Source organism: Chryseobacterium sp. S90, assembly GCF_047444895.1.
Lineage (GTDB): Bacteria > Bacteroidota > Bacteroidia > Flavobacteriales > Weeksellaceae > Chryseobacterium.
Window position 1 is genome coordinate 346,030 of the sequence record NZ_JBLGCX010000002.1, and the last position, 115,343, is coordinate 461,372.

At 37.6% G+C, this 115,343-nt stretch carries 108 protein-coding genes (2 of these 108 only partly in view); 45 read left to right on the top strand and 63 right to left on the bottom strand.

Annotation, left to right across the window (positions count from 1 at the left end):
- Positions 1–107, bottom strand: partial view of a sulfite exporter TauE/SafE family protein gene (locus tag ACLMCG_RS09340; RefSeq protein WP_089690192.1) — the 5' end (the start) only. Its footprint begins 724 nt before the window's first position; only the first 107 of its 831 coding nucleotides appear in the window; it begins with the start codon at positions 105–107; its stop codon lies off the left edge, out of view.
- Between the two features lie 98 nt (positions 108–205).
- Here ACLMCG_RS09340 and ACLMCG_RS09345 point away from each other — a divergent pair, with 98 nt between their 5' ends.
- Positions 206–757: a DUF1543 domain-containing protein gene (locus ACLMCG_RS09345; protein WP_413960524.1), complete on the top strand. Its 552-nt coding sequence runs from the start codon at positions 206–208 to the stop codon at positions 755–757.
- Positions 758–782: 25 nt separating this feature from the next.
- A complete protein-coding gene (locus ACLMCG_RS09350) occupies positions 783–1,895 on the top strand; it encodes a 5-(carboxyamino)imidazole ribonucleotide synthase (protein ID WP_413960523.1) in 1,113 nt (370 codons plus the stop codon).
- A 290-nt stretch (positions 1,896–2,185) separates the two neighbouring features.
- Here the strand turns inward: ACLMCG_RS09350 and ACLMCG_RS09355 are convergent, their stop codons facing one another.
- The 3 genes from ACLMCG_RS09355 to ACLMCG_RS09365 all read right to left on the bottom strand — a co-directional run bounded on the left by ACLMCG_RS09355 (position 2,186) and on the right by ACLMCG_RS09365 (position 5,932).
- Complete coding sequence (locus ACLMCG_RS09355; RefSeq protein ID WP_413960522.1) at positions 2,186–4,309, bottom strand: cation:proton antiporter; 2,124 nt, start codon at positions 4,307–4,309, stop codon at positions 2,186–2,188.
- Between the two features lie 6 nt (positions 4,310–4,315).
- The gene (locus ACLMCG_RS09360) at positions 4,316–4,882 is read right to left on the bottom strand and encodes a hypothetical protein (protein ID WP_047421184.1); all 567 of its coding nucleotides are present in this window, start codon (positions 4,880–4,882) and stop codon (positions 4,316–4,318) included.
- 141 nt (positions 4,883–5,023) lie between these two features.
- Complete coding sequence (locus tag ACLMCG_RS09365; protein ID WP_413960521.1) at positions 5,024–5,932, bottom strand: DMT family transporter; 909 nt, start codon at positions 5,930–5,932, stop codon at positions 5,024–5,026.
- Between the two features lie 257 nt (positions 5,933–6,189).
- Here ACLMCG_RS09365 and purE point away from each other — a divergent pair, with 257 nt between their 5' ends.
- The gene (gene purE / locus ACLMCG_RS09370) at positions 6,190–6,693 is read left to right on the top strand and encodes a 5-(carboxyamino)imidazole ribonucleotide mutase (protein WP_034699885.1); all 504 of its coding nucleotides are present in this window, start codon (positions 6,190–6,192) and stop codon (positions 6,691–6,693) included.
- A gap of 53 nt (positions 6,694–6,746) precedes the next feature.
- Here purE and ACLMCG_RS09375 read toward each other — a convergent pair whose 3' ends face one another.
- From ACLMCG_RS09375 to ahcY, 7 genes are all read right to left on the bottom strand, one after another.
- Positions 6,747–8,306 (bottom strand): BspA family leucine-rich repeat surface protein, encoded by a 1,560-nt coding sequence (locus ACLMCG_RS09375; protein WP_413960520.1) that lies wholly within the window; start codon positions 8,304–8,306, stop codon positions 6,747–6,749.
- Between the two features lie 15 nt (positions 8,307–8,321).
- Positions 8,322–9,881 (bottom strand): BspA family leucine-rich repeat surface protein, encoded by a 1,560-nt coding sequence (locus ACLMCG_RS09380; RefSeq protein ID WP_413960519.1) that lies wholly within the window; start codon positions 9,879–9,881, stop codon positions 8,322–8,324.
- 15 nt (positions 9,882–9,896) lie between these two features.
- Positions 9,897–11,570 (bottom strand): BspA family leucine-rich repeat surface protein, encoded by a 1,674-nt coding sequence (locus ACLMCG_RS09385; protein ID WP_414136877.1) that lies wholly within the window; start codon positions 11,568–11,570, stop codon positions 9,897–9,899.
- Between the two features lie 27 nt (positions 11,571–11,597).
- A complete protein-coding gene (locus tag ACLMCG_RS09390) occupies positions 11,598–12,920 on the bottom strand; it encodes a BspA family leucine-rich repeat surface protein (protein ID WP_413960517.1) in 1,323 nt (440 codons plus the stop codon).
- A 139-nt stretch (positions 12,921–13,059) separates the two neighbouring features.
- The gene (gene yiaA / locus ACLMCG_RS09395; protein ID WP_034699887.1) at positions 13,060–13,452 is read right to left on the bottom strand and encodes an inner membrane protein YiaA; all 393 of its coding nucleotides are present in this window, start codon (positions 13,450–13,452) and stop codon (positions 13,060–13,062) included.
- Positions 13,453–13,628: 176 nt separating this feature from the next.
- Positions 13,629–14,429: a hypothetical protein gene (locus tag ACLMCG_RS09400; RefSeq protein WP_413960516.1), complete on the bottom strand. Its 801-nt coding sequence runs from the start codon at positions 14,427–14,429 to the stop codon at positions 13,629–13,631.
- 102 nt (positions 14,430–14,531) lie between these two features.
- Complete coding sequence (ahcY, locus tag ACLMCG_RS09405) at positions 14,532–15,845, bottom strand: adenosylhomocysteinase (protein ID WP_047378461.1); 1,314 nt, start codon at positions 15,843–15,845, stop codon at positions 14,532–14,534.
- 167 nt (positions 15,846–16,012) lie between these two features.
- Here ahcY and ACLMCG_RS09410 point away from each other — a divergent pair, with 167 nt between their 5' ends.
- Positions 16,013–16,531, top strand: coding sequence for a pyridoxamine 5'-phosphate oxidase family protein (locus tag ACLMCG_RS09410; protein ID WP_223599337.1), 519 nt, complete (start codon positions 16,013–16,015; stop codon positions 16,529–16,531).
- Positions 16,532–16,700: 169 nt separating this feature from the next.
- Positions 16,701–17,315: a 4'-phosphopantetheinyl transferase family protein gene (locus tag ACLMCG_RS09415; protein ID WP_223599338.1), complete on the top strand. Its 615-nt coding sequence runs from the start codon at positions 16,701–16,703 to the stop codon at positions 17,313–17,315.
- Here the strand turns inward: ACLMCG_RS09415 and ACLMCG_RS09420 are convergent.
- Complete coding sequence (locus tag ACLMCG_RS09420; RefSeq protein ID WP_223599339.1) at positions 17,296–19,560, bottom strand: FUSC family protein; 2,265 nt, start codon at positions 19,558–19,560, stop codon at positions 17,296–17,298. The two genes, ACLMCG_RS09415 and ACLMCG_RS09420, sit on opposite strands and share 20 nt — an antisense overlap.
- 323 nt (positions 19,561–19,883) lie before the next feature.
- Here ACLMCG_RS09420 and blaCHM point away from each other — a divergent pair, with 323 nt between their 5' ends.
- Positions 19,884–20,642: a CHM family subclass B1 metallo-beta-lactamase gene (gene blaCHM / locus ACLMCG_RS09425; RefSeq protein WP_413960515.1), complete on the top strand. Its 759-nt coding sequence runs from the start codon at positions 19,884–19,886 to the stop codon at positions 20,640–20,642.
- Positions 20,643–20,789: 147 nt separating this feature from the next.
- Here blaCHM and porV read toward each other — a convergent pair whose 3' ends face one another.
- Both porV and porU read right to left on the bottom strand, forming a co-directional pair.
- Entirely contained in the window at positions 20,790–21,953 is a 1,164-nt protein-coding gene (porV, locus tag ACLMCG_RS09430) for a type IX secretion system outer membrane channel protein PorV (protein WP_047378455.1), read from the bottom strand.
- 59 nt (positions 21,954–22,012) lie between these two features.
- Positions 22,013–25,915 carry a type IX secretion system sortase PorU gene (gene porU / locus ACLMCG_RS09435; protein WP_413960514.1) on the bottom strand — a complete coding sequence of 1,301 codons (3,903 nt, stop codon included), beginning with the start codon at positions 25,913–25,915 and terminating at the stop codon, positions 22,013–22,015.
- Positions 25,916–26,079: 164 nt separating this feature from the next.
- On the opposite strand from porU, the gene gldJ reads away from it, so the two are divergent.
- Complete coding sequence (gene gldJ, locus ACLMCG_RS09440; protein WP_413960513.1) at positions 26,080–27,681, top strand: gliding motility lipoprotein GldJ; 1,602 nt, start codon at positions 26,080–26,082, stop codon at positions 27,679–27,681.
- A gap of 151 nt (positions 27,682–27,832) precedes the next feature.
- Positions 27,833–29,104 (top strand): UDP-N-acetylmuramoyl-tripeptide--D-alanyl-D-alanine ligase, encoded by a 1,272-nt coding sequence (locus ACLMCG_RS09445; RefSeq protein ID WP_413960512.1) that lies wholly within the window; start codon positions 27,833–27,835, stop codon positions 29,102–29,104.
- Between the two features lie 75 nt (positions 29,105–29,179).
- On the opposite strand, the gene ACLMCG_RS09450 is transcribed toward ACLMCG_RS09445, so the two are convergent.
- The gene (locus tag ACLMCG_RS09450; protein ID WP_413960511.1) at positions 29,180–29,797 is read right to left on the bottom strand and encodes an NUDIX hydrolase; all 618 of its coding nucleotides are present in this window, start codon (positions 29,795–29,797) and stop codon (positions 29,180–29,182) included.
- A 503-nt stretch (positions 29,798–30,300) separates the two neighbouring features.
- On the opposite strand from ACLMCG_RS09450, the gene ACLMCG_RS09455 reads away from it, so the two are divergent.
- Positions 30,301–30,690 carry a hypothetical protein gene (locus ACLMCG_RS09455; protein WP_047378450.1) on the top strand — a complete coding sequence of 130 codons (390 nt, stop codon included), beginning with the start codon at positions 30,301–30,303 and terminating at the stop codon, positions 30,688–30,690.
- Between the two features lie 38 nt (positions 30,691–30,728).
- Here the strand turns inward: ACLMCG_RS09455 and ACLMCG_RS09460 are convergent, their stop codons facing one another.
- The 4 genes from ACLMCG_RS09460 to mdlD form a co-directional block, all read right to left on the bottom strand.
- On the bottom strand, positions 30,729–31,772 hold the full coding sequence (locus tag ACLMCG_RS09460; protein ID WP_413960510.1) for an anhydro-N-acetylmuramic acid kinase: 1,044 nt from the start codon (positions 31,770–31,772) through the stop codon (positions 30,729–30,731).
- 11 nt (positions 31,773–31,783) lie between these two features.
- Entirely contained in the window at positions 31,784–32,374 is a 591-nt protein-coding gene (lptC, locus tag ACLMCG_RS09465) for an LPS export ABC transporter periplasmic protein LptC (RefSeq protein WP_047421210.1), read from the bottom strand.
- 1 nt (position 32,375) lies between these two features.
- The gene (locus ACLMCG_RS09470) at positions 32,376–33,683 is read right to left on the bottom strand and encodes a hypothetical protein (RefSeq protein ID WP_223599345.1); all 1,308 of its coding nucleotides are present in this window, start codon (positions 33,681–33,683) and stop codon (positions 32,376–32,378) included.
- A 195-nt stretch (positions 33,684–33,878) separates the two neighbouring features.
- Positions 33,879–35,198, bottom strand: a complete 1,320-nt coding sequence (mdlD, locus tag ACLMCG_RS09475; protein WP_413960509.1) for an NAD(P)-dependent benzaldehyde dehydrogenase MdlD — start codon at positions 35,196–35,198, stop codon at positions 33,879–33,881.
- 250 nt (positions 35,199–35,448) lie between these two features.
- Here mdlD and ACLMCG_RS09480 point away from each other — a divergent pair, with 250 nt between their 5' ends.
- The 6 genes from ACLMCG_RS09480 to ACLMCG_RS09505 all read left to right on the top strand — a co-directional run bounded on the left by ACLMCG_RS09480 (position 35,449) and on the right by ACLMCG_RS09505 (position 42,568).
- Positions 35,449–36,567, top strand: a complete 1,119-nt coding sequence (locus ACLMCG_RS09480; protein ID WP_413960508.1) for an ATP-binding protein — start codon at positions 35,449–35,451, stop codon at positions 36,565–36,567.
- 275 nt (positions 36,568–36,842) lie between these two features.
- Positions 36,843–37,481, top strand: coding sequence for a TetR/AcrR family transcriptional regulator (locus ACLMCG_RS09485; protein ID WP_413960507.1), 639 nt, complete (start codon positions 36,843–36,845; stop codon positions 37,479–37,481).
- Positions 37,465–38,778: a TolC family protein gene (locus tag ACLMCG_RS09490; protein ID WP_149833078.1), complete on the top strand. Its 1,314-nt coding sequence runs from the start codon at positions 37,465–37,467 to the stop codon at positions 38,776–38,778. Before ACLMCG_RS09485 ends, ACLMCG_RS09490 begins: the two co-directional genes overlap by 17 nt.
- Before the next feature lie 16 nt (positions 38,779–38,794).
- Positions 38,795–39,898, top strand: a complete 1,104-nt coding sequence (locus ACLMCG_RS09495; RefSeq protein ID WP_142718658.1) for an HlyD family secretion protein — start codon at positions 38,795–38,797, stop codon at positions 39,896–39,898.
- A 93-nt stretch (positions 39,899–39,991) separates the two neighbouring features.
- Positions 39,992–41,569 carry a DHA2 family efflux MFS transporter permease subunit gene (locus ACLMCG_RS09500; protein ID WP_223599351.1) on the top strand — a complete coding sequence of 526 codons (1,578 nt, stop codon included), beginning with the start codon at positions 39,992–39,994 and terminating at the stop codon, positions 41,567–41,569.
- 402 nt (positions 41,570–41,971) lie between these two features.
- A complete protein-coding gene (locus ACLMCG_RS09505) occupies positions 41,972–42,568 on the top strand; it encodes a hypothetical protein (RefSeq protein ID WP_413960506.1) in 597 nt (198 codons plus the stop codon).
- 135 nt (positions 42,569–42,703) lie between these two features.
- On the opposite strand, the gene ACLMCG_RS09510 is transcribed toward ACLMCG_RS09505, so the two are convergent.
- The 3 genes from ACLMCG_RS09510 to ACLMCG_RS09520 are packed head-to-tail and all read right to left on the bottom strand — an operon-like array spanning position 42,704 to position 45,079.
- Positions 42,704–43,717 carry a TQO small subunit DoxD gene (locus ACLMCG_RS09510; RefSeq protein WP_413960505.1) on the bottom strand — a complete coding sequence of 338 codons (1,014 nt, stop codon included), beginning with the start codon at positions 43,715–43,717 and terminating at the stop codon, positions 42,704–42,706.
- 52 nt (positions 43,718–43,769) lie between these two features.
- On the bottom strand, positions 43,770–44,126 hold the full coding sequence (locus tag ACLMCG_RS09515) for a hypothetical protein (protein ID WP_223599354.1): 357 nt from the start codon (positions 44,124–44,126) through the stop codon (positions 43,770–43,772).
- 38 nt (positions 44,127–44,164) lie between these two features.
- The gene (locus ACLMCG_RS09520; protein ID WP_413960504.1) at positions 44,165–45,079 is read right to left on the bottom strand and encodes an alpha/beta hydrolase; all 915 of its coding nucleotides are present in this window, start codon (positions 45,077–45,079) and stop codon (positions 44,165–44,167) included.
- A 172-nt stretch (positions 45,080–45,251) separates the two neighbouring features.
- On the opposite strand from ACLMCG_RS09520, the gene ACLMCG_RS09525 reads away from it, so the two are divergent.
- Positions 45,252–45,812 (top strand): DNA-3-methyladenine glycosylase I, encoded by a 561-nt coding sequence (locus ACLMCG_RS09525; protein WP_223599356.1) that lies wholly within the window; start codon positions 45,252–45,254, stop codon positions 45,810–45,812.
- A gap of 135 nt (positions 45,813–45,947) precedes the next feature.
- Here the strand turns inward: ACLMCG_RS09525 and ACLMCG_RS09530 are convergent, their stop codons facing one another.
- From ACLMCG_RS09530 to ACLMCG_RS09540, 3 genes are all read right to left on the bottom strand, one after another.
- A complete protein-coding gene (locus ACLMCG_RS09530; RefSeq protein ID WP_413960503.1) occupies positions 45,948–46,130 on the bottom strand; it encodes a hypothetical protein in 183 nt (60 codons plus the stop codon).
- A 53-nt stretch (positions 46,131–46,183) separates the two neighbouring features.
- Positions 46,184–46,456, bottom strand: coding sequence for a hypothetical protein (locus tag ACLMCG_RS09535; protein ID WP_413960502.1), 273 nt, complete (start codon positions 46,454–46,456; stop codon positions 46,184–46,186).
- 79 nt (positions 46,457–46,535) lie between these two features.
- Positions 46,536–46,901 (bottom strand): winged helix-turn-helix transcriptional regulator, encoded by a 366-nt coding sequence (locus ACLMCG_RS09540; protein ID WP_413960501.1) that lies wholly within the window; start codon positions 46,899–46,901, stop codon positions 46,536–46,538.
- Between the two features lie 91 nt (positions 46,902–46,992).
- Between ACLMCG_RS09540 and ACLMCG_RS09545 the strand changes: the two genes are divergently transcribed.
- Positions 46,993–47,523, top strand: a complete 531-nt coding sequence (locus tag ACLMCG_RS09545) for an NAD(P)H-dependent oxidoreductase (protein ID WP_413960500.1) — start codon at positions 46,993–46,995, stop codon at positions 47,521–47,523.
- 10 nt (positions 47,524–47,533) lie between these two features.
- On the opposite strand, the gene ACLMCG_RS09550 is transcribed toward ACLMCG_RS09545, so the two are convergent.
- From ACLMCG_RS09550 to ACLMCG_RS09570, 5 genes are all read right to left on the bottom strand, one after another.
- A complete protein-coding gene (locus ACLMCG_RS09550) occupies positions 47,534–47,971 on the bottom strand; it encodes a hypothetical protein (protein WP_413960499.1) in 438 nt (145 codons plus the stop codon).
- 76 nt (positions 47,972–48,047) lie between these two features.
- Entirely contained in the window at positions 48,048–48,530 is a 483-nt protein-coding gene (locus tag ACLMCG_RS09555) for a hypothetical protein (protein WP_413960498.1), read from the bottom strand.
- The gene (locus tag ACLMCG_RS09560; protein ID WP_413960497.1) at positions 48,531–49,031 is read right to left on the bottom strand and encodes a DUF2199 domain-containing protein; all 501 of its coding nucleotides are present in this window, start codon (positions 49,029–49,031) and stop codon (positions 48,531–48,533) included.
- 46 nt (positions 49,032–49,077) lie between these two features.
- On the bottom strand, positions 49,078–50,664 hold the full coding sequence (locus ACLMCG_RS09565) for a patatin-like phospholipase family protein (RefSeq protein ID WP_413960496.1): 1,587 nt from the start codon (positions 50,662–50,664) through the stop codon (positions 49,078–49,080).
- A gap of 139 nt (positions 50,665–50,803) precedes the next feature.
- Positions 50,804–51,703, bottom strand: a complete 900-nt coding sequence (locus ACLMCG_RS09570) for a CorA family divalent cation transporter (RefSeq protein WP_047421246.1) — start codon at positions 51,701–51,703, stop codon at positions 50,804–50,806.
- A gap of 73 nt (positions 51,704–51,776) precedes the next feature.
- Between ACLMCG_RS09570 and ACLMCG_RS09575 the strand changes: the two genes are divergently transcribed.
- Positions 51,777–52,799 carry a 3-oxoacyl-ACP synthase III family protein gene (locus tag ACLMCG_RS09575; RefSeq protein WP_413960495.1) on the top strand — a complete coding sequence of 341 codons (1,023 nt, stop codon included), beginning with the start codon at positions 51,777–51,779 and terminating at the stop codon, positions 52,797–52,799.
- 218 nt (positions 52,800–53,017) lie between these two features.
- Here the strand turns inward: ACLMCG_RS09575 and ACLMCG_RS09580 are convergent, their stop codons facing one another.
- The gene (locus tag ACLMCG_RS09580) at positions 53,018–54,178 is read right to left on the bottom strand and encodes a thioredoxin family protein (RefSeq protein WP_223599362.1); all 1,161 of its coding nucleotides are present in this window, start codon (positions 54,176–54,178) and stop codon (positions 53,018–53,020) included.
- 302 nt (positions 54,179–54,480) lie between these two features.
- On the opposite strand from ACLMCG_RS09580, the gene ACLMCG_RS09585 reads away from it, so the two are divergent.
- Complete coding sequence (locus tag ACLMCG_RS09585) at positions 54,481–56,109, top strand: tetratricopeptide repeat protein (RefSeq protein ID WP_413960494.1); 1,629 nt, start codon at positions 54,481–54,483, stop codon at positions 56,107–56,109.
- A 402-nt stretch (positions 56,110–56,511) separates the two neighbouring features.
- Here the strand turns inward: ACLMCG_RS09585 and ACLMCG_RS09590 are convergent, their stop codons facing one another.
- The 3 genes from ACLMCG_RS09590 to pruA form a co-directional block, all read right to left on the bottom strand.
- Positions 56,512–56,721, bottom strand: coding sequence for a hypothetical protein (locus ACLMCG_RS09590; RefSeq protein WP_213280188.1), 210 nt, complete (start codon positions 56,719–56,721; stop codon positions 56,512–56,514).
- A 299-nt stretch (positions 56,722–57,020) separates the two neighbouring features.
- Complete coding sequence (locus ACLMCG_RS09595) at positions 57,021–57,242, bottom strand: cytochrome C551 (RefSeq protein ID WP_223599364.1); 222 nt, start codon at positions 57,240–57,242, stop codon at positions 57,021–57,023.
- A gap of 360 nt (positions 57,243–57,602) precedes the next feature.
- Complete coding sequence (gene pruA / locus ACLMCG_RS09600; protein WP_413960493.1) at positions 57,603–59,228, bottom strand: L-glutamate gamma-semialdehyde dehydrogenase; 1,626 nt, start codon at positions 59,226–59,228, stop codon at positions 57,603–57,605.
- 402 nt (positions 59,229–59,630) lie between these two features.
- Here pruA and ACLMCG_RS09605 point away from each other — a divergent pair, with 402 nt between their 5' ends.
- From ACLMCG_RS09605 to ACLMCG_RS09665, 13 genes are all read left to right on the top strand, one after another.
- Positions 59,631–59,996: a hypothetical protein gene (locus ACLMCG_RS09605; protein WP_223599365.1), complete on the top strand. Its 366-nt coding sequence runs from the start codon at positions 59,631–59,633 to the stop codon at positions 59,994–59,996.
- A gap of 155 nt (positions 59,997–60,151) precedes the next feature.
- Positions 60,152–60,454, top strand: a complete 303-nt coding sequence (gene ureA / locus ACLMCG_RS09610; protein WP_034697260.1) for an urease subunit gamma — start codon at positions 60,152–60,154, stop codon at positions 60,452–60,454.
- Positions 60,455–60,465: 11 nt separating this feature from the next.
- A complete protein-coding gene (gene ureB, locus ACLMCG_RS09615; protein WP_149386556.1) occupies positions 60,466–60,834 on the top strand; it encodes an urease subunit beta in 369 nt (122 codons plus the stop codon).
- Between the two features lies 1 nt (position 60,835).
- Entirely contained in the window at positions 60,836–62,557 is a 1,722-nt protein-coding gene (gene ureC, locus ACLMCG_RS09620) for an urease subunit alpha (protein WP_413960492.1), read from the top strand.
- A gap of 109 nt (positions 62,558–62,666) precedes the next feature.
- The gene (locus tag ACLMCG_RS09625) at positions 62,667–63,314 is read left to right on the top strand and encodes a hypothetical protein (RefSeq protein ID WP_413960491.1); all 648 of its coding nucleotides are present in this window, start codon (positions 62,667–62,669) and stop codon (positions 63,312–63,314) included.
- On the top strand, positions 63,304–63,813 hold the full coding sequence (gene ureE, locus ACLMCG_RS09630; protein ID WP_309433771.1) for an urease accessory protein UreE: 510 nt from the start codon (positions 63,304–63,306) through the stop codon (positions 63,811–63,813). Before ACLMCG_RS09625 ends, ureE begins: the two co-directional genes overlap by 11 nt.
- Position 63,814: 1 nt before the next feature.
- Positions 63,815–64,504 carry an urease accessory protein UreF gene (locus ACLMCG_RS09635; RefSeq protein ID WP_413960490.1) on the top strand — a complete coding sequence of 230 codons (690 nt, stop codon included), beginning with the start codon at positions 63,815–63,817 and terminating at the stop codon, positions 64,502–64,504.
- Positions 64,505–64,770: 266 nt separating this feature from the next.
- Positions 64,771–65,409, top strand: coding sequence for an urease accessory protein UreG (ureG, locus tag ACLMCG_RS09640; RefSeq protein ID WP_047094673.1), 639 nt, complete (start codon positions 64,771–64,773; stop codon positions 65,407–65,409).
- Positions 65,410–66,198, top strand: coding sequence for an urease accessory protein UreD (locus tag ACLMCG_RS09645; protein WP_413960489.1), 789 nt, complete (start codon positions 65,410–65,412; stop codon positions 66,196–66,198).
- A gap of 139 nt (positions 66,199–66,337) precedes the next feature.
- Positions 66,338–67,039, top strand: coding sequence for a hypothetical protein (locus tag ACLMCG_RS09650; protein WP_105703727.1), 702 nt, complete (start codon positions 66,338–66,340; stop codon positions 67,037–67,039).
- A 215-nt stretch (positions 67,040–67,254) separates the two neighbouring features.
- The gene (locus ACLMCG_RS09655) at positions 67,255–68,142 is read left to right on the top strand and encodes an urea transporter (protein WP_413960488.1); all 888 of its coding nucleotides are present in this window, start codon (positions 67,255–67,257) and stop codon (positions 68,140–68,142) included.
- Positions 68,143–68,270: 128 nt separating this feature from the next.
- A complete protein-coding gene (locus tag ACLMCG_RS09660; RefSeq protein WP_413960487.1) occupies positions 68,271–70,517 on the top strand; it encodes a TonB-dependent receptor in 2,247 nt (748 codons plus the stop codon).
- 165 nt (positions 70,518–70,682) lie between these two features.
- Positions 70,683–71,573 carry a helix-turn-helix domain-containing protein gene (locus ACLMCG_RS09665; protein ID WP_413960486.1) on the top strand — a complete coding sequence of 297 codons (891 nt, stop codon included), beginning with the start codon at positions 70,683–70,685 and terminating at the stop codon, positions 71,571–71,573.
- Positions 71,574–71,707: 134 nt separating this feature from the next.
- On the opposite strand, the gene ACLMCG_RS09670 is transcribed toward ACLMCG_RS09665, so the two are convergent.
- Both ACLMCG_RS09670 and ACLMCG_RS09675 read right to left on the bottom strand, forming a co-directional pair.
- Positions 71,708–72,814 carry a DNA topoisomerase IB gene (locus ACLMCG_RS09670; RefSeq protein ID WP_413960485.1) on the bottom strand — a complete coding sequence of 369 codons (1,107 nt, stop codon included), beginning with the start codon at positions 72,812–72,814 and terminating at the stop codon, positions 71,708–71,710.
- 199 nt (positions 72,815–73,013) lie between these two features.
- A complete protein-coding gene (locus ACLMCG_RS09675) occupies positions 73,014–73,451 on the bottom strand; it encodes a DUF6526 family protein (protein WP_047387789.1) in 438 nt (145 codons plus the stop codon).
- A gap of 306 nt (positions 73,452–73,757) precedes the next feature.
- On the opposite strand from ACLMCG_RS09675, the gene ACLMCG_RS09680 reads away from it, so the two are divergent.
- From ACLMCG_RS09680 to ACLMCG_RS09695, 4 genes are all read left to right on the top strand, one after another.
- The gene (locus tag ACLMCG_RS09680) at positions 73,758–75,527 is read left to right on the top strand and encodes an aminopeptidase P family protein (RefSeq protein WP_413960484.1); all 1,770 of its coding nucleotides are present in this window, start codon (positions 73,758–73,760) and stop codon (positions 75,525–75,527) included.
- A gap of 468 nt (positions 75,528–75,995) precedes the next feature.
- Positions 75,996–76,562, top strand: a complete 567-nt coding sequence (locus ACLMCG_RS09685) for a Crp/Fnr family transcriptional regulator (protein WP_413960630.1) — start codon at positions 75,996–75,998, stop codon at positions 76,560–76,562.
- A gap of 53 nt (positions 76,563–76,615) precedes the next feature.
- Complete coding sequence (locus ACLMCG_RS09690) at positions 76,616–77,638, top strand: saccharopine dehydrogenase (RefSeq protein WP_413960483.1); 1,023 nt, start codon at positions 76,616–76,618, stop codon at positions 77,636–77,638.
- Positions 77,635–78,213: an NAD(P)H-dependent oxidoreductase gene (locus ACLMCG_RS09695; RefSeq protein WP_413960482.1), complete on the top strand. Its 579-nt coding sequence runs from the start codon at positions 77,635–77,637 to the stop codon at positions 78,211–78,213. The genes ACLMCG_RS09690 and ACLMCG_RS09695 overlap by 4 nt, the downstream gene beginning before the upstream one ends.
- Positions 78,214–78,309: 96 nt before the next feature.
- Here the strand turns inward: ACLMCG_RS09695 and ACLMCG_RS09700 are convergent, their stop codons facing one another.
- The 3 genes from ACLMCG_RS09700 to ACLMCG_RS09710 all read right to left on the bottom strand — a co-directional run bounded on the left by ACLMCG_RS09700 (position 78,310) and on the right by ACLMCG_RS09710 (position 80,798).
- A complete protein-coding gene (locus tag ACLMCG_RS09700; RefSeq protein WP_223599380.1) occupies positions 78,310–79,032 on the bottom strand; it encodes a siderophore-interacting protein in 723 nt (240 codons plus the stop codon).
- Between the two features lie 81 nt (positions 79,033–79,113).
- On the bottom strand, positions 79,114–79,986 hold the full coding sequence (locus ACLMCG_RS09705) for a helix-turn-helix domain-containing protein (protein WP_413960481.1): 873 nt from the start codon (positions 79,984–79,986) through the stop codon (positions 79,114–79,116).
- 176 nt (positions 79,987–80,162) lie between these two features.
- Complete coding sequence (locus tag ACLMCG_RS09710) at positions 80,163–80,798, bottom strand: LysE family translocator (protein WP_413960480.1); 636 nt, start codon at positions 80,796–80,798, stop codon at positions 80,163–80,165.
- Positions 80,799–81,003: 205 nt separating this feature from the next.
- Between ACLMCG_RS09710 and ACLMCG_RS09715 the strand changes: the two genes are divergently transcribed.
- The 4 genes from ACLMCG_RS09715 (at position 81,004) to ACLMCG_RS09730 (ending at position 83,750) form a co-directional block, all read left to right on the top strand.
- On the top strand, positions 81,004–81,714 hold the full coding sequence (locus ACLMCG_RS09715; protein ID WP_413960479.1) for a hypothetical protein: 711 nt from the start codon (positions 81,004–81,006) through the stop codon (positions 81,712–81,714).
- Positions 81,715–81,754: 40 nt separating this feature from the next.
- Positions 81,755–82,345 (top strand): hypothetical protein, encoded by a 591-nt coding sequence (locus ACLMCG_RS09720; protein WP_413960478.1) that lies wholly within the window; start codon positions 81,755–81,757, stop codon positions 82,343–82,345.
- Between the two features lie 74 nt (positions 82,346–82,419).
- Positions 82,420–83,064 (top strand): sensor histidine kinase, encoded by a 645-nt coding sequence (locus ACLMCG_RS09725; RefSeq protein ID WP_413960477.1) that lies wholly within the window; start codon positions 82,420–82,422, stop codon positions 83,062–83,064.
- Between the two features lie 8 nt (positions 83,065–83,072).
- Positions 83,073–83,750, top strand: coding sequence for a response regulator transcription factor (locus tag ACLMCG_RS09730; protein ID WP_213280167.1), 678 nt, complete (start codon positions 83,073–83,075; stop codon positions 83,748–83,750).
- Positions 83,751–83,817: 67 nt separating this feature from the next.
- On the opposite strand, the gene ACLMCG_RS09735 is transcribed toward ACLMCG_RS09730, so the two are convergent.
- From ACLMCG_RS09735 to ACLMCG_RS09785, 11 genes are all read right to left on the bottom strand, one after another.
- Positions 83,818–84,081 (bottom strand): RebB family R body protein, encoded by a 264-nt coding sequence (locus tag ACLMCG_RS09735; RefSeq protein WP_047378387.1) that lies wholly within the window; start codon positions 84,079–84,081, stop codon positions 83,818–83,820.
- 83 nt (positions 84,082–84,164) lie between these two features.
- Positions 84,165–84,422, bottom strand: a complete 258-nt coding sequence (locus ACLMCG_RS09740; protein ID WP_105703711.1) for a RebB family R body protein — start codon at positions 84,420–84,422, stop codon at positions 84,165–84,167.
- 85 nt (positions 84,423–84,507) lie between these two features.
- Complete coding sequence (locus tag ACLMCG_RS09745; RefSeq protein WP_223599388.1) at positions 84,508–84,765, bottom strand: RebB family R body protein; 258 nt, start codon at positions 84,763–84,765, stop codon at positions 84,508–84,510.
- Positions 84,766–84,847: 82 nt separating this feature from the next.
- Entirely contained in the window at positions 84,848–85,105 is a 258-nt protein-coding gene (locus ACLMCG_RS09750; protein WP_249413657.1) for a RebB family R body protein, read from the bottom strand.
- Positions 85,106–85,184: 79 nt separating this feature from the next.
- The gene (locus tag ACLMCG_RS09755) at positions 85,185–85,442 is read right to left on the bottom strand and encodes a RebB family R body protein (protein WP_047378383.1); all 258 of its coding nucleotides are present in this window, start codon (positions 85,440–85,442) and stop codon (positions 85,185–85,187) included.
- A gap of 456 nt (positions 85,443–85,898) precedes the next feature.
- Complete coding sequence (locus tag ACLMCG_RS09760; RefSeq protein ID WP_223599390.1) at positions 85,899–86,126, bottom strand: RebB family R body protein; 228 nt, start codon at positions 86,124–86,126, stop codon at positions 85,899–85,901.
- Positions 86,127–86,149: 23 nt separating this feature from the next.
- On the bottom strand, positions 86,150–86,533 hold the full coding sequence (locus ACLMCG_RS09765; protein ID WP_223599391.1) for a hypothetical protein: 384 nt from the start codon (positions 86,531–86,533) through the stop codon (positions 86,150–86,152).
- Positions 86,534–86,571: 38 nt separating this feature from the next.
- Positions 86,572–87,402 carry a hypothetical protein gene (locus ACLMCG_RS09770; RefSeq protein WP_223599392.1) on the bottom strand — a complete coding sequence of 277 codons (831 nt, stop codon included), beginning with the start codon at positions 87,400–87,402 and terminating at the stop codon, positions 86,572–86,574.
- Complete coding sequence (locus tag ACLMCG_RS09775; RefSeq protein ID WP_223599393.1) at positions 87,399–87,587, bottom strand: hypothetical protein; 189 nt, start codon at positions 87,585–87,587, stop codon at positions 87,399–87,401. Before ACLMCG_RS09775 ends, ACLMCG_RS09770 begins: the two co-directional genes overlap by 4 nt.
- Positions 87,588–87,625: 38 nt before the next feature.
- Positions 87,626–88,141 carry a hypothetical protein gene (locus ACLMCG_RS09780; RefSeq protein ID WP_413960476.1) on the bottom strand — a complete coding sequence of 172 codons (516 nt, stop codon included), beginning with the start codon at positions 88,139–88,141 and terminating at the stop codon, positions 87,626–87,628.
- A 17-nt stretch (positions 88,142–88,158) separates the two neighbouring features.
- Positions 88,159–88,374 carry a RebB family R body protein gene (locus ACLMCG_RS09785; protein ID WP_034697211.1) on the bottom strand — a complete coding sequence of 72 codons (216 nt, stop codon included), beginning with the start codon at positions 88,372–88,374 and terminating at the stop codon, positions 88,159–88,161.
- A gap of 422 nt (positions 88,375–88,796) precedes the next feature.
- On the opposite strand from ACLMCG_RS09785, the gene ACLMCG_RS09790 reads away from it, so the two are divergent.
- Positions 88,797–90,254 (top strand): hypothetical protein, encoded by a 1,458-nt coding sequence (locus ACLMCG_RS09790; RefSeq protein ID WP_413960475.1) that lies wholly within the window; start codon positions 88,797–88,799, stop codon positions 90,252–90,254.
- A 101-nt stretch (positions 90,255–90,355) separates the two neighbouring features.
- On the opposite strand, the gene ACLMCG_RS09795 is transcribed toward ACLMCG_RS09790, so the two are convergent.
- Positions 90,356–91,249, bottom strand: coding sequence for a CPBP family intramembrane glutamic endopeptidase (locus ACLMCG_RS09795; RefSeq protein WP_413960474.1), 894 nt, complete (start codon positions 91,247–91,249; stop codon positions 90,356–90,358).
- Between the two features lie 188 nt (positions 91,250–91,437).
- Here ACLMCG_RS09795 and ACLMCG_RS09800 point away from each other — a divergent pair, with 188 nt between their 5' ends.
- From ACLMCG_RS09800 to ACLMCG_RS09810, 3 genes are all read left to right on the top strand, one after another.
- The gene (locus tag ACLMCG_RS09800) at positions 91,438–92,010 is read left to right on the top strand and encodes a helix-turn-helix domain-containing protein (RefSeq protein ID WP_413960473.1); all 573 of its coding nucleotides are present in this window, start codon (positions 91,438–91,440) and stop codon (positions 92,008–92,010) included.
- 87 nt (positions 92,011–92,097) lie between these two features.
- Positions 92,098–93,585, top strand: coding sequence for a serine hydrolase (locus tag ACLMCG_RS09805; RefSeq protein ID WP_413960472.1), 1,488 nt, complete (start codon positions 92,098–92,100; stop codon positions 93,583–93,585).
- 91 nt (positions 93,586–93,676) lie between these two features.
- Positions 93,677–94,105, top strand: a complete 429-nt coding sequence (locus tag ACLMCG_RS09810) for a DUF3592 domain-containing protein (protein ID WP_309874374.1) — start codon at positions 93,677–93,679, stop codon at positions 94,103–94,105.
- An 18-nt stretch (positions 94,106–94,123) separates the two neighbouring features.
- Here ACLMCG_RS09810 and ACLMCG_RS09815 read toward each other — a convergent pair whose 3' ends face one another.
- Positions 94,124–94,669, bottom strand: a complete 546-nt coding sequence (locus ACLMCG_RS09815; protein ID WP_413960471.1) for a hypothetical protein — start codon at positions 94,667–94,669, stop codon at positions 94,124–94,126.
- A gap of 226 nt (positions 94,670–94,895) precedes the next feature.
- On the opposite strand from ACLMCG_RS09815, the gene ACLMCG_RS09820 reads away from it, so the two are divergent.
- Entirely contained in the window at positions 94,896–95,945 is a 1,050-nt protein-coding gene (locus ACLMCG_RS09820) for an alpha/beta fold hydrolase (RefSeq protein ID WP_413960470.1), read from the top strand.
- A gap of 134 nt (positions 95,946–96,079) precedes the next feature.
- On the opposite strand, the gene ACLMCG_RS09825 is transcribed toward ACLMCG_RS09820, so the two are convergent.
- The 11 genes from ACLMCG_RS09825 to ACLMCG_RS09875 all read right to left on the bottom strand — a co-directional run.
- The gene (locus ACLMCG_RS09825) at positions 96,080–97,222 is read right to left on the bottom strand and encodes a 1-acyl-sn-glycerol-3-phosphate acyltransferase (protein WP_413960469.1); all 1,143 of its coding nucleotides are present in this window, start codon (positions 97,220–97,222) and stop codon (positions 96,080–96,082) included.
- Positions 97,223–97,710: 488 nt separating this feature from the next.
- Positions 97,711–98,031 carry a GIY-YIG nuclease family protein gene (locus ACLMCG_RS09830; RefSeq protein ID WP_413960468.1) on the bottom strand — a complete coding sequence of 107 codons (321 nt, stop codon included), beginning with the start codon at positions 98,029–98,031 and terminating at the stop codon, positions 97,711–97,713.
- 642 nt (positions 98,032–98,673) lie between these two features.
- Positions 98,674–99,222, bottom strand: coding sequence for a hypothetical protein (locus tag ACLMCG_RS09835; protein WP_413960467.1), 549 nt, complete (start codon positions 99,220–99,222; stop codon positions 98,674–98,676).
- A gap of 223 nt (positions 99,223–99,445) precedes the next feature.
- Complete coding sequence (locus ACLMCG_RS09840; protein WP_413960466.1) at positions 99,446–99,997, bottom strand: hypothetical protein; 552 nt, start codon at positions 99,995–99,997, stop codon at positions 99,446–99,448.
- Entirely contained in the window at positions 99,994–101,247 is a 1,254-nt protein-coding gene (locus ACLMCG_RS09845) for a phthiocerol/phthiodiolone dimycocerosyl transferase family protein (RefSeq protein ID WP_413960465.1), read from the bottom strand. The genes ACLMCG_RS09840 and ACLMCG_RS09845 overlap by 4 nt, the downstream gene beginning before the upstream one ends.
- Positions 101,244–102,527 carry a condensation domain-containing protein gene (locus ACLMCG_RS09850; protein WP_413960464.1) on the bottom strand — a complete coding sequence of 428 codons (1,284 nt, stop codon included), beginning with the start codon at positions 102,525–102,527 and terminating at the stop codon, positions 101,244–101,246. Before ACLMCG_RS09850 ends, ACLMCG_RS09845 begins: the two co-directional genes overlap by 4 nt.
- 3 nt (positions 102,528–102,530) lie before the next feature.
- Positions 102,531–104,933: a glycosyltransferase gene (locus ACLMCG_RS09855; RefSeq protein ID WP_413960463.1), complete on the bottom strand. Its 2,403-nt coding sequence runs from the start codon at positions 104,931–104,933 to the stop codon at positions 102,531–102,533.
- Entirely contained in the window at positions 104,926–105,708 is a 783-nt protein-coding gene (locus ACLMCG_RS09860; protein ID WP_413960462.1) for an alpha/beta fold hydrolase, read from the bottom strand. The genes ACLMCG_RS09855 and ACLMCG_RS09860 overlap by 8 nt, the downstream gene beginning before the upstream one ends.
- Positions 105,699–105,998 carry an acyl carrier protein gene (locus tag ACLMCG_RS09865; protein WP_002977699.1) on the bottom strand — a complete coding sequence of 100 codons (300 nt, stop codon included), beginning with the start codon at positions 105,996–105,998 and terminating at the stop codon, positions 105,699–105,701. The genes ACLMCG_RS09860 and ACLMCG_RS09865 overlap by 10 nt, the downstream gene beginning before the upstream one ends.
- Positions 105,986–110,251, bottom strand: coding sequence for a beta-ketoacyl synthase N-terminal-like domain-containing protein (locus tag ACLMCG_RS09870; RefSeq protein ID WP_413960461.1), 4,266 nt, complete (start codon positions 110,249–110,251; stop codon positions 105,986–105,988). Before ACLMCG_RS09870 ends, ACLMCG_RS09865 begins: the two co-directional genes overlap by 13 nt.
- Positions 110,252–110,270: 19 nt before the next feature.
- Positions 110,271–115,343: the 3' portion of an SDR family NAD(P)-dependent oxidoreductase gene (locus tag ACLMCG_RS09875; protein ID WP_413960460.1), read on the bottom strand. Its footprint extends 1,950 nt past the window's final position; only the last 5,073 of its 7,023 coding nucleotides appear in the window; the start codon falls outside the window, past its right edge; the stop codon is at positions 110,271–110,273.

Below are 115,343 nucleotides of genomic sequence, written 5' to 3' on the forward strand. Positions count from 1 at the left end.
CCCAGCGTTAATAAAGGAATGATAATAACTCCTCCTCCTAAACCCGTAAGTGAACCTAAAAGACCAGCGGAAATTGCGCCAAGGAAGAGTATGATGATTTCTGACATACTACAAATAATGTTACAAATATAAAATTATTGTAGTAGTCTGCCAAACAATTTGAAAAAGATAAATTTAACGTATTTTTGCATGCATGAAAAATGTAATGAAATTATTTTATGTTATCCTTGGGGCAACTCCTAAAGGAAGAAATATTGAGCAGCACGATGTTTTCTTCGGAATAGCAGAGAATCTGAAAGATTTGATTCCGGATATGAAAGAGTTTTGGAAGGAAACAGAAGGTAAAATTCATCTGGATTGTTATCAGGAAGTTAAATTTGCTGACGGCTATGAAGTGGAAATTGTAGAGAAAGGAGAGAAATCATCAGAAAACCAGCTGTTTTTCCTCAATCTGGGAGGTTATAAGCCGGGTTTCTTTGAAGAGTTTCATGAGCAGCACTTAATGGTGGGGCAGTCTATGGGAGAGATTGTAAAAAGGGCAAAAGCTACCGAATTTTATCAGACCATGGGATTTGAAGGCGCTGTAAGCCATATTGATGATAAGCATGGGGTTGATATTGATGATATCTTCAATGTGAGCGACATTCTTCCTGCCAGTATGAAAGAAAAATATTCTATCGTTCTTAAAAAATCTGATGCAGAAAATCAGGAAAACCCGATGGGACTTGGGTATTTAAAAATCGATAAAATTCAATAAGAAGTAAATCTAATAAAAATAAAAAATGAAAATAGGAATTCTGGGAGGCGGACAACTGGGAAGAATGCTGATACAAAGTGCATTGAAGTATGATGATGAGTTTTACACTCTGGATCCGGCTTCTGATGCGCCATGTCATAATATCTCGCATTTTACACAGGGAAACTTTAATGATTATGATACGGTTCTGAACTTCGGTAAAGACAAAGATGTTGTAACCATTGAAATAGAACATGTAAATGCTGATGCATTGGCAGAACTTGAAAAACAGGGAATAAAAGTTGTTCCTAATGCCAGTATCATCAAAACGATCCAGCAAAAGATCCTTCAGAAAGAATTTTATAAAACTCATGATATCCCAAGCCCGGAATTTCAGGTAGTATGGAACAGTGATGAGAAAATTATCATGCCATTGCCATTTGTTCAGAAGATGAATACAGGCGGATATGATGGAAAAGGAGTACAGGTGATCAAAACAGAGGAAGATTATCAGCACTTATGGACAGAAGCTTCGGTAATTGAAAGTCTTGTAGATATTGAAAAAGAGCTTTCCGTCATTGTGGCAAGAAATGAAAAAGGAGAAACCAATATTTTCCCGGTAACGGAAATGGTTGCCGATCCAAAGCTGAATCTGTTGGATTTCAATGTATGTCCGGTTCTTCTGACAGAAGATGTGCAGAATCAGATTGATTCCATTACAGAAAAATTCCTGGATGCAGTGAACTCTCCGGGATTGTTTGCTATTGAATTGTTCCTTGACAAAGAAGGGAAAATATGGGTGAATGAAACCGCACCAAGACTTCACAATTCAGGACACCAGAGCCAGGAAGGAAATACGAATTCCCAGTTTGAGCAGATGTATCGTGTGGTAAAAAACTTGCCTTTAGCTGATACTGATGCCATTACTTACAGCGGAATGCTGAATCTTGTTGGAGCAGAAGGATATGCCGGAAAAGTAGTTTATGAAGGAATGGAAGATGTTCTTAAGTTACCTGAAACGTACATCCATTTATACGGGAAAACCGAAACCAAACCAGGAAGAAAAATGGGACACATCAATGTTCTTGCAGATTCCAGAGAAGAGCTGATGGAAAAGCTTGTACAGGTAAAAGGAATGGTAAGAGTGATTTCTGAGTAAAACCATTAAAAAAATAACAAAAGAGAGCTGTTTAAGACAAAACAGCTCTCTTTTGTTATTTAATTATTCAATAGGAACGGGCTTCAGCCCGTTTATCAATGATTATAAATTCAATTGGCTTTAGCCAAAACTTAATTTAGATTTCGGCTAAAGCCAAATGTATTCATGTTGTTTTATATCAGGCTAAAGCTAGATCCTATTGATGACTCAAATTGATTGATAATTTTAATAAAAAAATGATTATTTAGAAATAGATAACTTCCACCATCCCTCTTTCAGCTTCAATCTTCTTATTTAAAAATCTTCTGAATCACATTTCCAATCTCCACAAAATCTCCGTGATTTCCTACAGAACGTATTTCAGGACTGTTTTTATCATATTCTGAGAAAGGGAAGATCAGGAGGTAATTATTGTCCTTCAGATTCCTGTTCAGCAGTTCAGGGATTAGTCTCATTCTTGGAATATAGGACTTCATGCCTCGTTTTGCCATCAAAATAATCAAGGCTTCATCATCTTTCAGCTGGGCAGCGGTTCTTTCACCATCCTGCCATGTGCTCATAATGATAAACTCTGCTTCTATACTGGCTTTTTTCATGATTTTCTGCAGAATATCAATGATGTTTTCAGGAGCATAAAAAACAACTGTAGCCCCGGAGTTTCTGGCAATATTCCAGACTCTAAGCAATGCATGGAAGAATCCGGCATCCTTATCTGCATTCTCAGGAATCATCACTGCATATTTTTTTATCGTGGAAAGTGGTTGTGCAGCATGATATACCAGTACATTTACATCGTCATTCTGAAGATATCCATTGTAAAGATTATAGACAAAAGATGGGGAGAATCCTTTTTCATCCTCCAATCCAATGATAAGATCTGTAATTTTCTGTTCTTTAATAACATTATTGACTCCATTGACGACGTCATTGTCATATCTTTTTAGGGCCTGTAACTTCACATCTGCCGCCGCCGCCGCATCTGCCGCCTGGTGAAGAAGTTTTTCAGCATTCTTTACCGAAGACTCATTTTTATCTTCATTGATAACGTTTAAAGCAAATAAATCTTCTGTATTGGAGTGGGCTTTGATCAGAATTCCCAGATTCACCATTCGCTCAACAGTTGCCTCATGGTTGATGGCCAAAAGAATACTTTCTTCTTCATGGGTATTCCCCGAAACAGTATCTTCATTATCACTTTCAGCAATTTTCTGAGCACTTGCCATGGAAATAAAGGAGGAGATGGTACATGAAATCAGGATCAGCAGAATACTTCCGTTCAGTACATGTTCATTTAATAATCTTACAGGTTCTCCGGTTTCGGTTTCAGAAAGGATGATGTTGTATCCTACCATTACTGAAGCTAATGTAGCTGCTGCAGAAGCAGAACTTAACCCAAATATGAGTTTTCCTTCCTCTTTGGTGAGTCTGAATGTTTTCTGAGTCGCTACCGCAGAAAGGTATTTCCCTCCAATAGAAGCTACCAGCATAATTCCGGCTACTTCCAGCGTTTCCCAGCTTTTAAAGAAAACTTTGAAATCAATCAGCATTCCGACACTGATCAGGAAGAATGGAATAAAGATGGCATTTCCCACAAATTCAACCCTGTTCATTAAAGAAGAGGTGTGAGGAATAAGTCTGTTTAAAGCCAATCCTGCAAAGAATGCTCCGATAATGGCTTCTACACCAGCGAGTTCAGCAAGCATTGCTGCCAGATAAATCATCACCAATACAAAAATATATTGTGAAATTTTATCATCCACTCTTTTAAAAAACCAACGTCCGATAATCGGGAATACAATAAGTACAATCAGGGCAAATACTACAAAAGAGACCGATAATTTTACCCAAAATTCTGTTCCCACATCTCCCTGCGACATTCCCACAATCACGGCAAGTACCAATAAGGCGAGGATGTCGGTAATCATTGTACCTCCAACGGTAATATTGACCGCTTTATTTTTTGCAATTCCCAACTTGCTCACTAATGGGTACGCAATAAGGGTATGGGATGAAAAAAGACTGGCAAACAGAATGGAAGTCAGCATGGAAAAGTGTAAAATATAATACCCTCCCAGATATCCCAATACAAAAGGAACTGTAAAGGTATAGATACCAAAGGTGAGACTTTTCCATTTATTCTTTTTAAAATCACCCATATCAATCTCCAGACCTGCCAGAAACATGATATAAAGCAATCCGGTAGTTCCCGTCACAACAATGCTGCTGTCTCTGGATAATACATTGAATCCGTTCGGACCAATGATGGCTCCGGCGATGATAAGTCCCAAAAGATGGGGAACTTTAATTTTATTTAATAGCAATGGGGCTGCCAGAATGATAACCAGTACCAATAGGAACTTCAGTACCGGATCTTCTATAGGAAGACTCAGGTTGTGTATACTCAGTAAAATCATAAGTGTTTATTTTGTGGAACGTACTAATTCAACAGAGAACTTGGCGGTACAGCCATCGGAAGTGATGGTTCTGGTACCTTTGATCTTGTTGTCCGAAATATCATTAAGAAGAACGCTCATTTCTACATTCTTTTTGGCCGTAGAATCGGTTTTGAAAGATAGTCTGATCTCATTGTTTTCAAACTTGCCTGTGTATAACCTTACCAGATTATTGTTATTGATGATTTTGGTAATAGGCTGGGTAGAATCGTTATCAAACTCCCAGATGTCAGTACGCTGGTCGCCCACTGCATATTCACTGCAGTTAGACTCTGTACAGATGACCTTTCCGTTCCATGGACCGGAAATTTCCGCGGGCCATGAAGAAGTAATAACCACGGAGTCTTTTTTTGCAAAAATACTGTCTCTCATTTTCAGAAGTGACTGATATTCGGATTCTTTCTTCGCGAATACTTTTTCTTTTTCTAATAATTGTTTCTCCCTGTCTGTCAGGTTTTTCTCCTTCTCTTTGTAATCACAGCTTACAAGAAGAAAAGAGGAGACCAGAAATAAAAAAAATGTGTTTTTCAGCATATTGTATAGGTTGGAGTATACAATATAGGGAAAATGGAGGGAATATGAAACCCATGTGAAACGGATCTGATTTTAATTATATTTAATAAGTTAAAAAACAGTTGGATAGATTGGATGAGATTATTGATATTATTTTCCGCCTTAAGATTCAATCTTTTGTTTTTTAAACATTGCCGGATTGTAATTAATAACAAAAACCCCTACAATAATCAAAACCGCTGCAATGATGAATTTGGCGGAAATTTTTTCATCAAGAATCAACCAGCTTAAAAAAATAGAAATTACCGTATTGATATAAGCCAGTATGGATACCTGAACAGGAGAAACTTTGGTAAGGGCATAGTGAAATGCAAAAAAAGCGGCTACAGAACCAAATATTGACAGGTAAAGCATGGCAGAGATACTTTGCAAACTCCAGTTTCCGAAGTTGTAATCGTCTGAAAACAAAAAGGCAAAAATAATCTGAATAATACCTGCAAATAAAAATTGATAAAATAAGTTCAGGGAAATATTACCGCTGTGAAGGTTTAATTTTTTGGTGAAAATAGTTCCTGAGGCCCAGCCTGCAATGGCAATGAATAAGAAGAGAATTCCAAGTGCGTAATCCGGGTTTTTTAAATCATTAATACCATCCCAGAAAATAAACAGAATTCCGCTGAAACAGAGAACAACTCCTGCAAAAGCCCGCCAGCTGAATTTCTGAAGTCCTAAAGCCAAACTTCCGAAAAATACAAGAATAGGAGAGCAGGCACTGATGAGTGAAGTGAGACTGCTTGTAACTTCCTCTTCCGCTACTGTAGTCATTCCGTTCGCAATTACCAGCATGAGTAAAGAGAAGATAAACTGGTATTTCAGGTTGGTCCAGCCGATCCAGTTAAATTCTTTTCTATAGGTAAGAATAAGAAACATAATAATGGCCGCAAGAAATTGGCGTATTCCTGCTACAAACCATGCAGGAATAGTCTCTACCGCAACCCTTATAGATAAAAAGGTAGTACCCCAGACAATAGCAACGGTACATACAGCCAGTGTAAGTTTATAATCTTTCAAAATTTAAAGTGGTGTAACAACAAATATATCTATTTTAACTGGAATTGTTATGGATACAGATGCTGTAATTTATAGGAGTACAGATGAAAATTCTGAGCCAAAAAGATCTTTATAAATTCTTTACATTTTAAATGGAAGATCTATTGAAAGATTAAATTATTTTAGGAATTATAATCATAAATCGTTTCCCGGATTTTTTGTAGTTTTTCATCTTTACATTTTTATTTTTTATCTTTGAACATCTAATAAAATTGAAGATGGTAGGAATTATTATGGGCAGTCAGAGTGATCTGCCGATCATGGAACAGGCTGCAAATTTTCTTAAAAGCCTTGATATCCCTTACGAATTAACTGTAGTTTCAGCACACAGAACACCGGAAAGAATGTTCGATTATGCCAAAACAGCTCAGGAAAGAGGTTTGAAAGTAATTGTTGCAGGAGCCGGAGGAGCAGCGCATCTCCCGGGAATGGTAGCAAGCTGTACTACACTTCCGGTAATCGGAGTTCCTATTTTGTCCAGTAATTCCATAGACGGATGGGATTCAGTGTTGTCTATTCTTCAGATGCCTGGCGGAATTCCAGTGGCTACCGTAGCCTTGAACGGAGCTTTGAATGCAGGGATTTTAGCAGCAAAAATTTTAGGAAGCGGTAATGAAGAAGTAGCAGCTAAGCTTCAGAAATATCAGGATTCTTTAAAAGATAAAGTACTGGGAACTGTGGATGATATCAAAGCCCAGCACCCTAACCATTTTGACAAATAGTTTACTTTTAAACTCAAAATAAAAGCCTCACTTTCCAGCGAGGCTTTTTGTTTTTATTTCTTAATGAATTTTGAAGAGATTGTTTTTTCTTTCAGAATCAGCTGCAAAATATAATTTCCTTTCGGTAATGATCCTACATTAATCATATCCCTATTGGGATTTCCTTCCAATACAAGTCTTCCACTTGCATCAAAAATTCTGTAATTTTTAATGTCACTTAATCCTTCGATATGGATATCATCTGCGGCAGGATTAGGATAAAGCAGAAATTCTTTTCTGAGCTTGACTTCTGATGAAGATAGTAAACAGTTTCCTACCGTATCACCGGACATCGTCCATCCTTTGCTGATGAGAATATTCCTTTTATCTGCTGCATTGGAAGCATAAGTCAAAGGTGTTACAATATCTAAATCAACATTATTGGCAGTGTCAGTATTATCTGCCCATCCTGCAAGTGTTTTACTGAAATTTTCACAATCCATTCCTGTCTGCATCAAAGCCTGGGCTCCATTATTAACGCTGGCAAGATTCCAGCTTGCAAGGGAATGATTAAAGTTTGGCGTTTCCTTAAGAATCTGGTCTATTCTGGTAACCTTTGCCATATCCCAGTTTTCAAGAGAATGACTAAAGGCTGTGCAGCCATGAATAGCATGGGCCATATTGGTAATTTTAGACGTATTCCAATTATTTAAAGACTGATTGAAACCAGAATCAAAATGGAACATAAAGCGAATGTCTTCAAGGCTTGAGGTATCCCAGTTATTCATGGGTTGATTATAGTTTGGACAAAGAGCAAACATCCATTTCATATCAGTGACATTCGAAACGTCCCAGCTGTTTAATGTCTGGTTAAAGATCCCTCTTCCTGCAAACATAAAACTGAGATCAGTTGCTGATGACATATTCCAGCTATTAAAATAAGGAGGATTGAACTGATCGGGAATTGAAGTATTGATACTATCGAAGATAATAGAAAACATAAATCTGAAATTCTTAATCTTAGAAGTATTCCAGTTTTGCATGGAGCTTGCGCCTGTAAAGGTTTTTGCACCATAAAACATATAAGAAGCATCTTCAACATTACTAAGATCTGGAATGTCTGGAGCAGTAATCTGAACAAGTTTACATTGGCTGAAAGCACTGTTCATTGTTGTCCAGGTAATATTTCCCCATTGTTCTATTTCCAGTATTTTATCTGCACTTCCGTTGATCTGCCAGACCGGAAAAATCTGATCCGGAAGCTGAACCTCCTGTACATCTCCAAATTTTATGTGTTGAAAAACTCCATTCCCGTTACTCACTTTTACCCTATATTTTGCATCATTCTTTTCTGCGATTGATGTACCAAAATCAATAAGAACCTGTTTTGTAGAGGTTATATTGGTAAGAGAGCCGTTGTGCTGGGGATAGTCTACCTCTTCCCAATAAATATCATAGTTTTCACCAATTCCGGGAAACCATATTTGCTGAGAACTTGCCTGGTAGGGAGCACTTACAGTGACAGGCTGTATTACCGTAGAAGCAGGCTTCCAGATAGTGATAAATTCATTCTGGGCTTTTACTATACACAACAGGAAAATAAAAAATCCTGTCGAAAATTTTTTCAATACCATATTGAGGTTTTATAGTTATTTCTTAATGAATTTTGAAGAAATTGTTTTTTCTTTCATGATGAGCTGTATCATATAATTTCCTTTTGGCAAAGAGCTTACATTGATCAAATCATTATTAGGATTTCCTTCTTTTATAAGCCTTCCACTTGCATCATAAATTTTATATCCTTTAATATCAGCTATTCCTTCAATATGAATATCATCCACTGCAGGATTAGGATAGAGCAGAGGTTTTTTATTCAGTTTTAAATCAGATGAAGATAATAAACAGCTTCCTACAGTATCACCTATGAATGACCAGCCTTTATTGACAAGAATATCCCTTTTGTCTGAAGCATTTGAAGCATATTTTAATCCTGTTAAAGAACCTAACGAGACATTGTTTGCTGTATTGGGATTGTCTGCCCATCCCATCAATGTTTTGCTGTAATTTTCACAATTAAGGCCTGACAGGGTTAAAGCACCATTACCATTGGTAAGAGAAATTAAGTTCCAGTTTCCTAATGACTGATTAAAACTTGATGCAATATTCAGGATCTGATCTATTCTGGTTACTTTAGTCATATCCCAATTTTCTAAAGACTGGTTAAAGGATGTACAGCCGTGAAAAACATGAGCCATATTGGTAACCTTAGACGTATTCCAGTTGAGCTGCTGATTGAAAACCGGAATCATATGAAACATAAAATGCATATCCTCTAAGCTTGAAGTATCCCAGTTATCAAGACGTTGATTGAAGCTTAAACACTGCCCAAACATCCAGCTCATATCTGTCACCTTTGAAACGTCCCAGCTATTAAGAGTCTGATTAAAAACAGTTCTGTTTCCAAACATATAGCTGAGGTTCGTAGCAGAAGACATATTCCAGCTGTCCAGATAAGGTGAGTTGAACTGTTCTATTACTGCAGAAGATGGATTCACATCAAATAAAAGAGAGAGCATAAAACTGAAATTCTTAATTTTCGAAGTATCCCAGTTTTGCATAGAGCTGGCCCCCATAAAACTAGTTGTACCATAAAACATAAAAGAAGCATCTTCAACATTATTAAGATTAGGAGTATCTGTTGCCGTAAGCTGCATAAGCCTGCACAGACTGAAGGCACTCTCCATGGTTGTCCACGAAATATTACCCCATTGTTCTATTTCCAGTATTTTATCTGAACTTCCATTAACCTGCCAGATAGGGATGACTTGCTCAGGAGCAGGAAATAGTTGGGGAGTTCCAAATTTTATTTGCCTGAAGATTCCATTACCATTCGTAACTTTTACCCTGTATTTGGCATCATTTTTTTCTGCGATGGATGTCCCGAAGTCTATAAGAACCTGTTTTGTGGAAGTTACATCGAGTAGGGAACCATTGTGCTGTGGATAGCCTACTTCCTCCCAATAAATGTCATAATTATCACCAATCCCCGGAAACCATATCTGCTGTGTGGTTGCCTGATAAGGAGCGTCTACATTAACTGCCGGTAATACAGTAGATGCCGGCTTCCAGATGGTAATAAATTCATCCTGAGCTTTCGCCATGAAAATCAGTATCAGAAAAAAGAGTGTTGAAATTTTTTTTAATAGCATGTTGAGAGTTTATGGTTATTTTTTGATGAATTTTAGATTCTGAATATTATCTTTTGAATAAAGCTGTAAAATATAATTCCCCGGAGTTAACGCCTGAATGTTAATCTGTTCATTCACCAGATCTCCGCTTAAAACAATTCTTCCGCTCATATCAATAATTTTGAAATCTTTGGCATTGGAATTTTTTACATAAATAATATGGGTAGCAGGATTCGGGTACAGGCTTAGTTCACCTTTCACTTTTACATCAGAAGTTCCAAGGAAAGATTGGCATTCTCCGTTGTATGTATCTCCGCTGATCGTCCAGCCTTTATTGTTGATCAGATAACTTCTGGCCGTTACTGCTGCATTGTGGGAATACGTAAGAGGAGAAACAGAAGATAGATTAATATTATTTGGAGTTGAAGGATTTTGACTCCAGCCATACAAGGTGCTGTCATAATTCTGGCAGTTCAGTGCAGAATTTTTAAATATATTGGAAGCGTTCAGTAAAGAACTCAAATTCCAGCTTCCTAAATTTTGGTTGAAAAGAATAGCATTACTGAACATGTTATTCATGTTTTTTACTTGCGCTACATTCCATTTTGCTATATTCTGATTAAAACTTTTGGCACCGTTGAACATATCCTGCATCCATTCTACTTTTCTTGTATCCCAATTGGAAATATTGCTGTTAAAATTCTCAGCATTATAAAACATACCACTCATAATGGTAACACTGCTTGTATCCCAAATAGATAAATCCTGGCTGAAGGCCTTTGCTCCATAAAACATGTGATTCATTTCTATGATTTTTGAAGTATTCCAGTTTTTAAGAGGATAATTAAATTTCGTAGCCCCGGAAAACATAAATTCTGCATCAAGATTGTTAGACATATCCCAATTTCCAATAGGTCGGTTGAACTCAGCAGCTCCATTAAACATGGCTGTAGTAGAAGTTACTTTAGAAGTATCCCAGTTGTCTAATGGCTGATTGAAAAGTTTAGCTACATTGAACGTGATGCCCATCATCGTCACATTGGAAGTATTCCAGTTTCCAACCGGCTGATTAAAAACAAAACATCCTGTAAATGTTCCAAGCAATGTAGTTACATTAGACGTATTCCAGCTATTGATAGAAGGATTTCCCACCAAACCATAACATCCGGAAAACATATAAGACAAATCAGTTACCTCTTTCAGATCAGGAACATCTGTTGCTGTAAAATCTAAAATTTTGCACGCCTGAAATGCTTGTTTCATTGAAGACCATTGAATGTTTCCCCATTGTTCTATCAATTGTATTTTATGAACATCTCCTACAATTCCGTTATCATTGAACATATCCCAGTCTGCGAATCTTATCTGGTGAAAATTACCGTTTCCGTTGCTTACTTTCAACCGGTAAGTAGCATCTGATGGGTTGGGATTGTGTGGAATTCCAAAATCAATCAGGAGCTGATAGGCAGAAGTTACATTCGTTAAAGTGGCATTGTGAGAGGGGTAGCCAATTTCTTCCCAATAGATCTGATAATTCGTCCCTATTCCGGGAAACCAGATTTGATTATTGTTTGAGTTAATGGGAATTCCTATATAAGGATAGGGAGGTGGGGGAAGACTGGGTTTCCATACCGTGATAAATTCATTTTGTGCCTTTGCCATGAATATCAGCAAAAGAAAAATGAGTATTGGAATTTTTTTTAAAATCATGTTTATGGTTATTAGTTTTGTTGAGGTTTATTTTTTCATGAATGGAAATGAAATTGTTGAACTCTTTGTCATAATCTGTAAGATATAATTCCCTGGAGTTAAGAGGTTGACAGGAATTTTATCGTTGTTCAGGTTCTCTTTGACAATCGTTCTTCCACTCATATCGGTGATGATAAAACTTACAGTATGTGGGATATTTTTCAGGTAAATTATATTCGTTGCCGGATTGGGATAAATGGCGACTTTATTGTTTATATCATTTTCAGAAGTTGAAAGTGTCTGATTGCACAGTCCGTTATAAGAATCGCCCGATATAGTCCAGCCTTTATTATTAATTAAATAATTTCTTGCAGCTACTGCGTCAGCATGAGAATAGATTAATGGAGAAGCACTTGATAGGTTGATATTAGCTGGCGTTGATGAACTCTGGCTCCATCCATAAAGGGTCTTGTCGTAATTCAGGCAGTTCATCGCAGAATTGAGAAACATGCTGGTAGCTGTTGTTAACGAACTAAGATTCCATCTTCCGATATTTTGATTAAAGGCGGTGCCTCGGAACATTTCGTTCATATTGGTGACATTGGCCGTATTCCAGTTTTGAAGATCCTGGTTGAAATTTTCTGAATCATGAAACATATGCTCCATGGTGGTAACCTTAGCTGTGTTCCATTTACCCAAAGATTGGTTGAATCCTGTAAAATCAAACATATAAGACATATCTGTAACATTCGAGGTATCCCAGTTCCCCAGTGGCTGATTGAACAGATAATCATCACCAAACATATAATACATATCTGTAATGGTAGAGGTATTCCAAGTATTGAAAGAAGAGTTGCCAACTAATGAAGTACATAAATAAAACATCTGGCGCATACTGGTTACCATGCTGAGATCTGGTGCATCAGTGGCCGTTACATCCATGTAATCGCAGTATACGAAAGCATTGTCAAAGCTTTTCCATTTTATATTTCCCCATTGGGCAATTTGGGTAATTTTTGAACGGTCTGAAGCATTGTACGTAGGAATTAATGTATTGTCAAAGAATCTCACCTGGTCAAAACTTCCGTTTCCATCACTGATTTTGATTCTGTAGCTGGCTTGAGCAGGAGATGGATTTAACGGTGTTCCTAAGTTGATGATGAATTCAGTTGTAGAAGTTACATTGTTCATCGTCCCGTTATGTTGCGGATATCCTACCTCTTCCCAGGATACCTTGAAATTGGTTCCCCGGCCGGGAAATTTAATGTTTTGTGCGTTCTGGGTTTTCCAGATGGTGATAAACTCATTCTGAGCTTTGGAGAATTGAAATAATAGAATTAATAGAGTAGATGGTAAAAGTTTTTTGTACATGTCATTAGTTTGTGAAATAAGCGTAGCTAAAATAACAAAAAACTTAATATATTTTTAATGTAAATGTGAAATTTATAGTATTTTATGTGTTTTAATGAAATTTTATAAATAAAAAACTCTCCAAAATGGAGAGTTTACTTTATTCCTGAAGCATATTGTCACGTGTATTTTTCTGGACTGCTATAGCTCCGAAGAGCGCGAGTAAAAAAGCAAAGGCATAAAACCCTTTTTCACTTGGAAGGATGGTGGCATTCCAAAGTCCGATGGCCAATAATACAATAGATGATAATGTAGCAAACCAGCAGATCCCATAATAAATATCTGTTACCTGAATATTTTCTAACCTGTCACGCACTGCTTTCTGTAGAGAAACAACAGCAAATAAGCCATAAAGAAGAATGGTAAAATAATATCCTTTCTCATTCAGCAGCATTTCAGCTCTGGCAAGGCCGACGATGAAGCCAATCATTCCTGCTCCCAATGCTACCCATGATGCAGCAACGAATGCATTTGATACTCTTTGTTTTTTCATAGTTTAATGTTTATTTTAAGAGGGCTAAGATATTCATTTTTTATAAATAGAATCTTAATGGAGGGAAAATATGGGGAAAATACTGAACAGTGTCTTCAATGTTTTTTTTAATTTATCAATTATGGTTTACAGGAATAAGCTCATAAAAAAACTCTCCAATTTGGAGAGTTTACATATTATTGAGTTATATATTCGTAGTTGTATTGAGCGGAAAGGCTTCCATTAGCTTCTTTTGATACAACCTGTACTGGGAATCCGGCACTGTTGTATTGAATAGTGGAAGTTCTGCTTTGAATTTGTTCCCAGACTCCATTGTTTTTAGAGCTTATCTTTTCTGTAAGATAATTGTTTTTGCTTATCACATAAGCGCCACCCATCATAAGTTTGAGATATTTGTTGATATTCGTATAAGGGTTCAGTTTATCATCATAGGAATAAACGATTCTGGTACTGAAACTGAATCCTGTAGTCTCTGAAGTTTCTGATGAAATATTGTTTCCGTTATAAACATATGTATCTACAATCGGATTGGAACAGTCCGGAGATTGGCAAAGGGAAGAAGAGATCACCTGTCCGCTGGTATTGTAGTTGAAGGTAATCGTTCTGTTATTGTTTGGGTTGGTGTAAATAGCCTTAACGTTTATCAGTTGATCTCCGTTATAGTTGAAAACTGAATAATAATCTATAGTACCATCCGGCTTATAATAAGTGGTTTTTGTAGGTTTTCCGTTATTGTATTCGAACTTGGATGATCCTGATGCGGACAACGTTTTGATAAGTTCACCTTGATTATTGTATTCAAGTGTTTGTATACTGGTCTGTGGCTGAGCTGGGTTGTCGTAGTAAACTATAGTAACTTTACTTAATAATGTCTTTGGTTCAGAAGGCGTATTGGTTCCATCATTATCATCATTACTGCTGCAGCTGTTAAAGAATAGAGCAGAGCTCATGAGTCCCAGAAATAAGAAATTTTTCATGTTATTTTTTTAGCTGACAAAAATAAGAAATGGCTGATTGTACTTTATAAAAAAATCCCACTATCTTAGAAATAGTGGGATCATATCATGTTTATTGTGATCTTAGTATCTGTAGTATTCAGGCTTGAATGGCCCTTTTACGTCAACTCCGATGTATTCAGCCTGCTCAGGAGAAAGCGTTTCAAGCTCTACGCTTAATTTCTTAAGGTGTAAAGCAGCTACTTTCTCATCTAAGTGCTTAGGAAGCATATATACTTCATTACCATAAGCTGCAGAGTTGTTCCATAATTCGATTTGAGCCAAAGTCTGGTTAGAGAAAGAGTTAGACATTACGAAACTTGGGTGACCTGTAGCACATCCTAAGTTTACCAATCTACCTTCAGCAAGAATGATTACTTCTTTTCCTTCAATAGTATAGATATCAACCTGAGGCTTCACTTCAGATTTAGTCTGACCGTAGTTTTTGTTCAACCAGGCCATATCGATTTCGTTATCGAAGTGACCGATGTTACAAACGATCGCTTTATCTTTCATTTTAAGGAAGTGCTCTCCTCTTACGATATTAAAGTTACCTGTTGTAGTAATGATGATATCAGCATTGTCTACCACAGTATCTAATCTTTTTACTTCATAACCGTCCATTGCAGCCTGAAGCGCACAGATTGGGTCAATTTCCGTAACAGTAACGATAGAACCAGCTCCTCTGAAAGAAGCAGCAGTACCCTTACCTACGTCTCCGTATCCGCAAACTACCACTCTTTTTCCGGCTAACATTACGTCTGTAGCTCTTCTTACTGCATCTACAGCAGATTCTTTACATCCGTATTTGTTGTCGAATTTAGATTTAGTAACTGAATCATTTACGTTGATAGCAGGCATTACTAAAGTTCCGTTCTTCATTCTTTCATACAGTCTGTGAACACCTGTAGTGGTTTCTTCAGAAAGTCCTTTAATGTCTTTTGTGAACTCAGGGTATTTATCAAAAACCATGTTTGTTAAATCTCCACCATCATCCAAGATCATGTTTAATGGCTTTCTGTCTTCACCAAAGAATAAAGTCTGCTCAATACACCAGTCAAACTCCTCTTCATTTAATCCTTTCCAGGCATATACCGGAATTCCTGCAGCAGCAATTGCAGCAGCAGCATGGTCCTGTGTAGAGAAAATATTACAAGATGACCAGGTAACTTCAGCTCCTAAAGCTACCAATGTCTCGATAAGCACAGCCGTTTGGATCGTCATGTGAAGACATCCTGCGATTCTTGCTCCTTTAAGTGGCTGAGATGGTCCGTATTCTTCACGGATAGACATCAAACCAGGCATTTCTGCTTCTGCAAGGGTAATTTCTTTTCTACCCCATTCTGCAAGGGAGATATCCTTAACTTTATAAGGAACGTATTGTGTTGTAGTACTCATATGTAATGAATAGTTTTTAAATTCAATTGATAACGAAAGGCAAAATTACGATTTATAATTAAGATATAAAAACGACACATCAAGTTCAGTTTTATGAGATTAAACATGAGTTAATATTATTTAGTCTTAATATAAATAATTAATTTTAGCTGATAAAAATATATATTATGAGTCAAACCCATACAGAAAAGAAAATCAAACCTGTTGCACCAAAAGTACAAGAACTGATCAATGCTTCTAAAAGCATTATTCTGGCTACTGTAGATGCAGAAGGAAATCCCAATTCAAGTTATGCCCCTTTTGTTCAGGTAGAGAATACATTTTATATTCTGGTATCTTTCATGGCAAAACATACTAAAAACCTTGCTGACGGAAGAAAAACATCCATCATGTTTATTGAAGATGAATCAGCTACGAAACAGATTTATGCCCGCGAGCGTTTAACTTTTGAAGCAACCACTTCTCAAATTGAAAGAGATTCTGAAGTATGGACGCAGGTAGTTGCCAAGCTAAAAGAGACTCACGGAAAAGTAGTAGATGTCATTTCCGAAATGGGAGATTTTATTTTAATTGCCCTTCAACCTGTGAAAGGATCTTATGTAAATGGATTCGGGAGCGCTTATTTTGTAGATGCTAATCTGGAAATTGTAGAACATAGAAATGACGTGAATCATCAGTCTAAATAATTAAGCATGGAGCTTGAAGAAGGATGCTGGAAGTTGATAAAAATTAAGCCGGTAGAGAGTTTGTTTTTTCATTAATGGTCTGCAAATTATTTTATAACAAATAGTAACTTCCATCCTCCAGCTCCCAGCTTCAAGCTTTTTTTAGTATTTTTGTTTCATATAAAAAAGAATGCCACTCTACAGAGATTTTTCAGATGATAATGCCACCATCCTTGTTTGGAAGTATGATGAAAGTGAAGAGCTTGATATCCATAACCTTCTGGAGCCGGAAAATGCTGAAAAGGTAAAAGATTATCATCCCAAAAAATTATTGGAAGTCCTGATGGTACGCAAACTCCTGAAAGGATTAAAGCCCGATTCTAAGATTTTATATAAAGAAAGAGAACCTTTTCTTTCTCCCAATGATGCGGAAATTTCCATTACACACTCTTTTCCCTTTGCAGCCATCGCCATTTCTAAAAATAAAATAGGAATTGATGTTGAAAAGTTCAACCCGAAGATTTTAAGGGTGATTGATAAATTTACCTATGAAAATGAGCGTGGGTTCATTCCTGAAGACAAAGCAGACACTTTTTATACAATTATATGGAGTGTAAAAGAAAGCATGTACAAAATTCACCACTCAAAATACTGGTCTTTAAAGAAAAACTATGAGGTAAAGCCTTTTGAGCTGAAACACCTTCATAAGATTAGCTGCCGTGTCTATGACGAACAGTTTTCAGATGAATTCAAAGCCAGGGTAGAGTTTTTCGATGACTACTGCTTTACGATTGTGGAGGAGTAGGATCAGTTTCGTTTTTATATTTTTCTATAACTTTTCTCTGTTCTTTTGCTACATCATAGATCAGTTCCAGGATGTCATGGATGTTTTTAAGCTCTGTTAAATGCGATACTTTATCAGGATCTCTTCTGTCTACGATGTCATTTTCTTCAATCTCCGTTTTTCTTTTCAGAAGCATATCTTCAATAGAAGAATCTTCAGGCTCAAGGCGGCTTTCCATTTTCAACGTTTCATTGATGTCATTTCCGTTGAGAAGGGTAGAGGTTTGCTGCATTTCTGCTTCAATTTTTCTGCTCCAGCTTTCTGCATCTATTTCAGGATATTGTTCATTACTCTTGGAATATTGAGAAAGAGAAGCGGTATATGCTGTGATCAGATGTGATGTAGCTACAAATTGGTGAACAACTTCCAGCTTTTTCTGCTGGTTTTTAGGATCCGAAATCATTCTCTGGAAATTGTCGGAAAGGTTGGCCAAAGAAATGATCGCATTTTTTCGCTTTACCTTGTAATCTTCAAGGTCAAAATTTCCCTGTAAGAATTTGGAAATCACACTCTGGAAATAGATAAGGTTGTCTGTTGCAGACTTCTTCATCAGGTCCAGATTCTGGGTATGTTCCCAAACCGGAAGTACAATGTAAGATACTGCAAAAGCTATGATTCCGGCAATGGCTGTATCAAATATTCTATCTTTAAAAATGATATTTACTTTTCCCGGATTTAAAAAATTAAAACTCAGGAAAACATAGATTGTCATAAATAATACCGCCCAAAAATACCGTCCTTTCAAGAAGCTGAAACACATGATCATGCTGATAAGTAAAATAGCAAATAAAACACCGTTAATATGTACAAAATGGAGAATGGCGTAAGCAATGCTGGCTCCTGCAATTGTTCCATAGAGACGGAGAAGATTTCTCTGCTTTGTAATGGAGTAGGCCGGTTTTAAAATAGCAGTAATGGTAATTAATATCCAATACGTATGTCCCAATCCTAAAAGATCAAACATTGAGAAAATATACCCCAGCAGCAAAGCAGTTGTAATTCTTATCGCATGGCGGAAATGGGAAGAGGATAACGAAATATTATTCCTTAAAACCTTAGCATTGAGTTTGGGTTCATTAGGCATAAATTTTTTCAAATCTAATCCTGTGGATAAACTCTTTGCCAGTTTTATATTCTGAGAAAATACTTTATAAATCTCGTTGATTTCTTTGGTGATTTCATAGATACGCATCAGGATCTGGCGCAGGATCATGAAATTTTCCAGGTTGTCGGGAGAAAGCTGCTTATTTCTGAGTTCGAAATAATTATAATTAAGATTCTTTAATTCCTGTTCCAGATTCACCATCGGTTTTGCTCTGGTACCACTTTGAAGCGCGATTCCGATATTAGTGATCTCTTCTGCCAAAAGATTGAGATAATCATGGATATTAACGAGAATCATACTATCTTCAAAGCTCTGCTGAAGCTTCTGATAATCACTTTCAGAGGTCATCAGCTTTTCATGAAGGTCCATAGAATTCAGGAACATCAACATCAATAAACGACTCGTTGTTGTGGATTCATTGACTATGGTTCTCGTTTTAAAAACAGTTTCTCTGGTGTCTTCCTGCAGGTTTTTTATTTCAATCTGCTTGGCGATAACCTGAGTGGTCAGTTTATTAAAATCCGGATTCTTCTGATAATAATTCGCTTTAATCTTTAAAAATTCAGCCAGCTGAAGATAGTTTTCCCCAATCATCTGGCTTGCCAGTTTATAAGGACGGATTGTTGTTACAATAAGGAATATAAGTAGAAACCATATACAGCCTGAAGCAAAGATCAGTAGACTTTTAAAGATATTGCTTCCTGTAAGATGACCGTCAATAAAGATGGCAAGTACCACAAGCGATAATGAGCCTACAGCTGCTAATCTCTGACCATACACTCCAATGAGCGAGAAAAACATTCCGAAGACGATCACCTCCAGAAGTACCAGGGCTTTAATATTCATCACAAGACTTGCGATGAGCGCGACAAAAACAAAACAGAAGATCGCAAAAGTAAGGGCATTCCTTCTTCTGATGAAAGGACCTGGCTGGTCTGTAAGCGCTACAAAGCTGGTTCCGAGAGGGAAAAGGAAATATTCCTTCAAAATCCCGAAGTGGGCAAGGACTAGACAAGGCAGAACAGTAGCTAATGTAATTCTGATAGCAGAATATACATACTGACTGGTTACAAATTTTTTTAGTTCTGCCGAATAGTTCATACTACAAAAATAGCTATTGAATTTAAGAAAATCGCCATAAAAAAAAGACTTTTATAAACTTAAATATTATATTTTTTTAAGTGGGTTGTTATACTATTAAAAAAATTGAAAAGCAATCAGATTAATCACCAGGGATTAGCCATTCATATTTCAATGGTGAATTTTTTGCTTCGTAAAGTGAATAGTGAATGATGGCAGCGTGTAAAATAATTTGACAAGCGAAGCGGATTGACTATTCACAATTCATTTTTAACACAACAGCTAACAAATCTTGTTCCATGAATTCTTACCTTAGCCTATCTCAACTCTTAAATAGCAACTTTATGAAAAACACCCTTAAAAATATCTTCGTCATATTCTTTTCTTTTTTCATTCTAAGTTGTAGTTCACAGAGCAAGGAAAGTTTTAAAGCAAAAGAAATTTATAAATCCAACAGTCTGATTGTTACTCAGATTTCAGAAAATGCTTTTATTCATACTTCTTTTAAACAGACAAATGATTTCGGAAATGTACCCTGTAACGGATTGATTGTAAAAGATAAGAATGAAGCTATTGTTTTTGATACACCCACTAATGATAAAAGTTCAGAAGAACTGATACAATGGATTAATGAAAAACTTCATGCAAAAATCAATGCAGTGATCCCGACTCATTTTCACGATGACAGTCTGGGAGGATTGCTGGCATTCCATAAAAAGAATATTCCATCTTATTCGTACGTTAAAACAATAGAACTGGCTAAAGAAAATAATTTTGTTATTCCTGAAAACAGTTTTAATGATTCCGTTATTTTGAAGGTAGGAAATAAGGATGTTGTCGCCAGGTATTTTGGAGAAGGGCATACAAGAGATAATAGTGTTGGATATTTCCCGAGTGAAAATATTCTGTTTGGAGGCTGTTTGCTGAAAGAGCTTGAAGCAGGTAAAGGATATTTGGGAGATGCGAACGTTTCCGCCTGGTCAGGTACAGTTGAAAAAGTTAAAAAAGAATATCCCAATGTGAAAATTGTAGTTCCCGGACACGGAGATTATGGAGATAGGAGACTTCTTGACTATACTATTACATTATTTAAAGGTCAATAGTGAATTTTTGCTTCGCAAAGTGAATGGTGAATGGTTGTAGTCTGTAAAAGAAATTGACAAGCGAAGCGGATTGACGATTGACAATTGACCATAAAAAAAGCCTCATTACAATGTATGAGGCTTTTTTTATATAGCTGTAGCTGTTTTTTAACGATCGTTGTTGGATGTTTCTTCTCCAATGTTCCAGGTAAGACCGAAACGAAGTGTGTTATCCAAAGCACTGTTGATTTTAGACATATTGATCAGGTAGGAAAGATCAAGTCCGAAAGAACGGTATCTTAAACCAACACCCGCTGTTGCAAACTGTCTTGCTCCCTGCTCTTCACTTTCATGGAAGTAACCTCCTCTTACAGAAAATGCATTGTCATAAGAGTATTCTAAAGCACCACTATACATGATACTGTTTTTGTTTTTGAAAGATTTTCCGATACCAGCCATTGGCCCTACATTCGGGATTTGATAAATAGGCTGTCTTGTATTGGGATCAATTCCTGCATACTCAGATCCGGGAACCAAAAGTTTTGAACCTTCCACAGAAATTCCAACTCTGTTCATATCATCCAGGTACATGTCATATCCAACCCCTAATCTTGCCATTGTAGGAAGATAAGATCTTGATTCTTCATTTCCTGTATAATCCAGTTTCGGACCTACGTTCTGAATTGCTAAACCAGCATTCACTTTACCATCATATCCTCCGATACTGGAGAATCTTGGTGAGGTATAGTATGCTGAAACATCTACTGCGAAACTGTTAGCCGCTTTAAGTGTAGTGTCTGTGTTGAATCCTCCGGCTAAGTCTGAACGGATAAATCTACCGGTAACAGCACCAGAGAATGAATCGGAAAGCTTCAAAGCATAAGCAACGTCAATTGAGAATTCGTTTGGTTTTGATGTACCCATTGATGCAATCTCTGTACCTACCAGCTGAGTAAGATCTACCTGCCCCATGTTGAAATAATAGATACTTGCAGAGATTGTAGATCTCTCTTCCTGCCCCAGAAACTTGTGGAACGAAGCATATAATAAGAATACATCATTGGTAAGTTTTCCCATGTAAGGCGTATAGTTAAGACCTACGGAAGAACTTGTTCTGCTGAAAGGATATTTAGCCGCATTCCAGAATTGTGAAAATGCATCCGGAGAAGTCACCACCCCTTGGTCTCCCATACCTCCTGATCTCGCATCAGGCGCAATTCTTAGGAAAGGAGCTCCGGTAAGAACTGGGTTTACTTTACCTAAATCTTGCGAATAGCCTAAAAAACCAGCACTCAAACCAAATCCTAAAAGCAGTTTAGTAGTTAAATTCATATGTTGTCTTTTATATATTATCAGTTTTTTATTAATATTATTGTCTATGTATTATTTAATTATTTCAAAAGTACCATTTTTTCTACAGCTGTAGCACTTCCTTTGCATTTTTCTTGATTTTGACTTTTTGCAAATATCTTAAAAATATACGTACCTTTTGCTACTGTTGACCCAAAATCATCTCTTCCGTCCCATTCTATTGCCTGACGAGGGGTTCTAAAGCCCTGTAGGAACGGTTCTGCGACTACCGGTTGTGATAAAGTTCTTACCAATCTTCCGGTTATTGTATAAATTTGTACGTTCACATCCAGGATATCATCACAATTGTGCTCAAACTGAATATAGGTTTTGTTTGTAAACGGATTTGGCCAGTTCAGCGGACGGTTGATCGTCAGGTGTTGGTCAGATTCATCTTTAACTTCAAAATTTAACGTAGCAGATGTAGAATTATTGTTTATATCCCAAACTTTAAATGTCAATTGATGTTGTCCAATTGCTAAATTTCTGAAAGGGTAGCTTACATTTCCTTTTTGGTAGTCAGCAAGACTTGGATTTAAACATCCGTTTCCTTCTCCCGCACTATAAAAATCATTTAAAACAACTGTATTGATAATCTGTCCGTCCAGGTATGTTGTAATATCATGACCTACCCCTGATCCTGTGGAGTTGATTCCTGTGTCATCCGTAAGACAGGCAAGAAGCATTGGATTTTGGTTGGTAATTCCACCATCCGCAAAGTTGGTGTTATTCATGTACAGTTTTACTTTTGGAGGCTGGTTATCATTGATTCCATTAGGGTTGATATCACCTACCTGTACTGCCTGGTTGTTAAAAACATCCGTTGACTTATTGTCTGCATAGGCTAAAATTCTTCCCTGGCCCACCGCATAATTAATGTCTTTAGGAACATAGAATTCTGCAGTGAATACTCCGTTTACAGCAGTTCCGGCAGCTTTTACAATAGCACTTCCTTCCTCTGTATAATCTAAAACAGGGGATAAAATACCGGTGTTATTTAGCGTTTTCTTATTTAATCTCTTATCAAAAATATTGATGCTGACTCTCCCGTTGAAGGTATTGTTCAATGTTCCGTTTGGATTATTGATGTGTCCTTTTATTTTCACGAAATCCAATCCTCTGATCAGTCCCGGAACAGGAGTTTCAATATTATCAATGGTAAGGAGTCTTTGCGGTCTGCTTAATTTCATAGCAGGATCACCAAGGAAGTTTACCTTTAGGTGGTTATTGTTTGGCCCCTTTTGCTTTTTAGCAAGTAAGTGAGCATTTCCTAATGTATTGAAATCATCATTGGTTAGTTTAAATATATTCTGAGTGAATGTATTCGTAAAATCACGTCCATAATCTACACCAATAGCACGGCTGGAAGTAATCATTGTCGATGCACCTCCCTGCTTCATTTTGATAAACTGTTCTCCTACAGAATTTGTTGAAGGCTCATCCCATAACGTAAATTCACAAGTGATGGTAGAAACAAAAGGGAATCTGCTGTATACATTAGAGAAATTGTTGGCATTCTGCACCTCAGTAGAGGTTAATACTCTTTCCTGTGCCCAGCCATTGATTCCTCCATGTCCGAAATAAAACAGATATAAACTATTTCCGATCGCATTGGAAATAGCCTGATTTACCTGCGGATATCTTCGTCCTCCAGATGTACTCTGAGCGTTGAAGGCATCCATATATAATTTTTTAACGTTATATTCTTTCAATTCAAGCTGGCCGGGCTGTTCAAATATTGTAGCCAGACTGTTGTCCATTACATTGTGGAAAGGACTTCCTCCTTCGTTATTATCATCCACAACGAAATCAAGTCTCATACGCCAGTCTCCGAAAGGAGTCGACTGTCCTTGAAGAGAGTTATAATAAGCCAGCGTTTTATTGATCATATCTCCTGCTTCACTCGCGTTTGCAGCCGGGATTCTTCCCACAGGCAGATCCGGTAAATTATTTTCAATTAATAATGTGTTCTGCGGTTTGGTCATTACAATATAATCATCCGTTACAAATGAGGATACGTAATCTGAAGACTGCTCACTCTGATAGCTGGAAACAACATTTGAATTATTGGGAACTCTGTTTTTATAATCAAATGAAGCATCACCCAGAATAAATACATATTGAAGTCTGCCAAGAGGAGTATTGAGTTTGCTAACGAAATCTCTTATAGCCGTAAGATCTTTACTTCCGCTGCCGTATTCTTCATAGATTTTGTTGACATCTACAATTTCCACCTTATAATTATGAGCGGTCTGATGATAGTTGGCAAGTCTTTGTGCCTGGCCCATCATTTCAGGAACCGTCAGAATCAGGTAATCTATATTTTGTAAAGCAGAAAGATTCTGATTGGAAATTCTTCCTACAAACTGTGGACTGAAAGCCGCATCAGCACGGAAAGCCACAAATTCATTATTGAAATTCTGATCAGCTGCCGTATAAGCAAAGTTGAAAGCGCCGCCTCCGGCTTTATTCACTCTTCTGTTGGCATTGGTAATATCTGTTACGTCCCATACCTGCTCTATATTAGCAGCATTGGTAATACTGAACCCGTAATCTGTATTGCTTCCGCTTACAATGGAATAATCCCTGAAGTTCATCTGTGACCCATTGAAGGCAAGATTTTCTTTGTACTGAACTTCTACATAGTCAAAATAGAAAGTTCCGTTGGGGTTTTTAGAAATATCAGGATTATAAACCATTGTAATCTGGTTTCCGGTAAGATTGGTAAGCGTTCCGGTATAGGTCACAGGGTAGAAGGTATACTGATACGATGAAGTATCCGTAGGGATCGTTTGCAGGGGATGCGGATTTAAATTATTGATTTTAAAATCAATTGTATTCTGCTGCGAATTATACGCTACCACCTGAGTTCTGTATCGTATAACATCACCTGCCTGTATAGGTGAGTTGGTAGAAAGTGTTACTGTTTTTTCATTGCTGAAAGGAGTGTCCTCCACCCATGTTCTACCTACTTTCAACAGGTTTTTCTGATCCTTGTTGATCACCTGGTAACTGTCATATCTGGTTATCAGCTGGGCAGGAAGGTTTCCGTCAACAGTCGGAACTCTTTTTCCGGAACCTTTGTCAAAATTGATATAGTAATAAGAGTAATCTTCATATATATTTTTGACATTATTACTTCTTTCGCTGAATCGGGTATCTTTTCTTTTAAAACCATTTCCATTGGAAGTGTCATAAAGATTATATCCATCAGGACCCTGAGCGTAGAAAAGAGCATAATCATTATCGTTCCACACCCCGTCATCTTCACCTACTACCTGAATGGCATTCTCCTGTAAAGCGCCGTATCTTGCATCCTGGTTATATTCAGGAAGCATTACCCCTCCGTTTCCATAAATTCTGAAATTTTTAGGATTTACAGAGCCGGGATTGATTCCGTTGTCTTTTAAAAACTGTGATGTAATTTTGAATACGCCGGATTTGTCAACTTTTATTTTATAGAAGTTGCCGCTTGATAATGGATTGGCAGTTGTTCCTATTTTATTAACAGTCCCTGTAGTATTTACAAATGAAGAGGCTTCTGAAACATTAAACGAAGATAATCTCTGAACACGGCCTTTTACATTTTTAAACAAGGCAACACTGATGCTGGCATAGCTGTCTCCCTCCAAATTATAATAGGAAACATCTGCTACATCATAATCAGGAAGTCTTCCTTTGTCCAGTTCAAATAAATCCTGAGCAGGAACGCTTTCCCAGACAAGATCTGAAATTTTAAGCTGCTTTTCTCCGATTTTTTGCTTGGTTACTATAAAAACATTATTTTGGCTGAAAGAAAAACCCTCATTTTTAAAATTAGGAAGATTTAATTTTGTATCGCCAAAATCCTGAATTTTTGAACCATTCCATTCTATGGTGTTTCTTTGGGCGTAAAGTGTTGATGCAAAAGCGATTAAAGATAAAAGCGTAATTTTTCGTTTCATGTTTACTATTGAAATTGCTAAATTACAAAATAAATGAAAATTTTAGAATTAAATTGCGATACAATAAAATTAAATTGTTAACGTTTTTCAAAAAAATCAAATGTTTACTTGATTTATTGAATAATTTATTTTTTCTTTGTACTTTGAAAATATTTATATCGACTATGAAAAAACTAAAGTTGTTTTCATTAATAGCATTAAGTTCTACACTTGCATTAACCAGCTGTGGCGGATCAGGAACCAGCAAAGGTGGCGGTACCAAAAAATTTGTCAGTAAAACAGGTTGGAAACCAAACGAAAAACAAGGTTGGTTTTTTGCAGGAAAGCAACAAAAGCAGAAGGGGTGGCCTGGAATGGTATATGTAGAAGGTGGAACTTTTACAATGGGATTAGTGAAAGATGATGTTATGCACGATTGGAATAACACACCTCGCAGAATGCAGGTAAGTTCATTCTTTATCGGAGAAACAGAAATTACTAACTACGAATACCGCGAATACCTTACATGGTTGAAGTATGTATTCCCACCAAGTGATCCTAGTTTTAAGGAAATCTATAACGGTGCTTTACCGGATACCTTATTATGGGACAACAAATTAGCAAGAAACGATTATAATGAAACCTATCTGCGTTCTCCGGAATTTGATTACTATCCGGTAGTAGGTGTTTCATGGACTCAGGCAAACAGATACTGTGAGTGGCTGACAGACAGAGCGAATGAAAAAGCTTTGATGCAGTCTGGTATCATTGCCAAAGATTTGTATATCAACGAATCCAACAACCAGGGAGGGACTGCTTTTAACATGGATAAATTCAAATCGAATGATCCGGAAATGCAGGGATATATCAATGAAAAAAGAATGCAGCAAAAAACTGGTATGAAAACTACAAACCAGAGATTGCTTGCAGCTAACAGAGCTCCAAATTCTGCAATGGTACAGAAGTTCAGACTTCCTACCGAAGTTGAATGGGAATATGCAGCTCTTGGTATGGCGAAAACCAGAGAGTATAACCAATACTTAGGTAAAAAACCTGAAATCGAAAGATTAAGAGGTACCAAAGGAAGAGACAGAGGAATGTTCCTTGAAAACTTCAAAATGGGTAAAGGTGACTACTCAGGGATTTCAGGATGGAAGAACGATGGTTCTGCACAGACTTCTGACGTAAGAAAGTATCCGTCTAATGACCTTGGTGTATATGGTATGTTCGGGAACGTTTCAGAATGGACTGCGGATGTTTACAGACCAATCATCGATGAGGACTACAGTGATTTCAACTACTATAGAGGAAACATGCCTCAGGCTATCGTAAGAAACGGTGACGGAACTTATAAAATGATCGACGAAGGTACTATCAAATATGATACTTTGGCTGACGGAAGATTAGTTTATAAAGGACTTCCTGGACAATTCGAAAGACAAACTATCGCTGATTACAGAAACTACAGAGATGGTGACAGACAATCTTCTTTAGAATATTACAGAGCTTCTGATTCTGCCGCAGGTTTCGATATGTACAATTCACCTAAACAAAGCTTTGTTGTAGATGGTGCTGGTAGAGTTAAGTTACAAAAAGATACCAAAGACAGAACTTCAGGAATTTCTAACGAGGTTAGAGTTGTGAAAGGAGGTTCTTGGCAGGATACAGCATATTGGCTGGATCCGGGACAAAGAAGATATAAAAATCAAAACAGAGCTTATGGTTGGGTAGGATTCCGTGTTGCACAGGATTCAAGAACTAACGATAAGGGTAGAACTAGAAGATAATATTTATCAAAAAATACTTATAAAAAACCTTCCGGATTTTCGGAAGGTTTTTTTATTTTTGAACCATGAAATCGCTTCGGTTAAAAAGTCTGAAATACTCATAGAGATTTGGCGATTGCATATGACCTCTAAAAAAAATATATATTTCCACATGAATATAGAACAGTTTTATCCTTTATTTCTGCAAGCATCAAAAGTGACTATTGATAGCAGAAAAATAGCAGAGAATGATATTTTCTTTGCCTTTTCCGGTGAAAATTTCAATGCCGCTACATTAGCAGAAAAAGCCATAGATGATGGAGCGTTGGCTGTAATTGTTGAACTTCCGGAATTTGAAAACAGAGATAAAAATATTTTCTATGTTCCGTCTACCCTTGAGTTTTTACAGCAGCTGTCTATTTATCACAGAAGCAAGCTGAGCATTCCTTTTATCGGGCTTACAGGAAGTAACGGGAAGACGACTACCAAAGAATTGATTCATGCTGTCCTTTCAGAAAAATATAACGTACAGTATACATTTGGAAACCTGAATAATCACATCGGAGTTCCTTTGACAATCCTTTCTATTAAACCGGAACATGAAATGGCTGTTATTGAAATGGGAGCCAACCATCAGAAAGAAATTGAGTTCCTGTGTACCATCGCTCAACCTGATTTCGGATATATCACCAATTTTGGGAAAGCTCATTTAGAAGGATTCGGTGGATTTGAAGGAGTAATTAAAGGAAAATCTGAGCTTTATGATTATCTTAAAAATAATAACAGAACTGTTCTTGTTAACGAAAATGATTCTATCCAAGCCGATAAAACTGAAAATTATTCATCTAAAATTACTTTTGGAAAAGAAACATCAGATTATAATTTTGAATCTTTTTCCGCAGAACATTTTGTAGGATTGACTTATCAGGGAGTAAAAGCCGTTTCAAAGCTGACAGGGGAATATAATTTTACCAATCTTTGTGCAGCAGCAAGTCTGGGACTTCATTTCGGAATCAGTTTTGAAAAAATAAAACATGCTCTGGAATTGTATACACCTACCAATATGAGATCACAGGTTGTGAAAAAAGAGGGCAGGACTTTAGTGCTGGATACCTATAATGCCAACCCAAGCTCTATGACGGCTTCTTTGAATAATTTCATCAGTTTTGAAGGAAGTAAAACCATTATTATCGGAGATATGCTGGAATTGGGTGATGAGAGTGAGAAAGAACATCAGAACATCTTAAAACTGGCTCAGGATCTTAATTTTAATGAAATTATTACAGTAGGAAAACATTTTAAAGAGGTTAATTCTTCAGATCTTGCTTTTGAAAACACAACCGTCTTAATAGAATATTTAAAACAGAATAAAATTCCGTCTGAAAATATATTGTTAAAAGGTTCCAGGGGAATTGCTCTGGAAAAAGTAATCGACTTTATATAATAATACAAAAAGAAAAAGGAGGTTGAAAAGTTATTGAATAATACCTTCCAGCCTCCTTCTTCCAGCTTTTAGCCTTTAAGCTTCCAGCTTCTTCATATCCCAGAATTCCTGTACTATCAGGATAATATTTTTAAAGGTACTTGGAAAAACTTCTTGCTCAATTTCTGATGTCGTTTTCCAGGCTACCTCGGTAATGCCTTCTTCTATTTGTGGTTTGGAAGTATCTTCACCATCAAAGTTCATTTCAAACCAATGGGTGCATTTAAGGATTTTCTCTCCGTTTCTTTCTATATAGATATGGTAAGTGGTATTGATGAACTTTAAAAGTTCAACATCACTCAATCCGGTTTCTTCTTCTATTTCCCGTACTGCAGACTCTTCTCTGGATTCTCCTTTTTCCATCTTACCCTTCGGAAGATCCCATTTGCCCAGTCTTTTAATAAAGAGAATTTTACCTTCAGGATTATTTACCAGGCCTCCTGCTGCTTCTATAATTCTGAAAAGCTTTTTGAATTCCTGCCATATTTCATCCAGATTCTCTCCATACACATTAAGTTCCTGCACAGAAGTATTCTCCAGAAGATCTAATGCTATTTCTAAGGTTGTGAAACTTTCATACCTGAGCTCTTTTTCAAGATTTTCAGGATATTGAGACACTAATAGCTTTTTTTCGTTGACAAAAACTTTATACATTTTATGGGAAATTAATTACGACTGAAAATCAAATAGTTATTTTTTTTAACATTAAAACTCAGAGTTTTTTACTATTTTTTATTACAATCACTCACAAATATATAAAATTGTCGTAAAAACTAACGATTAAATGTGGGCATATTTATCTGTTTACGTCTAAGTCAGAAGGAAAAATATACTCTTTATTCATTTGAAATATGAAGGTCAGAAAATATTTGAAAAAAATTTAATGAAGGAGTTTCCAGGCTTGAGATTATATTTTAAAAGTATGTTTTAGTGGTGTGCCTTTGTAGATTTTTTTTAATTTTGCTAGAGTAGCAAACGTATGGATACAGGTTTCATCAGATTTATGAAAGCAAATTACTCCAGATTTTATGAGTCCAGATATTGTATGATTAGAAAATTATGTAGTAAATAAAATATTGAGTAATAGTTTGAAGTATTTATGCACAAAAACTTTATACATTTGTAAGAGTTAAGAATTTAATTATAAAAAATAAAAAATGAATTTAGAAGGACGAAAGATTATTGTTAATAAATCATCTAAAGAACTTACCGAGTTGCTGAAATCACCTGAAAATTATAAAGATTTTATGCCGGACGGTCTTCAAAAATTTGAAACAAGAGATAACGGATTTAAATTTGGACTACAGGGAATGCCGGAAATCGCGTTAAAAATAGATGAAGTGGATGACCAAAAAGCTGTTTTAAGATCTGCAAGTTCAAGTCTTGACTTTACCTTAACAGCAACTTTAAACCCGATTAATGATAACCAGACTGAAGTTCAGATGTTATTTGAAGGGAAATTCAACCCGTTCATCAAAATGATGGTAGAAAAGCCATTACAGAACTTTATCAATACGCTTACCGATAAAATCGAAGCTTATAAATAATAAAAAAACCTTCAAAATGAAGGTTTTTTTTGATATTTTTATACTATGACTCCCGAGCAATGGTCGTGGGAACTTCCTGTAGCGGAAGAAAGTATATTTACTTCATTATTTATTTTTAAGACTCCCATAAAAGCAAAGATCAGGGCTTCCTTATAATCGATGATTTCCTTTTTAGGGATAATTACTTCAGTTTGTGTTTTTGATCTTATTTTTTCGATTAAAAATGAGTTGTAAGCTCCTCCTCCGGTAATAAGGATATGTTGTATATTATTTGTATTGATAACATTGGCGATCTGTTGTGCGCTATGTTCCGTAAAAGTGGCAAGGGCATCTAAGATTTCAATATTTTTAAGAATCGGAAATATATGCTCATGACACCATTCGATTCCCAAAGATTTTGGGTGTGAATGCTGATAAAAATCTAAAGCATTAAGATCCTTCAGTAAAGCTTCATTTATTTCTCCTTTTTGAGCAAGCTCTCCGTTTTCATCAAAACTTTTGTTGATTTGTTGTGCTAAATAATTCAATACAATATTAACCGGAGCAATATCAAAAGCGATTCTTTTTCCGCCTGAATGTAAAGAAATATTGGAAAATCCACCAAGGTTTAAACAGGCGCTGTACTCTGAAAAAAGTAATTCATCACCTATTGGAACCAGTGGGGCTCCGTTTCCATTCATCAGCACATCCTGACTTCTGAAATCATAGATAACGGGTAATCCGGTTTCCAGCTTGATCGCTCTGCCGTCTCCAATCTGAAGGGTAAATTTTCGCTTAGGTTGATGGAAAATCGTGTGGCCATGAGAGGCAATCAGACTGATGTTTTCAAGCTGATGTTTATGAATAAATTCTTTCACCTGCCGGCCAAGGTAAAAACCATATTCTGAATTCAGTTCCAGTAAATCTTCAGCAGAAAGATGAATAGAGTTTCTAAGTTTGTTTTCCCAATCCTCAGAATAGGAAATTGTCTCGGCTTTCAGGATCTGAAAAGTCCACTTGTCCTGTTTTTCAAATTCAGCAAGACAGATGTCCAAACCGTCCAGACTTGTCCCGGACATCAGTCCAATAGCCAGAGCTTTCATTATTTTTCGGATTATTTTTTATTCTCAGAAATTCTCTTTGAACTGAAATCTCCTGAGTTGTTATAGAAAGTATATTCAGAAAAGTCATCCTTTGCGGTCATTCCATTGGCTCCTACCAGCGTAGAACCGTCTTCCATGGTAACATATACAGTATCTTTGGTATAGATTCTGTTTTTTCTTTGATCCCAGTAAATACTCTGCATGGCAAATCTCTGACCTTCATTGGTTTTTATCCTTACGTCACCTTTGGCTTCATAGAATTTTTTGTACTCAAAAATGCGGGCGTATTTAGCTGTAATCCTTCCCGGAACCTTAGGTTTCTTTTTATCAAAAAACTCAATATCAATTCCTTTTCGGGCTACTACATAAGGGCTGTCGATCAGCTCATACTTTTCGATGATGGGTGCTTTGGCTTTTAAAGTGACAAAGCCGGAGTCACGCTGTATAATATTGGCGTTGTTGATGATCTGTGAAGGGAAATTTTTGCTTTGGCTGCCATTTCTTTTGGTAAGGTCCTCTTCACAGGATGTCAATATAAAAAATATAGCACAACTAAAAAGGCATGCTATATTTTTATATGATATTTTTTTTGAAAAATTCATTCTAGTTATAAAGAGTCTTTCTGAACCATTTGTCAGCAAAATTAAAGCCGATTTTCAGGTTGACGAAGTTCTGATTGATCAGGTTATTTTTAAGAGTTCCTCTTTTACCTACTTCCAGTCCTATTTCAAGACCACTCATTCTTGTGATACTACTTGTTTTGAATGGAAGCATTACCCCGGCAGAAATACCGAATTTGTTGATACTTGTTCCTTCCAGTTTAAGGTTTCCTCTTTCGTAGAAAGCTCCATATCTGTAGATTACTCTTGAGAAGTAGCTTCTGAAGTTGTTATAGTTAGGTAAGTACCATCCACCCGCAGAAACTCTGTACGTGTCCTGGAAGTCAAAGGTTTTACCGAAATAAGAGATGTCTTCTCCTTTTTTATAATCCACCTGTCCTGATAGGAACCAATGGTTTTCACTTCCATATCCAACCCCTACGGATGCCTGTAATGGAAGAAGGTTTTTAGATTTTGTTTCCTTCTGTTCTATAATGGTCTCATAAACCTTATTGGTTTCCTGAGCATCAGAATATCTGTAAGTACTGTTGACATACTCAGTAGTCATATTACTGGTATTCCCAAAAGTAGCAGTTGCTCCTACTGTGAACTTCTTATCAGTACGGGTATTTAAAGTCTGGTAGCTTGTACCAAGGGTAAAGTTAAAGTTTCTGACTCTGTTTTTAGTCTGATAACCATTAACATATTCACCAGCATAACTACCTGTAGCAGGGTTGTACGCACGGAATTCATTAAGGTCATTAAGGTCTCCAAAATAAAGGTTAGCTCTTGCTCCCACAGAAAGTTCCTGATTAATTTTATAGGAAACAGCAACCTGTGCGGCATTCAATGTTCCGCTACCTTTAAAGTTATTTTTATACATTGGAGTTCCGTCTGCAGCAAATTGTTCATTTACGATATCGTAACTCTTAGAACTGTATGGCTGATAAGAGATCCCCATTTTCACTTTTGGAGATAGTGGAAATGCAAGAGATATATTAGAAAGATACGTAGAATGCTTTGTAGATTTCATATCGTTATAGTTCGATTTGAAATAATTGTTTTCATTGGTAGCCTCCAGTCTGATACTCGTAAGTTCGAAATTGGCGTTGTTTGCCGGGTTGGCAAAATTGAAACTACTCGTGAAATCACTTATAAAAGCAGTTGATATACCTCCCATAGAAGTAGTCTCGATCGTATTATCATATTTCACATCTCCAATTCCATAGGTTGCATAAGGTGAGTTGCTTAGACTCTGTGCATTCAGAAAATATCCAACTGATATGAATGATACTACAAAGATTTTTTTCATTCTTTATTTTTAACAATGCGCAAATATCTTAAATATTAATGAATTGTAAAAATTATATGTGGTTAAAGTTTGTTAAGGGCCTTTCTTTCAAAGAAAAATGCAAATTTTCATCCGTTAAAATATCAATTCTGTTATATAAAAAAGGCTGTCCAATATAGAACAGCCTTAGTTTATATGATATATTATCGCTATTGTTTATTTTACCTGAAGTACAGATCGGCTGTGGCTAAAGCTTTCAAAACTGAATTTCCCATGGTATTTTCCCATTCCTGAAGTTCCCACACCTCCAAAAGGTAAGTAATGTGAACCTACATGGATGATCGTACTGTTGATTTCAGCATCTCCGCTTGTGGTATGATGTAAAACGTTATCTGCAAATTCCTGGTTTTCTGTGAAAACATAGAGTGCCAACGGTTTCGGGCGGTTGTTTATTTCTTCCAGGGCCTCATTAATATCATTATAGGTCATTATAGGAAGTATAGGGCCGAAGATTTCCTGCTGCATTACCTGATCGTTCCAGGTGACATTATCCATTAAAGTAGCTTCAAAATGACGGGTTTCCAGATCATAGCTTCCTCCATAGATTACTTTTTCAGGAGCTGCTTCCAGATAACCTGCCAGATGTTTGATCTGATTCTGGCTTACAATTTTCCCGATTTTTCCTAATGACTGACCTTCATAAGTAGTATTTAAATGAGCTTTAAACTTTTCAATAAAGGCATCCTTTACAGATTCGTGGATATAAATATAGTCCGGAGCAACGCACGTTTGCCCACAATTGATCCACTTCCCGTAAGATATTCTTGCTACTGCCTTATCAAGATCCGCATCTTGATGAACAATTGTTGGTGATTTTCCTCCAAGTTCCAGTGCAAGAGGAATTAATTGTTCCGCGGCTGCTTTCATCACAATTTTTCCAACGTTCGGACTTCCGGTAAAGAAAATATAATCAAAAGGAAGGCTTAACAACAGGGTATTTTCTTCAATCGCTCCCTGAATAACTGCCACATAAGATTCATCGAAAGATTCTTTTACAATATTTTCAAGAACCTGGGCCACATGCGGCGTGTTTTCAGAAGGTTTCAGAATCGCTGTATTTCCGGCAATCAAAGCTCCGATAAGCGGACTGAATGTAAGCTGAACAGGATAGTTAAAAGGACCAATAATATAGGTAACACCATAAGGTTCATACATTACTTTGCTTACCACTTCAGCACCTGATGGATGTGGTTTTGAAGGGACAGGAGTAGGCTTTGCCCACTCATCAATATTTTCCAGAAAATAATCCAGCTCACTAATAACAATTTGAATTTCCACATACTCAGCTTCCTTTCTGCTTTTCCCCAGATCAATAGATAAGGCTTCGCAAAGATCATCCGTATTTTGTAAGAAAACTTCACGAAACTTTCTTAATTGTGCTTTTCTGAATTCAATATCTTTTGTCTGATTGGTTTTGAAAAAGGCTTTCTGCTGTTGAAATATTCCTTTGATTTTTTGTTCCAGGTTTGTATCCATTGGTGTATGATTTTTACTATTTGAAAAAGTGTGAAATCGTAATGAATTTACGAAAAATTTTATCATGCAAATTTATTGCTTAAAATTAAATTGTGTAAAATTTAATTTTAAGTTTTATTCTAATCTTATTATTGATGTTTCCTATAATAGAATAGGAGTGTTATTCTTTTGAAATTTATACTCTATAGTTTTATGCATTTTAAGCAGACTTAATTTTATAAATTGAAATAAGATTTTTTATCTTTGAAACATGAATTGGGAGAACATCGCCGGACAGACAAATCTGAAAAAACTTCTTAGAGAAAGCATTGCTGAAAACAGAGTGAGCCATGCCCAACTTTTTGTAGGAAAAGAGGGATACGGAACACTTCCCATGGTTTTGGCGTATGCAAAAGAAATCCTAAATCGTGAAAATGAGCATGCAGCAGCAAAGGTAGAACACCTCAATCACCTGGATCTGCATTTCAGCTTTCCTGTTTTTACGGACAATAGAAATTCTTTAAGTAAGAATAAATTTGATGAATTCAGAGAAATGATCATGGCTTCTCCATATGCAAGCTACGATGACTGGACTGCGTTCTTAGAGTCGGAAAATAAGCAGCTGTTTATTTCTGCAGATGAAATTGATGACCAAAACCAGAAGTTTTCTTTGAAAAGTTTTGAAGGAGGAACCAAAATCCTTATTGTATGGAGAGCAGATAAAATGAATATCGCGGCTTCAAACAAATTTTTGAAATTTTTAGAAGAGCCGCCGGCAAAAACAATTATCCTTCTTACGGCAGAAAGCACCAATGATATCCTTCCTACCATTCTTTCCAGAACACAGATTGTAGAAATTCCTAGACTACATGATGAAGATATTGAAAACTATCTCAAAAAGAACTTTTCTGTTTCAGATGAAAAAGTGAAAGAGATTGTTCATGAAGCGCAGGGAGACCTTAATGATGCAGTAAAACTCCTCAATTCCGGAGATAAAACCAATGAATTTGAAAAACTCTTTGTACAATGGGTGAGAGATGCCTTTATGGTAAAAAAGAAACCTGAGTATTTGAGGAGTATCATTCTTTGGGCAAGAGAAATTGCTGGATGGAACAGGGAAAAACAGAAAAATTTCCTGAACTATTGTTCTGAGATCTTCAGACTGGCACTGCTTCAGAACTATCAATCCGAAAATCTGGTATATAAAAAGATAGATGCAAACGGGTTCAACTGGGGAGGATTTTCAAAATTCATCAGTGGAGCCAATATTGAACCTATTTTAGAAGAAATCAATACAGCCGATCTGCATCTTACCAGAAACGGAAATCCTAAAATTGTCTGGACCGATCTGGGTATAAAATTATCGAGATATATTCACAAAAGCACATAAATAAAACTCCGGTATTGTTGCCGGAGTTTTTGTTTCATTCTTTTTAAAGCTCAAAATTTCTAAGACAATAAAAAGGAATTATTTCAGGAATATTATCGGAACTTTAAATAAAACGGGTAATTACTGAAGTTTTTTATTGCAGAGAAAGGCTTTCTTATGGGTCTTGCATTGGATTATAGAAACTGTCTTTTCTTTACAATAAATTAAATCTATATTAAAAAATCAATCAATCGTTTGATTTGTGTTAAAACTTGTGTACATTTGCGCCCTGAAAAATGAACACGAACATGATTTCAAAAGAAGAAAATATATTATTCGCAGCCGAGAAGCTTTTTGCAGAAAAGGGTTTCGAAGGGACTTCCACCCGCGAAATTGCAAAGGATGCTAATGTTAATATTTCTATGATCTCGTATTATTTTGGCTCTAAGGAAAAACTTTATGAGAAATTAGTAGAATACAGAATGAATGAAGGTCAGTTCTTTTCAAAAGATCTTTTGGGACGAACCGATATCAACGAGTGGCAGAAAATTGAAAAAGTAATTGATCAGTTTTCTAACAAGATCCGTACTCAAAAATGCTTTTACAGGATTATGCAGAGAGAGCAGGTGTATACCAAGAACCCTCAGATTGTAGAATTTTTAAAGCAAACTAAAATGGGATTCCTTTCTATGTATTCACAAATATTGGAAAGCGGTCTTAAAAATGGAATTTTCACCAAAAATCCACCTATTTATCTCCTTCATTCCACTGTAAGCGGAACTTTATTTTATGCATTCAATGCAAAAGAAATGTATAAAGAGTTCCTGAATGAAACAGAAGATGAAGAAGTCTTTGATGAAAAATACTATACTGAACTTAATAAACATATTAAATACTTACTAAAAGACCTTTTAGGTTATGAAGAGAATAAATAACTCAGTGATTGCATTATCACTATTCGTAGGAATAGCAAATGCAAATGCTCAGGAGAAAAAAACACTTTCTCTTGACGAAGCTGTACAGTTGGGAATCCAGAACAGCAAGAATCTCAAGATCGATGCAGCCAAGATCGAAGAGGCTACAGCTGATCTTTTGGAAGCTAAAAACAGACAGTTGCCGGAATTGAAAGTATCTGGCAGCTATATGTACCTTCCGATAAAACCGAATGTAGACATCAAACTTCCGGGTGTTTCAGGAGCAGGAGGTCCAGAAGTACATCAGGTAGCTTACGGCTCAGCAAATCTTAGCGTTCCAATCTATAGCGGAGGAAGAATCAAATATGGGATTCAGTCAGCTAAATATCTGGTGGAAGCTTCAAAATTAAGCACTGAGAACGACAAAATTGCTATTGCTTATAATGTTGCCCAGGCTTATAACAACTTATTTAAAGCCAATCAGTCTATCAAAGTTTTTGAAGAAAACCTTGCCGCTTCTCAAAAAAGAGATGAAACATTTCTTAAAATGGAAAACAATGGTTTAATCGCAAGAAACGACAGATTAAAGGCCAATCTTCAGACTTCAAATATTGAACTCCAGCTATTGGAAGCTAAGAACAATTACAATATTGCCAACATCAATATGGATTTGTTACTGGGAATTCCTGAAACTACTGAGTTAGAAGTGGATGAAAACTATATTGAAGAAGGTTCAGATGTGAAACCGGTTGACTTTTATGTTACTGAAGCCAGAGAAAACCGTAAAGATTTACAGGCTTTAGCACAACAGAGAAAAGCGGCAGAGTTGGGATCAAAAGCTGCAAAAGCTGAAAATCTTCCTTCTATCGCATTTACCGGAGGTTATGTAGCCGCGGATATTCCTAAGTTTCTTACCGTATACAATGCCATCAATGTAGGAATTGGGGTTTCTTATAACCTATCGAACCTGTGGAAAGAAAATTCTTCATTAAGACAGTCACAAGCGAGAGAAAAGCAGTTGGCAGCTACGGATGAATTACTGAATGACAACATTAAGCTTGACGTCAACAGAGAGTATCAGAATACAGACTATTCAAAAAAGAGAATTGCTGTTTTTGAAAAATCAGCTGAGCAGGCTAATGAAAATTACAGAATTACAAAAAATAAATACGACAACGGTCTTGCAACAATGACAGAATTATTGGATGCAGACGCAGCGCAGATTGCAGCTAACGTTGGAGTAATCAATGCTAAAGCAGATGCTGCCTTGGCATATAGAAAACTATTACAGACAACAGGAACTTTAACAATTAAATAATCAGATCGAAACCAAAATGGAAAATAATAATACACAGGCAGCTGAACCTAAAAAGAAAAAAAGTTTAGTTTTTCCTATCATTTTAGCAGCAGTAGTAATCGGGGGAGGAATCTATGGTTACAGAGCCTTTACGTACGGACAGTATCATGAAGAAACTGACGATGCTCAGATCTCTTCCAATATGGCACCGGTAATTTCTAAAATCTCAGGTTATGTAGCTCAGGTAAAAGTGAAAGACAACCAGTTTGTAAAGAAAGGAGATACGTTGGTGATTTTGGATAACAGAGATCAGAAAATGGCTCTTGACCAGGCTCAGGCAGCATTATCTACCGCTAAAAGTAATATTTCAAATGCAGAAGCTACCACAACAGCTACTTCAAAAAATATCGGTTCTTCAGAAGCAGCAGTAGTAACAGCTAATGCTCAGATAGAAGCAGCAAAAGTAAATGTTTGGAAAACTTCTCAGGATTTGAAGAGATATGCTAATCTTGTAAAAGACCACTCTATTACAGAACAGCAATATGAGCAGGCTTTAGCCGCAAAACAATCTGCGGACAGACAATTACAGGTTTTAGTTGATCAGAGAAATCAAATTGCTCAGCAAACTCACATCGCTTCTTCTCAGACCGCAGCAAGCTCACAACAAATCAGTGTGGCAGGATCTGTGGCTAAGCAAAGAGAAGTAGATGTAGAAAATGCAAAACTGAATTTATCATATACGGTAATCCTTGCACCAGAAGACGGATACGTTGGAAAAGTACCTACACAGGCAGGTCAGTATCTGCAGGCGGGAGCGCAGTTGTTTGCTTTGGTTAAAAACGACCAGAAATGGGTAGTGGCTAACTTTAAGGAAACACAGGTAGATAAAATGGTGGAAGGACAGAAAGTGAAAATTGAAATTGACGCTTTCCCTGATCAGGAATTTGAAGGAGTGGTAAGCTCATTCTCTCCGGCTACAGGAGCTACATTCTCTATTCTTCCTCCGGATAATGCGAGTGGTAACTTCGTAAAAGTAGTTCAGAGACTTCCTGTAAAAATCGATTTTGTAAATCTGGATAAGAATATTGCAAAAAGATTAAGAACAGGAATGAACGTGAAAGCAGAAGTTGCTTTGAAATAGTATTCATGTACTTACGTAAAATGTATTCATGATGAATTGAAAATCATTAATACATCTACATTTTACATTAATACAAATATTCGAATAAAAATTATGCAAGATTCATTAGTAGAATATGGAGCGCGTAGAGTAATCATTACGATTACGGCTATCCTTTGTGCCCTTCTTGAAATTGTAGACTCCACGATTGTCAATGTTGCCTTGAATGAAATGAAGGGGAATCTTGGATCTACACTTTCTGAAGTGGGATGGGTAATTACAGCTTATGCCATTGGTAACGTAATCATCGTACCAATGACGAGCTGGCTTTCCCAGCAGTTTGGGCGTAGAAATTACTTTGCGGCATCCATCATTATATTTACCATATTTTCATTTTTATGTGGAAATGCGACCAATATCTGGGAACTTGTGTTCTTCAGATTGATGCAGGGAATCGGTGGGGGAGCCTTATTGGTAACTTCACAAACGATCATTACGGAATCTTATCCGATTGAAAAAAGAAGTATGGCTCAGGCTATTTATGGTCTGGGAGTAATCATCGGCCCTACATTAGGTCCACCTCTTGGGGGGTATATCGTTGATAACTTCAGCTGGCCATATATTTTCTATATTAATATTCCGATTGGAATTGCAGCAACCTTAATGACACTGCAGTTTGTAAGAAGTCCGAAATATGCTGAGAAACGTAAAGTTTCGGATGTTGACTGGATTGGAATTGGGCTATTGGCAGTAACAGTAGGTTCATTACAGTTCATTCTTGAGAGAGGTCATGAAGAAGACTGGTTTGCCAGTGGAATGATTGTAGCGTTTACAGTAGCTGCCGTTTTAGGATTTATATTATTCCTTTGGAGGGAACTTACCTTTAAATATCCGATTGTTGAGCTCAGGGTGCTTAAAAATAGCAATCTAAGGATCGGAACAATGATGTCATTCGTACTTGGATTTGGGCTTTATGGATCTACGTTCATCGTTCCTTTATATACTCAGAGTATTTTAGGATGGACGGCTCTTCAGTCGGGAGCTTTGATGATTCCAGCAGCTTTAACAACAGCCTTTATGATGCCTATTATTGGTAGACTTTTGGCAAAAGGAGCAAAACAGCAGATCCTGGTTTCTTTAGGATTGTTCATCTTCTTTGTCTATAGTTTCTGGGGATATAAAATTCTGACACCGGATACCAGTAAAGATGCATTTTTTTGGATGCTGATTGTAAGAGGAGCAGGTTTGGGACTACTGTTTATTCCAATCACCTCTTTGTCCTTAAGTACACTGAAAGGGCAGGAGATTGGTCAGGGAGCAGCCTTTACCGGAATGATGAGACAGCTTGGTGGATCTTTCGGGATTGCAGCAATTACAACTTTCATTGCTAATGCAGGTCAGAAATACAGGAATAATCTGATTTCTCACCTTGACGAAAACAGTTTTGATGTCCAGCAAAGACTGGCAGCCCTTAAAGCAAATTTTATTGCCAAAGGAATGACACCTGATGCAGCAATGAATGCCGCTTATAAAATGCTTGACCTATCTGTAACCAAACAGGCAACAGTACTCTCTTATATGGATGTATTTCTTTATCTCGGAATCATATTCCTGATATGTATTCCGTTTATCTTACTCGTAAAAGAAAGAAAAAGCAAAGAAAAAATAGATTTGAGTGAAGCCATGCACTAAATTTTAATTAAAAACCTTCGATATTTTCGAAGGTTTTTTTTTGTTCATTTCTTACGTAAAATAATATCAGCCAATGGCTTTCAGTTTTAATTCTGTTAAACAAAAAATAATATCACTTATTGGAGAGTTTAATTATTTTTTCTAGCTTTACACCAACAAATGAAAAAATATGAATAGATTCCCTGATCCCTCAAACCCTTTTCAAAAAGATATTTCCCTAATAATGCGCCGGATTTTTATCTGAATATCGGTTTTTAATATCAACTGATCGAGTACTGTCTTTTTACTTTGTTTTTATATTCAATAAAGACAATGTTCTTATTTCCGAAAGCGTATGAATACGGTCTTTCGTTTCACTAATTAACTAAACCATGATCTCAATATACCTACAAAATATTAAATATGAATCAAATACAACTGCCGGAGACCTATTTGGCATTATCAGATTTCAGAAAGCATGATATCTTTCTTCCTGAAATGAATCAGGCTCAGATTATCTCAGACTTTTTTCCCGGAACCTTTACAGAACTTACCCAGCGCCTGTCTGATATTACAGGATCCTTTTACGGCGGAATGCTCAAGCAGATTGGCCGACTTTACGGAGCCGAAGCTATTGAACAGATTTCCAGTACTTTCATGTATGATCTCGGATCCAGAATGACATTGAAAAATCTTGAAACAAAACCTAACCTGCAGCCCGGTATTCCGGCTGTCGCCAAAATACTGATAGGAGCAATTTTTACATCCAGTCCCGAATATAATTTTGAATTTAAAGAATTAAATGACTACAAATGTGAACTGCTGATCAAAGGAGTAGACCGTTACCATAAAATTACGCATAGCCTGCAGATCGCGGGCCTGCTAAAATGGCCGGTCATAAAACCTTTCTTACAAGGAGTTTGCGATACCATGGGACTGGATGTTTTATTGGATATAAAAGTGCTGAAACTTGATCCGGACAGCACATGCAGCTATCATATTGTTGTCTCAGAAAAATAGAGCTGAATATTGAAAATAATAATTTCAAATATCAATAGAAGCGGACTTTAGTCCGCTTTCTCTATTATAAATCAAGGATCGGCTTCAGCCAAAACATAAAACCCGCACCCCGAATCCCGGACCTTAAATTTTACTCTATTTAATATTCTCCATCCATTCAATCCCACTCACATCAATCAGTTTCAATGCATGAATTTTACTTTTCTGAGGAATATCATTAATATTCAAAGTTACATCTGCCTTTGCTCCCAGAGGAATAATCAAGCTGTGCTTTCCCGGTTTTACTTTGGTAACATAATGATTCTGGATATTTTCTTTAGACAATCCGGAAAGTTCTTTATGGTCAAGTTCTTTTAAAATATTTCCGTTTTTGTCCAGAATATGGATGCCTATCAGGAAAGAACCATAGACATCGGCCCCTTCCGTTCTGTACACTTCAAATTTTAAATCCGAATTATTATGGGAAATATTAGAAATTTCCAGTTTAGGTTTTACCGATTTATTATGCAAGGTTCCCCATACACCTCCATGGAAATACTGATTGGTAAAAAGAGTCAAACCAAATATGATAAGCGATCCTGTCAATACAATAACTTTTGGTTGTGAGACAGGAAAGTTCCCTGATCCCAGCCACTGAAACCATCTTTTCTGAGTGAAGTTTTTGTTATTCTTTATGAAATAATAATCCAGTGAGTAAGGACCACTTCCTGTAAGAAACAGGACAAATCCGCCAGCGACTCCTAAAACTCCTATCTGCCATTCATCAAGGCAGGTTGTTCCCAGCCAGCCGGAACCCAATAGAATCCCGAGAGCAAGACTGAAGATGCCCATACTCAGTAAACGGGTAAATAATCCGAGAATAATGAATAATCCCACAATAGCTTCAATAATAGTGAAAATCATCATGGATTGCTGTAAGGCATCAGGATGAGTAACAAGATATTCAATAATAGGTTTTATGCCGAGTGCATTAGGTAAAAAGTGATTGAATTTTTCACCGATATATCCCTGTTCGTCGGGTATAAGTTTATTTTCGAGGATAAGTCTGCGCCAGAAGGCTGAAAAATAGGTCCATCCGATGACCATTCGGAGGGATAAAGTATATAATCCGGCCAGGTCCGAAGACTGGCTGTTTAAGGTATGTTTCATTGAAATTAATATTGTATTGTAAAAAACTGATTTTTAATTGGGTTCAAAAAGTTTAAACCAGATTAAGTTTCAGTCTTTTAAACAGAATATATTTCGGTGGGCTGTTTCCCGTAGAATGCCCTGAATATTCATTGAAAGCAATCTTTTCTTCAACAGAGTTGTCTGCAGTGGAATAAAAATTGAAAAAAGAATCTTTGTATTGTCCTTGAATTTTAGCTTTTGATACCGAAACTCCTGTAGAAGCGGATGCCATATCACAGCTGGAAGAAAGAGAGGAGGTTATCTTTACCTTATTCAGCCCGCTGATGTACTGAATGTCAAAAATATCAAGAACATTTCTTTTTACAGAACACGGCGATAATGAAAACACCAAAACAAGCATCGTAATGATAGCTTTATAGGTTTTCATATGGAGTCCTGAGTTGGGCATGGTTACAAAACTACACTTTATTTCAATGTGAGCTTACTAAATTGTAGAAAATCGTCCTGCTGGTCTACAAATAAATAATGTGAACAATTGTCGATAAGCCTGAAATTTTTCTTCCCGACGATATTTTTAAGATCATTCAGCTGTTTTTCTGAAAATATCCCGTCGTTCTTACCATATACTGCAAAGATGGGGATTCCTTTTTTTCGTATGTCTTTTAAAACGGAAGTATTATCCAAATTGTTCAGGGGTTCATTTTTATAAAATTTAAGAGGAGAATCAGAATTTCTGATGTTGTTTTTATAAAATTCACCTGCTTTGTATTCGTTTCTCAGCATTTCACTTTTGGGAGTAGGATTAGGCATGTCGAAGAAATTGAGCTTACCGGCCATTTCATAACATCTTTTTCGATAGGCTGCAGAATTTTTATCCAGATTTTCTATTTCTGAAATTTCTTTGAGTTGGGAAGAATCATTTTTGAAATGTTCTTTTGCCTGTTTTAGGATATGATCATAGGTTTCCTGCTGCGTAAATAAAGCTCCGGCAAGAGTCAGCGAATTTACTTTTTCAGGAAATTGTGATGTGAATAAAGTTCCGATAATTCCACCAAAACTATGGGCAAGAATATTGGCTTTACTTATATGATAAGTGGTATAAATTTCTTTTAAATCTTCAAAACTTTCTTTAAAAGTCATGTCAGCATTTTCATCTTTTGAACGACCTTCACCGCGTCTGTCATAAACGATTACATAAAATCCTTGATCAGCCAGTTTTTGGGCTGTAGTTCCTTCAAATAAAGTAGCATTTCCGCTCGGACCTCCATGAATAAAAATAACGGGAACATTTTTTGGATTTCCATAGGCTTTAGAATATAGATTCTGTGCATTTAAAACAATGGAACTTATAATAAAGATAATGGTGAACAGTGATTTCATAATGGTTATTTTGAGCCCTCAAAACTACTGAATATTCTCTGAGCAGAAGATAAAACGAATGGAATTATGATTAAATTTAAAAATTAAAAATTACTGCTGACGGACAGTTGTCATAATCCTGTTTTATCTTTACAAATCGGAAGTTTTATATAAAAACAGAAAATATATTGTAATGAGTTATTGTTTAGCAATAGAAGGCATGCAGCCCGAGAGCAGAAAAGAACTGCACAAAAATTACCATGACAACTATTATGGATTTCCTATTCATGATGATAATGAGTTGTTTGGAAGGTTGATTCTGGAAATCAACCAGGCAGGCTTAAGCTGGGAAACTGTTCTGAAAAAAGAAGACAGTTTCAGAAAAGCATATGATCATTTTGATATTCAGAAAATAGCAGCTTATACAGAGGATGACCGCGAAAGGCTTTTGAATGACAGTGGAATTATCAGAAATAAATTAAAGGTAAATGCAGCGATTGAAAATGCCAGGACGATTATAAACCTTCAGAAAGAATTCGGATCATTTGAAAAGTGGCTGGAACATCATCATCCTAAAACATTGCAAGAATGGATGAAGTTATTCAAAAAAACATTCAAATTCACAGGCGGAGAAATAGTAAACGAATTTCTTATGAGCACAGGATATCTTAAAGGAGCCCATCATGAAACCTGCCCGATACACTCAAAAGTTTTGGCTCAAAAGCCTTTGTGGAAAGAAAATTTGAGTAAATAATAAACTTAGATTCTTACGGAATGACACAATGTGTGCTTAATGTCAAACACTTCTTTTTGTCATTCCGTATGAATCTAAATTTTTTAGTTTTTATTTAGAGCTTCAATCAGTTCTTTAAGCTCATAAGAGGATTATTTACTTCATACTTCTCACAGAAACATCCGGTTTTTCACCTTGAGGAACAATGAAAATAGCATTATCACTGATGGTATCTCCCGGATCGAAATAATAGCTGCCGGTTACAGGAATTGTACTGCTTACAAATTTTCCGGATTTGTCATAGGCAGAATAGGTAACATTGATCATCTGAGCTTTCATTTTTAACTCTATTTTTTTAGAGGTCAGTCTTGCTCCGGTTGCATTAATGCAGTCTATTCTACAAGGCCAATATTGCTTACAATTTGAGGAAAAGCTGATAATCTGATATTGTAGGCTTTATCTGAAGTATTTTTTACGGATGCAGAAACTTTATAGCGGTCATAGGATTTTCCACCAGATTCTACACTTTCTTTGTTGAGGATGTTAAAGGTAACAGCCATTCCGTTGATATCAATGGTTTGGCCGTCAGAAATTTTCTGTGCATTCAGAAGGTTTCCTAAAAAAGTGAATGCCGTAAGAGTTAGAAAAAAAGTAAGGTTTTTCATGGAAATTATTTTGAAATTTAATGATAATTAAATTTATGCAAAAAATAATACCGTAAAAATTCTTTAATCAAAAATATTTTTATTCCTTATCCATAATCTGTTTATGTTCATTTCCCCATTTTTCAAACTCCAGGATAATGGGCTTCAGCTTATACCCAATTTCTGTAAGTTCATATTCTACCCGTGGCGGAACCTCGGCATATACAGTTCTGGTAATGATCTTGTCCTCTTCCAGTCTGCGAAGCTGAAGAGTAAGCATCCTTTCGGTGATATTCTGTAGACGTTTTCTCAATTCCCCGAATCTCATTTTTCCATTGATCAGATAACAGCAGATTGCCAATGCCCATTGTCCTCCGATAATGTTGGAGGCATAGATTTCCGGACACACATCAGCAAGTGCTTTCTTGTTGGCAAAATTCGTTGAAGTTTCCTTTATTTTAGTCATTACTTACATTTTTTATAGTACCGTACAATGGGTAGCTAATGTACGAAATGTAAGTTACGTATCGTAATTTTGTATTAGAAATTTAAACATAATGAAGACTTTAGTAATTGTTACCCACCCTGATATAGAAAAATCAGCGATTAATAAGAAATGGATTGATGAATTGAAAAAATATCCTGAAAAATATACGGTCCATCAATTATATGAAACTTATCCAGATGGAAAAATCAATGTGGTACAGGAACAAAAGATGATGGAATCTTACGATAAAATTGTATTTCAGTTTCCTTTTTACTGGTTCAGCAGTCCACCGCTTTTAAAACAATGGCTGGATGAGGTTATTTTGTACGGCTGGGCTTATGGAAGCAACAGTGGTTTCAAACTGGCCGGAAAGAAAATGTCATTGGCTGTTACCGCAGGAATCGATGAAGAAGGATACAGTGCGTCTGGAGAATATAAATATACCATGAAGGAACTTTTCAGACCTTATGAACTGACTTTTGATTATATAAAAGCAGACTACAAAGAGCCTTTCGTTTATTACGGAATTGAAAGAGATTCTTCCGATGAATGGATCAACAGAAGTGTTCCGATGTATCTGGATTTTCTGGACCAGTTATAATGGGGTGATATCAATCAGAATAAAGAAAATATAAGAGGTAATTTTTCTCACTGCCTTTAATAAGAAGAAAATCATACATAATTCCTATAAAGTCATAATCATCATTAAGAGCGATAAAATGTGCGGATTGTAATTGTGTCACTGCTTTTAATGTACTGTAAAATAAAGATATTTCGTCATTCTTTCTTCTGTCATTTAATGGGATATTGATCAATTCTCCCCTCTTGAAGAGCCATTCATCTAGAAATCTTTTTAGACCTTGTTCATCTATTGTATTGATATAAGAAATTGAAGTCTTATGAAGACCGCACTTATCTCTCAAGATATCAATAACGTCCGTTGAGAGTTCAAATTCTATAATATCATATTGATACATGAGTTCAGTATTTGGTGTGTTTAAGCGGGCGAAAGTGCTCAGTATCCCTTTTAAATATTCTAATGTGATCATTTTAATGAATTGTTTAATAAATAGGCTGTTAAAAATGAGAGAGAGATCAAATGCGATTTTTCTGAGATAAATTTCTTCATGTTCTATCAATATACTTTTCATTGAACTTTTGTAAATCTATAGCCTGTTCCTGAAAATACTCTTCAAATTTATCTGAAAGATTTTGATCTTTGCACTTTACAATTGTATACCCGCTGTCAAAAGCAATAATTTCTAAAATACTTTCCTGAATTGAAAAATAATTAGGTTTCCACACATTTGTATCTTCAGCAGATAAATTAGAAATTAATGAAGTATCTGGCTCAATATTATTTGGAACAGCTGATATTATCCCCCAAATAATTTGGGGGCTGCTCTTATAAAGTTTTTCAAATTGCTGATGATTTAAAATAAAAAAATCTTGATCATAATTGATAGGGATTGGCTGACCATTAGGCATAAATTCCAGATCAGTCAAAATCCATTTATAAATAGACAGATCATCCCAAATAGGTTTTAAAACTTCCTGAAGATTTGTATGGAATTTTACCTTCTTTGTACTTCTGATAATCCAGTTCATCTATTTATTATTTAAAACCCTGTTGATTCTTTTCTCTGCTTCCTCCTTTGTAATGCCATTATAAAAATCATGCACAAACGAATGATCATAACTCTGGTGAGGATAGACAAAAGGCCTTCCGACAGAATTGTTTACAACTACTGTTGTGGGAACACTTTCCTCAAACTCATAATCCGGGAGATAGGTAGAAAGCCATCCGAAATATTCGGCTTCAAATTCCTTATTATCATAATTCTCGACATATTCATTAAAGTTCTTTTCGCTCAATGAAACCCAGATTCCATAATCCAGATCTCTGCAGTCATCCGTAACTTCCTGTACAAGAACGGTGCGGATAAATCTGTGAGTATCTTCAGGATCTTCAACAACACATAAATCGGAAGTAAGTTCAGCATTCTTTAGTTCCTCTTCCGATAGACAGTAATAGAAATAAGGAGCATTATAGGCTAATGCCGGCCTGTCTTCTTTTTCTTCTCCACAGCATTGGCAGATGTATTTCATATTATTGTTTTATTTATAGTGTTGGTAAATTTAAAAGATAAAATCCTTATCCCACCGTAGGCGTATCCTCTTCTTTCAGTATTTTCTTCTCTTTCATCGTAAGCATCATTCTTTCATATTTGTACTTTTCCCAGTCGAATCTGTTGAGAAAATCAAGGGCGGCCTGGAAACCTCTGTTGAAAAGCTCTTCCTTTTCTTCTTTTTTCATAAAGAAATTCAGCCAGCTGCTGGTACCACAGTTGACACTCTGTATGCTGTATAAATGGTAAAAAGTATGTTTGGTAAGGAAAGTTTTGTCATTAAAACCTTTCAATGTACTGATGATATTTCCGGCATAACTGAAAGGTGTATTAAGGATTTCTGCACTGGTTTTTCCTCTTTCCGAAAGAATAGCAGAATCACTCGTCAGCTGCACTCCAAAAAGTGGCATTCTCGGATAAAAAACTTCATCGGCATGAAACAGGTCAATAGGAAAATTGGAAATACTGCCTCCATCAATGAAAACCCCGGCAGGGTTGATGTCCTCAGGCTTGGTATTCATCCAATATCTCCAGGCATACTTTACGGAACTATCGTCTTTATTGATTTGTTTCTGAAAAGGTTCAAAGAAAAAAGGAACAGCCATAGATGCTCTTACAAACTCAGCCGGACTAATGTGCTTCAGTTCCTCTTCGGACCAGTAGAGGTTGGCCATCGTAGGAAGTTCCACCTTGATTTTTGCATTGATATCGGTAGTGATGACAACATATTCAGATCTAAGAAGATAAAACGGATTGTTTTTATAATAATCGTTATTGAGGGCACTTTCATAGAAAATTCTATATCGGGTCTGATCAATATGTTCCTTATTTTTTATTTTAATCTTTTCGATACTTTGCAGAGCCCTTGTATAATACTCCTGTCCGTTTCCATACCGATAGTTGAGGTTTAGATCACGTTCTTTCTGAATGAATTTTTCGTTGAGGTTAGCCACTGTTTTTATTCCAAATTGATCCAGTGCATTTTGCATCGTATTCTGAAAAACATTTCCGGGATTGAGGCCGCTGTTTTCCTTTCTGAAATTATGATACAGCTTTTGAATACAGAAAAAGAGAATGACAGCCGGAATCAGAGGAATTAAAAACATCAGTTTGGCATTCAGTATAGTGGTTGAAGAAGCCAAAAAAGGAATACTGATCAGGATAATAAACAGGATCGCAGCAATAATGGCATTGATCTTAAAAAAATTCTTATTGTTAAGCATCGCATGGAGCGTTGTTTTCACATAAGTCTTTCCATCCATAAAATCGGAAAAATCCCAGCTGAAAAGAATATCTTTGATAAGTTCACTTTTGGATTCTTCTTTGGTTTTACAGGCCGCAATGAGCATCGTATTAATGGCTCCGGCACTCGTTCCTGCCACTTTCAGAAAACGGATTCCGAATATTTCCAGGCCATAAAGATAGCCTACCAATGCACTTCCCCAGACACCACCGCCTTCCTGTACAAACTCTATATACTGATTCCCGGACTGATCCAGAAGATCAGAGAATTCTTTGCCGGATATATTCTCATGTAAGGCAGCCAGTTTATCTTTGGAGGCCTGCGAAAGAGAAGAATCTTCCAGAATCTTGTTGAGGTTTTCAGTGGTCATGATATTTTGTTTTGATGGTGTTTAGGTTAAAGACAAAAGTAATCAACCGATTTATATTTTATCGAAGATAAAATCTTTGCGTCTTAAAATATTATATTATTGCATATTCTCTGCGTCTTTGCGTTGATATAAAAATTAATTACCACTGTCTTCTTCTCACATAAATAAAAGTACTGATCACAACCGTTGCCATCGCTCCCAGCGTTATAAAATAACCGTATTTATGATGAAGCTCAGGCATATTGTCGAAGTTCATGCCATAAACCCCGGCAATAAAGGTGATGGGTAAGAAGTAAACAGAATAAATAGCCAGAACTTTCATCACCTGATTGGCCTTTTGATCCGAAAGTGCCAGGAACATAGAAATAAGGTTGGTAATCTGGATATTCAGATGATCAAAATCCGCCACAACATCTTTATGCTTATCTTTCAAATCAACAAACTCAGAGTCCTGTAAATTCAATAATTTAAACTTATCAATGGCATCCGTAGAAATCACCAGTACCCGTGAATTTAATCCTGATTTTCGTTTCAGTTTATAAAGACGGCGGATCTGGCTGGTATGATTGGTATTTTTAAGGAAAATCTCATTCTCAATATTGTCCATAGTCTCAAACAGGCTTAAAGATTCATCATCAAAACTTTTCATGATCAATATCGCAATCATCAGCGTGATCTGCTGAGGATTAAGGTCTTCCTGAATCAAAGAGACTTTTTTCTTAACTTCCGTGATACTCCTGGTTTTCATCCTGTGGATGGTGATAATGGTATTCTCCACCAGAAAAATCCCGATCTTGGTGCTGATATCACTGATGGTATTCAGATTCTTTCTTTCCAGCTCTGTGCTTTCACGAAGGAGAAAGAATTTGACATTTCCGTCTTCTTCATATTTGGGAAGGTGGTTGGGATCCATGGTATCTTCCAGCAGGAGATTATTGATTTCATATCTTTCATGAAGGAATTTCAGGTCTTCTGCGGTAGGAGCCTCTACATCTACCCATTCGCACTGGGAGGTTCTGTATATCGTATCAATTGGCATAAAGTAAAAATACTAATATTTTGAAAAACTATGTGTTAAATAAGTTTTATCTTTGCCAAAATTAAAAAACTATATGATTAAAAGTACAATAAAAGGTGTGGGATTTTATGTTCCAGATAACGTTGTTACAAATGATGATTTAGCAAAACTGATGACTACCAATGATGAATGGATTACAGAAAGAACGGGTATCAAAGAAAGGAGACACAGAAAAAACCGGAATGACGCTCAGGAAACTACAGCTTATCTAGCATTTAAAGCCTCAGAAAAAGCTATTCAGAATGCTGGTCTTACCTCAAAAGATATTGACTTTATTGTTTTTGCAACCCTTTCTCCGGATTACTATTTTCCTGGAAGTGGAGTATTGCTTCAGGATATGCTTGGATGTGACACGATTGGAGCATTGGACGTGAGAAATCAATGTTCCGGATTTGTATATTCTATGAGTGTTGCGAATGCATTTATTAAATCAGGGACTTATAAAAATATTCTTGTGGTAGGAGCTGAAGTTCATTCTTTCGGCTTGGATTTTTCTGATGAGGGAAGAGGGGTTTCTGTTATTTTCGGAGATGGAGCAGGAGCAGTGGTGCTTTCAGCTACCGAAGATGAAAATGCAGGTGATATTTTAGCAGTAAATATGCATTCTGAAGGTAAATATGCAGACGAACTTTGTACTCAGTTCCCGGGTTCAAAATTCGGATGGAGTGACAGAATGAGAAAAGAGCCTGAAAATGTAACCAACAAAGAAGTATACCCAATCATGAACGGTAACTTCGTTTTCAAACATGCCGTAACAAGATTTCCTGAAACAATGATGGAAGCTTTGAACAAAGCAGGAAAAACAGTTGAAGATCTTGATATGTTTATTCCACACCAGGCGAACCTTAGAATTGCTCAGTTTGTACAGGAAAAATTTGGTTTGCCGAACGAAAAGGTATTTAACAATATTCAGAAATACGGGAACACAACCGCTGCTTCTATTCCTATTGCTTTAAGCGAAGCGATTGAACAAGGGAAAATCAAAAGAGGAGATTTGGTCCTTCTTTCAGCTTTCGGAAGCGGATTTACATGGGGAAGTGTTCTTTTTGAATACTAAATGAAGAGAGATAAGTTTCTTATTGTATCTTATAAAACAGAAGGATAGCTCTATTTTCACTTATATCACAACTGAAGACGTGAAAATTCCCCTCCTTTGGAGGGGTGGCAAAAATTCAAAGAATTTTTGACGGGGTGGTTTGCCATTCCTACTCACCAAACAATATAAAAAGACCGCAGAACTTCAGTTCTGCGGTCTTTATTTTATGACATTCCTAATTAAAGGCTTTTCAATAATTTTTCAGTGTCAGTAGAATCCTGTCCTGTGCTTTTTGCCAGTTCAATAGATTTTTCAGCCCATGTTCTTGCATTTTTCTTATCGCCAATCTTATTGTAAAGATTAGCTAAAGTATCAGTATTGGCAAAATTCTGGTCTTTCTTTACAGATTCCTGTGCCCATGCAATTGCTTTTTCCAGAGAAGTCTTATTGCTTACATTTTCAAAGAAGTTCCATGCAAGAGAATTCAGCTCTTCAGAGCCTGCAGCAGAATAATCTTTGTACAAATCAAGAATCAGTTTTTCATACTCAGGAATATCCTTATTCTTTAAAGCTCTGTTAGCTTTCATTCTTTTTAAGATCTTGTCAGCTTCTTCTTTGCTTAAGAATTTCTGAGTTTCAGACATGAAATAATTATCATCCCATTTTTTGGTATCAGCATTATATGCTTTTTTGGAGATGGTGTTCAGTTTGATATTTTTGTCAAACTTTTCATATTTATCTTCCGGAAAGAATTTAACGATATCTGCTTTTTTGTCCTGAAAAATCTTGTACAAAGGGCTGTCTATAGTTTGAACCCCTGAAAGAAGCATTTGAACATCTTCCTGATCCAAAGTTGGTTTCTGCTGGAAATAACGGTTAAGTACTTTACCGGCAAACTCAGCATCATTATACATGGTAAGCCCTGCAAGATTCTTTAAAAACTCAGGATCTTTTTCTCCTTTCTCAAACTGTTCCTTCAGAGAAGTTAATCTTTTGTTCGGATCTTCAGCATCTTTGGCAAACTGGATAAAGTCTTTTTCTTCAACATATCCCAGAGTTCTGTGTACCGCTTCACCATTTCCGTCAATAAACAGATAAGTAGGGAATGCTTTTACATTATATTTCTTAGCTAACTCAATTCCTTCACCTTTTTCCATATCAATTTTAGCATTGATAAAGTGAGAATTATAGTAGTCGCCCACAGACTGAAGTGGGAAAATATTTTTTACCATTAGTTTACAAGGTCCACACCATGAAGCATATGCATCTATAAAGACCAGTTTTTTTTCTTTTTTTGCTTTGGCAAGGATAGAGGCAAAATTGCCGTCTTCAAATTTAATTCCCTGTGCCCATGCAAGAACTCCTATAAAGATTGAGGATAGTATTGCTATTTTTTTCATAAGAACTTTTTATTCCCTGCAAATGTAATAAATATGATGACACATGAGCCGTCCATATTGAAAATAATTATAAAGGAACTTTAGTTTTAAAACAGATATCAGTTCATATGAAGGAAAATCATTTATTATTTTGGTCTAATTATTAAAATTAATGTAAATCATTGTTTTAAGTTAAATGATTAAATTTCAATATAATGTTTTAATAAAAAATAAAATATCACTAGTTTTGTAAAAAAACAAAAAGACACCCCGTGAAAATAATGATGAATTATTATAAAATAAAAATAATAATTTGTTTTTGTATGTCTAAGAATCTCCTGAAATTTTTGTTTTTGCTGGCAACAGCAGTCCCCATATTCGCTCAGAAAAAAAACAGCTTTGACCTTATCTGTGAAAGAACTTCTTCTGTTACGGCGCATAAAGATTTACCAAAGGCGATCAAGACAGCAGACTCTCTTTATATGTTGGCACAGAAGCCTTCTGAGAAAATACAGTGTCTTATCCTTTCTTCAGAACTTTATCATCATGCCGGTGAGCTTAAAAAAGCAATTTGTTATAGTGAAAATGCCCACTCGGTGATCAATCAGATCAATGATCCTGAACGGATAGCTGTTGTAACCAGATTACTTGCCAGACAATATAGACAGGTAGGGTTGTATGAAAGATCTAAAAAATACATTATAAAAGGGCTGGAAGCTTCCGGCAGGATTACCGATTTTCAGAAAAGCAATGAAGCGGCAGGACTCCTGAATCAGGAAATGGCTTTCTGCGAAATGGAGCTGGGCAATTACTCCAATGCAATACGTTTCATAGAATCTTCCCTGAAATATTTTGAAAGAATAAACAGCCGCAACGAAAACAGAACGGCTGCTGCCTCTTATCAGTTGCTGGGTGATATTTATTTCAAACTTAATGACTATCCGGTTTCAGAAAATTATTACAGAAAAGCTGAAAGCCTGCTTAAGGTCGGAAGCTGTACACTCGGATTGGTTTATAATGGTCTGGGAGGAATTCGTCTGAAGCAGAAAAACTGGAAAGATGCCGAACTATACCTGAAAAAAGCAGAAAAAATAGCAGATACTTCCCGAAGCCTTACATTGAAAAAAGCTGTATACTCCAATATCAATGATTACTATGAAGGAATGGGGGATAATTTCAAAGCCTCTTTATATGCTGTGAAATATGTAAGGACGTATGACAGTATTGCGGCACGTAATCAAAGTTTCACAATGAAAGGAGCAGAGATTCCAAAAGGGAAGACCAGCAAAAAGAGCGGACAGATGAATCTGGTGAAAAATGCTACTATTGTTGTTCTGTTTACTTTATTGGTTGGTTTACTTGTTTTCTTTAGGACAAAGCAGAAAAAACAGCGTTCAAAGTTCAGAAATATCATAAGAGCTCAGTTGAAGATGATCAGCAGCAGAAGTAACCATCCTTTAAGACAATCTGATGATTCTGAATTTTCCAATATATCTGTGGAAGAAATTGATGAAAAAGATTCTGAAACAGACCGAAGGCGAAATGATTCTTTGATGACTTCCGAAACAGAATCAAAACTGCTTGAACTTCTTGAAGATTTTGAGAAAGGTGATCTCTATAACAATAAAGGAATGTCTCTTTCTTTCCTTGCGGGCGAATTGAATACTAATACAAAATATCTGTCTTATGTAATCAATCAGCATAAGAGTGCCGATTTTAAATCGTATATCAACCGTTTGAGAATCAAATATATTGTGGATAAACTAATCAATGATGAGAAGTACAGACAATATAAAATAAGCATCCTTGCTGATGAATGCGGCTTCTCTTCGCACAGTAAATTTGCTGCAGTTTTCAAAGCAGTCACAGATTATTCTCCATCAGCCTATATCAAATATCTTGATGCTGAAAATCAATCAGATAAAAATGTTCATTTTCCTGAAAATGATTAAAAAGAGATAGGTTTTTAAATTCTATCTTGCCATTTTCACGAAAATGAACAACCTATTATTTTACAGAAACCCTTTGCTATCCTATCTTTGCGCCAGTTCGAGGGACATGAACACAATTATACTACAGCTTATCTCTTTCAATTTTTGAAGAAATATCTCTTTTTCTGAAATAAGATACATCGTAAGATAATCATCCCCAGCTGAAAACTAAGCTATGAAAATTAATATATAGTACAAGTGTATATTTCATTATTGAGACATCCACGATTCCCATTTTTATCTTCAAAGGAAATATTCTGTTCAGAATATAAACCATATCTCATAATCGGGGTTGATTGCCCGGTTTTTTTTCAGTCAAGTTTTTTTAAGTGCAAATCCACAGAAGTCTGTGGATTTGTGATTTTATTTAACTTTTGTACTGTCGGGTTTTGTTTTTGATGTATCGGCAGCTGCCGGAGCGGGTATAGAATTGGCTACAGCAGAATCACCCATTCTATTTCTTAAAGAATCCTTATTGTGAGCGTCTTTGTATTCCTCTCTTTTTTCTTTATTCTGAGCACAACTTCCAAGGAAAAGAAGTCCAAGAACTGCTCCTATCCAGAATTTTTTCATAGGGGTATATTTTAATGTTTGGTATTAATCAAATATAAAGATAAAAGATAAAAGATAAAAGATAAAAGATAAAAGATAAAAGATAAAAGATAAAAGATGTTGTCATTAAAATTCAATAGGGCTGGGTTTTAACCCAGCTAACCATAAATATTACATCCATTGGCTTTAGCCAAAACCTAAATAATAGTCTTTTAAGGCTAAAACTTCATGATAAACCCAACATTTCCGGTTATTCAATAAAAAAATCTGCAGAACTTTCATCTGCAGATTTTCCATTTTAAATTGAACGTATATCAATACTATTTGACAGGAGACATTACGGCAGAATCTTTTTTTATCTTGATACTGTCAGGATTTGTCATTTTTGTAGTCATGGTATCAGTGGTTGTAGGCGGTACACTTTTCTGTGTATTGTCTACCGTCGCTGAATCACGGTTACTCGATGACATTGACGATTCTTTGGTTCCACAGCTCACTGCAAATATTCCTATTCCGACGGCTGTTAGCAATAACTTTTTCATACTATCTTATTTTGGGGTGTATATGTATTGAAAATCAACAATTATTCCTAAGAGGGTAGGGAAAGTCGTAAAATATAGGTAAAGTTTGTTAAAAGATGTTAGGTAACGGGTGGCAGGTAACGGATTATAGGGATTAGGAGTTAGAGTGTGGGAGAGTAGGAGGGTTAGAGAGTTTAGGGGAGAGTATTGAGTATCGAAGGAGTAAAAGTGTATTTATGGATACCAGTAACCTTAAACCTTAAACCTTAAACTTTGAACTTTGAACTCCCGCAACTCGCACCCCGCCTCTCCCCACAAAAAAGCCCCGAAATCGAAATTCCGAGGCCGTTTAATCATTTATCAATGATTATTTATCGTTTATTACCCTAGGTATGGATATTTGTAGTTTTTTGGAGAAACAAAAGTTTCTTTTACGCTTCTTACAGAAACCCATCTTAGAAGATTCATTTTAGAACCTGCTTTATCATTTGTTCCTGAAGCTCTACCACCACCGAAAGGCTGTTGTCCTACTACGGCACCTGTTGGTTTATCATTGATATAGAAGTTACCAGAAGCATTCTCCAAAGCTTTATAAGCTTCATTGATTGCGTAACGGTCTTGTGAAAATACAGAACCTGTTAATGAATAAGGAGAAGTAGAATCTACCAGTTTCAGAGTTTCTTTCCAGTCCTGATCTTCATATACGTAGATTGACAAGATTGGGCCGAAGATCTCTTCCACCATACTTTCGTAGTGAGGGTTGGTAGTTTCAATTACTGTTGGGTGTACGAACCATCCTTTAGAATCGTCATATTTCCCACCAATAGCTACAGTAGCTTCACCTGAAGCATTAGCTCTGTCGATATATCCTTTACACTTCTCGAAAGAATTTTTGTCAATTACAGCATTTACGAAGTTAGAAGTATCTTCCGGAGAACCTACTTTGATAGAATTCATTTGAGTTTCCATTACTTTTTTCACGTCAGCCCAAAGAGATTTAGGTACATAAGCTCTTGAAGCAGCAGAACATTTTTGTCCCTGATATTCAAAAGCACCTCTTACCAATGCAGTAGCTACAGCTTCTACGTTAGCAGATGGGTGAGCAATTACAAAGTCTTTACCACCTGTTTCTCCAACAATTCTTGGATATGTTCTGTAGTTGTGGATATTGTCACCAATCATTTTCCACATTCCCTGGAATACTTTTGTAGAACCTGTGAAGTGAAGACCAGCAAAATCACGGTGAGCCAATACTTTTTCAGCAGTTTCTTTTCCGTCTGTAAAGATCATGTTGATTACCCCTGCAGGAAGACCCGCTTCAGTCAATACATCCATGATTACTTTTGCAGAATATACCTGCTTGTCAGACGGCTTCCAAACTACAACGTTTCCTAGCATTGCCATACAAGTAGGAAGGTTTCCGGAAATCGCTGTAAAGTTGAACGGAGTTACTGCAAAGCAGAATCCTTCCAATGGTCTGTACTCAACACGGTTCCAGATTCCATTGTCAGAAACCGGCTGCTCAGCATACATTTCTGTCATGAACTCTACGTTGAATCTTAAGAAGTCGATGAACTCACAAGCTGCATCAATTTCAGCCTGGTGTACATTTTTAGACTGCCCGATCATTGTAGCAGCATTGATTACATCTCTGTAAGGACCAGCCAAAAGATCAGCCGCCTTTAAGAAAATTGCTGCACGTTGTTCCCAGCCTAGTTCATTCCATTCCTGTTTAGCTGCCAATGCCGCGTTGATAGCGTCATCCACATGCTGCATACCACCCTGATAGTAGAAACCGAAGTCATGAGCATGATCCTGAGGAGACTGAAGCTGTACTTTTGTATCAGTTTTCACTTCTTTTCCATTGATGATCATTGGAACTTCTACCTTCTTAGCCCACATTTTTTTATAAGTGTCGATAAGGCTTTTAACTTCCGGAGATCCCGGTTCATAAGAATTTACCGGCTCATTTACCGCTAATGGTACTTGCGAAATTGCTTTTGACATATTACGTTTTATTATTTTATTAAATTAAATGTGTATACAAATTTACGATAATTATAAGGAAAGAAAAAAATACCGTCTGTTTTTATGAAATAAAGCTTATTATTAAGTAATCATTGATGAATAGAGATTTTTTAATATGTAGTATTGAGAATAAGAGGTGTATTTATTCGATCTTTTAAATAGACAGAAAAGATGAGGCAGATAATCATAATTATAGGAATAGGGACAATAAAAAAATTGTCATAGTTCAAAAATAATGCTTAAGTGTTGTGAATAAGGAGTTTATCCTGAAGTGTTAAAATTACATAAAATTGTATTTGTTGCGATTTTGAACATTTTAAATAATTTTTTTGATAGCCGGGGTTTTAAGATTGTTCTAATTTTACACCATTATTAACAGGTATGAAAAAAAGAGTCCTATTTTTCTCTTTTGTCTTATTTTTCTCAGCGTTGTGTGCAGGTCTTTTTGCACATAAAGGGAAAACTCAACCATACTCTGATATTCTTTCAAAAATTAATCTTCTTCAGCAGAAATCCGATCAGCAGACCCAGCCTGAAATGTATAGTTTTTCAGATGTTCAGGATGTTCAGGATTCCAATGACTGGGAGAAAGTGAAATTTGATTACTCAGTCCTTGCACAGCAGTGGCTTAATTATTTCTTTGCAGGGTATTCTCACACTACACGGGTTGCGGCCGTTCAAAACCGTATTTATATTACAGCACCAAGATACATCCTGTATCATTGCCTGCAGATAGCGGGCTGCTAATCCCTTTTCTTAATTTTTAATGATCCGTTGTGGTTTGTATTCATGTCAATACAGATCCGCAAAAATCATTTCCATTTTACATTTTTGAACATATCTGTTTGCCTTTACGGAGAGGTGAATAGGATATTGTTTGTCCAATTTTAAATAAAAATATTATGCACTTAACACCGAGAGAAACGGAGAAGCTTATGCTATTTCTGGCAGGCGAACTCGCTCTAAAAAGAAAGGCAAGAGGCCTTAAATTAAACTACCCTGAATCAATAGCACTGATCAGCCATTTTTTGCTTGAAGGAGCAAGAGATGGTAAAAAAGTAGCTGAACTGATGCAGGAAGGCGCTAATCTTCTTACCAAAGAGGATGTAATGCCCGGCGTGTCAGAAATGATCCACGATGTTCAGATTGAAGCTACTTTCCCGGATGGGACTAAGCTGGTAACCGTACACAACCCAATTCGCTAATACTACTGACTATGATACCAGGAGAAATTTTCGTAAAAGAAGGTACAATTATCTGCAATGAAGGCAGAGAAACCGTAAAAATAAAAGTAACAAACACTGGAGACCGACCTATTCAGGTAGGTTCACATTTCCACTTTTTTGAAGTTAATAAAGCAATGAGCTTTGACCGTGAAAAAGCTTTCGGAAAGAGACTGAATATTGTAGCAAGCACTGCAGTACGTTTTGAGCCGGGAGAAGAAAAAGAAGTGGAATTGGTAGAAATAGGAGGAACCAAAAAAGCAATGGGCTTCAATAATCTTGTGGACGGACAGGTAGATTCCGAAGAACAGAAAAGAGCAAGCCTTGCAAAAGTTGAAGAATTAAACTTTAAAAATCACTAAGATGAGCTTACACGTAGACAGAAAACAATACGCCAATATATTAGGCCCTACAGCCGGAGATAAAATCAGACTGGGAGACACTGAAATTATTATTGAAATTGAAAAAGATTTCACGCATTACGGAGACGAAGCCGTTTTCGGAGGGGGAAAAACCGTACGTGACGGGATGGGGCAGAATGTTACCGCTAAAAGAGACGAAGGTGTTTTGGACCTTTGTATCACAGGAGCTGTTATCATTGACCACTGGGGAATTGTAAAAGGGGATATCGGAATTAAAGATGGGAAAATTGTAGGAATCGGAAAAGCTGGAAATCCGGATACGATGGATGGTGTATCTCCTAATATGATCATCGGAGCATCAACTGAAGTTCACGGTGGAAAAGGATATATCGTAACAGCAGGAGGTATTGATACTCACATTCATTACATCTGCCCTCAACAGATCGAAACTTCTTTATACAGTGGAATTACTACTATGATTGGCGGAGGAACAGGTCCAAACGACGGAACCAACGCTACAACAGTAACTCCGGGAAAATTCAATATGCAGAAAATGCTCGAAGCGGCAGAAGAATATCCTATGAACCTTGGTTTCTTCGGAAAAGGGAACTGTTCAGCAGAAGAACCTATTGAAGAACAGGTGGAAGCAGGAGCTTTGGGAGTGAAAATCCATGAAGACTGGGGAGCAACTCCTGCAACAATTGATGCAGCATTGAAAGTAGCTGATAAATATGACGTTCAGGTTGCTATCCACACTGATACTCTGAATGAAGGAGGATTTCTTGAAGATACAATGAGAGCGATTAACGGAAGAGTAATCCACACCTTCCATACAGAAGGAGCTGGTGGAGGTCACGCACCGGACATCATTAAAGCAGCAATGTATCCAAATGTATTGCCAGCTTCTACAAATCCTACGCGTCCTTATACCATAAATACAATCGATGAGCACTTAGATATGCTGATGGTTTGTCACCACCTGAGCAAAAACATTCCTGAAGATGTGGCGTTCGCAGATTCCCGTATCCGTCCTGAAACTATTGCCGCAGAAGACATTCTTCATGACATGGGAGTTTTCAGTATCATGAGTTCAGATTCTCAGGCAATGGGAAGACCGGGAGAAGTGATCACAAGAACATGGCAGACAGCAAGCAAAATGAAGGAACAGAGAGGAGACCTTGCTGAAGACCAGGATAGTGGAAACGATAACTACCGTGCAAAAAGATATGTGGCAAAATATACTATCAACCCGGCTATAGCTCATGGTATTTCAGAATACGTTGGATCTTTGGAAGAAGGAAAATTGGCAGATTTAGTGATCTGGAAACCTGCATTATTCGGGGTAAAACCGGAAATGATTGTAAAAGGAGGATTTGTAATTGCTGCTAAAATGGGAGATCCGAATGCATCTATTCCAACACCTCAGCCGATTATTTACAGAAATATGTTCGGAGCCCACGGGAAAGCTAAGTTTGGTATTTGCGCCAACTTCGTTTCCCAGGTTTCTATCGACAATGGAACCATCGCTTCTTATAAATTGGAGAAAATGATCCTTCCGGTAAAAAACTGTAGAAATATTTCCAAAAAAGACCTTATTCATAACGATAAGACGCCTTTAATTGAAGTGAATCCTGAAAACTATAAAGTAACGGTAGACGGTGAGTACATCACTTGCGAACCGGCGGAAACACTGCCCTTAACACAGCTTTATTACTTGTTCTAAGATAAACTTAAACAATAATGGATACCAACCTTATAGGTTTCAAAAACCTATAAGGTTTAATCAAAACTTATCCAATTCAATGTAAAACAATTATAGAACTAAGTTTAAAATGAAATATTTAAATAAAACAGTTGTTTCTCTTGCCGTAGCCGGAATGTCTATGCTTTCAGGAAATTTAAGTGCTCAGTTTCTGGGCGGACACAGGCTTAAAAGTGATGAAGATGGGCCCAAAGGACAGTTTATGGTCTACGGTTCATTAGACTATTCTAAACTTACAACTCCATCCAGCAGCAGCAGTACGGTATCAAGTGCACCACTTGGAGTGGGATACTTCATCAACAATAATGATCTTATTGGAATCAATTATGCATATTCACAGAATACGATTGATCACAATGTAGTCTATAAACAAAATGAAGTCGGTATCTGGTATAGCCCCTCAGTAATGCTTGGGAAATACTTTGTATTAATTGGTCAGGTAGATGCTCACTATGTCTGGGGACAACAACTGTCAACGGCTGCTGATGCGATGCAGAACTTTAACGGATTGCGTCTTCGTGCCTATCCTTTGATCGGAATATTAGTTGGAGGAGGCTGGGCTCTGAAATTCAAATTTGCAGAACTTTCAATGCTTCAGACCAAAACAAAAGAAGAAGGCTGGACGAAAAGCTATGTAGCTGGAATCAGTGGTTCAACATTCGGGGTAGGAATCTCCAAAAACTTAGACTTTAGAAAAAAATCCAAAAATGATAATTAATCAAATCATAGGCAATCTCTCAGAAAATCCTACAGGGAAAACCATAGATTATCTTGATCTTGAATGGTTTGAAACTACCAAAAGAATCCAGCGTAAAAAAACCAGACAGGGAATTGATGTAGCGATCAAATTTCTCAGAGAAGGGCAGCGTTTGCGTGAAGGAGATATTCTTTTTGAGGATGCAGAAAAAATAATTGCGGTCAATGTTCTGGAAACAGAAGCTATCGTGATGTCACCCACATCATTGTTGGAGATGGGTACAGTATGCTATGAGATTGGGAACAAACATATTCCGCTTTTTATTCAGAATGATAAAGTATTGCTCCCTTTTGAAATGCCAATGTTCAGATGGCTGGAAGCAAGCGGGTTCAAACCGGAGAAACAATCTGTGAAGTTGTTGAATCTTCTTAAATCTAATGTAGAACCTCACGGACATGGAAGTCTGGGATCAACAATCTTTACAAAAATCTTAAAAATGGCCGCCCCGAAAGATGAATAATATGAACATTAACTTCCTGTCGGGACTGCTTCATCTTGCAGACCCTACACTTCCCATCGGAGGCTATACCCATTCCAACGGACTTGAAACTTACGTGCAGGAAAGGATTGTACATAATTTAATCACCGCCAAAGAATTTGTACAGAATATGCTTCAGTACAACCTTAAATTCAATGATGGGGCTTTTGTAAAACTGGCTTATGAAGCAGCTGAAAAAGGAGATTTGGAGGAATTGTTACTTCTTGATAATGAATGCAATGCTATAAAATGCCCGAAAGAAATCCGTCAGGCCAGTCAGAAACTGGGGATCAGGCTGATCAAAATCTTTAAAAGAAGAGACCACTTCCCTTTTATGGAAGCGTTTGAAAAAGCAGTGCAGAATAAAGAAGCCAATTCCCATTACTGTATTGTGTTTGGAGTGTATGCTTACCTGATGAAAATCCCTTTATACGAAGCTCTTTTAGGATTCTATTATACCTCAGTGGCAGGAATGATTACCAATGCGGTAAAACTTGTTCCTCTTGGGCAGCTGGACGGACAAGATATTCTATTCTCATTATATCCTGTAATGGAAAAAACAGCTTTAGAAACAATAGAACTGGACAGAGATATGGTAGGACTTTGTAATACCGCTTTCGATATCAGGTGTATGCAGCATGAAAGGCTGTATTCAAGACTTTATATGTCATAGAAAAGACAAAAAGGAAGTAAAGGCAGGATGAAAAAAGATAGAAGGAAAGCTAAGAAAGTGAAAAAGCGTGGGACCTAATGAATATGAATGCTTCTAAGCCGAATGAAATGCCTTTGCACCTTTTACAAATATTCTCAATTAATAAAAAAAATATACGTGAAATAAGGTGCCCTTTGCTGAGTGAAACGCCTTTGCGATCGTAAAATATTCACGGTAAAAAAACTTAGCGCCCATAGCGTTAAAAAACAAATAAAATTTTAGAAAAAATGGAAAACAGAAAATATATAAAAGTAGGAGTCGCAGGACCTGTAGGTTCAGGAAAAACTGCATTATTGGAGCGTTTAAGCAGAAAACTTTTCGGGACTTATGACCTTGGAGTCATCACGAATGATATTTATACCAAAGAAGATGCTGAATTTATGGCTAAAAACAGCCTTCTTCCCCACGACAGAATTATTGGAGTAGAAACAGGAGGCTGTCCTCATACTGCCATCCGCGAAGATGCAAGTATGAATCTTGAAGCCGTAGATGAACTGGCAGCACGTTTTCCGGAGATCGAACTGGTTCTTATCGAAAGTGGAGGAGATAACCTTTCAGCGACATTCAGCCCGGACCTTGCGGACGTTACCATTTTCATCATCGACGTGGCAGAAGGAGAAAAAATTCCTAGAAAAGGTGGTCCTGGTATTACAAGATCAGACTTATTGATTATTAATAAAATTGACCTTGCCCCTTATGTAGGTGCCAGCCTTGAAGTAATGGAAAATGATGCCAGAAGAATGAGAAAAGGAAATCCTTTCGTATTCACAAATCTTAAAACAGATGAAGGACTGGACAAAGTGATAGGCTGGATTAAAAAATATGCTCTTCTGGAAGAAATTGAAGAACCGAACTTAGTAAGATAAATGGACAGTCGTTTAAATATAATTGCAGGATTCAAGGGAGGAGAATCCTATGTGAAAGACCTTTATGTCTCACTTCCTTTCAGAGTAGTTTCTGTAGGACAGCGTAAAAGTGACAAAAAGCTCTATCAGATGGTGATGAGCTCCTCTCCGGGAATTCTGGACGGAGACCACTACCATTTGGAAGTTGCCCTTGAAAAAGGATCTGCCCTTCAACTGCAGTCGCAATCTTATCAGAGGCTTTTCAATATGAAGGATAAAGCGCTTCAGGAACTTAATGTTTCTATGGAAGATGAAACATCTTTTGCTTACGTTCCTCATCCTATAGTCCCGCATGAAGACTCCAATTTTAAGAGTAAAGCGAATATTCATATTGGGAACAACAGTCAGATTATCATCAGTGAGATCATCACCTGTGGAAGAAAACATTATGGAGAAGTTTTTAAACTGAAGCGTTTTCAGAATATAATGGAAATCTACCACAACAATAAACTGGTAGTGAAAGATAATGTTCTCATTCAGCCTGATATGATTCCGATCAGCAGCATCGGAAATCTGGAGCAGTATACCCACCAGGGAACCCTGATCTTCTATAGTACGAAGGAAAATGTAGATAAAAACGGATTGGTTGAAGAGATAGTTGAAGCAGCCGCGCAGCATCATGAACAAATGGAGGTTGGAGTCTCTGCAATGGATAACAACGGTTTTGTAGTAAGAGCTTTGGGACATGGAGGAGAATTGATGTACAACTTCTTCCTGCATATTCAGGAAATTCTCTGGTCATTGAAGTAAAAAGAGATCCTTGTCAAGGTTCAAAACCTTGACAAGGATGCTATATAGAAGCGGGCTTTAGCCCGCTTAAAAAAAGAAATTTTCCATTGGCTTTAGCCAAAACTTAATAAAGAATCTGAAATAACAGAATTAATAAAAAATGGATAGTACAGTTTGGGCACTTCTTTTGAGTGCCGTTTCAATAAGTTTCATACATACCGCTTCAGGGCCGGATCATTACCTACCGTTCATTGTGATTTCAAAATCCAAAAAATGGAGCGGAATGAAAACAGCAATATTAACGGTTGTCTGCGGTTTCGGACATGTCTTCAGTTCTCTGATTTTGGGCTTTATCGGGGTTTTCCTTGGATGGCAGCTCAATAAAATCTCCTGGTTTCAGGATATCAGAGGGAATTTCTCAGGATGGGCGCTGCTTATTTTTGGAGGTGTTTATCTGGTATACGGTCTCATTCAGGCAATCAGAAATAAACCTCATAAGCATTTTGATGTAATGGGTGATGATGTTTATGTATACGAACATAATCACAGTGAAGTGGTAATGCCTCAAAAAAGAATAAAAGTGACTCCGCTTGTACTTTTCATGATTTTCGTAATGGGCCCCAGCGAACCTTTGATTCCTTTATTATTCTATTCAGGAGTAAAACACTCAATGTCTGAAATTGCTGTTCTGGTAACTTCTTTCACTATAACTACCGTCTTGACAATGCTTGGAATGGTTCTTCTGGGACGTTATGGTTATTCAACACTGTTCAATACCGAAAAACTGGAAAGATACATGGGAGTGGTGAGCGGAGCTGTAGTAACCGTTTGCGGAGTGGGAATGGTCTTTCTTGGATGGTAAACGAGATTCGAGGTTCGGGATACGAGTGGTAGAGTTTAGGGTAGGGGGGTGAGAGTTGAATTGTTTAAAGTTTAAAGTTCAAGGTTGTTATTCTTTCACTGATAATTGACAATTCACTATTCACTTGCGAAGCAAAATTGATTCTGCCTCCAGTGTCTATCATCTATCCGTCTCTTATCTTAATATCCACAATTATTAATACAATTAAAAAAACTATGAACGAATTTTTCAAAAAACTACCTTTTATAGACCATGTTTTGAAAGGAATCGGACAGATTATGCTCCAGGAAAACAGGTGGACGGGACTTCTGTTTCTTATAGGAATCTTTATGGGAAGCTGGCAGTGCGGGGTAGCGGTATTGCTTTCAACGGCAGCCGGAACTTTCACTGCAATGAAGCTTAAATACAATCAGTCTGAAATCAATGCCGGACTTTATGGCTTCAGTGCGGCACTTGTAGGAGTAGCATTATCCTTTCTATTTGAGACTACATTACTGATCTGGATTTTAATAGTCTTGGGTGGAGCATTGGCGGCTGTTTTTCAGCATTTCTTTATTCAGAAGAAAATTCCGGTCTTTACTTTTCCTTTTATTATCATCACATGGATTTTGGTATTTGCACTCCATCATTTTACCCATATTCCACCCTCTGCAATGTTGAGCAGTGAAGTGGTGCCTACAGAATATGATGATTTTCTTGCCTGTACCAATGGGTTTGGTGAAGTAATATTTCAGGGTGGAGTACTTTCAGGAATGATTTTCTTCCTAGCCGTTTTCATCAGTTCTCCCATAGCCGCTTTATATGGGTTGGCAGCATCTATTCTCGGTGCAGGATTATCACAGTTGAACGGAGAACCTATTAAAGAAATCCATATGGGATTATTTGGATTTAATGCTGTGCTTTCAGCAATCGTTTTCTCAGGAGTTAAAAAAACAGACGGTTTATGGGTACTTATTGCCGTTCTTATCACTATTGTCATTGATGATCTTTTAATAGACAATCACTGCCTGGATATCGTTGGAGGAGTATTTACTTTCCCATTCGTAGCCGGAACGTGGATTACCCTTTTAATTCAGAAAGTATTTATTAAAGAGAAAGCGTAGCTTCTGAGTTTGAGAGTTGTAGAGTTTGAAGGTTGTGGGGTTTTACGTGTGGAAATGTTCCCAGTCTCTCATCTCTTCGTCTATTATCTCTCATCTCTTATCTAATTTATAATTTAACTAAACAAAAAATGAAAATAACAAAAATAGCAGCCGTATTTCTGATAATGGCATTCAGTGGAAAAATGATGGCGCAGGAAACAGAAAAACAGTTGCTGATTAAAGATGCAGATGACAAATTTCCCATTGCAGATGCTTTGGTAAAATATGACCACGGGAACAGCCATACTCATACAGCGGCAGATGGTATGTTTGCCATTCCTGTAAAATCACTTCCTGATACCCTAGTGATTAGTCGTCAGGGATATGATGAGGTAAAATGGTTGGTAACTAGCGATGAAGATAAAAATAAAGTTATTTTCTTACAGCATAAGCCTTTTCAGATTTCTGAAGTGGCCATCAATCACAGTTCGTTTTTATCAGCCATTACCAAAGTGGATCTGAATAAATTTCCGGTAAACTCAGCACAGGATTTATTAAGAAAAGTGCCGGGATTGTTTATTGCACAGCATGCCGGAGGAGGAAAGGCTGAACAGCTTTTTTTAAGAGGATTTGATGCAGACCACGGTACTGATGTCAGCGTTAATGTTGACGGAATGCCAGTGAATATTGTATCCCATGCCCATGGACAGGGATATTCTGACCTGCACTTTGTAATTCCTGAAACCGTAAACAATATAGACTTTGGAAAAGGGGCTTATTACATGGACAGAGGAGACTTCAATACCGCAGGCTATGTAGATTTTCAGACCTACAATGGATTGAAAAACAGTATGATTAAACTGGAAGGAGGTTCTTTCAATTCAAAAAGAGTGTTGGGAATGTTCAATATTCTGCATGATGATCTGGGAAGAAAAAATGCCTATATAGCAGCAGAATACAACTATACAGACGGGCCTTTTGATGTAAAACAGAATTTCAACAGAGTCAATATTTTCGGGAAATATAACCAGTGGCTTACGGATAAAGATTATTTCAATATTCAGTTTTCAACATTCAATTCTTTCTGGAATGCTTCCGGACAGATTCCGGAACGTGCCGTAGATGAAGGAATCATTGGAAGATGGGGAAGTATAGATCCTACAGAAGGTGGTAAAACTTCCAGAACAAACCTTCAGATGAACTTTAAGCACATTATTTCTCCTTCCGAGCAGATTGATGCCATGGCTTTCTATTCAAAATATAATTTCAATCTGTATTCCGATTTCACTTTTAATTTAAAAGATAAAGATCACGGAGATGAAATTCAGCAGACAGACGGAAGAAATATTTACGGAGCCGAAGTGAAATATACAAAAACGTTTTCCCTTGCAAACAGCTCTTTAAACTGGACTTCAGGAATAGGGTTAAGAAATGATGATATTAATACTTTACAGCTTAACCACGTTTATCACAGAGATCTGCTGCTTGACAGATTATCAGATGTGACAGGAACAGAAACCAATCTCCATGCCTACTCAGGGCTGGTATGGAAAACAGGAAAATGGACGATTAATCCTGCTTTGAGAATAGATCATTTTATCTTTAATATGCACAATCTGCTGGATGCAGAACAATTGCCGTCCGGACAATCAAAAGAAGCAACAAGACTAAGCCCAAAATTGAACTTCTCTTACGCTCAGAACGACAATGTAATGTGGTTCCTGAAAACAGGAATGGGCTTCCACTCCAATGACCTGAGAGTAGTTGTTCCTAATAAAAACGAAAATACACTTCCATACTCTATTGGAGCAGATTTTGGAGTAAGATTACATCCGTTCAAATCATTGATTATTACTCCGGCATTATGGTATATGGATCTGCAGCAGGAATTTGTTTATGTAGGAGATGATGCTGTAGTAGAACCTTCCGGGAAGTCAAGACGCTTCGGTGCCGATCTTGGAGTTCGTTTCCAGCCGTTGGAAAACTTTTATCTGAATGCTGATATCAACTATTCCCACGCAAGATTTACAGAAGAAGAAAAAGGACAGGATTACGTTCCGCTGGCTCCGGTAATCACCAGTACAGGATCTGTAAACTGGGATTTCCTGGATGGCTTTTCTCTGGGACTTCAATACCGATATCTGGGAGCAAGACCAGCAGTAGAGGATAACAGTATCAGAACCAAAGCTTACTTTGTAAATGACCTTATGCTTTCTTATAACCGTCAGAAATGGGGAGCAAATGTTCAGCTTAACAATCTTTTCAATGTAAAATGGAATGAAGCTCAGTTTGCAACAGAAACTCAATTGAAAGGAGAAGCAGAACCTGTTACAGATCTTACCTACACACCGGGAAGCCCTTTTGGAGTGAGAGTAGGAGTGTATTATAAGTTCTAAGTGGGAGAGTAGGAGAGTAGTAGAGAGAGAGTTTGAGAGAGTAAATTATGAGTTTCGGGATACGTGTTTCGGGGTTTTACCATTTACACTTTGCTTTTTCACTCTTTTACTTGCCTGTTCTACTTTAAAATATTTTGTATAACTTTAAATAATCATAACCAGGATATGGAAGTTCTATCCAATTTTCAATATAAAAAACTTTTTCTTCCGAATATTACGGACAAAATATTAGCCAATAATGCTGATATACAGCTCTATCGGATAGAAAATTACCTTAAAGGCATTCTGATGCCGGTGATTCCGTACCGTACAACGTTTAATTTCATTATTTTCGTTACCAACGGTCATATCAGACAATACCTTGAAAATAAAGAATACCATGCCGAGAAAGGGGGAGTAATCTTCATTAAACAGGGAACCATCACGGCAACCGTAGAACTATCCGATGATATTGAAGGCTTCTTCCTTGCTTATGAAAATAATATTCTGTCCGAGCAAGAGCTGCCCAAGCACAAAAGCAGTATTTTTTTCATGACTCCATTCCTGAATCTGGACAGCCTGACTTATGGTACCATTATCCAGCTTCTTCCCATTATGGAACAGGAATTATGGTTGAATAATTTAAATGTTAATGATGTTGTCGTTACGATGCTTCACCTTATTTTGATCAAAATGCTGAGCACAGATTCTGATACCCATCACAAGTCTGCGACACGTCCTATGGAACTGTCCCTTCAGTTTCGGGATCTTTTGTTTAAATATCATGTTGGAGAAAAAAGAGTTGCATTTTATGCCGATAAACTGTCTGTAACAGAAAGCTATCTGAATAAATGTGTAAAAGGCGTTACCCAGAAATCCCCCAAACAGTGGATCAATGAGATAGATATCAATTACAGTAAGGCATTACTTCACTCCAGTAAAGATATTGCAGAGATTGCTTACGAACTGAACTTTCATACCGCATCCCATTTTACCCAGCTTTTTAAAAAGATCGCAGGCATTACCCCGAAGGAATACAGAATCCAGTTTTTGAATAACAGCAGGATTTCAGTCTGATATAAAGAATCGAATTTGTGTAATGTCAATGGTCAACTTTTGCTGCGCAAGTGAATAGCCAATGAGTTGATGAAGTACAGAATAAAAAATTCACTGCGAAGCAAATTCACCATTCACTATTGACCAAAAATTTCCTACATCCTCTCATTTTCAAGAATTTTCAACACCAGCCTTTCCTCTTTTGTCAGATCGGCTTTTCCGTCGTTTTCTTCTATGATTTCAAGTTCGTCAAGGTATTTTTTGATGGTATTGTTTTCGTAAAGATTGATGACTAAAGGATGAACATAATATTTTTTGCAGACAGCCGATGTATTTCCCAGGTTTTCTGCAACCATCTCCAGGGCTTCTTTTACTTTCTTTTTATATTGACTGTCATTTTCAGCATAGCCAATTTCTTTAAATGCAATCAAAGCACTTACCGTTCCGGACCATGTCCTGAAATCCTTAGCGGTAAAATCTTCGCCGCTGATCTCTTTTATATACTCATTCACCATACCGGAATCCACAGAATGACGGTTTCCTTCATCATCAAAATACTGGAAAAGTTCTTTCCCCGGAATATCCTTACATTTCTGAATAAGTCTTGCCAGCCTTTTACTTCTGAGGTCAACGTTATGCATAATGCCTTTCTTTCCCTTAAAAGAGAAAGTGATTTTCTGTCCTTTTACCTTTACATGCTTATCCTTTAAAGTAGTCAGTCCAAAAGAACCGTACAGTTTTTCATAGACATTATTACCAATACGGATATTGGTTCTTTGCATAAGGCTTACAATTAAGGCCAGGATTTTCCGCTTTTCAAAATTTCTCAGCGCAAGATCCTGTTCTACCTGCAGTCTTATATCCGGTAATGCATATCCGAACTGAAGCATCCTGTAAAATTTCGTATGATTTCTTAAAGCGCTCCAAAGAGGATGGTAGCGGTATTGTTTTCTTTTTTTGACATCAAAGCCGGTGGCCTGAAGATGCCCGTTGTCAAGGGCACAGATCCATACATTTTCCCAGGCGGGAGGAAGTACCAGGCTGTTGATTCTTGTAATTTCGTCCTTATCCTTTATTTTTTCACCGTCTTTATAATAGGAATATTTCTTTCCTGTTTTCTTACGGGTAATTCCGGCGGTTTCTGCATCGGTGGTATATACAAGATGTACCGCCTTTGCAGAAGCTTCCGGGTCCTTCATTATTTTAACAATTTTGGAAGGTTTAAGGTGAGAAATCATCTCCAAATCTGTATTCTTCTCCATAAAGCATGGTTAAGAGTTTTTACCCCTCGAAAAAATCAGTAAAAGAATCCCTGCTATTACACAGACTAAGAGAATTCCCCACCACATTCCTGCCTTAAAAATTGTTTCTACTGCTTCACAACTTGTTAGTGTCAACAAACTTAATATCGTAATACTGTAAAAGCTCCACTTTTTCATAAGTTTATATTTTGTTGAGGTGTTAGATTCTGAGTCGGTCAGCCCTCCATTTTTTAATAGACCTTTTAATTTCATCTCCTGAAATGTTTTCATGAAGAGCTCTGTATAAAAGCTCCTTGAATTCATCATCATAGGTAAATCTCAGTGCAGCAATCTGATCAAATCTTAGTTTTTCAACAGTTTCATCCGATCTTTTATTGAAAATTTCAAAATACCGCTGTTGAAACTCCAGAATTACCATTCGGTTTTGAAGTCCCAGTGCGTAATGCTGCCGTGTCATAAATGCCAGATAAAAAAGCAGAAAAATCACGATAGAAAATAATATCCATGTCAGCTGATTTCCCGGATCATCCCAGATTTTATAAATTCCGAAAATCTCCAATAGGATGAGCAAAGGAAGATAAATAAAATGATGAGGTGGATAAAACTTTCTGTGGTTATTATAGTTCTGCTGTTTCATGGAGTTGAATACAGCAATAATCTTTCCAAAAATTTATTATTTTGATAATGTGGTAGTTTTTTTTAGATGAAAATGATTTATTTTATCAAATATGTTTAACATTTTAATGAGAATGTCATAAAAGTTTTGCCCTCTTTAAGGGGGAAATAATCAACGTGATTTAAGATGAAAACTTAAAAAATCAAATCGCGGATCTCCTCAAAAAGAATTCCTGCTAAAATAACAGATTATTAAGTAAAATAGCCAATAGATTTCAGCTCCCGACTTCAAATTTTTCGTAACTTTCGGTGTTTAAAAAAGAAAAGAATGACTTCAAAGGAAAAAGTTGCTGCGCTTCGTGAAGAAATGCAGAAAAATAATGTTGATGCATTTATAGTATATTCTGCAGACCCGCATATGAGCGAATACCTTCCCGAAGAATGGCAGGAGAGAGCTTGGTTGTCAGGTTTCTTAGGTTCTGCTGGTTTTGTGGTAGTTACCAAAGACAAAGCCGGACTTTGGACAGACGGAAGATACTTTACACAAGCCGCTATAGAGCTGGATGGTTCGGGAATCGATCTTTTCAAAGATGGTATGGAAGGAACTCCTAATTATATTGACTGGATCATTTCAGAAATCCCTTCAGGCGGTAAAGTGGCTGTAAATGCTTTAGCAGCTTCTAATGCCAACTGGGAACTGCTTTCTCAGAAATTTAATTCAAAAAATATTACGCTGGTAGATTTTCCACTTTTAAAAGAAGTTTGGAAAGAAAGAGGAACGCCGTCTGCCAATCCTATTTTTGTACATCCGGTAGAAAGAGCAGGTAAATCTGTTTCTGATAAAATTGCTGCCATCCGCCAGAAAATGGAAGATCAGGAAGCTACCGTACACATCATATCAAGTCTGGATGATGTAGCATGGACCGCCAATCTGAGAGGAAGTGATGTAGAAAGCAATCCTGTATTTTTAGGGTATATTGTGATTACTAAAAATGATGCTGTACTCTTCACAGGATTAGAAAAAATGGAAGTAGGAGCAAGAAAGCAAATGGATGATTCCTTTGTGAAAATGATGCCTTACGAAGAATTCTACAATTACCTGAAGACCTTCAAAAATGAAAAAGTACTGGTTTCTCCAAACAGCAACCAGCAGATTTTTGAAACATTAAAAGCAGACAACCAGTTTATCAAAGCTCCGGTTCCTGGTAACCTGATGAAAGCCCAGAAAAATGAAGCTGAGCTGGAAGGTTTCAGAAAAGTAATGGTAAGAGACGGAGTTGCGATGGTGAAATTCCTGTATTGGTTAACTCAAAATGCCGGAAAAGAAGCCATGAATGAATATTCTATCGGACAAAAACTGAGAGGATTCCGTGCAGAAGGGGAAAACTTTGTGGGAGAAAGCTTTGGTTCTATTGTAGGATACAAAGATAACGGTGCCATCATGCACTATTCTGCCAAAAAAGAAGGAAGCAAAGAAGTAACCAATGAGGAAACCATCCTGGTAGATTCAGGAGGTCAGTACCTTGAAGGGACTACAGATATTACAAGAACATTCGCTTTAGGAGCACCTTCGGAAGAGTTTAAAAGAAATTCAACATTGGTACTACAGGGATTGATCCGTTTATCAATGGTAAAATTCCCGAAAGGAACAAAAGGAGTACACCTTGATGCTATTGCAAGACTTCCTTTATGGATGGAAGGCAAAGATTTCAATCACGGAACAGGACATGGAGTAGGAAGCTTCATGAATGTACATGAAGGACCGCAAAACATCAGAAAAGACCTGAATCCTCAGGAACTTCTTCCGGGAATGGTATGTTCAAACGAACCTGGATATTACCTTGAAGGACATTATGGAATCCGTCATGAAAACCTGATCGCAGTAAAAGAAGCAGAAAAAACAATTCACGGAACATTCTATGAATTTGAAACATTGACATTCTGCCCGTTTTTCAAAGATACCGTAGTGAAAGAAATTCTTTCAGAAAGTGAAATCGCATGGTTAAATGGTTACCATAAAACATGTGAAGAAAAGCTTGCTCCTCATCTGGAAGGAGAAGTTAAAGAATGGTTCCTGCAATTGGTAAGCCCTCTTTAATAAAAATTCAAAGGTGAAAAGTAAATGACAATCATAATTTTAAACCTTGAACTTTAAATATTAAACTGAATATTGTTAGATAAACCAAAGTCCTGTAAGGTATTTCCTGCAGGGCTTTTCTTTTTATACAACCGTATTTTTACGGATATAATTCTAGGGATTCTACTGATGGATAAAAAACAGAGTTGACCTATCTTTGTTACAACAAAACATCATTCATATCTTCATAAATAACTCAAGTAAATTCAAAACGGTTGATCATCTCGTCCTGAGATGATTTTTTTTGCTGTTAATTGAAACTTGTATGGGGTATACATTAGCTTAAAAAGGATCAATGGAATTGATCTCATCTTTGCTCACTTAAAATAAAATCTTAGAAAAAATGAAAACTTTACGTTTATAAAGCATGTCGCATTCATCTTTTATCTATTTTCGTGGTTCATTAGAATGCACTTAATTTGAAGAATGATGATACGTGATTACTTTCGAAGCTTTAACCTGTTTTCAGAGGATGAAATTGAAGAATTCCTGAAATTTTCCGAGCTAAGACTCGTTAATAAAAATGATTATTTCATACAGGAAGGAGAGCTTTGCAAAGAAGTAGGATTGGTGAAATCCGGTATCTTCCGTTCCTTTTATACTTCAGATGGAGGAAAAGACATGACCTATTGCTTCAGATTTCCCAATCATATGATCGCTGCCTATTCATCATTTGTTTCAGGATGCCCCAGTAAAGAAAGTATGCAGGCTATTACCAATGCAGAGCTGATTATTCTTAAAAAAGAAGCAGTAGATGAGTTGGTAAAGAATAGCATTAACTGGACGAAATTTTTAAGAATCATTGCAGAACAGGAATATCTTGAACTTGAAACACGTTTTTTTCAGCTTCAGAGAGACAGTGCATCGCAACGGTATGAAACATTATTAAAGAATCATCCTGATTATATTCAAAACATACCATTGCAGTATCTGGCTTCTTACCTTGGAATTACACAACGGCATTTGAGCCGTATCAGAAAGGAAATTTCTTTTTAGACATTTGTCCTGCTTATTGAAATGGACGCGCTATACTTTTGTCAAAAAAAGTTATGGAGCAAAATATTTTAATCATTGGAGGAAATGGATTGGTCGGAAAAACTATTTCCCGCATTCTGAAATCAAGAAACCCTCATCTTACTGTTTATATTGGCGGACGAAAAGGAGGACAGACGGATAAAGACCTGAAAATCGACGTTACAGATCCTTCTTCTTTCAATGTTATTCTGGAAAAAAAAATAAACCTCATTATTCTTTCTGTGAATGATAGAGAAGATGATGTCCTTCGTTTCGCAATTGCTCACCACATAGATTATCTGGATATTACAAAACCTACTCCGGCTTTGGTAAAAGCTTATGATATTGCCGGAAAATCAGAGGTAAACAGCAGAATTGTCTTCAGCTCAGGATGGATGGGCGGAATTGTACCGGGATTAGTCAATACCCTGTCCCAGTCAGATGATATTAAGGAAGTAAAGGTTTTTGTATATTATTCTGTAAAAGATTTGGCAGGGGAGAGTTCAGCCCATTTTATGGCAGAAAATGTAGCCGTTCCTTTTGTACATTATAAGAATGACAAGCCGGTTTCTATCAGACACTTTTTGGACACAGAATCTTTTAAATTCTCTTTTGGAATAGGAGAGAGAAAAGCTTATAATTTTGATGTGCCGGATCTCTATATTCTTAACAAAGTGGAACGAATTCCCGGTGTAAGTGTAAAAATGACTTATAATTCCAGGTTCATTACCTGGCTGCTGGGATCCTTTCAATACCTGAGAATATTCAATATTTTATCATTAAAAGAAAGAAAAATGATTTTTGGGTCCAGTGGAAACGGAGATCAGGCTGTGTTTGAAATTGTGGTAAAAGATAAAGAAGGTCAGAAGAAACTGAGCTTACGAAGTATGAAAGGGCAGGCAGAACTTACTGCTTTATCTGCTGTTCTGCATACCGAAGAGCTGCTGAGAAACCCGCATGAAAACAATGTGTATTTCAGCCATCAGCTGCATGAGCCTTTATCATTAATGGCACAGCTTCATACCTATGAAACGATCAATATCAATGTCACACAATGAAAAAAATAGCAATTATCAACGGACACCCCAATCAAGATTCTTTCAACTTTGGAATTGCGGAAGCTTATAAGACAGGAGCAGTAGAAACAGGAGCAGAAGTGAAGGAAATTGTCATAAGAGAGTTGAAATTTAATCCCAATCTGCAGTTTGGATACCAGAAAAGAATGGAACTTGAACCGGATTTGATGAAAGCATGGGAAATTATTCAGTGGGCTGACCATTTGGTTTGGGTACATCCTGTCTGGTGGGGAGGATTTCCAGCCTTGATGAAAGGATTCATAGACCGCCTTTTCTTACCGGGACTGGCCTATAAATTCCGTGAGAATTCTGTATGGTGGGATAAGCTTTTAAAAGGTAAAACGGCACATATAATCACTACATTAGACCAGCCAGGTTGGTATTACCGTCTGTTTTTTGGCAGACCCAGCGTCAATCAGCTTAAGAAATCCATACTGGAATATTGTGGCGTAAAACCTGTAAAACTGACCTATATCGGAATCATCCGGAATTCTAAAGATGAGCAAAGGGTTCAATGGCTGAGAAAAGTGAAGGAATTAGGGAAGAAACAGAAATAATTTAAATTTTAGGATATGTAATGATAACTTTATCCGGCAATAATTTCCTATTGTCAGATAAAGTTTCATTTTTTTAAATACAGTTGTTTTGCTGTTTTACAGTCCTTTTTTTCCTTCAATCCAATACGCCTGTGATTTTATGCACTTGGGAGAAACTCCTCTGGCCTTAAGAAATTTCCTGATCAGAGACATTCTTCCTCCGTTTCCGGTGAGATAAAAAATAACCTCATCATCAGAGATGGATTCTTTTTCTTCCCTTAGAAAATCATTCAAAGCTTCAATCATTCTCATGGTATTGTTTTTCGGGCTGTGGTAACCAAATAAATTCAGTTTTTCAAGAGCAGAACATTCTTCCAGTTCATGAAGACAGATAAATAAAGAACCATTTTCTTCCACGGCTTCTTTGATTGAAAGAGAACTTCCCAGTGAAGTTTCGTCACCCACAGAGAAATGAATTTTCGCGTTGGGAGCAAAGAATTGTTTTCCTCTGGGCATTAAAAGCTTTATAGAATCTCCGGGAGAAAGTTGGGCCACAAAATGACTTCCGGCAGCAGAAGAGTCATGCAGATGAAATAAAACATCAAAAGTTCCTGCTTCCTGATTGAAGTTGAAAGGAGAATAATTCCGGAAATCGCGGCCATTGATTCTTATCGCTATTGCATATGCAGGTTCATAAGAAACATCCTGTAAATCTGTTTGAAAACGTATAAGACGAAGGTCATTCGTGATTTTTTCTATATGGATAACCGTACAGTCTTTAAATTTTGAGGACCAGACATTTTCTACTGTGTCATTGATCCATTTTGGTAAACTCGGCATAAATCATTTTTATTGCAAAGGACGTTGCAAAATCAGAAAATACCGATAGCTGTTTCGGGGGAATAATTGGACTATTCGTGGTTAGTGTTTGTTTATATGCAGATCCCGGAATTCTGATGGCGACTGATCTTCCAGTTTAGAAAATAAGCGGCTGAAATAAGTGTGGTCACTATATCCCAGCTCATAAGCGATCTCTTTTATACTTAGGCTCGTAAAGACCAATAATCTTTTAGCTTCAATTAAAATTTCCTGGTGAATCCAGTGCTGCGCAGGTTTCCCCGTTGCTTCCCGGACTGCCTCCGTCAAATATCCTCTTGTAATATTTAAAATCTCTGCATATTCGGATGGACTTTTCGAGGTTTTAAAATCCTTTCTAACCAAACTTCTGAATGTTCTTGATAGTTGTAAAGTCCTGCTTTCACTGGAAGAAGGAGACAGATTATTCCGGGAATAGATCAGGGCAAACATTCCCAGAAACGCATTAAGCAATGACTGTACAACCAGAAATCCTTCTTTAGAGGAAAGCATCTCGTCTGTATAAGAAGCATGGAGCATACTGGCTGTTGTATTCACTTCCTGGATGAGACTTTTGTCTATCGACAGCGGCTGTATTTCACCCAGAGATTCATCAAAAAAAGAACGTACGGTATCGGGAACAAGTTCTGCTTTTACTGCTACAAACCATCCGCAAACGTCTTTCATCAAAAGCCCCTGATGTACCTGTCCCGGCAATACACAGAAAAGAGTGGAATCTTTTGATTCAACTGTTTTAAAATCTACCATCATTTTTACATGACCGCTTTCCATGCAGGTGAAAATGTAATGACTGTCCCTGTGTATCCCTTTGTCCAGAAGAATATCCTCCGCATTCTGAGTCCGCTTATCCATTCTTTTGACATGGAATCTGTGGTGAGAAATGCTGTTTAAATCATAAGTAGGAATTGTCTGCTTCATCTGTAAACCTGTTGTTATGAGGATAAATACGCAACTGTAAAATTACGTATTTTCACGGTTTTAAAGTCGGAATATTAATCTCAAATTCGCGGTGCATAATGATAATGTTTTCTTTAGATCAGATTTTATATGAATATACACCGGAATTCGGAACAGAAAGAAACCTGTTCCGGATTTTATTTTGCTTTTGAAAGTGCCATTTTTATTGCTAAATAGGTTAACACGCTGGCCATAAACCATTTTTGAACCTTTATCCAGACCGGATTATTGGAAAAGAACAGGGCAACTCTTGCAGCCGTTAATACAATGATAAAGTTAATGCTGAAGCTGATCAGGACCTGAATAACTCCAAGTTCAAGGCTTTGGGTAAATATGGAACCATACTCAGGTTTGATGAACTGAGGAAAGAAAGACAGGTAAAAAACGGCCACTTTCGGATTTAATACATTCGTTAAAAAACCAATGGTAAAAAGCTTTTTAGGACTGTCATGAGCCACATTTCTATCAACATCAAAAATATTTCTGCTCTTGGGTTTTATAGCCTGATAAGCCAGATATAAGAGATAGACAGTTCCCACGGCTTTTAGTAGAGTATAAGCCAACGGAATGGCCAGCAAAACTGCAGTAAGGCCAAAAGATACCATGATAATGTGGAATAAAAACCCACACACCACTCCGGCCAGGGAAATAAATCCGGACTTTTTCCCTTGTGTTATAGACTTTGAAATCAGGTAAATCATATTAGGGCCGGGACTGATCACTAAGATGAGTGCTGCTAGGATGAAAAATATCAGTTCGTGAAATGGAATCATTGGTAGTAGTTATTTAAATGGGCGTATTCCCGGCACAAAGATACAGACTGTCCCTAATCCGTTATTATAAAAAATTCAAGAAATATTAATTTTCACTCAATTGAATTTTATTTTCCACTTGAATGTGATTTAAAATAAATACCAGTCTGTTTTTTTTGTAAATTTCAACACATAAAATAATTATCATTCACAAATAAATACTATCATGACTACTGAAAACATCTTTGAAGCCATCAGAAAATGGAAAAATCTTATTGATTCCTATAAAAACGGAATTGATATAAATGGGGCAGAAATTTTGAATTTTTTAAATCAGGGAACTCATTTCAGTGTTTCAGGTGAGGAAATCGAACAATGGAAACGGAACCTTGGAACAGTAGAGTTAAAGAGAATCCATGCGTATGTAGGTATTCATGAAGAACAGTTGAAATTTTTTCTGATTGATTCTAAAAGTGATAAGGATGCCAATTTTAGTAATATCATTATTAAAGAATTTTCCCGAAAATTCACTGAAGAAAAGATGGAAAGCAGCAATCACGAAGAAGTGACTCCACCTCCAATTACAGCTGAATCTGCCATTAACCGTAATTTCAGATGGAATATGTTTGGAACCTCATGGATACAGGCCCAGAAAACAGAAGATATTTTTCAGCTTATTTCTATTCCGTTTTCAGATTATGACAAAATGGGGATTACAGGAGGGCAGACCTGTACCAATTTCTTTGGGCTTACTGATGATCTGGAGAAAAAAGATCCGGATTTTCCTTTTCATATCGAAATTATTACCGTGAAAAGTCTTGCGATTAACCATATGAGTGAGACTGCAGAAAATTATTCTACCCCAAGACCTCCTTTCACCATTGATACTCTTAATGACTATCAACTTTTGAAGCAAAGCACCAGTGTTTTCGTATAACAGTTTATCCCTGTATTTACAAATTATTATTAACCTGGTCTTGTGTACAGGACTGATTCTATTGGTAAAAGAAGGGATAAAAACAAAACTTCCTGTGATTATACTTCTCTCAGGAGAGTTCATGCTGGAGCTGACGGACTTAGCGGACCGGATGATGAAATTAAATACACTCAATATTTACAACTATACATTGAGCCAGTTTTTTGGCTTAATGATCCTTACTGTGATTTATAGTAATTACTACATCCAGCTTTCCCGTAAATTAAAATGGATGATCTATGGGTATGCAATACTGGCATTGATTATTAATTTGTTGTATGTGCAAGACGATACACAGGTTACTTTTTATTCCAATATTATCACCAGTATTATTATTTGCAGTTATGCCGCCTCTTATTTTATGAAGATCATCAGAGAAGGCAGGGCAGACAGGGATATGTTTATCGTGAACATCATTGTTTTCCTGTTTTTTTCTATTGAATGTATCATATCCACGACCTTTAATTTTTTAATCAGCAACCATCTGAGTTGGGTAGCTCCTATCTGGCTTTTCAGAGGCCTCCTGCTATTATCATTTTATATTGCTTTTATTAATCTGGGATGTGGCGTTGGGAAAATCAGGATCAGATAGTTCTATGGATATGGATCGGTATTGGACTATTTTTTTTAACAACGTTATTCATTACGTTATTGGTCATTAATTATTTGAAAAGTATAAAGAAAAATAAACAGAAAGTCTCTCAGCTGGTCCGGAATACAAAAAAGGAATATTGGGAAAATACATTGCTTATACAGGAAAAGGACAGGGAGCGCCTGGCGGAAGAACTTCATGATAATATTATCTCACAGTTGAACCTCATCCGTCTGAATCTTACAGATAAAAATCCCGAAGAGCTTAATCGTGATCTGAAAAAATCGATGCAGCTGATAAGGGAATTCTCCCATAATCTTACACCACCGGACCTTGATGAGATTGAACTGGCAGATTTAATTGCAGATTATCTTGAACAGGTTAATAAAAATATAGAAGTCATTTTCCGCCATATTACCATAAGAACTCCAATCAGCAGCCCGGTAAAACTGAACCTTTTCAGAATTATACAGGAACTGGTCACCAATATTTTGAAACACGCTGAAGCTACCAGAGTAGATGTATCGCTGAGAATATCTCTGAACTATCTGATGCTAACTATAGAAGATAACGGACGGGGTTTTATCATGGAAACCCATTCGGGAGGTATTGGATTGAGGAATATTCAGTCAAGAGCACAGAAAATTAAAGCCATTTATAAACTTAAAACACAGCCTGAAAAAGGCACAAAATTCATAGCCTGTATGGCAATACAATAAAAATAAACATGGAACACGCAAAAATTAAAATCGGAATTGTAGATGATGACCTACTGTTTGTACAGCTTTTGAAAAACTATATTGATAATAATGGAGATTACCAGGTTACGCTTACCTCAACAGGTGGTTATCAATTTCTCACAGAGGATTCCGGATCTTTGGATATTCTGATTCTGGATCTGAGAATGACGAACGGTGATGGTCTTGAAGTAATGGCTGAACTGGCCAAAAGGGAAACTGAAACAAAAATCATTGTTCTTTCCAGTTTTTATCGCCGTTCATTTATGGGGCAGATGCTGAAAATGGGAGCCCATGCTTTTTTGCCTAAAGAAATTGAGTTGGAGGAATTATTAGCTGTCATCAAAACCGTTCATCACACCGGGCATTACTTTTCCAATGATCAGATTGATGTTATGAGAAGCCAGCTTTCCAACAAGCTTCCGGAGTTTCATGCCTTTTCTAAGAATGAGCTTACGGATAGGGAAGTGGATGTTCTGCGATTGGTTTGCCAGCAGCTCAGCACTAAGGAAATTGCAGATTCTCTTTTCATTTCTCCCAAAACGGTAGAAACCCATAAAACCAACCTGATGATCAAAACAGGAGTGAAAAATATGGCCGGGCTTGTGATTTACGCAGTACAGAATCAGGTTATAGATCCGAACGAAATCGTATTATTTGATAAGTAGTTTCTCTTCAAAAAGAATCAGGGAGCACATGAATGTACTCCCTGATAACAAGAAATCTAAAAATACACTATAATTTAGGATTCAATACTTTAGCAATAGATACTGCATCTGCTACAGTGTCCAGGCTATAGATCTGCAGAATACCCTGAGTGGTAGCCGCCTGACCTAAAATGTTCTGTTGGTTTTGTGCATTCACTGCATTTTCAAACATGATTCCTGTAGAATGTGCAGCTGACTGATATACGTTACTTAAAGCCATTGCAGGAGATTCTGCTACTACTTTTACGTTTGATTGTGTTACTGCGTCTGTGATTTGTTCGTTTACTGGCATAATGATTATTGTTTATTGGGGTTAAAGATTAACCGGATTTTCCGGTTGTTCGGATAATAGTTTTAAAGGGGTTCGCAAATGGATTATGGATTAAGGATTTTAGCCATAGAAACAGCATCTGCAATGGTATCCAGACTGTAGATCTGTGCGATACCCTGTGTAGTAGCTGCCTGAGTGACAACGTTCTGTTGGTTTTGTGCGCTCACTGCGTTTTCAAACATAATTCCTGTGGAATGTGCTGCTGTCTGATATACGTTGGCTATAGCCATTGCAGGAGATTCTGCAACTACCTTTACGTTCGACTGTGTTACTGCGTCTGTGATTTGTTCGTTTACTGGCATAATGATTATTGTTTATTGGGATTAAAAACAACCGGATTTTCCGGTTGTTCGGAGAATGGAATTTAAGTTGTTCGCTAAAAATTAATTACGGATTAAGAATTTTAGCCATAGAAACAGCATCAGCAATGGTATCCAGACTGTAGATCTGAGTGATACCCTGTGTAGTAGCTGCCTGAGAGACAATATTCTGTTGGTTCTGTGTATTTATTGCGTTTTCAAACATGATTCCTGTAGAATGTGCAGCAGATTGATACACGTTGGCTAAAGCCATTGCAGGAGATTCTGCTACTACTTTTACGTTGGATTGTGTTACTGCGTCTGTGATTTTTTCGTTTACTGGCATAATGATTATTGTTTATTTTGGTTAAAATACCCGGATGTTCCGGATCTGAAAATGGTTATATTCTGCGGTTGGCAGGAATAGATTAAGGTTTAAGAATTTTAGCAATTGAGATAGCATCTGCAATAGTATCTTTACTGTAGATTTGAGTGATACCCTGTGTAGTAGCTGCCTGCGTTACAATGTTGTGCTGATTTTGGTTGGTCATCGCATTTTCAAACATGATTCCCGTAGAATGTGCTGCAGTCTGGTATACATTACTCAAAGCCATTGCAGGAGATTCCGCAACTACCTTTACGTTCGACTGCGTTACTGCATCTGTGATTTGTTCGTTAACTGGCATAATGATTATTGTTTATTTAGGTTAAAAAGCGACCGGATTTTCCGGCTGAGAATTACTTTTTATCAAAAAAGCTTAAAAATTAAGGCTTAAGAATCTTAGCTATTGATACCGCATCTGCTACCGTATCCAGGCTATAGATCTGCAGAATACCCTGAGTGGTAGCTGCCTGGCCTAAAATGTTCTGTTGGTTTTGTGCATTCACTGCATTTTCAAACATGATTCCTGTAGAATGTGCTGCAGATTGGTACACGTTGGCTAAAGCCATTGCAGGAGATTCTCCTACTACTTTCACGTTCGATTGCGTTACTGCGTCTGTGATTTGTTCATTAACTGGCATAATTGTTTTTGTTTTTGTTGAGATGTGATCTCGGTTAATAATTATTGAGGTAAACTAGTTTTATGTTTATTTTAAACTCACTACAGATCCTGCAGATGGATACATTTCAAAAGCATTGATATTGACAGGTTATAAGTGATTGGATCTGAAGGTGGCTCTGAATACAATGGTTGAGACCCTATCTGTAAAATCTGCGTGAGTTTAAAGCATATTTCCTGATAAAAAGGATGCGGTTTTTATTTTTAATATCTGTCTTAAAAATAAATATCTGCTGCAGGTATACTGGCTATGCTGGATTCTTTTGGGCTAAAGATGGATTCTGAATAATTGCTTCTGCACATAGACAGCATCTGAAAAACGGTGCAAAATAAATGTTGACCTGATTGTATATATTGAGGGCACCGGAATTCATCTTTGCAGAGAAAATAAACCGCATCCGTGGTGGTGAAACCGGAATTAGAAACGTCCTTTTCTAAATAGTCCTGATTCTTTGTGTTTCAGCTTTCCGGATCCCATTTTTTTTACTCCCATGACATAGTTGCTGATGGCGGTCATGTTGTTTCGTTGTTGGTTCAAGGCAGAATTGATCTGCATTGCACCTGTAGAATGGGCACTTACCTGTGTTGAAATAGCGTTAGGTACAGCAGTAGACATTCCCATAATTATAGTATCAATTTCGTTCATAATATCTTTTGGTTTTGATGTTTCTATGGACGGATATTACCAAATCTGGCACTCAGCTTGTTCATTCTGTCCATTATTTTGAGCTCTTTCTCTTTTACCTTTGCCGTAGATGCCTCCTGAAGTCTTTTCAATTGTTCTTCGTAGTTCATCATGGGAGGATCAGCCTGGGCAGGTGTGGCAGTCTGTACCTGAGGAATTTCTTGCTGTTTCACGGCTTCTTCCAGCTTTTCCAGCAAAGGAGCCAGTGATTTCATCGTTTCTTTGATGGCTTTATCCCTGATATAAGTAATGATCTCATCTTCATGTCTTAAAACAAAAGGCATGATTTCTTTTTCTATGATTTCAGGTTCAGTTACTGGGAGCGGAGGTTTGTGAGCGGGTGCCTTTTTGCGGATTCTTCTTCGCATAAGTATTGTTTTATAAAGTTGAAAAATGAGCGTTTACTTTACAGCAGATAATTAATAAATGCTGCCGCAGCCTTCCAGTCGTGGTTAATATCTTTTACTACATTATAACCTGTTATCTCCAATGCTATACATGCTGAAATAGCAGTAGCTGACAACATTTCTTTTAACTGGTTGGGAGGAAGGGTAAGGATGTAATCATCCGGAATCACGGGAAGTCTGCCGTTGTTTGGAGGGTTTTCATTCACTACAATACTCAGGATTTCCTGGAAATAATGCGCAATCAGTTTAGAAGCCTGGAATTCCAGTTCTCTTTTTAATTCAATTATTTCTTCCTGACTTACCAGTTCGGCAATAGCTGCTACATCCACATCATGTACCGAATACTGAGCTTCTCCCGTATCAGATGGCGTAATCGTGATATCTGTTTTAAGAATCCATTTTGCCTTTTCAAGATTAATTGTAAGAAGTTTTGAATCAAGATCTGAAACTGCAATTTCATTTAAAGTGGTAAAAGGTAAAATTCTCACATTACAATAAAACGCTTTCGGATCATCCAGCTTCACCATGATGACGGCAATTCCCGTTGACCTATCTATAGGCTCCACTACAAAAGACTGAAAATGATTGTATCTTTTATTTCCTCTGTTGATGCAGTTCACCAGTCTTATGGCAGGCTGAATATTAATGTTTGAGGTCTGAAGATTAAATACAACTCGCTCTGCATTATGTTCCGTCTTTTTCACATCGGCACTTCTCGTATCAAAATAAGAAATATCACTGCTTCGGGTCAGGTAAAGTCGTTCATTTAAATCATTTAAATTTTCCAGGTTTAAAATTTTGGCGGGTTTGGTTGTTGAAGAATAATTCATATTTTATTTATTTTAATTTTTTCAAGGAGTTGGCTTATTATTGTTTTTTTCTTTCGGTTAACTTCAGGTTCTACTGAAGGAATTACTGCTTCCTTAATCTCTGGTTTTACGAGTGGCTGTGTCAGTTTTACTGACTTTAATACTAATTTTCCCCCATGATCAGCCGTGATAAAGCTTTTTCTCATACCTTCCTTTTCTGATGAGATTTCTTCCGGAACCGGATCTACTCGTTTTTTTTTTCGGGATCTTCAGGCTCAGGAGAAACTTCCGTAAACGAAGGGGGGGAAGGAAGTGCGGCTGGAACTGGAGATGTGTTGACATTGTAAATAGTATTGGAAATTTTAGCTTTCACCTCAGCATATTCACTTACCATTTTGAATAAATCCTTCATCATTTCATTTCCTTTTCCTGCATCCTGGCCTTGCAGATGCTCTGCCAGCTGAGTGGAGGTTTCCTTACTGCCGGGAGCCGGCCCGAAAGTCGTTCCATACGTCAGTAGATTATTGGCCAATCTGCTTAATGCAATCAAACCTACCTGCTCAAATCCTTTCAAAAAAGACTGTAAATCCTGAACCATCATTCCTGTAGACTGTTCTATCATTACTTTTGTCACTCCGGTCATTGGGGAAGCCTTAGGAGGGGCCAGTACCTCACTGTTCACAAATACTACAGCTTTCTCCGCCGGAGTGGTAGCATTGGCTGCCTGGGATTGTTGGGTTTCACTGTTGTGTTCACTCATGATCGTAAGGTTTTATATTATCCTTTTAAAATTTTAATGGCATCTGCAACAATCGCAGGGTTGAGCTGGTTCAAGTTCTGCTGATTCGTTACAGAATTCTGAATGGAAATTCCACTGGCATGGGTGGCCATCTGGTAAAGCATACTCATAGCCTGTGCGGGAGACTCACCAAGTACGGTAACATTGGTCTGCGTTACTGCATCTGTAGTCTGGGTGTTTACTGTTTCTGCCATATTCTGGTTTTAATGGGTTATTATTATTTTTATTTTCAAACATCTTTTTTCAAAGACTTTCTTTCAACTCAACCTTAATAGTATTTCCTGATTAAGTCTTAACTGTGAGACTGTTGATCTCTTTTGTCTGATACAAATTTCATCAAACGAAATAAATCTTCATTAAGGGAAAAAACTGAATTTTAAAAATTAAGGGAATTCTCCTATGAGTGAAATTTTTATACAATATCATATCGTGCATAATTAAAATCCCGAAAACAGACTCACATATATAAGTGTATTTAATAATCATAACAGGTGAATACACAAATACCTTGTCTGCCCATACGGGTAAACCCTGAATTTCTGAAAATGGGTGGATCCCCTCTATTGAGTCGGGAGCTTTACCTTGAAATTTGTTCCCTAACGTAATAATAAACGATATGCCAAGAAATAAGAAAAAAAAGAAAGAAGGTGCTTCCAATACAATTGATGCTAATCGAAGACCAGCACCTCAACGTGCCACTAAACCTAAAGTTAAAGTACTTACCCAACCCGGATATGCTACAGGTGATATGTTTGGGATTGCCGCGGCTTTAATTGATGATGAAGAACTTCATGTTGTTATTTCAAAAGGCGACGGTACTTTCACAGACCATACGGATAAAGCAGATTCTATAAAAAAATTCTATGAAGATTCCGGAATAAGTGAGGACAGAATACATATTGTAAAAGTAAAACAGCTAAGGGGAGCAGGTAATAGAAAATTAGAAAATGAAGCACACAAGTATAAGCGAGAAGGATATACTAAAGGGGTGAACTATGGAACAGATTACATTGCCAGAAAATACTCACCGGCCTTACGGGATAAGCTAAAAGAAAGATGGAAGGTAAATATCAATGACGATGAGAATCAGGCTATAAAAAGATGGCTGGAACAAAAAGGTATACCTACCAGTGGAAACAACTTACTTATTTTATGGTCCCGCTTCAGTGGGAAAGGAGGAGATATCCATATAGAACACGATACCAGCTATACAGGAATCAGGCAGATTGTTTATAGGGTAGCAGATATGTATGATGCAATTATTATTACGGGTGACAAAGGCTATGTGAAAGAGAGAGGATCTAAGTTTGATGATATTGTTAATGAGGTCAAAAGTACTATTCACCCTTCCAAAGTATTCAATATCACCGAATTTTGGGATGAAAAAACACCATCTTTATTAGCATGGGGAGGTAATACCCGTTTTGGACAGTTTAAGCTGTATGAGTACTTTGAGAAAAACTTTACCCATGTAAAGCATCTGGGCTTCAGAAGCGGTAACCTTGAAGTGATGGCGATGTTAGGATACACGGTAAGGTATATGGAAGAAGAAGGAAGCGAGAGTGGCCGCAGAATGCTTGCCTGGAAGGATATAGGCAGAGGTAAGACTTTAAAAAGAGGAGATGCCACCGGATACGAACGCTTACTGTTGAGTCAACCTCCAACACGATCAGGTAAATTTCTTCAGGAAAAAATAAAAGAAATAAATACAAAAATTGAGGAAGAACTTAATGAAGAAATTAGCAGAATAATAAGGACAACCGGACCCAAAACAGACAGGCAGATAGCAGATCTGAAAATAAAACATAAACCTGAAATAGAAAAAAAATTCAGAGGAGAAAAAAGAGACTATATAGGGGCACATTATGCTCCGCGTAAAAAAGATGGAACACCTCCAACACCTATATCAAAAGAAGAAAAAAGTAGGTTTTATGAAGGGTTTAATGACAAAGATATGGAGCTTATTATCAAATATTTACGGCCTGAGCGCTGGATTGACAAACAAATTACTTACGACCCTATCATCCCACAGAAAAGAAAAGATTACAAAAAACTGTTGGAAATTGCCAATTAAACAGTAAGCCCGGACTCTGCTGATTAATTAAAATACTGACTTCACTGATATTTCAAAAACACAGCCTTCTACACAGAAGGCTGTGTTTTTTGACTATAATGCTATGAAGAAAGAAGAGCATCTTCAGAATCCCTTTCAGGTAATTCCTTTCTCTTTCTCCAAAAGAAATAAGCTACAACAGCAGTTGCAATGGGCAGAGCAATACCAAACTCATCAATATAATAATTGGTGTTTCCCGTATCTACAGTAAGCGGTGTAAAAATAGACTGTATAAAAAGGTTGTGGCTGGCATGTAAAATAGCTCCCGTCCATAAACTTCCTGATTTTAACCGCAGCCAGGTGAAAATAAAGCAAGAAGCAAATATCATCACCGTAAAACATAAAAGAGCCAGCCATTTCGGGCCACCCGTGTTATAATTGGAAAACAGCAGAAGAGGATAATGATAAATAGCCCATATAAGCCCCATCCAAAGAGAGGTGACAGTATAAGAATTGATCTTAGCCAATTGCGGAGTAAGAAGACCCCGCCAGCCTATTTCCTCACCCAACGCCGAGCCCACAGAACGTACCATCCCAAAACTGCTCATCAGAATAATGTACAGGATCAAAGTCTGGCCATCGGAAAGATTCCAGCCCATCCCTTTACCAGCTTCTGCTACAAACTGATGATTATAAAATCCGCCTGCCCCAGTGATCCAGATGATAAGGTAAGGAACAAAAGAGTAGACAATTGGAATACAGTAAGCCATGATCTGGTATTTCGTAAGGCCCCATTTCCAACCCAGGGAAGAAACAGGAATTTTCCGGATACGACAGGTAAGAAGTGCTGCAATAGCCGGGCACCACATTACAATCGTAGCGTAAGATATAATCCCGCCGCCGAGTTTCCCCGTACGAATACACATATAATAGACAGGGAGACAGAAAAGCAAGGTAAGGCACAGGTAAGTGGCAATATTCTTCCTGATTTCGGATTTGGATATTGTATTTTCCATAAACTGATCTGGTGTTGAAGCTTATAAATAATTGAAAAATAAGAGGTTATTTTTTAATAAAAGTACACTTATTTCTTATATGAATAATAATTTTCAGCACTATTCAATTTAAAAAAAGAGGTCTTCTGTTTTTAATAATGGAAAACTGTAAATTAGCCAAAACATTTTTTTCCGAATTACCCCAGAACATGTCCAGACTAAAAGCGATACGAGAACAAAAAAATCTGACTCAGGAGGAACTGTCAGAAAAATCAAAAATTTCTGTAAGAACCATTCAGCGGATAGAATCCGGAACAGAACCTAAAGGACATACTTTAAGAGCGTTGGCGCAGACCTTGGAAATAGAAGAATCTTTATTACTGCAGGAAGAAATCATTATTTCTCAGGAAGATAATGAGGTAAAAACAGAAATTGCAGAAGAATCTGAAACGGTCAATTATTCTATGATTAAGATGATCAATCTATCCTCCTTATTATTTGTGGTAGTACCACCATTAAATATTCTGGCTCCCTTTCTGCTGATGTTTATTACGAAACAGAGAAACAGTCTTACCAAACAGATTATCTCTCTGCAGATGTTTTGGACTGCCATAGCACCCATTGTATTTATGCTCGGTATCTTTTTAAAGCTTGGAAAAGAGTTTACTCTTATTCTGATGATCCTTATTGCATTGTCCAATGTATTCATGATCCTCCGGAATGCTGCTGAGATTGACCGTAAAAAGAAATTGTATTTTAAGTTGAAATTCAGCATGTTATAATTCTTGTCGGGGCTTTGTCGGGTTATTGTCGGGTTCTTTTTTATTTGAAAAACAAAATGAAATTGAATCTTTGTCAAAAAAATAACAATGACAAAATCGGCACAGCTTATCCTTCCTTTTCTTATTCTGTTGATGAATATCGTTCATGCGCAGACAGAAAAAACAGATCCTCTTTACAAAACAATTATATCAAAAGACAGCCTGTTTTTTTCAGCAGGTTACAATACCTGTAACATAGGAAAGATGGAAAGCATGTTAAGCGACGGGTTTGAATTTTATCACGATAAGGGTGGCTTTGAGGATAAAAAGAAATTCATCATTGATTTTAAAAACGGATTGTGTAAGTCTCCGGAAACCTATCAGCTAAAAAGAGTCTTAGTGAATAAAAGTACTGAGATTTATCCTATGTATAAAGAGGGAAAAATATATGCTGCCATTCAGAATGGAGACCATCTGTTTTATGAAAAAATAGGAGATCAGGCCGAGAAATTAGTCGGGGAAGCAAAATTTACTCACTTGTGGATCTTAGAAAATGCTGAGTGGAAACTTAAAAATTCATTGAGCTTTGATCATCATCCGAAGCAGACTACCGATAGTGAAACCATGTTTGATAACGATCAGTCGATGCAAAGCTGGCTGAAAGAGAATAAGGTTCCAACCTTGGGATTAGGAATTATCGAAGGAGGAAAATTACAGCAGGTAAAAGTTTTTGGAGATACAAAACAAGGAATTCCAGCTCCCGTTAACGCTTATTTTAATGTAGCATCTCTTACCAAACCTGTCACTACAATGGTAGCATTAAGGCTGATAAGTTTAGGAAAATGGAAGTTGGACGAACCTTTAGATACCTATTGGACAGATCCCGATATCATCAACGATCCCAGACATCACAAACTGACCACCAGAACAGTTTTGACCCACCAGACCGGCTTTCCCAACTGGAGATGGATGAATGCTGACAAAAAACTGAACTTTCAGTTTGATCCCGGTACAAAATACCAATATTCAGGAGAAGGTTTTGAATACCTTCGGAAAGCATTGGAAAAGAAGTTTGGAAAATCACTGGACCAGCTTGCAAAAGAATTGATCTTTCAGCCTCTCAAAATGCGTAATACAAACTATATCTGGGATCAGAACACGGATGAGTCAAGATTTGTAACAGGATACAACGAAAAAGGAAATGCATATCCCATAGAAAAAATTAAAACGGCAAATGCTGCCGATGATCTGCATACTACGATAGAAGATTACGGGAATTTTATGATTAGCGTTATGAAAGGAAAAAATCTGAAACCGGAAGTCTTTCAGGAAATGATCAAAAAACAGGTAAAAGTAAAAGAAGATAAATATTTCGGATTAGGATTTGAAATCTACGATCTTGGAAATGGTGAATATGCACTATCTCACGGCGGGGCGGATCAGGGAACAAGATGTATTGCCATTGTACTTCCCAATTCAGGAAAGGGAATTGTGATATTTACCAATGTAGATGATGGCTATAAAGTCTATGAAAAACTGGTCCTTCATTACTTAGGAGAGCAGGGCCAAAAAATTATTAAGATAGAAACCAAATAACTATTCATGCTATAATAAATCTTTGTATATTCGGTTATTGATCTGAAAACAAATGAAATAACATACTATTTGTTTTCAGAATATAACAGATATGAGCAGAAATAAAAAGAAAGTTATGTGGCAATATTATTTAATTCTCGGTGCGGGAATAGTGCTGTTTATTTTTGCATTCTTAAGTTTTAGAAACACTCTTTCATTCTTAAAGAAAGCAGAAAAGACCACCGCAACTGTTACTTCACTGCGGGAATTTGATTCGGATGGAATAGTATTCAGTCCTCTCTTTACCTTCCGTACCAGAAATAATATTGAATATACCTACGAACTGCCGGAAGGCACCAATCCTTCAGCATGGTCGGTAGGAGAGACAGAGACCGTTATCTATGATCCGGATGATCCTTCTTCCGTAGAATTATATACGTATTTCAGAATTTTTGCATGGCCTTTAATATTGATTTCTATTGCATTGCCATTACTGGTGGTAGGAGGAGGTTATTTTATTGCAGACCAGTTTTTAAAATAACCTGCTCCTTCTGTATTTCTATTTTACCTTTTCCAGAAGATACAGCTTAGCTCCGGAAAATGCCTGCTTAGGCATCAGGTTTCCTTCCAGAATCATAGTCTTATTATTGGCATCTATGACAGAAATATAATTGTTGGAATTGTATTCTATATAATTCTCTTTTTCTTTCGTTGAAGGATTTTTTCCGAACTCCATAGAATATTTTACCCAGTCTTCATCCTGTGAACTGCAGTGTACCGGTTTGAATTTAGACTTTTTAGCCTTGAACACAATTTGATCAAAACCTTCCGTACATTCTGAGGTGAATGAGCCGTCAGGATTCTGATCTTTTGAAAAATCCTCGAAAGAACCACGGTAAACCCCTACCACTTTCCAGGTTCCGTCCAGACGGTCTTCATCAATTTTCCCCTTCGCTTTGCTTACCGCCCAGCTGATTCCGTTTACCGTTCCTTTTACTGCTTTATAACTTAAGCTTACAGCTCCCGATACTACTTTTGTAGCCGTTCTTACTACACATGAATTGAGAACAAGGACCGCCGAAGCCAGAAATATTATTTTCTTCATTTTGTCAAATTTTTTCAGATACGAAGATAATGTTTTTGGAAAAACTGCTTGATGATGAACTATGTTTTGCATATTTAATACTAATGCTAGACATCTTAATATATTCTGCTGTCCGGTTTACCGCCCGAAAATCAGCATTCAACGTTCAATATGACCTGTTCAAAGTATTTACACTTATTCCTGACTCTGTTATATCATAATTTTACCATCACAAAACATCACTATTATGAATACTACATTGAACTTCAGTAAAAAAGTAAAGGCCATTTTATCCATGGTCATTTTTATAGGAATGGGATTACTATCTCTAAAAGCACAGACTTCTGCCACTGGCTGGAAAGATACAGAAAATACAGCTGTCAGATCGGCTTTCCAGAATACAAAGAAAATCCGAGCCGGGCTGCTGGATGTGGGTTATGCAGAAGTAGGACCTGAAAATGGGAAACCTGTCATCCTTCTTCATGGCTGGCCTTATGATATCCACAGTTTTGAAGAATCCTCTGCTATCCTTGCTGAAAAAGGGTACCGTGTTTTAGTCCCTTATTTAAGAGGCTATGGCACAACGACCTTTGTTTCACCCAATACAAAACGAAACGGTCAGCAGAGTGCTGTTGCGTTGGATATCATTGCTTTTATGGATGCCCTGAAAATTGATAAAGCGATCATTGGCGGTTTTGACTGGGGAGCAAGAACAGCGGATATTATGGCGGCATTGTGGCCAGAACGTTGTACAGGTCTGGTTGCCGTAAGCGGATATTTAATTGGAAGTCCAAAGGCCAACGAAAAACCTCTCCCTCCAAATGCTGAATTTTTATGGTGGTATCAGTATTACTTTTCAACTGAAAGAGGGTATAAGGGATATAAAGCCAATACAGTAGCATTTAATAAACTGATATGGAAAACGGCTTCACCAAAATGGGCTTTTGATGACCAGACCTACGAACGCTCTGCCGCAGCATTCAATAACCCTGACCATGTTGATATTGTGATCCACAATTACCGCTGGCGTCTGGGATTGGCGAAAGGAGAAAAACAATACGATGCGCTTGAAGCTAAACTGGCAAAATCTCCTTCCATTACAGTCCCAACAGTGACCCTGGAAGGTGATGCCAACGGAGCTGCTTTTCCTGCCCCGGAAAGTTATGCTTCCAGATATACAGGAAAATATGCCCATCATACCCTCACAGGCGGAATTGGACACAATTTACCACAGGAAGCTCCAAAAGCATTTGCAGATGCCATTATAGAAGCAGACTTCATGTCACAGTCTAAATAAAAATCTGTTGGATTTAAGAGGCTTTGTCAAAAGTGTCATTCTGACGAAGGAAGAATCCCATTAATAAAATTCTTCCTTCGTAAAATGGCAGCCAAATGATTTAGCTTATGAGAGTGTCTCTTTCTTATCGTAAACTATCCTTCAAAACCTTCTTCAAGCTTCAGTTTATTCACCAAAGGATTGGCGTACATCGCCAGGAAATACTCCTTAGAAACTGGATCTGACGGGTCTATACGCATTTCAAGCCTTCGGATAAACAACTGTTTCTCCTGTTTAGTATATTGTGAAGCATAGATATCTGTGTTATGAATCAGATCATAAGCAATATATTTTGTCGGCCAAAGCTTATAATTCTTAATGATAGAATGATCAATCACCTGCGCAACGGCCTGCAATTGTTTGTTTTTATTCTCAATCGTAGCGGCAATTTCATCCAGTTCTGTATCAATAACATCACTGGCATGCAGATGAATTCGTTTCTTTTGTCCTAATATTCCGCTGAGCATAGTGGTAAAGTCTTCATTTTTACCTTTGATGTATTCCTCATCCCTGTGCTGTGCGAGAAGCTGAGGCATTTTCAGAGAATCTGTAGGATCATATTCGTAAGAAATAGATACAGGAACAATCTTTAAGGTTTTAAAATACTCTATCAGTGACTGATCTCCTGATGCCATGGCAAGCATTTTTAAAACACCCTGTTGAGTGGCATCATTACCGTCTTTGGTACGGCCTTCACGCTGGGCGATCCATACAGAACGGTTTTCGTGGTGCAATTGATGATCAATATACTCGGACATGGTTTGTGAACTTTTAAGCTGATCACGAAGCGACAGGCCTCTTTGAACTAAAAAGTTACGGTTCAGTTTAGCCAATACATTCAAAAAGTTTCTTTTCACAAGATTATCCCCAATGGCTGAAGCAGTCATAATGTGGCCGCTTTCCAGAAGAGCCAGGTTAAGCAGGGAAGTATCCAGTACAATATCTCTGTGATTTGAAATGTAAAGGTATGGAGTATTTTTATCCAGTTTATCGAAGCCTGAGGTCGTTAAACCTTCAGAACTTTTTGCAAGGATCTGACGAACGGTATGTGCAACAAAATGATGCTGAAAATCACTTATAGAGTGGATCTCTTTAAACTGTTCAAGCCAGACCTGCTCATCCACACCGGGAAAAGTAAAGTTCATCAGTGCTTTCATCATAGGATCACGGGCTACACTCTGCAATCTTTCATTCACTTCATGATCATGAAAATACCGTATTTCATCAAACTTCGACATGCGATTATTTAAAAATTAAAACTTTTTGCAAAAGAACGAAAATTTATCTGGGGAATGGGTATAATGCTTGTTAAAGTATTATGAAGGGCGTAGGAGTTAATTGAAATAACTGTGTATAACAAATAAATCCATATAATGGCGCCCACTTTGTCACGCTATAAGTGTCCACTATGCCATTCCGCAGGAATCTAAACTAATATTTTTATCATCATTTATTATCCAAAAAGTTTTCTGTGTCTGGATTCCTACGGAATGACAAACTGTGTGGGAGTCTGAGCGAATAGTTTTTGTGGTAAAGTCTTGAGCAAATTAAGTATCCCAATATGCATGATACACGCCCACCTTGTCATTCCGCAGGAATCTAAATCCTTATTGTATGATCATTTATTATCAAAAAACTTTCTGTATCTGGATTCCTACGGAATGACAAACTGTGTGGATAGTCTTGCGATATACAATTTTGTTATTTGATGCGAACATTATCTATATCAAAGCCAATTTTCAAACAGGTAATTCAAAAATTCTAAATTAGGATTTGTTCTCCTTACAAGTTCAAGTTTTTTAATTCTTGACCAGTTTTTAATTTCCTTTTCTCTTTCAATGGAATGATGAATCCAATCATATTTCTCGTAATAAATTAGAAATTCAAGATTATATCTTGCTGTGAAGCTACCGGGATTTAGCTTTGTTTTGTGTTGATGCAATCTCCTGTGGAGGTTTCCTGTAACGCCAGTATAAAGTACTTTTCTGTTTTTATTGGTGAGAATATAGATATAGTAGGTATATCTTCCTCTTGAAAACTCAATCATTTGTGTGTTTGTTTTACAAAAGTTACAAAAAATATACTCTACTTGTTTTTTCAATTGGATTTAATCAATGTAATTGAAAGAAGAAATAGGAGTTTCGTTTTGAATTGAGTATAAGCTCTCATTTAAATTTGTAAGAAATGGAGTAAGATTAAGATGTACCTTTAACCTAAACAAAGTCATAAAACACAGTCTTTGTCATTCCGCAGGAATCTAAACTCTTTTTATTATCATTTATTATCCAAAAATATTTCTGAATCTGGATTCCTACGGAATGACAAACTGTGTGGATAGTCTAAGCGAATAAGTTTTGTGGCAAGGTCTTGAGCAAATAAGTATCCCGATATGCATGATACCCGCCCACCTTGTCATTCCGTAGGAATCTAAACTCTTATTTATTTATTATCATTCATTATCAAAAAGCTTTCTATGTATGGATTCCTACGGAATGACAAACTGTGTGGATAGTCTGAGTGAATAGTTTTTGTGGTAAAGTCTTAAGGAAATAAATATCCATATGCGCATCATACACGCCCACCTTGTCATTCCGCAGGAATCTAAACTCTTATTTTATCATCATTATTGGTGCATTTGAAGCTTTTATGAATGGTGACTCTATTCCACAAAATGAAGAATAATGTTTTGTTACGCTTTTATTAGACTTTCAAGCTCGCAAAGACTATTAAAGACTAGAAGATGATTAAACCCATAAAAATTCCCTTTAATAGTTTCTTTTGACCCAAAACCATATTTTTTGACATTAAGCAGATTATCTTTAATAACTTGTGAAGATGCATAACCGCAAAGTTGTAATGTAGAATTTTCTGTTGAATGAATGAATATACAAGGATGATTATTGTCAATATCAATCAGCGGTAAATTTGAACCAAACATAACCACATTGACTATTTGATCAGATATTGTAATCTCAGATAAAAACTTATCTACACTGATGTTTTCAAAATCTATAAAAGTGTTTTTTAAATATTTTTGTATGCCTATAATAGGGATTGATTTGTAGAGAAAGTTATCCAAAAATGCCTGACCTTCAAATTTATCTCTAAGCTCACTCATATCACGTACTTTGAGATGATTAATAACTAACTTTTCGAGAGCGACAACTTCTCTTCTTGAGAGATTAATTGTCTGAAAGGATTTCTTATAAGGTAGTAGGTATTTAATATAATCTTTCATAATTGCTACAAAGTAATGAAAAAGAAGCGTATTATCAGAATTGGGCAATTGAATCTCATGTTTTAAATAATAATTATATTAAATATAGCTATTAATAGTTTCAGAAATAGAAGCCACTATAAATAAAATACGTTTGTAATGGAATAAGGATGTTTCAAAAGCCTTGATAATATCTATCAAGGCTAGATATTAATTAGAAAGAATTTATATTTAGAAAAGCGAATTACTGTTGTAAGTCCACTGTTACAGTCTGCGTCCTCCTACACATCCACCTCCTCAATCTCCACACCGGCAAATACACAAACACCACAGACAGTACACCTGCCAATATTCCCACTACCACAGCCATTGCCGTAGCATCCAGCTTATAATCCTTTGAGAAATTATACTGTCCTATAAAGAGTAGGGAGAGTACTAATGCACCTGTAATAAGGCCATGTAAAATACTGAGCTTAGTCATTAACTTTTTAATATTCAACTGTTCGTCTACGGTAAACTCTATGGCTTCCTGGCTGGCGGCATCGGTTACCCTTTTGATGATATCAATGGTAAGGACTACCGGAAGGAAAATAGCCATCGGCAGGGTAAGACGGGCCAGGTTTTGGGTTCCTGAGAAAAAATGGGTGTAGCCTAACTCTTTGAAGCTGGCATACGCGATGATGAAATTAAAAAATACATTCGGGAGGACATAGTAAATCGTACGCTTGATGAGAAAGCGTTTCAGGGTGGTTTTTTTGATGGGTTTTGGCTTTGGAGGCTTTATTTTAAATTTCATAGGGAGGTGGTCAATAGCTCAATGGCTTTATCTTTTATCAGATGGGCTTCTTCTTTGGGAAGAAAATTTTCATTGGACATGAAGGTGAAATCCATCTGCTGGTTGTACGTACTGGCAACTAAAGTATTGGAGTTCAGCCATGGGAAAGCCACGGTAGGACTGAAGACCGTTTCCAGATTAAAATTGGTGTAATCATTCGGGATATTAACCTTTCCCATATTGGATAAGGTCACATCATGTCCGCCTTCGCTGGATTTCAGCATTCTGATCATGCGGCTTACAACAGGGTGCATACGTTCTCCCATCCAAAGAAGTTCACGGGCTTCCAGCTTACTGATTTTCTCAATAAGGTCTTTTTTGATCTGCTTGGCATTGCCCATAACATCCTTATTGTCTTTCCTGATGGAAAGCTCTACCGTTGGGGCAAAAGCAAACAAATGATCTTCTTTGATTTCCGGAATGAAATGGCGTACATCTACCGGACTGATCACCTTACCTTTCGCACGGTCTCCCTGAATATCACGGAAGGCCTGCATCACCGAAGAACACAGCAAAGCGTGGACGGAAATTCCGTTGGCCTTACATTTTTCAGTAATCAGTTTGGTATCCTCAGGAGTCATTTTCCAGTGGATAGCGTAGCTTTTTCCAAGGTTTCTTTTTTTGTTTTTTCGCTGGATAGAAAAGAATATTCTGGCGAAGAGCAGGTAAAGACCGGCCTTGTATTTTTTAATTCCTGTATTAAAATCTGAAGGGAGAAAATCATCCACAGATTCGAAAGCAACATAAGGAATTAACGGCGAATAAGGATTGTCCAGCAAACTCAGAAGTTCACGCATCAGGGTCACTCCGGTGGTTCCGTCTGAAATACAGTGAGGCATGATCCAGAGGATTTCGGAAGTATCCTGTCCTTTCACCCATACTACTTCGGCCAGAGGCTTTTTGGGTTGGTCAAACAGTTTGAACCATCCTTTTTCGGATTCTTTAAACCAGTCATCGTCTGTTTTTCGTTCTACAATACGGAGTGGAATAGGTTCAATATCTTTCTGTCCCATAAAATAAGGATACCGCCCGACCTTATGATCAACGATAGCCCTCAGCATGGGATGTTTCTGCTGGATTTTGATCAGAGCTGTTTTAAAGGTTTCCTCAGAAACCTGCCCTGTGATCTTTGCGGTATAAATACAGTTTAAAGGCGTTTCAGGATCTACATACATGATCCTTTCCACCATCATTAAAGGTCTTTTGATCATGATACTGCTTTCTGTTTAACTTGTGAATAAATTGTCTCTAGAACCTCATCACGGATGGCCTTTACTTCAGCATACGGTATATAGCCTTCGCTTCCCATGATGGAAAAATCCATTCTTCCACGATAGGTAGAAACTACAAGGGTAGTGGTATTTCCTAACGGACCAATGACCGATGGACTGAAGATGGTCTCTACTGAAAACTCTTTATACTCATGAGGAATCTGAAGGGGTCCCAGATTAGAAAACATACAGTCGTTGGATGACTTTCCGTTCTTTAACAGTCTGGTGAAACTTTTCAGGGCATCATGTCCGGATTCCATCACCATCATGGTGATATACGGATCCAGCTTTGAAGCTTTTTGTTCTACTGATTTCTGCATCGCACGGAGATTTTCTGTAAAGCTTAGCTTTTCATCGGAAGAAATCACGATCATCAGCCCGAAAGCGAAAATGTGGTCTTCTTTAATCTGCTTGGCAAAACGCCTGATGTCTACCGGACAGGAAACTTTGTTGAAGGATTTTTTACCTCTCACTTTTTTAAAAGCATGCAATAGCGCTACACTCAAAAATGTATTGACGGTCACTTGCTGGGATTTGCAATAAGCAATAACTTCCTGACTTGTCGTTTCATCCAGTTTTCCATGGATCAGATAGTCATTCTGTCTTTCAACAGGTTTTTTGTTTACCGGAAGCCATTTGATTGCTGTAGCAGCAAGTCTTCCGATAAATTTAGCTTTCAGTTTCTGTTTTCTACTGTTCAGAATATGGGCTGGAACTACATCTTCAATACCTAATATTGGGTTTTCTATACCGATATCGGCTGCCGGATTGTCCAGGACGATGAGAAACTCTTTCAAGAAAGCCATTGCAGAGCCACCATCGCAAAGACAATGGTGGAATGCAAACAGCATATCGGAAACGTCTTCTCCTTTGATCCAGATAAATCGGATCATGGGTAATTTTTCGTAATTAAAAGTGGTGTTCCATTCTCTTTTGGATTCTTCCTGCCACTGATCTTCACTTTGTCTGGTGACGATTCTTACAGGAATGGAAACGGGTTGTTCCGGAACATTGAACCACGGAATATTTTTTTCATCATGACTGATCAATGCTCTCAGCCAGGGGTGTTTATTTTGAATTTTGGCTAAAGCCTGCTGGATATCTTTTAATGTAAAGGTACCTCTCAGTCTGAACGGAATGACCGCGTTAAAAGGTTCTGTTCCGTCCCCTAATAACATACGTTCACCAAATAGCAATCTTCTTTTTATAGGTTGATTCATAGGCTACACTGAAGCTAATTTTGAATGTTCGTGTACAAAATTTTCTAATAATTCTACTGCTTTATCGTTACCACCGGCAAGGGTAAATGTATTTCTGACCTCTTGAGCAGCAATTCTGTATTTTGGATTTTCCAACAATTCAAAAACGGTTTCACGAAGGGCATCTACACGCAGTCTCTTGTATCGGATGCTGATTCCGCAGCCTGCCTGCTCAATCAGTTTTGCAATATGGAAATGATCGTAAGCAATAGGAGTGATCAACATCGGTAAACCGTTACGGAAAGTATCGTTTACGGTATTAAAACCACCGTGGCAGATCACCATGTCCATTTGCTGCATTACTGCAGATTGAGGAACAAAGCTGTTCACGATAAAATTGTCCGGCCATTCTTCAAAGATTTCAGGTGGAGTAGCGGCAATCACTGTTACCGGCTGGTCTTTGAATGCAGCGATAATTTTTTCAAAGAAAGCTTTTCTGATATCTACGAGCAGCGTTCCCAATGATACGAAAATCTTTGGAGTGGTAGAAGCGTTTAATTTATCCCAGTCGAATGGAGCATCGTTTGGACGGCCTTTCACCGGACCCACAAACTTCATATGAGACGGAACAGTTTCAAAACCAGCGAAAGCCTGTGAAGTAAATACCATGTTCAGTTTGTGAGAATGGATGTAAATTCCTTCCTCATGAATTCCCACTTCTTTCTGCAGGTCTTTGATGAGGTTTTGCTGCCATTCCCAGATTTTTGGAGCACTTTTTTCTGTATCTCCCATCACATCCGGTGGAACCGGAGTTGTCGTTACACAAGGAATATTATGTTTGTGAGCGAAAAGAGCCCCTCCGAAAGTGATACAGTCGTTCACGATAACATCCGGCATCCAGCTTTCTGTCAGTCTGGTTAATCCCGGCATCATCATTTTAGCGAAAGGAACATAGGTTTCTTCCAGTGCCAGTTTCATCACTTCAGGTCCGGAACAGGCCGGGCCGTCATCCTGTCTTTTTAAAATGCGGGCAATTTCTTCCTGATACGGTACAAGATCTTCTTCGGGATAGAAATAAGAGCCTCCTTCGGGAATATGTTTGCTGGCTAAAGGGGTAATTCCGAACCATTTTACTTCGTGTCCGCGGGCAATTAAACTCGCTCCCACGCTTAAAGTAGGGCTCACATGTCCGAAAAACGGAGGAACAACGAATAAAAACTTAGACGGTTTTTCAGGTTTTGAAGCCTTTGATATAGCCTGTTCCAATAGATTAGCTGCTGTAGGTGCACCTCCTGCTTCCACAAAAGATTGTCCTACCTTCTGAGCCGCTTCACGATAGCTTGGATTATTTAAAATCTGTTGTACCGCTTCTCTCAGGTGATTGGCTTTAAATCTGTTAAAATTAAGACGCTCACCCGCTTCTGTACGCACAACGCGTCCTGCAACGTGAGACTGGTCATATGCAATCGGAATCACTACCAAAGGAATCCCGTTGGATAATGTTTCGGAAACGGTATTGTGACCGCCATGGCAAACTACACCGTCAAGATGAGGTAACAGATCCAGCTGAGGAACCTGCTGATACACCATAAAGTTATCCGGCCACTGCTCGAAAAGCTGTGGATCAGAAACCACTACAACGGTTAAGTTTTCATCTTTAAAGGCATCAATGACCTTCTGGAAGAATGCTTTTTTATGATCATGATCGAAGGTAGTCCCAATGCTTACCAGGATCTTTTTGTTGGTAGCATTTTTCAATCTGTCCCAATCGAATTCACAAGAAATACGACGCTCTGTAAGAACAGGACCTGTGAACTGATATTGAGAAGGAAGATCTTCCATGTCACCAAAGAAATACTTGGATGTCAGAACGAGTGTCAGAAGGTCTGAAGTTGCCAGAGAATGTTCTTCCTGGAAACCAAGTTCTTTCTGTAGTGCTACAATCTGATTCACTTCCCATTCGTGTACCTTTGGAAGCTCATTCATGATTTTGATGGCAGCCGGAGCGGTAACGGAAGTGGCATAAGGAATTCCCAGCATTTTCGCAGCAACAGGGGCAGCAAATAACTGATGATCCCCGATAACCAAATCAGGCTGATATGTTTTCAGTAAAGCAATAACTCCATTATAGCAATGTCTGTTCAGCGGGATAAGAACCTCTTCGTACAGGAACTTAACGCTGTCTATACCATACACTACTTTTTTGGAAATAATATCAAGATATTGTTCACTTTCTTTTTTTTCTTCGTCAGTCTGATCGTATTGGATCAGTAATAATTTTCCACCCTCGGGAAGTTTAGCCCCTAAAGTAGGGTCAAGGCTGATCCAGGCTACTTCATGTCCTCTTTCCAAAAGAGTAGCACCGATGCTTAAGGTAGGGTTGACATGTCCTGTCAATGGTGGAACTATAAATGCAAATTTAGCCATGGTTTTGTGTTAAAATTTTAGATAAAAATTGAGCGATCGTTTCTGCAATCAGATTCGGTTCCTGGATAGGAATATTGTGATCGCCCGGGATTAATTCAAGTTCAGATCCGCTGATTTGAGATTGCAGCCACTCACCGGTAGGTCTGCAGTTGGAATCAGCGCCATAAAGCAATAGAGTAGAAGCCGTCAGTTTGTTGAAGTCGGTTTCACCTAGGAAATGTTTTTCCCTGATCATATCTGCTTTAATGGTGGTTTGATTAAACAGAAATTCATACATACGATGGTTCTTTTCCATTTGTCTTTTCCCCATCTGCACTTTGGTGGTATCCGTAAAATTGGCTACATAATGCTCAAGAAATTCTTTGCTGTATTCATCAATGATGTTACGGGCTTTTTCGTCCTGAGGATCCGGAGCTTCCATTACCACGAGCTGATTCACGCGGTCCGGGTATTCTAAAGCTGTTTTTAAAGCAATAAGGCCTCCGAAACTATAGCCTACAAGGTGCACTTTTTCCAGTTGAAGGTGATCTATTAAACCTATTAAATCGGATGACATGTTGTCAAGATCGTACCCATCCAAAAAGCGTTCACTCATACCGTGACTTTTCAGATCGTACATCACCACATGGAAATGTTTTGCCAGAATGGGGGCAATATTAAAATAATAAATGGACAGGTTACTGAACATACCGTGGATGAGTACCACGGTTTGTTCGGCTCCTTTGTTGAGTTCCTGTATATGAACTTGTCTGTTATTGACAGTGATTATTGGCATTCGTAGATATAATTGATGATCATACTAAGGTCAAGATTAATAAGCTGGTCAAGATCCATAGATGATAACCAACCCGTAAAGTCTATCTGATCGCCAAAATGCGCCTTGATCTTTTCAGAGAAAGAGACAATTTCAATGCTGTCCATTTCAAGATCTTTGGTGAATGAACTTTCAGGAGTAATATCCATCTCTTCTACAAATTCAGCACCTATCACTTCAGTAATAAAACCTTTTAATAAAGTAAAAAGTTCTTCGTGGTTCATTTTTAATGTTGCGTTTACAGTGTCCATCCGATAATATAATTTTTATGTTTAATAGTTTTGATTTCAATGTTGTTGATCCACAGGTGATCGTCTTTTATCATTTCGACTTCAAAGGCTTTAGGATTTCCTTTCAATCCTGTTCCCAGGAACTTTCCGTAAGCTTCCTTGGCTACCCAGAAGCGGGTGGTCCATTCTGCCTGATCTCTGTCTTTTAATAAGGCTAATTCGTTGTCGGTAAATACCATGTCGTAGAATCCTGAGCTGCGTTCTTCCATCAGTTCCATATCGATTCCTACAGATTTTCCATATCTCGCAATTCCTACGGCTTCTTTTCCTTTGTGAGCCAATGAAATGTGAATATCTTCTGTAAAATCACTGATGAGGTAAGGTTTCCCCACTTCATCAGAACGGATTTCAAATGTAATCGGGAAACAGGCATGATTTTTTTCCTGACGGAGAAGATTTCTCACGGCATCTTTCACCGCAACGCGGCTTACCATCCAGTTTTTCTTTTTGTTCGGTAATAACTGCTGGTGATGCTGTTTTTCTGTCTGGTTGAAGTATCTTTTCAGGATAAAATCCCATGAAGCCACTCTGGTATATGCCTGGTGGAAGAAGAATACATCAGGAGCAATCTCTTCCGAAAGTCTGTTGTGCAGCGGTGACATGGAAACATTCCATAGAGCGGCATCAATTTCCAGTCTTCTGTTCTGCCAGCCCGTAATGGCACACCATACTTTTCCATCTTTTTTCAGGATGATATCTGCAATGGCAAATTCATCATTAAGCTCGGTCAGCATACAGGTGCATTCAAAAATACCTTCCTGGTCATGCATATCTCCGAAGAATTCAATATCTCTGATTTTTACAGGGAATGCAATACGGTCTTTCACTAAAGTAAGCTGCAGCCAAAGCCCGAATAACTGTCCGGCATTGTCCAGTAATGAACCTTTACCGCCGTTTCCTTTTATTTTTCCAATGATTCCTTTATCTCCAACAGCTGAAATTTCAGTGATTCCCTGGTATTTTTCTCCATGGAACATATGCATGTCATAGATTTCTTCAGGGGTTCTTTCGATAGGTAAAAGATTACCGATGGAAAGATTGAATGTTGGTGTCGGAACAGGAGCAGATTTTAAAACTACTTCTGCGTTGGCAAAGTTTTCAATATCGAGATAAGCATGATTCGGTGAACGCCATTCTCCTTTTACAGTTTTTTCAAAAGGTTTGGCCACGTTCATCCATTGGAATACACTTACGTTCATGATTTTATGAACCAATGTTCCATGAATTTCTGCTTCTGCAATTTCTGCCAGCTGTTCAAAGATCATCGTCATCGGGATTACCGGCTCCATATCTGCTACATGAGCCCATCCTTTAGGCTGTCTCAATAAACTGTGGTCGATCAGGTAAGGATGACTTTCCAGCGTTACATACAAATCTTTTGAAAAAGTTGTACTTCTCGGTGCTTTTTGAACAACCTGTTGTGCCACAGGAGCGACCTGAGCCGGACGTGGAATTGTAATCTCCGGACGGTTCTGGAATAAAGTCAATACTTCTTCCTGCATCCGGATCATATCTGCAACGTTATCCTGGAATGCCTGTACCAGCGGATGACCGCTTTTAGTGGCAATGGCTGAAGCAGTTGCTGTATATTGTTTTGGTGTATCAAAGGATTGAGCCAAAGCTTTTACTTCTTTGAAATTACGGATAATAGGAGAACCTAATTCCAGCTTAATGCCTTTTCCTGATACTCTTTTCGAGTGATTCTGAATCTCTAAAAAGTCAAGGGCAATTGTTTTACCTTCCACAAACAGGGAAGCAACTACACGCTGTAACTGTGCCAATGCAGAACGGGTAGGAACGCTGGAAGCAATCGTACTGAATGCTTTTCCTTTTAAGGTATCATCAATAAATCCGATAAGACCTCCGGTACCCACCTGAATGAACACTCTTGCGCCTTCTTCGTATAATTTGTCTGTCAGTTCACGGAAGCGGACAGGTTCTACCAAATGCTCGGCACTCAGTTTTCTGATCGCTGCCTGATCTGCAGGATAAGGTTCTAATGTGGTGGCAGACCACAATGGAATTTTCGTCTGCTGGAACTGTGCTTTTTCCATTCCCGCAAGGATCACGTCCAGTTTATCAGCGATAAAAGGAGAGTGGAATCCTGACTGGAAAGGTAATACCTGATGGAAGATCTGTTTTGCTTTTAACAAAGGAACCAATTCATCCAAAGCTGTATTGCTTCCGCAAAGAATCACCTGATTAGGGCAGTTGTCATTGGATACATACAGGTTTGAAATTTCATCAATAAAAGGTTTTATGGTATCGATACCAGCTCCTATAGCAATGAATTTGGAATCTTTTAATTCAAAAGTTTCAGGATTCAGTACATCAATTAAAGCTTTAACTGAATTTGCTTCTGCCAACTCGGATGAATATCCTGCCAGCCATTCCCCTAAACTGTGCCCTGCATTCATATCAGGGACAATTCCCAGTTTTTTCAGTGAATGATCAAGGATACTGCAGTTGTTGAAGATGTTTAAAGCATCGGTTAGAAGACCTTCACCTTCTGTTTCAATAGGCGCTGTGAGTTCAAAATAACGGCTTACCGTTTCTACTTCACCTTTTGCCAGTCCATCCAGTCCTGGGAATACAAAGGCAACTTTACCGCCATCTTTTAATAATGGAGTAGAAGTGTACCAGATATCCTGTTTGTTTTTCCAGATGATATTCTTGGAAACAATTTTAATGGCTTTTTCTAATCTTGCAGGCGTAGGATCAAATATCGCAACCCTGAAGTCTCCTTCACCAATCGCTGTTTCATTATTTTGTAATGCGGAAAGCAATTCTTCATGGGTAGGTCTGGCCAAGATCAATACCTGATCTTTTTTCGGCATATCATAGCCTTCCAAAACAACGTGGGCATTGATTCCTCCAAATCCGAAGGCATTTACAGCGGCTACTTTTGGCAGTCCTGTTTTTGACCAGTTTTTGGCTTCCTGTACCGGTTCAAACCTTGTATTCTGCATCTCCGAAGTTGGATTCTCACAATATAATGTTGGAGGTAAAGTATCGTGATGTAATGCCAGACAGGTTTTAATTAACCCTGCTATTCCCGCAGCTGGCATAGCATGTCCAATATTGGATTTCACAGATCCGATACCCGCTGCCGGAGCAGCTTCTTCTTTGCCGAAGAACTGCGCCAAGGTCTGAAGTTCTGTTTTATCTCCAAGTGGTGTTCCTGTGCCGTGAGCTTCAAGGTAACCGACTTTATTTTTATCTAAATCAGCATTGATCCAGGCTTGTTCCAACGCTTTCAGCTGACCTTTTACGGATGGGCTCATAACACTGGTTCCGGTACCATCACTGCTTACTCCTACGCCTTTGATCACCGCATAGATTTTATCCTGATCATGGACGGCATCTTCCAATCGTTTTAAAACAACGAAACCACAGCCTTCACCAATGAGCAATCCGTCAGCATCCATACTGAAGGGTTTGATCTGCTGTTGGCGTGACATAGCTCCCAGCTGGGCAAAAATACTCCAGAAAGCAGCATTTTGTCCTGTGTGGACTCCTCCTGCAATCATAATATCGGAACGACCTCTCTGAAGTTCCTGTACAGCATGGTCAACAGCAATAAGTGCAGAGGCACAAGCGGCATCTACGGTAAATGCAGCACCTCCCAGATTGAACCGGTTGGCGACAAGAGAGGCAACAAGATTGGGAATTAATCCCATCGCCGTATCTGCTGCAAAACGGCCTTTACGTTCCTGAAAAGCATGCTTTACCTTTTCAATATCGGAGGAAGAAACGTGAGGCAGCAACTCTTGTAATAATGAAGAAATCTGTTCTCCGGTTCTTACAATTTCAATAGCACGGGTAGCTCCCGGACCGGTATAGTTTCCTTTACCGATGATGATTCCCGTTTTTTCAAGGGAAATATTCTTTTGAAATATTCCTGCGTCTTCCAGTGCTTTCTGTACCAGGTCAAGGGTAAGCAAGTGGTCAGGTTCTGTTCCTTCAACAGCGAGTGGTAAAATACCGAATGCTGTAGGATCGAATGTATAATCAGGGATAAATCCTCCACGCTGACAGTAAAAACGGTCAACGGGACTTGTGGCATCACTGAAATGAACCGGATCTATCCGATCAGCCGGAGCCGGCTCGGTAGAATCGACTTTATTGACAATATTCTGCCAAAAAGTGTTGGCATCCTGTGCCCCGGGAAAGACACAGGATAAACCAATTACAGCAACATCTGTTTTTTTCATATTGAGTTTATGCAGCGTTTTACCAATTATTTCCTGACATGATCAGCACCTGGCTTTCAGTTCCGTATTTGATCTCGTTAAGGAAGATTTCTTTCCCTTCATCCAATGGAATCATGGAAATTCCTCTGCGTTCATATTCTGATTCAAGGGTGGAAGAAACCATTCCGGCTCCTTTCCATGGTCCCCAGTTGATGGAGATTACTTTTCCTTTTAATCTTTTATTTAAAGCATTTGCGTAATCATCCAGTACACTGTTGGCAGCCGCATAATCTGTCTGACCTTTGTTACCGTATACGGAAGCAATACTTGAGAACAGTACTACAAACTGGCAGTCTGTACGAAGCTGTTCAGCCAATACACGAAGTGGTTTCACTTTGGTATCAAATACACGTCCGAAAGAGCTTGTCGTTTTCTGTTTGAATAATTTATCTTCTAAAAGACCTGCTCCGTGGATTACTCCGTCAAGACGGTCGTATTTTTCATAGATACTGCTGATCAGGTTACTTAAACCTTCTTCGTCACAAAGATCTAATGATTGGTAAACGATGGTATTTCCAAGTTCTTCCATATCACGGATCGTACGAAGAATCTGATTGTTTTTGAAAATTTTCGTCGTTTCTTTTTCTATTTCTGCAGGAGAAGTGAATTGGCCAGACTTAATTAAGAAGCCTCTGATTTCCTCTTTGGTTTTCATTCCTTCAAAGTCTTTAGCCGAAATCTCATTTCTTGGATCTGCAGATCTTCCTACCAGAATATAGGTACATGGATAAGCCTGAGACATGTGTTTTACCAACTCGGCAGTGATTCCCTGGGCGCCTCCCAATACCAATACCACAGATTTCTGATCTAGCTGGATATGGGCTTCATTTAAACTTGTTGACAATGGCGAAGGGATAATGTCTACTTTGTGTCTCTGGTCATTTTTGTAAATGATTTCAGCAGGTTTATCATTGGTAAGGATTTCCTTTAAGGTAATTTCAGCAATCTGATCTACTTCCTGAGGAGTGCTCAAACTGATCAGTCTGCAGGTTATATTGTCAAATTCTCTGGCCAGACTTTTGAAAAGCCCCGGATATCCCTGGTGATGACGCAATACGCTTACATCAGTAATTTCCTGAATATGTGCCGGAATATCTGAGATCAGGTATACCCATTTTGCTTTATCAAAGTCCAGTTTTTTGATCAGATCTACGTGATCGATAATGCTTGGTTTATCGGTTGCTGAGAATAGATCCAGCATAATTAATCCGTCAATGTCTGAAAGATCTTTTTCTGTATCTACTATTTCTACAATGGCACCATGTTTTTCCAGAGCTTCTTTGATTGCAGAAGTTTGTTTGCTGTCATCTTGTGTAATGGCAAAACGTTTTCCTTGCAATACTTCTGTATTTTGTACTAAAGAAGCGTCAGTAGGTGTGATATCAAAACGAAGACGTGAAAGTATATTTTGAGTTGGCTCTGCGGTGTTGGTTTCTTTTGTTTCCTGAGTAGCTTCGTTGGTCTCACCATTCATTTCGCTTATCCAGCTTGCCAGACCGCGAAGAGTTTTAATGGCAGCCAGTTTTTCCATGACATCATCAGCCTGTTCAAGGTTTTGACCAAAACCGATCTTGGTTTTAAGATCACCGATGATTTCCATACGTTTGATAGAGTCTATACTTAAATCCGCTTCCAGATCAAGATCAAGACCTAGCATTTCTTTTGGATATCCCGTTTTTTCACTCACGATATTCAGAATAGCATTTTGAAGGTCTTCAAGAGAGAATGCCGGTTGAGTTTGTGGTTTTGAAGCTGTTGATTCAGCTGCAGATCCGTTTTTTTCAGCAGCAGTTGTTTCAGCTCCTGAGAATTCTGTAAGCCATGAAACAAGACCGCTTAAGGTTTTTATTCCTGCTAACTGTTCCATAACGGTGTCTTCACTGGTGTTTCCGTTACCCAGAGATCCTAGTTCATTGCGAAGAGTTCCGATGATTTCAACTCTTTTAATGGAATCAATACTTAAATCAGCTTCCAGGTCCATTTCCATGCCCAGCATTTCCTGAGGGTATCCTGTTTTGTCGCTTACCACCTGTAGTAATAAGGATTTGATATCTCTTGCCGGAGCTTGTTTTACAGCTGCAACGGCTACCGGTCTTTCCTGCTGAACAGGCTGAACCGGAATAGTAGATATCGGCTGTTGAACCGGAGCCTGTACCGGAGCATTGTATACAGGAGCAGGGAACGCCTGAGGATTTTGTCCCATAAAGGAAAGCATCACATCGCGTTGTGCCTGTATCATTAATTTCATGCTGTTTAAATATTCCTGCAGCATGCGTTCAGCAGTAGACTGAGCTTCAGTTGCAGGGGCCTGTGGTTGATTAGTAAAATTGTTCATGGGAATAGGGTTTATGAGTGGTAAAGCACCATTAGATGGCAGATTACCATGAGTTGGGTGGGCAGTCTGCCCGTTTACACGCCAGATGGCAGGGCTTTTTTTGTAAAGCTCAGGTTGGTTAAGATCAATAACCTTAACGCTTCGTCCATCAAAAAGTTTATCAATACTGAAGCTTCGGCCAGTTCCTAAATATTGTGCCAGCATACAAAGCAGGTGGCTGAATTTATTACGGCTGTTGTCTTCAACATATAAGGTCAGCTGATCTTTTTCAAGACAGGATTTGGTCAGTCCGGTAAGAACTTTTCCTGGTCCTACTTCGATGAATATTCTTGCACCATCGTTATACATTGCCTGAAGCTGTTCTACAAATCTTACAGGCTGTACCAGATGGTCAGTAAGTCTTTCTTTTATTTCTGATGGGTTCGCGGGATATACTTCTGCTGTGGTATTGGACCAAACAGGAATCTGCATTTCCCCGAAAGGAACATTTTTCAACACCTCAGCATATAAATCCTTGGATTTTGCTAATAACGGACTGTGGAACGCACAGGCAACTTCAAGCTTTTTAGCAGAAATACCTTCCTGTTTAAGAACTTCCAGCAATTTATTGATCGCTTCTGTACTTCCGGCAATGACACATTGTGTAGGAGCGTTAAAGTTCACCGGATAGCATCCTTCTACTTTGGCAATGATCGGTTGTAAACGTTCTGCAGTAGCGCTTGCTGCCAACATTGAACCCGGATCTCCACCTTCTACAGAATCTAAGATAGATTGAGCTCTCTGAACACTTAAGTCAACCAGTTTATCTTCTCCAAATACTCCTGCAAAGCATAAAGCCGGTATTTCACCATAGCTGTGACCTGCCAGCATATCAGGAATAATGCCTAATGATTCTAAGAATTTAGCCAATGCAAGGTCTACTATTCCTAAAAGCGGTTGTGCTAAACGGGTATCTTTAATGGTTTCTTTTTGTTGTTTTAAATCAGCTTCGTTAAAGGTCTTAGATGGGAAAACTACTTTTTCAAGTTCAGGATACTCATCAATAATCTTACGCATAGCCGGGAAAACTACAAATAAGTCACGAGCCATATTGATTCTCTGGCTGCCTTGTCCAGGGAAAGTGAAGGCTACTTTACCTTCTTTTTTATTCACGGTAAACGTATCTTTTGTCTCAATCCCCAGCAATACCAGTTCGAGCTTCATCATCAGATCTTCAGCGGTGTCTGCTACAATACTGTACTGAATTGGCTTTTCTGAACTGATACTTAAGCTGTAAGCGATATCTTTTAAAGGAATCCCATCGTTAATTTCTAATAAAGCTTTTACCTGGCTTGATTGTCCTTTGGCTTCTTCATAAGTGTCTCCACGGAAAACAAATAATTCTGAAGGCCATGACTGCATTACAATTGAGTTATCCTCCTTAGGATGGTTGGCAATTACTGTATGGAAGTTTGTTCCCCCAAATCCGAAAGCACTGATTCCTGCATAACGGTTTTTCTCCGCCCATAATCCACTTTCTGCATGGAAGGCAAATGGACTGGTTTCTGCGTTATAATAAGCATTCGGCTGCTGAAGGTGAAGGGTAGGTGGCTTTACACCATGATAAACGGCAAGGGAAGCCTTGATCAATCCTGCTAATCCTGCCGCACATTTTGTATGTCCGATTTGCGTTTTTACAGAACCTAAATGAGTCTGCCCAGGCAATGCCCCTGAACGGCTGAATAAATTAGTCAATGCACTTAGTTCGGTTTTGTCACCCACTACAGTTCCTGTACCGTGAGCTTCCACTAAACCTACAGAAGCAGCACTGATACCCGCCTGGGAATAAGCACGTTCTAATGCTCTTACCTGGCCTATCTGTCTTGGAGCAGTCAATCCCAGTGCTTTGCCGTCACTGGATCCGCCAACTCCTTTGATTACGGAATAAATACGGTCACCATCACGTACAGCGTCCTCATATCTTTTTAAAACAAGGATCGCAATACCTTCTCCAAGGGCAATACCGTCTGCATCACCATCAAAAGTAGCACATCTTCCTTTTCTGGAAAGGGCGTGAGTACTGGAAAACATCAGGTAATCATTGATTCCGTTGTGTAAATCTGCTCCTCCTGCAAGAACCATGTCAGATTTTCCTAATACAAGTTCCTGACAAGCCAGATCAATAGCAGCTAATGAAGAAGCGCAAGCTGCATCTACGGTAAAGTTTCTGCCGCCAAGATCCAGTCGGTTCGTAATCCTACCTGCGATCACGTTGGCAAGAATACCCGGAAATGAGTCTTCTGTAGTATGTGGGAAGGCTTCTTTTACTTCTTCATGAAGTTCTCCGAAAACCTGCTTATAATATCCTCTGAAACTATAGCTGTTGGCAAGATCATTACCTCCTTCAGCCCCTATAATAACAGAAATGTTTTCTCTGTTGATATGTTTTTCACCATATCCTGCATCTTCCATTGCACGCTTGGCAACCAATAAAGTTAACAGTTGTGTTGGTTCAATGGCAGCAAGAGATTGTGGTGGAATTCCGAATGCCAGCGGATCAAAATCAATTTTAGGAATAAATCCTCCCCATTTAGAGTGGGACACATCCGGTCCGTCAGAATCTGGGTGGTAGTACAGTTCCTTATTCCATCTTTCGTCCGGTACTTCGGTAACGCTATCTTTTCCTAAAATGATATTTCTCCAGTATTCATCCAGGTTTTTAGCTCCCGGGAAAATACA

Excerpts from the sequence above, each read along its gene's own strand:
- ACLMCG_RS09515 (WP_223599354.1), bottom strand. The coding sequence starts at position 44,126 with ATGAAAACCTATAAAGCTATCATTACGATGCTTGTTTTGGTGTTTTCA.
- ACLMCG_RS09580 (WP_223599362.1), bottom strand. The coding sequence starts at position 54,178 with ATGAAAAAAATAGCAATACTATCCTCAATCTTTATAGGAGTTCTTGCA.
- ACLMCG_RS09500 (WP_223599351.1), top strand. The coding sequence starts at position 39,992 with ATGCAAGATTCATTAGTAGAATATGGAGCGCGTAGAGTAATCATTACG.
- ACLMCG_RS09675 (WP_047387789.1), bottom strand. The coding sequence starts at position 73,451 with ATGAAACAGCAGAACTATAATAACCACAGAAAGTTTTATCCACCTCAT.
- ureE (WP_309433771.1), top strand. The coding sequence starts at position 63,304 with ATGATAATTAATCAAATCATAGGCAATCTCTCAGAAAATCCTACAGGG.
- ACLMCG_RS09815 (WP_413960471.1), bottom strand. The coding sequence starts at position 94,669 with ATGAAGAAAATAATATTTCTGGCTTCGGCGGTCCTTGTTCTCAATTCA.
- ACLMCG_RS09755 (WP_047378383.1), bottom strand. The coding sequence starts at position 85,442 with ATGCCAGTTAATGAACAAATCACAGACGCAGTAACGCAATCGAACGTG.
- ACLMCG_RS09835 (WP_413960467.1), bottom strand. The coding sequence starts at position 99,222 with ATGAAAGATTATATTAAATACCTACTACCTTATAAGAAATCCTTTCAG.
- ACLMCG_RS09375 (WP_413960520.1), bottom strand. The coding sequence starts at position 8,306 with ATGGTATTGAAAAAATTTTCGACAGGATTTTTTATTTTCCTGTTGTGT.
- ACLMCG_RS09715 (WP_413960479.1), top strand. The coding sequence starts at position 81,004 with ATGACTACTGAAAACATCTTTGAAGCCATCAGAAAATGGAAAAATCTT.
- lptC (WP_047421210.1), bottom strand. The coding sequence starts at position 32,374 with ATGAATTTTTCAAAAAAAATATCATATAAAAATATAGCATGCCTTTTT.
- ACLMCG_RS09785 (WP_034697211.1), bottom strand. The coding sequence starts at position 88,374 with ATGGCAGAAACAGTAAACACCCAGACTACAGATGCAGTAACGCAGACC.
- ACLMCG_RS09470 (WP_223599345.1), bottom strand. The coding sequence starts at position 33,683 with ATGAAAAAAATCTTTGTAGTATCATTCATATCAGTTGGATATTTTCTG.
- ACLMCG_RS09535 (WP_413960502.1), bottom strand. The coding sequence starts at position 46,456 with ATGAAAAACCTTACTTTTTTTCTAACTCTTACGGCATTCACTTTTTTA.
- ACLMCG_RS09525 (WP_223599356.1), top strand. The coding sequence starts at position 45,252 with ATGAGTTATTGTTTAGCAATAGAAGGCATGCAGCCCGAGAGCAGAAAA.
- ACLMCG_RS09685 (WP_413960630.1), top strand. The coding sequence starts at position 75,996 with ATGATACGTGATTACTTTCGAAGCTTTAACCTGTTTTCAGAGGATGAA.
- ACLMCG_RS09625 (WP_413960491.1), top strand. The coding sequence starts at position 62,667 with ATGAAATATTTAAATAAAACAGTTGTTTCTCTTGCCGTAGCCGGAATG.
- ACLMCG_RS09820 (WP_413960470.1), top strand. The coding sequence starts at position 94,896 with ATGAATACTACATTGAACTTCAGTAAAAAAGTAAAGGCCATTTTATCC.
- ACLMCG_RS09590 (WP_213280188.1), bottom strand. The coding sequence starts at position 56,721 with ATGAAAAAATTCTGGATAGGAGCAGTTCTTGGACTTCTTTTCCTTGGA.
- ureC (WP_413960492.1), top strand. The coding sequence starts at position 60,836 with ATGAGCTTACACGTAGACAGAAAACAATACGCCAATATATTAGGCCCT.
- ACLMCG_RS09850 (WP_413960464.1), bottom strand. The coding sequence starts at position 102,527 with ATGAATCAACCTATAAAAAGAAGATTGCTATTTGGTGAACGTATGTTA.
- ACLMCG_RS09830 (WP_413960468.1), bottom strand. The coding sequence starts at position 98,031 with ATGATTGAGTTTTCAAGAGGAAGATATACCTACTATATCTATATTCTC.
- ACLMCG_RS09490 (WP_149833078.1), top strand. The coding sequence starts at position 37,465 with ATGAAGAGAATAAATAACTCAGTGATTGCATTATCACTATTCGTAGGA.
- ACLMCG_RS09840 (WP_413960466.1), bottom strand. The coding sequence starts at position 99,997 with ATGAAATTTAAAATAAAGCCTCCAAAGCCAAAACCCATCAAAAAAACC.
- ACLMCG_RS09735 (WP_047378387.1), bottom strand. The coding sequence starts at position 84,081 with ATGCCAGTAAACGAACAAATCACAGACGCAGTAACACAATCAAACGTA.
- ACLMCG_RS09520 (WP_413960504.1), bottom strand. The coding sequence starts at position 45,079 with ATGAAATCACTGTTCACCATTATCTTTATTATAAGTTCCATTGTTTTA.
- ACLMCG_RS09740 (WP_105703711.1), bottom strand. The coding sequence starts at position 84,422 with ATGCCAGTAAACGAACAAATCACAGACGCAGTAACACAGTCGAACGTA.
- ACLMCG_RS09585 (WP_413960494.1), top strand. The coding sequence starts at position 54,481 with ATGTCTAAGAATCTCCTGAAATTTTTGTTTTTGCTGGCAACAGCAGTC.
- ACLMCG_RS09780 (WP_413960476.1), bottom strand. The coding sequence starts at position 88,141 with ATGAGTGAACACAACAGTGAAACCCAACAATCCCAGGCAGCCAATGCT.
- ACLMCG_RS09460 (WP_413960510.1), bottom strand. The coding sequence starts at position 31,772 with ATGAAAGCTCTGGCTATTGGACTGATGTCCGGGACAAGTCTGGACGGT.
- ACLMCG_RS09530 (WP_413960503.1), bottom strand. The coding sequence starts at position 46,130 with ATGAAAGCTCAGATGATCAATGTTACCTATTCTGCCTATGACAAATCC.
- ACLMCG_RS09655 (WP_413960488.1), top strand. The coding sequence starts at position 67,255 with ATGAACGAATTTTTCAAAAAACTACCTTTTATAGACCATGTTTTGAAA.
- ahcY (WP_047378461.1), bottom strand. The coding sequence starts at position 15,845 with ATGAGTACTACAACACAATACGTTCCTTATAAAGTTAAGGATATCTCC.
- porU (WP_413960514.1), bottom strand. The coding sequence starts at position 25,915 with ATGAAACGAAAAATTACGCTTTTATCTTTAATCGCTTTTGCATCAACA.
- ACLMCG_RS09650 (WP_105703727.1), top strand. The coding sequence starts at position 66,338 with ATGGATAGTACAGTTTGGGCACTTCTTTTGAGTGCCGTTTCAATAAGT.
- ACLMCG_RS09750 (WP_249413657.1), bottom strand. The coding sequence starts at position 85,105 with ATGCCAGTTAACGAACAAATCACAGATGCAGTAACGCAGTCGAACGTA.
- ACLMCG_RS09455 (WP_047378450.1), top strand. The coding sequence starts at position 30,301 with ATGAATTTAGAAGGACGAAAGATTATTGTTAATAAATCATCTAAAGAA.
- ACLMCG_RS09695 (WP_413960482.1), top strand. The coding sequence starts at position 77,635 with ATGAAAAAAATAGCAATTATCAACGGACACCCCAATCAAGATTCTTTC.
- ureG (WP_047094673.1), top strand. The coding sequence starts at position 64,771 with ATGGAAAACAGAAAATATATAAAAGTAGGAGTCGCAGGACCTGTAGGT.
- purE (WP_034699885.1), top strand. The coding sequence starts at position 6,190 with ATGGTAGGAATTATTATGGGCAGTCAGAGTGATCTGCCGATCATGGAA.
- ACLMCG_RS09705 (WP_413960481.1), bottom strand. The coding sequence starts at position 79,986 with ATGAAGCAGACAATTCCTACTTATGATTTAAACAGCATTTCTCACCAC.
- ACLMCG_RS09575 (WP_413960495.1), top strand. The coding sequence starts at position 51,777 with ATGATTAAAAGTACAATAAAAGGTGTGGGATTTTATGTTCCAGATAAC.
- ACLMCG_RS09550 (WP_413960499.1), bottom strand. The coding sequence starts at position 47,971 with ATGATCACATTAGAATATTTAAAAGGGATACTGAGCACTTTCGCCCGC.
- ACLMCG_RS09415 (WP_223599338.1), top strand. The coding sequence starts at position 16,701 with ATGCCACTCTACAGAGATTTTTCAGATGATAATGCCACCATCCTTGTT.
- ACLMCG_RS09355 (WP_413960522.1), bottom strand. The coding sequence starts at position 4,309 with ATGATTTTACTGAGTATACACAACCTGAGTCTTCCTATAGAAGATCCG.
- ACLMCG_RS09760 (WP_223599390.1), bottom strand. The coding sequence starts at position 86,126 with ATGAACGAAATTGATACTATAATTATGGGAATGTCTACTGCTGTACCT.
- ACLMCG_RS09445 (WP_413960512.1), top strand. The coding sequence starts at position 27,833 with ATGAATATAGAACAGTTTTATCCTTTATTTCTGCAAGCATCAAAAGTG.
- ACLMCG_RS09795 (WP_413960474.1), bottom strand. The coding sequence starts at position 91,249 with ATGGAAAATACAATATCCAAATCCGAAATCAGGAAGAATATTGCCACT.
- ACLMCG_RS09420 (WP_223599339.1), bottom strand. The coding sequence starts at position 19,560 with ATGAACTATTCGGCAGAACTAAAAAAATTTGTAACCAGTCAGTATGTA.
- ACLMCG_RS09350 (WP_413960523.1), top strand. The coding sequence starts at position 783 with ATGAAAATAGGAATTCTGGGAGGCGGACAACTGGGAAGAATGCTGATA.
- ACLMCG_RS09860 (WP_413960462.1), bottom strand. The coding sequence starts at position 105,708 with ATGCCAATAATCACTGTCAATAACAGACAAGTTCATATACAGGAACTC.
- ACLMCG_RS09775 (WP_223599393.1), bottom strand. The coding sequence starts at position 87,587 with ATGAGAAAAAGCTTTATCACGGCTGATCATGGGGGAAAATTAGTATTA.
- ACLMCG_RS09510 (WP_413960505.1), bottom strand. The coding sequence starts at position 43,717 with ATGAAACATACCTTAAACAGCCAGTCTTCGGACCTGGCCGGATTATAT.
- ACLMCG_RS09345 (WP_413960524.1), top strand. The coding sequence starts at position 206 with ATGAAATTATTTTATGTTATCCTTGGGGCAACTCCTAAAGGAAGAAAT.
- gldJ (WP_413960513.1), top strand. The coding sequence starts at position 26,080 with ATGAAAAAACTAAAGTTGTTTTCATTAATAGCATTAAGTTCTACACTT.
- ACLMCG_RS09745 (WP_223599388.1), bottom strand. The coding sequence starts at position 84,765 with ATGCCAGTAAACGAAAAAATCACAGACGCAGTAACACAATCCAACGTA.
- ACLMCG_RS09865 (WP_002977699.1), bottom strand. The coding sequence starts at position 105,998 with ATGGACACTGTAAACGCAACATTAAAAATGAACCACGAAGAACTTTTT.
- ACLMCG_RS09595 (WP_223599364.1), bottom strand. The coding sequence starts at position 57,242 with ATGAAAAAGTTATTGCTAACAGCCGTCGGAATAGGAATATTTGCAGTG.
- ACLMCG_RS09450 (WP_413960511.1), bottom strand. The coding sequence starts at position 29,797 with ATGTATAAAGTTTTTGTCAACGAAAAAAAGCTATTAGTGTCTCAATAT.
- ACLMCG_RS09870 (WP_413960461.1), bottom strand. The coding sequence starts at position 110,251 with ATGAAAAAAACAGATGTTGCTGTAATTGGTTTATCCTGTGTCTTTCCC.
- ACLMCG_RS09845 (WP_413960465.1), bottom strand. The coding sequence starts at position 101,247 with ATGATCAAAAGACCTTTAATGATGGTGGAAAGGATCATGTATGTAGAT.
- ACLMCG_RS09825 (WP_413960469.1), bottom strand. The coding sequence starts at position 97,222 with ATGTCGAAGTTTGATGAAATACGGTATTTTCATGATCATGAAGTGAAT.
- ACLMCG_RS09690 (WP_413960483.1), top strand. The coding sequence starts at position 76,616 with ATGGAGCAAAATATTTTAATCATTGGAGGAAATGGATTGGTCGGAAAA.
- ACLMCG_RS09505 (WP_413960506.1), top strand. The coding sequence starts at position 41,972 with ATGAATCAAATACAACTGCCGGAGACCTATTTGGCATTATCAGATTTC.
- ACLMCG_RS09635 (WP_413960490.1), top strand. The coding sequence starts at position 63,815 with ATGAACATTAACTTCCTGTCGGGACTGCTTCATCTTGCAGACCCTACA.
- ACLMCG_RS09710 (WP_413960480.1), bottom strand. The coding sequence starts at position 80,798 with ATGATTCCATTTCACGAACTGATATTTTTCATCCTAGCAGCACTCATC.
- ACLMCG_RS09385 (WP_414136877.1), bottom strand. The coding sequence starts at position 11,570 with ATGATTTTAAAAAAAATTCCAATACTCATTTTTCTTTTGCTGATATTC.
- ACLMCG_RS09390 (WP_413960517.1), bottom strand. The coding sequence starts at position 12,920 with ATGTACAAAAAACTTTTACCATCTACTCTATTAATTCTATTATTTCAA.
- ACLMCG_RS09565 (WP_413960496.1), bottom strand. The coding sequence starts at position 50,664 with ATGACCACTGAAAACCTCAACAAGATTCTGGAAGATTCTTCTCTTTCG.
- ACLMCG_RS09660 (WP_413960487.1), top strand. The coding sequence starts at position 68,271 with ATGAAAATAACAAAAATAGCAGCCGTATTTCTGATAATGGCATTCAGT.
- ureA (WP_034697260.1), top strand. The coding sequence starts at position 60,152 with ATGCACTTAACACCGAGAGAAACGGAGAAGCTTATGCTATTTCTGGCA.
- ACLMCG_RS09770 (WP_223599392.1), bottom strand. The coding sequence starts at position 87,402 with ATGAATTATTCTTCAACAACCAAACCCGCCAAAATTTTAAACCTGGAA.
- ACLMCG_RS09380 (WP_413960519.1), bottom strand. The coding sequence starts at position 9,881 with ATGCTATTAAAAAAAATTTCAACACTCTTTTTTCTGATACTGATTTTC.
- porV (WP_047378455.1), bottom strand. The coding sequence starts at position 21,953 with ATGAATTTAACTACTAAACTGCTTTTAGGATTTGGTTTGAGTGCTGGT.
- ACLMCG_RS09670 (WP_413960485.1), bottom strand. The coding sequence starts at position 72,814 with ATGGAGAAGAATACAGATTTGGAGATGATTTCTCACCTTAAACCTTCC.
- ureB (WP_149386556.1), top strand. The coding sequence starts at position 60,466 with ATGATACCAGGAGAAATTTTCGTAAAAGAAGGTACAATTATCTGCAAT.
- ACLMCG_RS09665 (WP_413960486.1), top strand. The coding sequence starts at position 70,683 with ATGGAAGTTCTATCCAATTTTCAATATAAAAAACTTTTTCTTCCGAAT.
- ACLMCG_RS09480 (WP_413960508.1), top strand. The coding sequence starts at position 35,449 with ATGAATTGGGAGAACATCGCCGGACAGACAAATCTGAAAAAACTTCTT.
- ACLMCG_RS09540 (WP_413960501.1), bottom strand. The coding sequence starts at position 46,901 with ATGACTAAAATAAAGGAAACTTCAACGAATTTTGCCAACAAGAAAGCA.
- ACLMCG_RS09730 (WP_213280167.1), top strand. The coding sequence starts at position 83,073 with ATGGAACACGCAAAAATTAAAATCGGAATTGTAGATGATGACCTACTG.
- ACLMCG_RS09680 (WP_413960484.1), top strand. The coding sequence starts at position 73,758 with ATGACTTCAAAGGAAAAAGTTGCTGCGCTTCGTGAAGAAATGCAGAAA.
- ACLMCG_RS09495 (WP_142718658.1), top strand. The coding sequence starts at position 38,795 with ATGGAAAATAATAATACACAGGCAGCTGAACCTAAAAAGAAAAAAAGT.
- ACLMCG_RS09805 (WP_413960472.1), top strand. The coding sequence starts at position 92,098 with ATGACAAAATCGGCACAGCTTATCCTTCCTTTTCTTATTCTGTTGATG.
- ACLMCG_RS09765 (WP_223599391.1), bottom strand. The coding sequence starts at position 86,533 with ATGCGAAGAAGAATCCGCAAAAAGGCACCCGCTCACAAACCTCCGCTC.
- ACLMCG_RS09560 (WP_413960497.1), bottom strand. The coding sequence starts at position 49,031 with ATGAAATACATCTGCCAATGCTGTGGAGAAGAAAAAGAAGACAGGCCG.
- ACLMCG_RS09485 (WP_413960507.1), top strand. The coding sequence starts at position 36,843 with ATGAACACGAACATGATTTCAAAAGAAGAAAATATATTATTCGCAGCC.
- ACLMCG_RS09570 (WP_047421246.1), bottom strand. The coding sequence starts at position 51,703 with ATGCCAATTGATACGATATACAGAACCTCCCAGTGCGAATGGGTAGAT.
- ACLMCG_RS09555 (WP_413960498.1), bottom strand. The coding sequence starts at position 48,530 with ATGAACTGGATTATCAGAAGTACAAAGAAGGTAAAATTCCATACAAAT.
- ACLMCG_RS09855 (WP_413960463.1), bottom strand. The coding sequence starts at position 104,933 with ATGGCTAAATTTGCATTTATAGTTCCACCATTGACAGGACATGTCAAC.
- yiaA (WP_034699887.1), bottom strand. The coding sequence starts at position 13,452 with ATGAAAAAACAAAGAGTATCAAATGCATTCGTTGCTGCATCATGGGTA.
- ACLMCG_RS09605 (WP_223599365.1), top strand. The coding sequence starts at position 59,631 with ATGAAAAAAAGAGTCCTATTTTTCTCTTTTGTCTTATTTTTCTCAGCG.
- blaCHM (WP_413960515.1), top strand. The coding sequence starts at position 19,884 with ATGAAAAACACCCTTAAAAATATCTTCGTCATATTCTTTTCTTTTTTC.
- ACLMCG_RS09700 (WP_223599380.1), bottom strand. The coding sequence starts at position 79,032 with ATGCCGAGTTTACCAAAATGGATCAATGACACAGTAGAAAATGTCTGG.
- ACLMCG_RS09645 (WP_413960489.1), top strand. The coding sequence starts at position 65,410 with ATGGACAGTCGTTTAAATATAATTGCAGGATTCAAGGGAGGAGAATCC.
- ACLMCG_RS09790 (WP_413960475.1), top strand. The coding sequence starts at position 88,797 with ATGCCAAGAAATAAGAAAAAAAAGAAAGAAGGTGCTTCCAATACAATT.
- mdlD (WP_413960509.1), bottom strand. The coding sequence starts at position 35,198 with ATGGATACAAACCTGGAACAAAAAATCAAAGGAATATTTCAACAGCAG.
- ACLMCG_RS09545 (WP_413960500.1), top strand. The coding sequence starts at position 46,993 with ATGAAGACTTTAGTAATTGTTACCCACCCTGATATAGAAAAATCAGCG.
- ACLMCG_RS09800 (WP_413960473.1), top strand. The coding sequence starts at position 91,438 with ATGTCCAGACTAAAAGCGATACGAGAACAAAAAAATCTGACTCAGGAG.
- pruA (WP_413960493.1), bottom strand. The coding sequence starts at position 59,228 with ATGTCAAAAGCAATTTCGCAAGTACCATTAGCGGTAAATGAGCCGGTA.
- ACLMCG_RS09360 (WP_047421184.1), bottom strand. The coding sequence starts at position 4,882 with ATGCTGAAAAACACATTTTTTTTATTTCTGGTCTCCTCTTTTCTTCTT.
- ACLMCG_RS09400 (WP_413960516.1), bottom strand. The coding sequence starts at position 14,429 with ATGAAAAATTTCTTATTTCTGGGACTCATGAGCTCTGCTCTATTCTTT.
- ACLMCG_RS09810 (WP_309874374.1), top strand. The coding sequence starts at position 93,677 with ATGAGCAGAAATAAAAAGAAAGTTATGTGGCAATATTATTTAATTCTC.
- ACLMCG_RS09410 (WP_223599337.1), top strand. The coding sequence starts at position 16,013 with ATGAGTCAAACCCATACAGAAAAGAAAATCAAACCTGTTGCACCAAAA.